The sequence below is a fragment of the Paenibacillus humicus NBRC 102415 genome (assembly GCF_004000905.1).
Lineage (GTDB): Bacteria > Bacillota > Bacilli > Paenibacillales > Paenibacillaceae > Paenibacillus_O > Paenibacillus_O humicus.
Genome location: NZ_BIMD01000014.1, coordinates 1 through 106572, shown reverse-complemented (window position 1 = coordinate 106572; position 106572 = coordinate 1). Strand labels below are relative to the sequence as shown.

The following is a 106572-nucleotide window of genomic DNA, read 5'->3' as shown; positions in this document are numbered from 1 at the left end:
CTCCCGCATTGGCGCTGCTGCTCGCCGGCGCCGCTGCGGGCCTGGCCGGCGCGTTCGCCGATTCATGGCTCGGTGCGACCGTGCAGGCCATGTACCGCTGCCGGGTCTGCGGCAGCGAGACGGAGCGCGCCGTCCATTGCGGCGCCGCTTCCGAGCGCATCCGCGGCTTTGGCTGGATGACGAACGACGCGGTCAACCTGCTGTCTTCCTTGATGGCCGGGGCGCTGGCTGCCTTGCTCGGGGAGCTGCTCTAGCCTCGAAGACGGAGAAATGGCGGGAGGGTTTTTTCAATCCAAAGAAGAGCCGAATGAAAGCGCTGCTTCCATTCGGCTCTTCTTTCCTTCAGCAGCCTTGGCTGGCCGTGAAGTTTTCCAATTAAAACAACTTTGCTGACACTTGCCATTTCCCATGAAAAAAGCGTCCGTTCAAGCAGCTTGAGCTGCCTGTACGGACGCTTTTTGGAATGAAAGCTTATTTGGCCGAAGCCGTCAATTCCTCGAGCTGGCTGATGACGCTCTCGAACACGCTCATCGCCTGCTCGATCGGCTCCGGCGAGCTCATGTCGACGCCGGCCTTCTTGAGAATGTTGATCGAGAAGTCGCTGCCGCCGCTCTTCAGGAAGCCGAGGTAGCGGTCCACCGCCGGCTGTCCTTCCTCCAGAATCTGCTTGGCGAAGCTGGTGGCGGCGGAGAAGCCGGTCGCATATTTGTACACGTAGAAGCTGTTGTAGAAATGCGGGATGCGCGCCCACTCCATCTCGATGTCCTGATCCACGACCATGCCTTTGCCGTAGTAGAGGGCGTTGAGGTCGTAGTAGATCTTGGACAGCTCCTGCGGCGTCAGCGATTCGCCCGCTTCGGCCTTCTCGTGGATGATCTTCTCGAACTCCGCGAACATCGTCTGGCGGAACACGGTCGTGCGGAACTGGTCCGCGTAATAGGTCAGGAGGTACATCTTCTCCTTCGGATCCGTGGATTTGTTCAGCAGGTAGTCCATCAGCAGCGCTTCGTTCAGCGTGGACGCCACTTCGGCGAGGAAGATGGTGTACTGCGCGTCGCGGTACTTCTGGTTGCCGTCGGAATAGTACGAGTGGAGGGCATGGCCCATCTCGTGCGTCAGCGTGAACATGCTGTTGAGGTTGTCCTTGTGGTTCAGCAGCACGTACGGATGCGTTCCGTAGGCTCCCCAGCTGTATGCGCCGCTGCGCTTGCCTTCGTTCTCATAGACGTCGATCCAGCTGTTGGAGTAGCCTTCCCGAAGCGCCTTGCCATAGTCTTCGCCCAGCGGCTTCAAGCTCTCCGCTGTGATTTTCTTGGCCTCGTCGAACGTGATCTTCATGTCGAACTCGTCCACGAGCGGGGCGAACAGATCGTACATATGCAGCTCATCGACGCCGAGCAGCTTTTTGCGAAGCTCCATGTAGCGGTACATGAGCGGAAGCGACTTGTGCACCGTGTCGATCAGGTTCGTATAGACCGTCTTCGGAATGTTGTCTCCATAGAGAGACATCTCGAGGACGGAAGGATATTTGCGCGCCTTGGCATAAAAGACGTTCTTGGTCACATTCGAGCTGAGCGTCGAGGCCAGCGTGTTTTTGAGCTTGCCGTATGTAGCGTACATCGTCTTGAACGCGTCCTCGCGGACCTGGCGGTTGCGGCTCTCGAGAAACTCGATGTAGCGGCCGTGGGAGAGCTCGACTTCCTCGCCCTTCTCGTTCTTGACCTTGGGGAACTTCAGATCGGCATTGTTCAGCATGCTGAAGATCGTCTGCGGCGAAGAGCTGATGTTGCCGACCTGGGCCAGCAGCGATTCTTCATTCTTGGAGAGGACATGGGCTTTCTGGCGCTTCATCTCCTCCAGCGTATGGCGGAAAGGAGCGAGCTCAGGATCGGCGATGTAGGCATCGAGCTTGTCGTCGGGAAGGGCGAGCACCTCGGGCGTAATGAAGCTGAGAGCTTCTCCGGCTTCGACGCTCAGGCGCTGCGATTTTTCGGACAGGGCCTGGAATTCGGGCTCGGCCGTATCCTCGTGATGCTTCATGTTGGCATACACGTACAGACGCTCCACATGGTAGCCCAGATCGTCTTCCAGCTCGAAGCAAGCTTTGAGCTTGGCGGCGTCGCCGAGCGTGCCCTGATAGGAAGCGACGGATTTAAGCTTGGTCTTGGCTTCCTGATATTCCTTGTCCCAGGCTTTCTGGTCGGCGAAAATGTCTTCCAGCTTCCAGCGGAATTCTGGCGCGGTCTCGGAACGTTTCGGTACTTGGCTCATAGTCGGCCTCCTTGTCGGGGTCTTGGATAGGGCCTGAGCGGGGGGCGGGAACGCCCCGCCGGCTCCGGATCGGGACAGGACCGCTTCGCTCTGTTCGGAAATCCGCTGGGGACTTCCAGGCAGCAGGCTGAGGGACAGGAGCAGCGGAATCCATTTCATGATATGACCTCCAAACCAGGCATAGTCTGCCTAGTATGGCATGTCTTTCCCCTCGTTATGTCCCCAGGCTGAACAAGGTCATGACAACGACGAGGAAAGCGAATGCCACGAGCACGATGGCGGTCAAGGCGAGCGGCTTGCGCAGCCGCTCGGGGATCTGGTTCCGGCTCATGAGGATGACGGCCCCCAGGACGAAAGCGGAAAGAATGAAAATGGCAGCGGAAGTCGTATCCATCGCTAAGGGTTGCCTCCATTGCGGATTGCTGACGGCTGCCTGCATGGGCGGGGAAGCCGGCGCGGCCTTGCATAGGGGCAGGACAATAGACAACGCGCAACCGCTCGGTTATCCCATTCGGTGCGGAGCGCCGTTTTCCTGCCGGATGTTCGGAACGGTCAGACTTCGCGGAGCGCTTCCAGGATGGCGGTGCGCTCTTCCTCTCGTCCGACGAAGTCGCTTGCACGGAACCTGTTCTCCGCCCAGTGCATCATTTCGGGACGGGATACGAACGTAAAGCATTCTTCGCCCCACTGGTCCGATATTTCCCTGGCGATGAGCGTTTTTCCGTGGACCTCCACATTGAGCATGTTGTATTTGTCGCGTTTATAGATCTGATGCTTCTTAATCACGTGGCTTTTGTCCTCCCGTTATTTGTTATCCCTTCATCATAGCGTTAAAAAAGGCTGGAAATCAACCGCCGGATCGGTTAGGATCTAACCATCTCCAGAATATGGAGATTCTGCCGGTGCCGAGAGAGCGCCGGAGAAGAAGAGCGGAGGAGAAGCAGAATGAGCTTGGGAATGGGAATGAAGCCTTACGAGCAGCAGGGAGTCGCCGTCACTTGCCGGAGCCTCGAGGAGTACATGGCCATGTTCGGGCTGTCCGGGGAGGACCTGGCTGCCGGCGAGATCGCGGATGTCGCGGGCGGAGCCTCGTCGTTCACCGCGGATGCGGCTGCGCGCGGCTATCGGGCAGCGGCATTCGATCCTACGTATGGAACCGCTGTCCCTCAGTGGCATGAAGCTGCGCTTGCGGAGATCGACGCGTCGACGGCCAAGCTGGAGCGGCTGAAGAATCAGTTCGACTGGAGCTATTACGGCGATCTCGACCGGCACCGGTCGGGCAGGATGGCGGCGCTCGGGCGGTCGGCCGCAGATCGGGCGCTGCCCGGAGCGGAGTACCGCTACGTCGCGGCAAGCCTGCCGGAGCTTCCGGCGGCGGACGGGCGGTTCGCGCTTGTCGTCTGCAGCCACTTCCTGTTTTTATATGCGGAGTCGTTCGGCTATGAATTCCACCGCCGTTCGCTCCTCGAAATGATGCGCATCTGCGCGCCAGGAGGCCGGGTTCTGGTCTACCCGCTGCTGTCTCTGCGATGGGAGCCGAATGCGGATCTGGAACTATTGATGGAAGCGGTTGCGGCTGCAGGCGGAATCACGGAGCTTATGCCGTCCCGACTGCCGTTCATCCCAGGCTCCGACCGGTTTTTGCAGATCTCGATTCCGGTACGGTAAAAAATGGATTTAACCGTTCCGGCTCGTTGCAATCGGCATGGCTGGTGTGTATAATGGGCTTATTCGCCGCTCTCCAAGGCGGCGTCATTTTAGGAGGTTGTTCATTTGAAAGGAACAGTTAAGTGGTTCAACGCAGAAAAAGGCTACGGTTTCATTCAAGTCGAGAACGGTGAAGACGTATTCGTTCACTTCTCTGCTATCCAAACCGACGGCTTCAAGTCGCTGGACGAAGGTCAAGCTGTAGAATTCGACATTACGGACGGCAACCGCGGTCCTCAAGCTGCTAACGTCGTTAAACTGTAGGTTTATAAGATCCGCTTAGGCGGGTTTGCTTCTAATAGAGCAGAACAAGGCCCCCTCAAGGGGGCCTTGTTTTTTTGCGCCTTTTTTTAGTTCCGGGAACAAGCATGGATGGCGAGGATGCTGGCCGATGCCGTCAAGGCTAGGCCGGAGGCGATGTAGAAAAACGGCGCGCTGCCCAGATGCTGGAACCAGTAGCCCCCGGCGAGGCCGCTGATTACGCCGGCGATTCCCGTCCATACGACGGCATACAGCGCCATTCCGGAAGCGCGGTATTGATCGGGAATGACCGTCGCGACATAACGGATGGCCGTCGAGAAAAAGATGCCGAACGATACGCTGTGCATCAGCTGCGTCAGCAGGAACAGCGACGGATCCTCGATACGGGCGTTGAGGAAAAAGCGCACGGCGTACATAGCGGCTGCGATGGCAAGCAACGGAAGCTCCTTGAACCGGCTGCCGTACCGTCCAAGCAGGAACAGGACGGGAATTTCGCTCAGCGAGGACAGCGACCATGCCGCCCCGACAAGCGCATCGCTCGCGCCGCGCTCGCGCATGGCGAGCGCGAGGAAGCCGTCGTTCATCCGGTGGGCGACGGAAAGGACGAGCACGATGGAGAAGAAGGCGATGATGTCCGGCCTGCGGACAAGCTTGACGAGGCCGGAGAAGTCCATTTTGCCGCTCGCTCCGCGATAGTCTCTCAGCTGCCATGCGATTACGAGCGACACCGCCGTCGTAATCAGCGCGATCGATACGGTCGCTCCCGTTCCGGTGAGCTTCAGCACCAATCCGATGGCATAGGCGGCCATGCAGAAGCCGAGCGAGCCGAATATGCGGATAAGCGCATAAGGGCGTCCCGTATGGGGAGCCGACATCAGAAGCAGGCTGTCCGAGAGCGGGTTGACGGGAGTCTGGCACAGATAGAAGGCGGCCATGACAAGCGCCACCGGACCGAAGGCGCTGAGCGGAAGAAGCAGGGCGGCGAAAGCGAGCTGCCCGAACAGCAGGGCGAGAAGAATGCGGCGGATCGTGCGGTATTTGTCGCTCAGCGCCCCTGCGACAAGATTGGCTGCAATCGACAGCATCGGACCCGAGGAATAAATGAAGCCGATTTGCTGGCTCGAAAAGCCCTTGTCGATGAAGTAGAGCGGGAAATAGGAGACAAGGACAGCCTGGGTAGCATAGATGGAAAAGCAGAACGCCCGAAGTTTCCAGGCTTCCCGGGCTGCTGCTCCGGGCGCCATCAACGTTCGGGAGGCGGTCATGTCGGACATGTGCCAAGCTTCACTCCTGTCGATGTCATTATTCCGTCTGCAAGAACTCTTGAAAGTATAGCATGGACGGTCGGCAAGGCGACATTGTTTTCGGCTTCGGCACTGGATTTTAGGGTTTCGGGATGGTAAAGTTATTTTGGAGGTTTACCATGGGGAATCGTTATTTCCGTACGGACAGCCGGCTCGGAATCCCGCTTCCGTCGCTGGACAGGCGGTGGGAGGAATACGAGGCCGGCGAACAGCTGTTCATCATCGAGCAGTGGGAGCTGATCCGCGGCCGCATACCGGATCTGGTCAAGGCTTTCGAGGACAGGATCCGGGACAAGCAGGAGATGCTCCAGGACGAGGATGACTTCAGCCATTCCTGCATCCTGAACAGCGAGATCGCCGAGCTTGCAAGCCGGATCAACGATCTGCATATCTGGTACCGCGTCAATCAGGAGATTGAACTGCGGCGCCATTCCTAAGCAAATTCGGGAGGCGCCATACATGAGCGAACGAACATTGACAGCCGGCAAAGCGCCGGCAGAGCCATTGCGCCTGATGTACCGGGTGTACAAATACGCGCTTCCGGACGTCTCGGCGGAGCTCGAGAGCCTCAGGCAGCGCGCCGAGCGCATACCCGATCCCGAGCTCCGGACGCAGGCTCTGAGCAGCATGAAGGAAAAGAGGTTCCATTGCCAGGGAGGCTCCGTATACGCAATCGCGGATCCGGCTTCCCGCAAGGTCCTCATACCGCTGATCGTCGCGCTGCAGACGATCAGCGACTATCTGGACAACTTATGCGACCGAAGCACATCGCTGGATGCCGACGATTTTCGGCTGCTGCACCGCTCCATGCTGGATGCCGTCGATCCCGACGCGGAGCTGACGGATTATTACGCGCTGCGGGCGGAGCGCGACGACGGCGGCTATTTGCATCATCTGGTGCGCACCTGCCAGCGCCAGGCGGCCATGCTGCCCGGCTATGCCGCCGCGCAGCCGGAAGTATCCCGGCTGGTCGGCCTCTACGGCGATCTGCAGGTGTACAAGCATATCGCCAAGGATTTGCGGGAGGAGAAGCTGCTGGCGTGGTGGGAGCTGCACCGACGGGAGTACCCCGAGCTCCGGTGGAACGAATTCGCCGCGGCGACGGGCTCGACCCTCGGCATGTTCACGCTGTTCGCCGCCGCTCTGGATCCGGCTCTGACGCCGGAGAGAGCGGCAGAGGTCAGAAGGGCTTACTTCCCCCATGTATGCGGGCTTCATATTCTTCTGGACTACTTGATCGACCAGGAGGAGGATCGCGAGGGCGGAGACCTCAACTTCTGCAACTACTATAGCGGAACGGCCGAGGCCGCCCAGCGGATCGGAGAGATCGTCCGGCGGGCCCGCGAGGATATCCGCAGGCTGCCGGAGCCCGGCTTCCACCGGATGATCGTTGAAGGGCTTCTGGCTCTTTATTTGTCCGACCCCAAGGTCAGCGGCCAGCAGGATGTCCGCAGCGTATCACGCAAGCTGATGAGGCGCAGCCCGCTGACCCGCTTGTTCTTCTTCATGAACAGCGTGGTCATCCGCCGCATCCGCGCCTAATAACGAAGCTGTAAGCCATTTTTCAAATAAATATGCGTCATTGGAGGATTTACACATGTCAGCTGTTAAATCGATTGCTGTTCTGACCAGCGGCGGGGATTCCCAGGGAATGAACGCTGCCGTGCGCGCCGTGGTGCGCAGCGCCCTGTATTACGGACTGGATGTATATGGCGTCCAGAGAGGCTACCAAGGCTTGATCAACGATGACATCCGTCCCATGGACCTGCGAAGCGTCGGCGATATCATCCAGCGCGGAGGCACGGTGCTGCAGACAGCCCGCTGCAAGGAGTTCCTGACGCCGGAAGGCCAGCAAAAGGGGGCTGACGTACTGCGCGAGCGGGGCATCGACGGACTAATCGTCATCGGCGGGGACGGCTCCTACCAAGGTGCGAACAAGCTGAGCAAGCTCGGCATCAAGACGATGGCATTGCCGGGCACGATCGACAACGATATCGCATATACCGATTTCACCATCGGATTCGACACGGCCGTCAGCATCGTCGTGGACGCCATCAACAAGCTGCGCGACACGATGACCTCGCATGAGCGCTCGTCCATCGTCGAAGTCATGGGCCGCCATTGCGGCGATATCGCTCTCTATGCCGGTCTGGCGAGCGGAGCGGAGACGATCATCGTGCCCGAGGTGGAGTACGATCTGGACGAGGTGTCCCGCCGGATGCAGGACAACTTCAAGCACGGCAAGCGCCACAGCATCATCGTCGTCGCCGAAGGCGCGGGCAAAGGCGAGAACGTCGCCCAGCATATTACGGACTGCTGCGGCATCGAGCCGCGCACGACCGTGCTCGGCCATATTCAGCGCGGCGGGGCGCCGACCCACAACGACCGCATCCTTGCGAGCCAGCTTGGCGATTTTGCCGTACGCCAGCTTATGGAAGGCCATTCGGCCAAGTCCTGCGGCATCATCAAAGGCGAGCTGACCGCGACCGACATCGACCTTGTCGTCAACACGAAGAAGCCGTTCAACATGGAGCTGTACAACCTGGCTCTCCGCTTGTCCCAATAACAAGTGTTGCCGTTCAAAGAACCAAGCCCTGTCCTGCGGCCCTAAGCCGCAGCGGCAGGGCTTTCTGGCAGCCGGGCGCTGAGTAGGCCCCTAACGACGACATCTCTCAAGGAGGAATCATCTATGTTCCTGTATAAGATCGAGATTCAGCTTGAACAAGGGCAGGCGCATCTGATCGTGCTCGCCGCGACAGACGAAAAGGCGTTTTCCTACGTGGAGAGCCATGTGCAGCGGCATTTCCTGAAGGTTCCCGAGATGACCTCCATCGCAATCGTGGAGAAGAAAAGGACGGAGCCGGGCAACGGCTATGTGATCGAGGGATAGCGGCGCGGAATGCGGAATGAAAAAGGTCAGCAGCCTCATGGAGGCTGCTGACCTTTTTTTGCGGGTGGAAGCGAAGTCATCGCCGCTTCCTCCGAATCGTTGGGAATGAGTGCGGTTATTTGAAATTGGCGCTTTCGGTATAGCTGTTGCCTGCATTCCAGAGCAGGTATTCCTCGACGCCCGTATCGTGCAGCGCCTTGATCTGGGCTTCCACTTCGGTTTTGCCGTACTTGATATAATGGCCCTTGCCGAGCCAGCTGGCGGTGAAGTCCTGGATCCATGGCCGGATGACGGGCTTGTAGCTGCCGATCGGATCGAGCTTTTTGTGCGTGTCCACCATCGAGCCCTTGATGACCTGGTAAGGACTCGTGTCGGGGTTGGAGGCGCCGAACCAGCCGGTGGAATAATGGCTTGGATAGACCATCGGGCTGATTACGTCGACATACTTGGAAATCTTCACGAAATCCTGGCCGATGCCTTCCGCTGCCGGAACAGAGGCGGCGTAACCGAAGATGTCGACCGATACCCTGACGTTGAGAGGGGCCAGCTGCTCTCTGGCGTACTTGACGAATCCGGCGACCGCGTCGACGCGGCTGATGTCGGTCTTCTCATACTTGAGCGTGTCGGCTTTCTTCTCGAAGCCTTCAGGGAAGCGGACGTAATCGAACTGGATCTCCTTGAAGCCGAGCTTGGCGGCTTCCTTGGCGACCGCGATGTTGTAATCCCATACTTCCTTGGAGTAAGGATTGACGAAGGCATCGCCTTTGCCGTTTTTCCAAAGCGTGCCGTCCGGCCGGACGTAGCTCAGCTCATGATGCTTCTCGGCGAGCACGGTATCCTTGAACACGACGATCCGGGCGATCGGATAGACGTCATGCTCCTTGAGCTGGGACATCAGGGAAGGCATGTCCTTGATGTATTTCTTGGCGGTGCCGAGCTTGAGCAGCTCGGCGTTGTCCGTCGGATACGTCAAGTAGCCGTTGTCGTCCTTGATGTCGACGACCATGCTGTTGAGATCCGTTTTGTCCAGAAGGCTCAGCAGCTTCGGAAGCCGGGCTCCGCCCGCGCTGTGCGCGGTCACGTAGATGCCTTTGACGGCGGGAGCGTCCGGCTGCGGATCCTTTTTGACGTAGTCGCCTCCGCCGGCATCCGGCGCCTGCACTTCTTTGGCCGGAACGGCCATGACTTCCTTGCCTGCGGCGGCGTTGAGGTAGGTGGCCATCATCCCATGGGATGCGTCTGCCTGCTGGCCGGTTCCTCCGGAGAGGAGCTGCATGAGGAGCAGCAGCGTCGAGTAAACCATTTCCATTCTATTCTCTCCCTATGTACTCTTCTCTTGAGATTATAAAACAGAATGGGTATGGCTGACACAAGAAATTTCATGCAAGTTGTTGAATAAGGGCGAATGATGTCTTTATGCAACCGATAAGTGGAAAAGGGATGCATTTGTAAATGCGGACAACCAAAAAACCCGCCTCGAGGAGAGGCGGGCAGCCAGGCGCATTCGGAACGGGATGTTCCTAGTTCCCCGGGCTTTCGCCTTGGGAGACGAAGCCTGCGGGCAGGGCCGGGCATTTAATGCAAAAGCGTTTGTTTCTGGTATTCACAAATGCTTTGCTGGACGATTTCCATTGCATCGGCCGGTTCCAGAACCGAAAATCCGTCCCGCAGGACGATTTTGAGGCCAAGCTCATGCTCCGTGAGGAAGGAATGAAGCTCAGGCGCCAATTTTTCCACAATCCTCGAAAGTTTGACCGTTTCCATATCCACCTTGCATCACCCTTTCTCATCGATGTGTTCAGGGCAGAACGCTGGGCATGAAACATGAACTACGGGATAGGGTCAGTATACCATCTCAAGGCCGCCATTCAAAGGGAAGCGGAGAGAAATCCGCTGCTGCCCAGAGCATCCGTTCAATTCGCATTGCGCCTGAAATCGCCGAGAATGCCGACCGTCTCCACGATATTGACGAAAGCCTTGGGATCGAGCTTGCGCACCATCCGCTTCAGCTCGTCCAGCTCGTAGCGTGTCGTGACGGTCATCAGCATGTCGTTTTCCTCGGAGGTGAATGCTCCCCTCGTGCGGATGACGGTGACTCCCCGGGGCCGCGCAAGCATCTGCTGGAGCATGTCCTCCGTGCGCTTGGTAATGATGAACACGGTGACTTTGAGATGGCGGATATGAATGATATCCACGATTTTCCCGGCGGTAAAAATCGAAATGAGCGAATATAAAGCAATTTCGGCGCTGCGGGTGAACGCGGCGAGAATGACGATCACAAGGCCGTTGAGAAGAAAAATCAGCATGCCGACGGGAAGATCGCGGGTGCGGCTGACGATGGAGGCGATGACGTCGAATCCCCCGGAGGAGCCCCCGGCCCGCAGGCAAAGTCCGGTTCCGAAGCCGAGGACGATGCCGCCGAATACCGATCCGAGCAAAATATCCCGGGCCAGCATGTCGACGGGAATCAGCTGCATGAATAGGGAGGCCGCAGCGACGGAATAGGCGCTCCAGCCGACGAACCGCTTGCCGAGCGTGAACCATCCCCAGATCAGCACCGGAATGTTGAGCACCAGATACAGCCAGCCGATATTGCTGTTCGTCAGATAACCGATCATCATGGAGATCCCGGAAATGCCGCCGCTCAGCAGCTGGTGGGGGATGAGCAGCAGATTGAACGCGACGGCGATCATCAGCGAACCCGCTGTGACGGAAAGCCAGGACAAAGCGGCACGCATTGGTTTCATGAGGACCTCCGATCGGAATGGCATTGTATAGCCTGGGGAGCGAAGCGGAAAGCTATTTGACATGTCCACCCTAGTATGGCTTTGCATGCGGCTGGTATTCATGCATGTCTTTGTGCTATACTAAACAGGATATTTTTGAAGCGAGCTTTACAAAGAGAAGGAGTTTGGATAAGATTTGAAAACATTTGCTGAATTTGGCCTCGACCCTAAGGTGTTGCAGGCAATTACAGAGCTTGGGTTCGAGGAATCCACGCCTATTCAAGACAAGTCCATTCCGATCGCGATGAGCGGCAGCGATATGATTGGCCAAGCACAGACCGGTACAGGCAAGACGGCGGCGTTCGGTATTCCGCTGATCAACAAGATTCCATCCAGCGAAGAACGCATCGTGGCCCTGATCATGACGCCGACCCGCGAGCTGGCCATCCAGGTTGCCGAAGAAATCGGCAAGCTTTCCCGCTTCAAGGGAACCCGTTCCCTTCCGATCTACGGCGGTCAGGAAATCGGACGCCAGATCCGCGCTCTGAAGAAGCGCCCGCAAATCATTATCGGTACTCCAGGACGTCTTCTTGACCATATCAACCGCAAGACGATCAAGCTGGACGATGTCCAGACCGTCGTTCTCGACGAAGCGGATGAAATGCTGGACATGGGCTTCATGGAAGACATCACGTCGATTTTGAGCCTCGTGCCGGAAGAACGCCAGACGATGCTCTTCTCCGCGACGATGCCTCCGAACATCCAGCGTCTTGCCCAGCAATTCCTCAAAAATCCGGAGCATGTTTCCGTTATTCCGAAACAAGTCAGCGCTCCGCTGATCGCCCAGGCTTACATCGAAGTTCACGAGCGCCAGAAATTCGACGCCTTGAGCCGCCTGCTCGATATGGAAAGCCCTGAGCTCGCCATCATTTTCGGACGCACGAAGCGCCGGGTAGACGAGCTGAGCGAAGCTCTCCAAAAGCGCGGCTACTCCGCGGACGGACTGCACGGCGACCTGTCCCAGAACCAGCGCGACAACGTCATGCGCAAGTTCCGCGACGGCAGCATCGATGTCCTCGTGGCGACGGACGTTGCGGCACGCGGTCTCGACGTATCGGGCGTAACGCATGTCATCAACTTCGACCTTCCGCAGGATCCGGAGAGCTACGTTCACCGGATCGGCCGTACCGGCCGTGCAGGCAAGGAAGGAACGGCATGGAGCTTCGTGACGCCGCGCGAGACGGATCACCTTCACTTCATCGAGAAGGTTACCCGCCAGCGCATCACGAAGAAGCCTGTGCCCAGCCTGGCAGAGGCAATCGAAGGCAAGCAGCGCATTACAGCCGAGCGTATCCTTGAAATCGCGCAAAGCGAAAGCTTCCAGGAATACAAAGGCATTGCGATCCAGCTTCTGGAGCAGTACGATTCCGTCAATCTGCTCGCCTCGGCGATCAAGCTGATCACAGGCGAGAAGAAGGATGTCAACGTCGAGCTTACGCCTGAAGATCCGATCCGCGCCAAAAAGCGTCGACCGGATGTTCGCTCCAACGGCCGCCGGTTCTCCGGCAGCGGTTATGGCGGCGGCAACCGCAGCGGCAGCGGAAGCTCCGGCGGCAGCGGTCCTCGCGGACGCAGCAGCTACGGCAGCGGCGGCGGCAGCAGCTACGGCGGCAACCGCAGCAGCAGCCGTGACGGCTACAAGCCAAGAACGGAAGGCGGCCGCGGTTATGAAGGCCGCAGCTACGAAAACCGCAGCAGCAGCGAAACGCGCCGGCCGACGGAAGGCTGATTTTCAAAACCAAAGCCGGGAAATCCCAATGCGGATTTCCCGGCTTTTTCAATTCGACTTTCATAAGCGAACGCCCGCGGCCAACAAGGCTGCGGACGTTCGTTTTTATTTCATCTACTCATTTCGATGCCCCATGTTTGCCCTGATTCCACTCCGTGATGGATGCCGGCAGCGGTCCCTGCTTGAAGGCAAGGATTCCCGTAGTCCGCAGCGGCAGCCCGCTGCGGATTAGTACCAGAATGCGCGAGAGATGATGACAAGCAGAATGAACAGGACGAGAATCGCGCCGATGCCGTAACCGCCGAAGCCGTAACCGCCGCAACCGCCGTATCCGCCTCCGAATCCTCCGTAAGCTGCGCCCATGTGAAGCACCTCCTGTATGGTTGATGGGGTGAAGATGATACAAATTATTCCGGTACGGCTGCCATGGGAAGGACGTTAGCCCTCCTGTCAAAAAGTTGGGCTTATGGGCTCGGCTGAGTTATAATGGAAAAGCAGATGTTCAAGCTTGCTTCTAGGGGGTCCGCTTATGGAAATGAGAGGAATTATGGGAGGGTTCTACCGCATCTCGGAATGGATCATGAGGCTTGCGGTGACGAATATTCTCTGGATCGTATGTTCGCTGCCTTTCGCGTTTTTTGTATTCACGGCATTTTTGTCGACCGGCCTGGAAGAAAATGCGATGAGCATGTTCTACTGGTGGCTGGTCATGGGATTGGCCGTAGCTCCTTTCACGCTATTCCCGGCTACATCCGCCATGTTTGGAGTCGCCCGCAAATGGGTGATGGGGGATCTTGACGTTCCGCTCTTCCGGACCTACTTCCGCCATTACAAAGAAAATTATCTTCAAAGCATGATCGGCGGAATCGTGTATGCGCTCGTATTGGGCATCATGATTGTGGATTTCAAGTATTTCCAAGGCAATTCGAGCCTTCAGCTGGTGTCCTATGTCTTTCTGGGCCTGATTCTGCTGCTCGGGATCTCGCTGTTCAACTTCTTCTCCATGGTCGTCCACTACCATATGAAGACGTTCCAGCTGCTCAAGAACGCGCTGCTCATCACGATCGGAAGGCCGCTCCGCTCGTTCTCGACGGCAATTGTAAGCGGATTTATCATCTATATCAGCTTTTCCACAAAGCTGACATGGCTGATTCCATTTTTCATGGGCAGCATCATCGCTTATTTCGCATTCTGGAACTTTTACCTGACGTACCAGAAAATCCAGGCTCAGACGGAAGCGAGGAACAAGGAAGCCGAAGAAGATGCCCTGGAAGCCGAGCTGAGCGAGGATACCAAGAAATAACGGCCTTTTTAAGCCTCGGCGATTTTACTTTTGTTTCGACAAAGCTTATAATAGCTATACATCCTGCGGTGCTCGTTATGGCTTAACGTGTTTTGAACCAATGGCTGTTTCACGGGAGTTCAACATCGGCGGGCGGCTGACATGCCTTCATTTTATGGAGGATCTCAAAACCCTTCCTGAGGACACCCACCTGCGAGAGCGGGTTCAGAAACAAGCAAGCCAGACGGCACTGCGGGACTATAATTTTAGAGTTCTTCCATGACTCTGACTGCTGTCAGGGCCTTTTTTTTGCAGGGGTATACATATAGATGCCGGAGGGGGAGACCATCACTTGCTGAAACGTACGTTTATCGGACTGCTCCGCAGCTTCGAACAAACAGGCGACAAGGCCAAGGATCCGCAGCTCAAATCCCATTATTACAAGCTATCGAAGGACAAAGCCTGGGAAGAAGTATTGTCCACGCTCAAGAAGATGCAAGGATACAAAGTTCTTCATGACGTGCAATCCGTCGGGGAGATCGTGCTTGAAAAGAGAACGGTTACAGGCAGGACGATGGATATCACGGTGTCGGTCATCGGGGTCGGACCGGTAACATCGGCGGTGGATATTTATTCGGCTTCCCGCGGATCCCTTGGGGATCTGGGAGCCAATTACCGCATTATCCTGGACATTTACCGTACGCTCGACAAGAAGCTGTCCGCCTTCAAGACGACTCAGGCTTGAATATAAAAAAAGCGAGCGAAGGAGTTCATCCTTGCTCGCTTTTCTCTATCGCGGAAGCGGCCTATTGTAAGGCGCGAACCGCTTCGACGGCTGCTTCGTAGTTCGGATGCTCGGTCATTTCGCCAAGAACCTCGACGTATTGGATCGTGTTGTCGGCGTCCAGGACGAAGATCGAGCGCATGTCGAGAGCGAATTCCTTGATCAGGACGCCGTAAGCTTGCCCGAACTCGTTGCCTTTGTAATCGGACAGCAGGGTCACTTGATCGATGCCTGCCGCTCCGCACCAGCGGGCTTGGGCGAAGGGAAGATCGGCGCTGACGGTCAGCACGGCCACGTTGCTGCCGAGCTTGGCGGCTTCTTCGTTGAAGCGGCGGGTCTGGGCGTCGCATACGCCCGTATCGATGGAAGGAACGACGCTGATAAGCTTGATCTTGCCGGCATAATCGGCGAGGGATACATTTTCGACGAGAGATTTGTTCAGGGAAAAGTCCGGCGCTTTATCGCCCTTTTTGAGCTCAGGACCAACGAGCGTGATCGGATTTCCTTTGAAAGCCGCTTGACGTTCTTGTGCCATGGGGAATTCCTCCTTCAACAATGCTTGGGATAGGAAATGCTAGACCATTATAATCGTTCGCTAACCGTGTTGTCCAATCGGCTAAGGAGGAGACGCCTTAATGATATTCCTGCGCTACGAAAGCTTCCGGGGCTACTTGAAGGCCTATCCGGTCACATCGGTGCTGATCGCGCTCAATATCCTCATGTACATCGCCCAGATGGCAAGCGGAGGGTTAAACACCGGAACGCTGACCAGCCGTTTTTTATTTTTTCAAAGCCCGCTGGACCCTTACGGTCTTGAAGAGCCGTGGCGCTATGTGACGTCGATGTTCGTCCACGGGGGACTGCAGCATCTGCTGTTCAACATGTTCGCCCTGCTCGTGTTCGCCCCTCCGCTGGAGAAGCTGCTCGGTTCGGTCAGGTACCTGATCCTGTACCTGCTCAGCGGCGTTGCAGGCAACCTGATCGGCGCGGTCATCGTAACGGGCACCCAGCTGTCGCTGGGCGCTTCCGGGGCAATCTACGGCGTGTACGGGGCCTACCTGTTCATCGCGCTGCTGCGCAAGGGAATGATGGACAAAAGCTCCGAGCAGACGGTGTACATCATTCTGCTGTCCGGGGTCGTCTATTCCGTCATCAATGTCGGCGTCGATCTGTGGGCGCATGTAGGCGGGGCAATCGGCGGCTTCCTCCTGTACGGACTGATGGACAAGAGGGAAAGATACCGCAAGGACCGCTATCGGCGGTAGCAGGGGAGCATGGCATGCGGAAGCTCCCTGATGGGCATGAGCAGACACAAAAGGCGTCCCAGAATATCTGGGACGCCTTTTCGCATGCCGATGAAGGCTACTCGCGGTTCGAGGAGGTGAAGATCATGATGTACTTCACAAGCTCCAGCAAGGAAATCAGCGCTGCAGCCACATACGTGAGCGCGGCTGCGTTGAGGACCTTGGCGACGCCGCGCTCTTCTTCGTTGCTGATGAATCCTTCGGATACCATCAGCTCGCGCGCGCGGCTGCTGGCATTGAACTCGACGGGCAGCGTGATCAGCTGGAATGCGACCGCTACCGAGAAGAATACGATGCCGGCGCCGATAAGGCCCGTGGCGGAGAACAGGAAGCCTGCGATCAACAGAAACGGCGCGATGCCGGAAGCGAAGTTCACGACCGGGAAGATCCGGTGGCGCAGAACCAGCATCGGGTAGCTCTGCTTGTGCTGAATGGCATGGCCGACTTCGTGGCAGGCGACGGAGATGGCCGATATGGAGCTTTCGTAGTACACCGGCTCCGACAGCCTGACGACGCGATGAATCGGGTCGTAGTGGTCGCTGAGGCGTCCTGGGACCGGTTCGATCGGCACATCGTGGAGGCCGTTGGCATCCAGCATGCGCCTGGCGGCCTCGTAGCCTGTCATGCCGCTCATGGCAGGAACTTCAGCCCAGCGGTTGAATGTGCCCTTGACCCGGAACTGAGCCCAGATCGAGAGGCCGAAGGCGATCAGAATCAAGAAGTCCATCGGATGAAAAAACATAGTATCCCTCCATGCTGCATGGTTTGCGTTGGCCTACATGAAATTGCCTTTGTTCAGAATCAGCATCAGCGCCTCGATGCAGGCGGCCGTCTGCGGAATCAGCCGGTTGAAAGCCTGGTTGGCCTGCTTGGGCTTGAGATTCTGGATAACGGGCTCAAGCTCTTTCACTTCACGCTCGAGCTGGCTGAGATGAAGCTGCAGATCACTCAGCTTCTGCGTGACTTGGGACACGGACGAGACTTTGTTCCAGCTGTCCAGCGCCTGCTTGATTTCATCCAACGTATATTTGTCTTTCTTCATTTGTTCTATACGCTTCAGCCGTTCCAAGGTTTCAATGCTGTAGAGCCGATAATTCCCCTCGGAACGCGTCTCGGGGCTGATCAGGCCCAGCTTCGTATAATAATCGATTGTCCGCGCGCTGACGCTGGCCTGGCGGGACAATTCTCCGATTTTCAGCAGGTTCTCGTTCATTCTCCTCCACCATCCTTATAAACCCTAACGCTCTCTATTAAAAACTATGATAATCGCTAACGAACGATGCCGTCAAACAAACGGACTCCAAACGGCCCATATTTTAATGGAAGCGATTGCAGGTAACCTGACATGACCGGCCGACCATCCAATCGCGGTCCATGGAGACGACGCGAAAAGAACCCGACAGGCTTCATGAATTACGAAAGGCCCAAGACGGATGGCTTGGATCGGAGGCCAAACCGGTTAAAAAACTTAACATTCGTTACGATTAGATAAGGGAATGTCGGATATCCTTTGCGTTTTTATTGGATTGTATATTGTCAAAGCAGGTACTTCTGACTATAATGGCATTAAGTCTTTCAAAACGTGTTAGAGAACATTACATTAGGGAGTGGTCGTTGTGGTCAAAAAAAGCTTGATATCTCTCGTTGCCTTGCTGGTCCTGTTCCCGGCAATGGCATTCGCGGAAGATCCTTCCGCCGGAACGCTCAACATGGGACTTAACGCCCTCTGGGTCATGCTGGCCGCCATCCTAGTCTTGCTCATGCAAGGCGGATTCATCCTTCTGGAAACCGGGTCGACCCGCATGAAGAATGCCGGGCATGTCGCCGGCAAGACGATCTTTACCGTAGGCCTTTGTTCCCTGATCTACTGGGCCGTAGGGTACGGCATCGCATTCGGCGGCGAAGGCAACTCGTTCATAGGATGGGGAGACTTCTTCTTGAACCCGGCCAAAGCCTCCGTTGACAACGGCCTTCCAACGACAATCTTCTTCATGTTCCAGCTTGCGTTCGCGGCTGTATCGCTTTCCATCGCATGGGGCGGCTTCGCGGAACGCGCCAAGCTCTCCGTCTACTTGATCTTCACGGTCCTGTTCACAGCCCTCATCTATCCCGTTATCTCCCACTGGATCTGGGGCGGCGGCTTCCTTGCCAAGGACGGCGCGCAGGACTTCGCCGGCTCGACCGTCGTCCACTTGACGGGCGCGTTGGCCGCATTCGCGGGCACCGTGCTGCTGAAGCCTCGCATCGGCAAATTCAACAAAGACGGCTCGGCCAACGAAATTCTCGGCCATAACCAAGTGTTCACGGCTTTGTCCGTCTTGATCCTCTGGGTCGGCTGGTTCGGCTTCAACGCCGGCAGCACGGTTGCTATCGGCGACGGATTCTTCGGTTACGTCGCGTTCAACACCCAGCTCGGAGCGGCTGGCGGCGCTGTCGCAGCCCTGCTCATCTCCTGGGCGGTCATGGGCAAGGCCGACATCGGCACGACGCTGAACGGAGCTCTCGCGGGCCTCGTCGCCATCACCGCTTCCTGTGCCTTTGTCGATCCTTGGGCCGCTGTCGTGATCGGCCTCGTCGCCGGCGTCCTCGTCTTCTTCAGCGCCCGTTTCTTCGAGAAGATCAAAGTCGACGATCCGATCTTCGCGATGTCCGTTCACGGCGCCGCCGGCATCTGGGGCACGCTCGCCAACGGCATTTTCGCCACGCAGGAGCTGGCAGACAAAGTCGCGGTAGGCCGCGGAGGCCTCATCGACACCGGTTCCTGGCATCAGCTGTGGGTTCAGCTTGAATCGGTCGTCATCTGCGGCGCTTACGTTCTCGTCGTCAGCTTCGTGCTCCTCGGCATCATGAAGTTCGTCATGGGACTTCGGGTTACGGAAGAGCAGGAGATCGCCGGCCTTGATCTCAGCGAGCACGGCAACTACGGCTATCCGGAGCAGCTGAAGAAAGCAAGCCAGAATATCCAAGCTTGATCCCCGGCTTCATGGTATGCTGATAGCAAGAGGGGAGAGAGCCGAATGACGGATTTGGGATGGCAGCAGCTGCTGCAAAGCATAAGCAATGCGGACAATGCCGCAGGCTTGCGCCGAATCCGCGAATCTGTCCATGATATCATGATCAGCCGGCTGCCTCAGCAACAAACGGAACCATTCTACGGCGAGCTCAACGATGTGCATGATGCCATGGTCAGGCGCTGCATCTGGCTCGCGCAAAAGGAACTGGCACGGCTCGGGAAAGGCAATCCCCCCGTGCCTTTTGCGTATCTTTTGTTCGGCAGCGGGGGCAGGATGGAGCAGACCCTGCTCAGCGATCAGGATAGCGGGATGATCTACGCGGATCCGCAAAACGAGGCGGATGCCGTTCATTGCAGGGACTATTTCGAGCTATTGGGAAAAGAGACGGTCCAGTTGCTGTTGATGGCGGGATACCCTCTGTGCGAGGGCAATGTGCTGAGCAGCAATCCGGACTGGTGCAGCTCCGCCTCGGTATGGAAGGCTCGGCTGGGGGAATGGTTCAGGGAGCCCGCATGGGAAGCGGTCCGGTACCTGCTGATCGTCGCGGACAGCCGCTGCGTGTACGGCAGCGCCGAGCTCCATGCCGACATGATGAGCCATTTCTACGGAGATATCCTCAGTTCACCGCTGATCGTGAGAAGGATGCTGGACAATACGATGAAGCACAAGGTGCTGCTCAACGTGTTCGGCCAGCTGCTCAAGGAGCAGTACGGAGCGGATGCGGGCAGTCTGGATATCAAGTACGGGGCTTATATTCCGATGGTGAACGCCGTAAGGATGCTCGCCATTGAAGCCAATCTTCGCGAGACTTCCACCCTCGGACGGATCCGGCTTCTGGAGCAGGCGGGCGTCGTCACCGCCGAAGACGCCAGGGAGTGGATGCAGACGTTCCGCTTGTTCATGAGGCTTCGCATGATGACGACGGAAAAGCTCGAGGGAGGACAGTTCTCCACGAACGGGAAGCTGTCTGCCCGGAAGCTGAGCAAAGAAATGGCTGAAGAACTGAAAAGCGGCCTCAAGCTCGGGAAAAAGCTGCAGCGGCGTGTGTACAGGCACACGATGGGCAGGCTTTGACAAGAGCGGAGGGAGGTTGGAATGAAGGAAACCAAAGGCGTGAACCGGATGTGGCAGCTGTACAAGATGGGCGGCGTTACGCCGGCCATCGCCTCCATGCTCGGCGCGCAGAATGCGCAGCAGATGGCTTTCATGCGTTCGATGAACAAGGATCTGCGCAAGCAGGCTATGCTCGATACTCCTTTCGAGGAGATGGAGACGATCGTTTTCGATTTGGAGACGACGGGCTTCTACCCTTATAACGGAGACGAAATCATCAGCTTCGGGGCTTTGCTGCTCAAGGGCGGGGCTGTGCAGGAGGATAAGTTCTTCTACAGCCTGGTCAATCCGAAACGAAAGGTTCCTCTCCACATTACCGAGCTGACCGGCATCACGAGCGGAATGGTCGAAGAGGCTCCGGATCTCCTCGATGTCCTGCACAGCTTCATGGAATTTTGCGGCAGAAGGCTGCTCATCGCGCATGGAAGCGGCCATGACAAGCAGTTCCTCAATGCCGCTCTCTGGCGGACCTCGAAGGTGAACCTGTCGCATCGGGTGCTGGATACGATGATGGTCGCCAAGTGGCTGAACCCCGGCAGGGAAGCCTACGGGCTCGACGAGCTGCTGGAAGAGGAAGGCATTCCGGTCACCCAGCGGCATCACGCGCTCGAGGACTGCAGGATGCAGGCCCAGCTATGGCTCAAATACCTGGACAGAATCCGCTCCCGGAACATCAAGACGCTCGGCGATTTATACGCGTACCTCAGCCAGCACTAGCTTGCGGAGTCCAGCTCGGGACGGCCTGAACGCCGCGATCTCCGGCCGGTCTCTATCCATCAGCGAAACGATCCACATGACGAGCCCTCCGGCGATGCCGGAGGGCTCGTCCGCGTCGGAACGAGTCCACATGGGATGGGACCTGTCCAGGTCGGACGGGAATGCGGGAGTGCGCGGATGGGAATGATAGATGCCGGCAGCATCCAATCCTTCCCGGCGCAGGCGATAGAAGAGCGCAACCCATTGCTCCGGTCCGAAGGCGTAGCGGGTCCCGGAGTCGGCATGGCCGTTCGGTACGGGCAGGACGGCCGTTACGATCCGCAGAGGATCGTCCAGCCGGCACGCGGCGATGCCGCAGCATTCTTCAAGTGGAGAAGCCAGGCAGCTCCGAAGCATGGCTTCAAGGGCATCCGGCGTAATCCGCGCGATGGAGGACATAATGATCACCTCTCGGTTCGTGTGTCGCTGGCTCATGCGCCAAGTTGAGCGCCAAGTCCATTCATGATAACATGACGGTACTAATGTCTAACAGAGAATGAAGGTAGGTCGCGCTATGAAACGGACAGGCATCATCATCGTATTGGCTTGCGCCGCGGCTTTGCTCGGAGGCTGGATGTGGAAGAGCGGTTCACTCGCCTCTCTGACGACCTCGGGCGAACCGGCTTCCAAGCCGAAGGCCGGTTATGAGGCTCCCGCATTCACGCTGCCGGGTTTGGACGAGCGTCCTTATTCCGTCGGCGGACCGCGGGACAAGCCGGTTTTGATTAATTTCTGGGCTTCCTGGTGCGGTCCTTGCGACATGGAAGCGCCGGATCTTCAAGCCTTGTATGAAAAATACGGCGACAGAATCGATTTCTACGGCATCAATGCGACCAGCTACGACCGTGAACGCGACGCGCGCAAGTTCGTCGACGAGAAGAAGCTGACCTTCCCGATTCCGATGGACCGCGATGGAGAGGTCGCCAAACTGTACAAAGTAAACAATTTTCCGACTTCGCTGCTGATCGGTCCGGACGGCAAAGTGCTGGAGCGGATACCGGGCGTCATCCCCCGCGAGGAATGGGAGAAGAAGCTGTCCGGCCTGGTTGCAGGCGGAGGAGCCTCCTGACGTTCTAAAGGCTGTTCTCATGAACGCGCCGGTCAGCGGGCAGGAAGGCATTTGGCGGCAAGAAAGGATTGGAGGGATTGCACAGCAAAAGCCCGGCCAGATGGCCGGGCTTTTGCTGTCTGCTGCAAGAGGTGGAAAGAGCGGCCGGTATTCAGGCCAAACTCAGTGGTTGATGACGCCTTGGCGGGGCGAATGGTCTTCGCCGACGGCCGGCTCGACCTTGGTCATGCCGAGAAGAGCGTAGCGCAGGCTGTCCAGCAGGGCTTCCCAGCTTGCTTCAATGACGTTGCCGGATACGCCGACCGTATTCCAGCTGCTCGTGAAGTCGCTGGATTCGATCAGGACGCGGACCTTGGCTGCGGTCGTGTCCTTCTCGTCGAGCACGCGGACCTTGTAGTCGGCGAGATGAATGTCGTTGATGCGCGGGAAGAACGGCAGCAGAGCCTTGCGGAGCGCATTGTCGAGCGCGTTGACTGGACCGTTGCCCTCGGCGGCGGTGTAGACGGACTCGCTGCCGACCCGCAGCTTCACGATGGCTTCGGTGACCATCCCGTGGGCTGTTTTTTCCAGCAGAATCTTGAAGGAATCGACCGTGAAAATTTCGTCCAGGCCGCCGAAAGCATCGCGAAGCAGCAGCTCCATGCTCGCCTCCGCGCCTTCGAACTGATAGCCCTGATGCTCCAGATCCTTGATCCGGTCGATGATGGATTTCGTTTTCTCGTTGTTCGCGCTGACATCCAATCCCATCTCCTGGGCTTTGGAGATGACGTTGCTTTGGCCGGCGAGCTCCGAGACGAGAATGCGCTGCTTGTTGCCGACGAGCTCGGGAGAGATATGCTCGTACGTCTTGGAGTCCTTCAGAATCGCAGAGACGTGGATGCCTCCCTTGTGGGCAAAGGCGGCATTGCCGACATAAGGCTGCCCTACAGGCATGCTGACGTTGGCGATCTCGCTGATATAACGCGCCGTAGGAGTCAGCAGCTTCAGATTCGCTTCTTCGATGCAGGCGTAGCCGAGCTTGAGCTGCAGATTCGGAATGATGCTGCATAGATTGGCGTTGCCGCAGCGCTCGCCGTAACCATTGATCGTGCCCTGAACCTGGAGCGCCCCTGCCTGTACGGCGGCCAGCGTATTGGCCACGGCCAGCTCGCAGTCGTTATGGGTGTGGATGCCGAGCGGGGCTCTCAGCTCCGAGGCGATGCGGGAGACGATGCCGCCGACTTCTCCTGGAAGCGTGCCGCCGTTGGTGTCGCACATGACGAGCCAGTCTGCTCCGGCTTCCTGGGCCGTCCTCAGGACGGCAAGGGCGTACTCCGGGTTGTTCTTGTAGCCGTCGAAGAAATGCTCCGCGTCGAAGATGGCTTCAAGACCTCTCTGCTTCAGGAAGGCGATGGAATCATGGATCATGGAGAGATTCTCCTCCAGCGTCGTGCCAAGCGCGGTGTGGACGTGGAAATCCCAGGATTTCCCGACGAGAGTCGCGGCCTGAACGCCTGATTCAGCGATCCGAAGCAAGCCGGCATCCTGAGCGGCGACGGCATTTTTGCGGCGCGTGCTTCCGAACGCCGTGATTTTCGCGCGAAGCCCGAGTTTTTGCACCCGCTGGAAAAACTCGATGTCCTTGCTGTTGCTTCCAGGATTGCCGCCTTCGATATAATGAACCCCCAGCTCGTCCAGCTTGCGGGCGATTTTGAGCTTGTCGTCGGCGGACAGGCTGATGCCTTCCCCCTGGGTCCCGTCGCGCAGGGTGGTGTCAAAGATGGAGATGGCTTGGTTCATACCGGAAGTGCCCCCTTTAATGTCTTAACCCAGCAATGTGTGAAAGCATTCGACTCTATAATGCTCTATTATATCACCTTGCCATGTCAGGATAGAAGTGAAGATGCATAATTTTCGCTCTTTTGGCTGGCGTCAGGATGAAAAGAACCGAATTTGGCGGCGAGAAGAGGCTTTTCGGCCTCCGATAGGTTCATATGGGCATAAAGCAGATTCCAGGCGGATGAAGGGCAGAAGCCTGCAATGCCCCCGTTTGTTGACCATGACGGCAGGCAGGGGTATGCTGGATGAACAATGGGGAGGAGGAGGAAGGATGGGCAAGAAAGAGACCGGCGGCGCGAAAAAAGGCCGGATCATTTTGCATTTGGACATGAACGCTTTTTACTGCTCGGTCCATGAAGCCGAAGAGCCCGAGCGGTACGCGGGCAAGCCTACGGCCGTAGCCGGCAGCGTCGAGCTTCGCAAGGGAGTCATCGTCACCTGCTCCTACCCCGCGCGCGCGAAAGGCGTTCGCACCGGGATGACGGTCCGGGAAGGCCTGAAGCGATGTCCGGAGCTTGTGCTCATCCAGCCTGATTTCAACCTCTACAGACGCTACTCCCGAGGGTTTATGGAGATCGCGTCCGCTTACACCCCTCTGATGGAGACCGTATCCATCGATGAATGTTATCTGGATATTACGGGCTCAGGCATGTTCGGCAGTCCCGTCGAAATCGCCCAATCCATCCAGGAAAGAATTCGGATGGAATGGTCGATTCCCTGCTCGGTCGGCATCGGGCCGAACAAGCTTCTCGCTAAAATGGCATCCGATATGAAGAAGCCGTCCGGATTGACGATTTTGCGCATACGCGATGTTCCGAGACTTCTTTGGCACAAACCCTGCGACGCGTTGTTCGGCGTCGGCCGAAAAACCGCCGACAAGCTGCGGAAGCTGAACATCGCGACGATCGGCGACCTTGCGGCAGCCGACGAATCGCTGCTGACTTCCCAGTTCGGCGTATACGGCGCCCATATGAAGGAAGCGGCCAACGGAATCGACCGCTCGCCGGTGCGGGAGACGAGGGAAGCGAGCAAGTCTGTCGGCCATACGACGACGCTTCCTGAGAATGTGACGCGGCGGGAAGACGTGCACCGGGTGCTGCTCAACCTGGCCGATCAGACCGCCCGCAGGATGAGACGGAAGGGATTCCTCGCGGGAGGCGTGCAGATCACCGTCCGCTTCCCGGATATGACGACGCTCACACGCTCCCGCGCGCTCGATAAGCCGATCGAGGATGCGGGCGTCATCCACCGCGAAGCCTGCAAGCTGTTCGATGAGCATTGGAAGGAAGTCGTGCCGATCCGCCTGCTCGGCATCACCCTTCACAGCCTGCATCCCAAGGAAACGGCCGCGGTGCAGCTCGATCTGTTCGATTACGAAAGCGAGCCGCGCCGGGAGGCATTGACCAAGGCGATGGACGCCATGCGGGATAAATATGGAGAGGGTGCCGTGCTGACAGCCGGCATGCTCGGCGACGACCCTTCGACGCTCATCCGCAACCGCCGGATTAGGGGTACATCCTTGCAAATTGATGATGATTTTGTTATAAATTGATGTGTAAAGTCAGACTTACGACAGGGAATCATACACTTGCCTGGTCAAGGGAATGCTGATGATGCATGACACATAGAGGAGGGAATACCATGTCTAAATATACTTGGGTTGACAAAGACACCTGCATCGCATGCGGAGCTTGCGGCGCAACGGCCCCGGATATCTACGATTATGATGATGAGGGACTGGCCGAGACGATCTACGACAAGGACGGCAACACCGGCACGAAGGCGATTCCTGAGAATCTGTACGAAGATCTGCAGGACGCTGCGGACGGCTGCCCGACGGATTCCATTCAAATCGCGGACGAACCGTTCAATATGTAAATTTTTCATGAACTTATCATGCCTGCTCCCGACTGCCGGGAGCAGGTTTTTTTGTTTCGGACGCCGAACAATATGGTCTTCGGCAGCCGATATAGGTTGAATAGGAACGGGAAGGGGGCGGCGGGATGGACAGCGGTGGAAGCGCAGAGCCTAATGAGGGCGGCGGTACCGGAATCGAGGAGCTGAAGGCATACGTCAAGTCGCATCCAGGCAACAGGCTTGCATGGTTCTTTCTCGGCAAAGCCTACGGAAGGCAGGGAATGGATGCGAAAGCCAATTATTGCTACCTCAAGTCCGGCAGCGTGTACGAAGCGTTCGAAAACGAAGCCCATCCGTTGACGCTCGGTTCGGGACCGCTGCATGCCATGCTCGAAACCTGGGATCGGGACAGGAGGCGCAAAAAGGGAGCGGCAAGGATTGCGCTCGCAATCCTCGCCGCGTTCATGCTGGCATCCGCAGCGGCCGCCCCGGGCGTGCCGACGCAGCTGTCCCAGACCGTCAGCCTGCCTGAAGGAAGCAAGGCTGGAGAAGCGCTGCCTGCGGCATCAGCGGCATCCAAGGACGGCATGAGGCGAACCGTTGTCTGGGTGGACAGCGATCAGACGGGAACTGCCGCTGCGGCAGCGATCGGGGCTCTGGAAAGCGATGACGCCCTTCCATCCTCAGCGGCGTTCACGCTGTCACGATCCGGAGGCTACTACCGGTGGCAGGCGGGGGCCAAGGGAGTGCTGGAAGCTTCGCGCTCCGACGGCAAGGGATCTTACGCCGTGCAAACGGCCGGCATTGAGGACTGCGCATGCGAAAGCGGCTTGTCGGAGGCGGCGGACCGCCGGATCCGGGAGGAGACTATTTTTCAGGAGCAGGCCTGGTCGACGATCAGCGGCATCAGGCAATTCAAGCGGCTCAACGGGAAATGGCCGGTCTCAGCCGAACAGCTTGCAGGGGATTATCCGCACAACATCCTCCCCGGACTCCCTGACGAGGCGGAGGAGCATTTTCCCGAGTGGCTGCGGCAGGCTCGCCAAGTCGGGGCGGGCGCTCCGGCGAGCGGAGGCGCTGGCGGAGCGGCGCAGCCGGCGGCCGGAAAGGCTTCCGGCAAGGAAGGCGTCCTGCAGGAGGCGATGACGGCGACGCTGAAGATCGTCGTCGACCCCCATTCGAGACAGCTTGCGCTCATGAGCGGCGCCGTCGTTGTCCGCGCCTATCCGGTAGGCGTCGGCGGCGGCAAGACTCCGCGCGGCAGCTTCGCCATATCGGAGAAGGTGCGCAACCCGAACGGAAGCTCCAAAGGTCCGTTCGGAAGCAGGGGCATGACGCTCTCGGACACTCGGTATGCCATTCATGGCACGGACGAGCCCGACTCGATCGGAACCGATCGATCGCTCGGCTGCATCCGCATGACGAAGGCTGATCTGGAGGAGCTGTACGATCTTGTGCCGCTCGGAACGGAAGTGGCGATCGGCGACGGCAAGCTGGCTTTCCTCCAGCAGCAAGGGGAAGCTGAACGCGAAAAAGGCCGCTACAAGGTGCGGCCGAGTTCCCGGGAAGAAAATCCGGACAAGGTATACGACTGGCTGTAGGGCTTGGGCTGATCGGCTGAAAATCAAAGGCTGATCGGCTGACGATCAGCGCCGATCAGCTGAAGATCAGAAGCAGGATCATGACGATGGCGAAAACGGCGAAGATGGAGGCGGCGACAATGATGGCCTTGCGGTTCGGCTGCTCGCTCGCCGGAGCCTTTCTAGTCGGAGGCTTGCGTTTGGCTGTGCTCATGCTTATCGACCTCTCCTGAAGGATGATGGCAGTGCTTGTACGGTTATTGTAATCGCTTGCCGGAGAAATGGGCAAGCCCTTCATCCATTCGGCAAGGCCGATTCAGCGGATGTCTCCATACGGGAGGATTTTTCTGGTGGAGAAAAAAAGAAAAAGAACCCGCAGAATTAATGCAAGCGCTCCCCGAACGACCGGCGCCCTTTTCTTTTGCTGCTGAACAAGATAAACTGAAAGGCAGAGCCTTTTTTGCCGTGCAGGACTGAATCCGTACGGCCGACATCTCTACATACCTACGCAAACGTCCGCCGCCACACAGGACGGCGAAGCCGTTTTGCTTGAACGGAAACGGAGTGGACTTCTTGCTGTACCAATACTTTGCCAAGCCGTTTTTTTTTCGGCTTGATCCGGAAAAAGCGCATCATCTGGTCATTGACGGCCTTCATCAAGCTTCCCGTGTGCCGGGCATGACCGCCTTATTGCGCGGCATGTACGGCGTGCCGGGATATCCCGAGCTCAGCATGGATCTTCTGGGGCTCTCCTTCGCGCATCCTGTAGGCCTGGCCGCGGGACTGGACAAAAACGCAAAGTCCGTGGAAGGCTTCTCCAGCGTCGGCTTCGGGTTCATGGAAGTCGGCACCGTGACGCCGCTCCCCCAGCCTGGCAACGAGCTGCCGAGGCTGTTCCGGCTTCCGGCCGACGAAGCGCTGATCAACCGGATGGGCTTCAACAACGACGGTGCCGCCGCCATGGCCGGGAGGCTCGGCAGCCTCAACGCCAGGCCGATTCCCGTATTCGTGAACATCGGCAAAAACAAGGCGACTCCGAACGAGCTCGCCCATGAGGATTACCGGCGCTGCGTCAAGGAGCTGTTTGCATACGGCGATCTATTCGTCGTCAATATCAGTTCTCCCAATACGCCGGACCTCAGGGCGCTTCAGCTTGGAGACGAGCTGAAGACGCTTCTCCAGGCCGTGAAGGAAGAGATGGCCATGCAGGCGGCCAAGCATGGATCGGCGCCGAAGCCGGTGCTGGTCAAGCTGGCGCCGGACATGACGCCGGAGCAGCTTGCGTTCTCGGTCGATACGATCGCTGCGAGCGGAGTGGAGGGCATCATCGCCACGAATACGACGCTGTCCCGCGACGGACTCACCCATGCCAACGCCTCGCAGGCCGGAGGCATGAGCGGCCGTCCGCTGCGCGAGAGATCGACGGAAGTTGTGGCCGCCATCTACAAGCAGACCGGCGGGAAGCTGCCGATCATCGGATCCGGCGGCATCTTCACGGCGGAGGATGCGTATGCCAAAATCAGAGCGGGCGCATCGCTCGTGGAGATTTACACCTCGATGATCTACAAGGGTCCGGGGATCGTGAAAGAAATCGCGTCAGGTCTCAGGGAGCTGCTGCTCCGCGATGGGCACTCCCATCTGCGCGAGGCTATCGGCGCCGATCATCACTGACAAGACAGGAGGCGGACGGATGGACGGCCGGGATTGGAACCAATTTCTGCAGCCTTATGAACAAGCGGTAGAGGAAATGAAAGTGAAATTCAAAACGCTGCGGACCGAGCTCAAAGCCCGGGAATCCTATGCGCCCATCGAATTCGTGACCGGCAGGGTGAAGAAAATATCCAGCATCCTGGATAAAGCCCGCCGCTTGAACGTGCCGATGGACCAGCTGGAGACGGGCATCGAGGACATCGCAGGCATCCGCATCATGTGCCAGTTCGTCGACGACATCCTGCGGGTCGCTGCAATCATCCGCTCCAGGCAGGACCTGAAGCTGGTCTACGAGAAGGATTACGTCACCAACTTCAAGGACAGCGGCTACCGCAGCTATCACATGATCGTCGAGTATCCGGTGCAGACGGCGATCGGCTTCAAGAAAGTGCTTGCCGAGATTCAGATCCGAACGCTGGCGATGAATTTCTGGGCGACGATCGAGCATTCGCTCAACTACAAGTACAAGCAAAGCCTGCCGGAGGAAGTGAAGCTGAGGCTGCGCAAGGCATCCGAAGCGGCGTTCAACCTCGACACGGAGATGTCGAGCATCCGGCATGAAATTCTGGAAGCGCAGATCGGCTTCGAGGAAGGCTCCAATATCGTCAACAAAGTGCTCAGCGATATCCAGGACCTGTATTTCTACAGGCGGGTGCGCGAAGCGGTGCAGTTCCAGCTCAAATTCAACGAGCTGTGGGAGCAGGGAGACACGTTCGAGCTCAAGCAGCTCGCGCAGGAGATCCAGTACTCTCTCCACAAGGCGAGAAAGGGCGGAAGCCCAACCGATTAAAAACGGTCCCGGCTTCTTGCCGATGGATAGTTCATCTGCGCTTGCCGGATACGGGCAAGCCTCGACGCACGGCAAAGCGGGACGATGTTGTCCCGCTTTTGGCATTTTCACCCGAATTCAGAGAAACCCTCGAGGAATAGATGCAATCGAAAGGAATGATGGCTGATGGTCAAAAGAATTCGACTCGACAAGCTGCTCTCATCGATGGGATACGGCTCCAGAGCCGAAATCCGAAGAATCGTCAGGACAGGGATCGTGACCGTGGACGGCTCGGTCGAGAAGGACAGCGGCCGCATCGTGGATCCCGGCGCCGAGCAGGTCCGGTACGATGGAGAGCTTGTGGAGTACCGGGACAAGATCTATCTCGTGATGAACAAGCCGCCTGGAGTCATATCGGCGACAGAGGATTCCCGGGACCGGACGGTGATCGATCTGCTGGACCCCCGGGACCGTGTGCTGGAGCCGTTTCCGGTCGGAAGGCTGGACAAGGATACCGAAGGGCTGCTGCTGCTGACGAACGACGGACAGCTTGCGCATGACCTGCTGTCCCCGCGCAAGCATGTGCCGAAAACGTACTATGCGCTTGTGGAAGGCGACACGCCCGTAGGCGAGAACGACCGGGAGCAGTTCGCCAAGGGAGTTACGCTTGAAGACGGGTATACGACCCTGCCGGCAGAGCTGGCCATCGAAGGCATAGCCGAGCCGGAGGCGGGCGGGAGCACCGGCGTGACGACCCGGGTCCGGCTGACGATCCACGAGGGCAAGTTTCATCAGGTGAAGCGTATGTTTTTATCCACAGGGCGGAAGGTCACCTATTTGCAGCGCATATCCATGGGCTCCCTCGTGCTTGACGGCACTCTTGGCCCGGGAGAATATCGCGAGCTTACCGCGGCCGAGCTTGAAGGGCTGAGAAACGCTTCATCCAATGAGGACGGTAAAGATTGATTATAGCTGTGTTGAAACTTGTATGCGGCTTCAGGATATGAGTAAATGAGGTTGTCGGACCGACACATCCTCTACTGGAAGGAGGCTGATACAAATGGATCAGGCATACGAGGTGGTCTCCGCCTAAGGCGGAGACCATGCCAAAAAGGGAGGCCCTAACCAGGCCTCCCTCGTTATTTTTTCGGCAAGGAAGGATTACGCAAGCAGACAGCGAATACCATTAAACAGAACTGTTGCGACAGCAACAGTCAACATTTTGAAAGGAGGCGCAGCAAATATGAAAATCATGAACATGATTTCCGTTGCTGTAAGGCAAAAAGGCATTCTTGCCGCTAGTCGTCGTTTGGTCGTCAAGGGTTACGCAATTGAGGAGGTAGGGAACCTTGAATTACAAAAATGGAAAAGACGTGCTTCCCCCTAGTTTGCTGCAGGAGCTGCAGAAATACATCAACGGGGAATTGATTTACATTCCGAAGCAGCAGGAAAGGCGCGCTGCATGGGGAGAGCTCAGCGGCTCCCGCAAGATGATTCAGCGACGCAACGAAGACATTTACCGGCATTACCTGCGTGGCCTGACCTTGGCGGACCTGGAGAAGAAATTCCATCTATCCGTCGAGAGCCTGCGCAAGATCGTGGTCAAGATGAGAGCAGCCGGCGTCCGCCTGGAGACAGCGGCAGGTTCCTCGGCCTTGAGGCCGGAAGGAACCGGCGTCCATTCCTGATCATGGCAGCCGTGAAGCCGCTTGTCCTGGCATCCAATCAAAAAGAACCGCCACTCCAAAATAGGAGGGCGGTTCTTTTTGATTGGATGGGGCGACTGCGCAGCAGCTTGATCTATACCAAGAAAACTTGGGATACGATGACGAGCAGGATGAACAAAACCAGAATGATAGCCGTGCTTGTGTAACCTGCGCCAACGCCCGGGCCATAACCTGCACCTGACATGTGGTTCCCTCCTCTGCGGTTCCGGCAGCGATGCTGCTCTGTACGATAACCTATGCCCGCCGGGCGGATTGTGACTAGACATTCGCCCGGATGAGGGAATAAATGGGCAGGAGCCCGCTTGGAGAAGGGGAATCAGCGTCCGCCGCGCCGGCCTGGGCCGGAACTGCCCGGCTTGCCGCCGCGGCGTGCGGAGCCCGAGCTGCCGGAGGAGCCGCGGGTACCGCTGGAGGAGCCGCGCCCTGCGCCGGAAGCTCCGCGTCCTGCGCCGGCAGCACCGCGGCGATTGCCGCGGCCGGTGCCGGAATCGCCGCTGCCCTCCGGATTGAAGCCATGGCCAGGGAATGCCGGCCGTCCGGATGCTCCGGCAGACCTTCCTTGAGCCGGACCGCGTCCGCGGGCCGATGGGCGGGCGGATGAAGCGGACTCGTCGGTCCAGCTGCGAGCCGGCTTGGCTCCTGACGTGGAGGCGGCGCCGGCGCCAGGCCGGCCTGCCGGCTTGGCTGCGAAGCGGCCTGCGCGCTCGGATGGAGCGGCTTCCGTGCGCGAACCGGAGCGACCGCCTCCAGCGCTGGAACGGCCTGCGGAGCGTCCCCCGCCGCTATCGCGGGAGCCTGGGCGGCTGGAGCCGCGTCCGCCTGCTGGAGCCTTGCGTCCGCCGGAGCTGCGTCCGCCCGTGCGAGGGGAGCGTGGCTCGGCATCAAAGCGCTCGGTGCCGGCTTCGAGCCCGATGCCGTACTCCGAACCTTGGATGCGCTTGATGGAAGCGCGGATTTTTTGCTCCACCGCCTCCAGGCTCGCACGGTCGCGGGCAGTCGCGAGCGTGATCGCTTTGCCGGATTCTCCGGCACGGCCTGTCCGACCGATCCGATGGATATAGGTGTCGCCGTCGGCAGGGGCGTCATAGTTAAACACGTGGGTGACGCCTTCGACGTCGAGACCGCGCGCCGCTACGTCCGTCGCGACGAGCACCTGCAGCCTTGCGGAGCGGAACCGCTTCATGACGGCTTCGCGCTTGGCCTGCGTCAGATCGCCGTGCAGCTCGTCGGCGGGAACGCCGGCTTCCTGCAGCGCTTCGGTAAGCTTCTTGGCGCGCAGCTTCGTGCGGCAGAAGACGACCGCAAGATAAGGATTCTCCGTCTCGAGCAAGCGGAGCAGGAGCGGCTGCTTGTTGCGGTCCGTCGTGATGACGACACGCTGCTCGATGGCGTCGAGCGTCACGGCCGCGCTCTTGATGCGGATATCCTGGGGCACGTCCATGTAGCGGGCAGCCAGCTGCTTGACGGCATCCGGCATGGTGGCCGAGAACAGCATCGTCTGGCGCTTGATGGAGCATTGGTCGATAATGGCCTCCACTTCGGACAGGAAGCCCATGTGGAGCATCTGGTCGGCCTCGTCGAGCACGAGCATGCGGATGGAGCTCAGCGTGACCGTCTCCCGGCGCAAATGGTCGAGCAGCCTGCCCGGAGTCGCCACGACGACATGCGGGGCGGCATTCTTGAGCTTCCGAATCTGGGATTCGACGTCTTGCCCGCCGTATGCGGCCAGTACCGTAATGCCGAGCACAGGGGCCAGCTTGGCCAGCTCGCCCGTGATCTGTATGGCAAGCTCTCGCGTCGGCGTGAGAATCAAAGCCTGCGTATATGTTTTGCCCGGATTGATCTGCTGAAGGGCAGGCAGAGCAAATGCAAGCGTTTTGCCTGTGCCGGTCTGAGCTTGTACGATAACGTCCTTTCCTTGGAGAAGGACGGGAATTGCGGTCTCCTGCACCGGAGTCGGCTCCGAGATGCCTTCCTGCGCCAGGCGTCCGGCAAGCTCGGTCCTGATGCCGAGGGCGGTGAATGATGATGACATGAATGGGGTTCCTCATTTCCTGATTGTGCGCCGGCGCCTGCCGGCTTCGCTGTATCCTTACCAGTATACCAGCAAGCGCGTGCGGATGCACACGGCATCGGGTGAATTTCCGGGGCATTCCACGCCGTTTTTTTGCCCGCCGGCTCCGGGTATGATAGTCTGTGACGGACAAAGGCATATTATGAGCCTGCAAAGGAAAGGATGATGGAGGATGAACGGAAGCAACCGTGCGTCTATCCGGCCGGGCATGACCGTAGATATCGTGCTCAAGCAAGACCAGAGAAGCGGCAAGCTGACCCGGGGCATCGTGAAGGATCTGCTGACCAAATCGCCTGCGCATCCGCATGGGATCAAGGTGCGGCTGGCCGACGGCCAAGTCGGACGGGTCAAGACGATCATTGACGGCCAGCCGGCGGCCGAAGGGAACTGAAGGTGGCCTTCGGGATCCGGAGGGAAGAGCTGCAGAGCTGGAAGACGGCCGTTGCGCGGGGAGAACTCGCTTTCTTGACCCATTATTGGATCGACGAACGGTTCCCCGGCGTGAAAACCGTGACAAAAGCCGGCTGCAGCGACATCGTCAAGCTGGAGTCATGGTGCCGCAAGCATGGGCTTGACCCTCGGTATATTCACCGCAGGGAGCGCTATCCTCATATGGATTTGTTTGGTCCTGTACAAATCCGGGTATTGCAGGCGGAAGGCTTGCAAAATCATTTGACACGTTTTGGCATCGACACTTGAAAAAGCCCGATTCATCAGTTACACTAAAAAAGTGCGTTACTTAAGTAACTAAAATAAACCCACTTTATTGGAGGTTAAACCACATGTCTTCCGAACAATTTTTCGCAGCGGTAAAAGGTCGTCGTTCTCTTTATGCCATCAGCAAGGAAAAAGTGGTCTCCGAAGAAAAAGTGCAATCCATTATTGAAGAAGCCGTCAACCATACGCCATCGGCTTTCAATTCCCAAAGCTCCCGTGTACTGGTGCTGTTCAACGAGCAATCCGACAAGCTGTGGGATCTGACGCTGGAGACGCTTCGCGTCGTGACCGGCGGCGGCGAAGGCTTTGATCAGACCGAGCAGCGCATGGCGGGCTTCAAAGCCGGCTACGGCACGGTCTTGTTCTTCGAGGACGAGAATGTCGTGCGGGGCCTTCAAGATCAGTTCCCGACCTACCAGGACAACTTCCCGAAATGGTCCAGCCAATCGTCCGGCATGCTGCAATTCGTCGTATGGACGGCACTCGAGGCGGAAGGTCTCGGCGCTTCTCTGCAGCATTACAATCCGCTCATCGACGAGCAGGTCAAGCAGACTTGGGAGCTGCCCGAGAGCTGGAAGCTGATCGCTCAAATGCCGTTCGGCAAGCCTACGGCTCCTGCCGGGGAAAAACAGTTCGCTCCAATCGAGACTCGCGTCAAAGTCGTCAAATAAACAAAGCTGAGCTAAGGCTGGTCCGGGCTGCCCGGACCAGCCTTTTTTGCTGTCCTGGAGAGGGGCTCGTTCCGGCAACGTCTGCTGCGGAATTCGCCGGCAGGCATGCAGGAATTTCCCGGATAGGATATACTGTATTGCATAGGCGGTCATCGGAACCGCAGGTGCAAGAAAGACAGCAGGATCCTCCAGCGAAAGGAACACGGAAACGCCATGTCGATTTGGCTTTGGACGGCTGCGGCCGCGGCCGCTTTGCTGCTTCTGCTGGCGGCGGCCAGCATGTATTTCTATCGCGTCGCCATCGCGCGCACGCCCAAGACTTATCTGGAAGGCAACCCCGATCTCCCTCCGAAGGAAGCGTCCGTCTCCCAACTGGACCCATCCGAGAGGGAAGAGCAGGTATGGCTCCGAGGCCGGCACCCGGAGCGGGTCCATCTGGTTTCCGACGACGGCCTGGACCTGCAAGCCTATTGGCTTCCGAGCAAGGCTGAAAGCGGCCGTACCGCCATCCTGGCACACGGCTATTCGGGAGAGGCGGCGCAGATGGCTGTGTTCGCCCGTTACTACGCTGAAGTTCTGGGGTGGAACGTGCTCATGCCTGACGCGCGAGGGCACGGCAGGAGCGGAGGCGGATATATCGGCTTCGGCTGGCATGAACGCAAGGATTATGTCCGCTGGATCGACTGGGCGGCCGGGAGGATCGGCTCCGGCGCGGAAATCGTCCTGCATGGGGTATCGATGGGCGGCGCCACGGTATGCATGACGAGCGGCGAGGAATTGCCTCCCCAGGTGAAGGCGATCGTGGCCGATTGCCCCTACACATCCGCGAAGGACGAGCTCGTCTATCAGCTCAAGCGGATGTACAAGCTGCCGGCGTTTCCGTTTTTGCCCCTGACGAGCCTGGTGACTAAGCTCCGGGCCGGCTATTTCTTCGGCGAGGCTTCCGCTCTTGAACAGGTCAAGAAGGCGAAGGTGCCGATGCTGTTCATCCACGGCGAGGCGGATACGTTCGTGCCGACGTGGATGGGGATGAAGCTGTACGAGGCTTGCCCGCAGCCGAAGCAGCTGCTGCTCGTGCCGGATGCGGAGCATGGGGTTGCCCGCCAAAAATCCCCGGAGCATTACGATGCCGCCGTGACGGCTTTCCTGGATCGGTGGCTGCCCGGAACGGCGGCGGGGGAAAGGCCGGCGGAGGCGCAGGCTGCAACGACTTGATCGGCCGTCTGAGGCCGGGTCCAAGGGCCTCGCAGGCATGCCATGGGGGAGCGGCTTCAGCGGATGGCTGTGCTGTCCGGACCGCAGGCTCGCCAGACAGATGCTGCATACGACAAAGAGTCCTGGGCCAAAAGCTGGCGCCAGGACTCATTTTATTCCAAAGGCAGCGAGGCGGATTTGTTTGAGGCTGCCCGCTCTACTGGCGATGTTCAACGCATCCTATCCGGCCTCTTTTCGGGCTGCCGTCAGCCATGAGTCAAGAGGGAAAGAACTTGGGCAGGTAGCTGCGGTTCGCTTCCAGCATTTCAGCCAGCAGCTCCTTCGCGACAGCGACGGACGGAACGAGAGGATGATGAGCCATCGCCTGCAGCGCCAGGCTGCGGTCGCCGGTTACGGCTGCTTCGATCGCGAGCGCTTCGTACGTTTTGACGGCATGGATGAGCCCTTTGGCCTGCGCGGGGACGGCCGTCAGCTGGAGCGGAACGGGACCTTGGGAGGTAACGAGGCAGTTGACCTCGATGCAAGCGTCGTCCGGGAGGAAATCCAGGATGCCGTTGTTCGCCACATTCAGCGTCTGCACGTCGCCGGTGCTGTTGTAGAGCGAGCGCATGAGGTTGACGGCAGCTTCGGAATAATAGGCGCCGCCCCGCTGCTCCAACTGCTTCGGCTTCTCGCTCAGGTCGGGATCCTTGTACAGGTCGAACAGCTCGGCCTCTACGCGCTTCACTACCTCGGCACGGTTGCCGTTTTTGCGCAGGGATTCCTGCTGCTCGGCAAGCATGGCATCCGTCATGTAGTAGTATTTGAGATAGTAGGAAGGCAGCGAACGAAGTCCTTGGATAAAGGCGGGGTCCCATTCCCCGGCTGCAACGTTGGCGGCGGAGAAGGAATCGTCGCCGCGCAGCAGCTCCGGCAGGCGGTCGACGCCGTCGACCTCGGCGCGGCTGACCCAGTGAAGATGATTGAGGCCGACGAACTCGGCGTAGACCCGGTCCGTCGTCGTGCCGTATTTGCCGGAAAGCCACTTGAGCAGGCCGATCGGAGCGTTGCACAATCCGACGCTGCGGACCGAGGAATGCTTGTGGATGGCCTCGGTCACCATGCCGGCCGGGTTGGTGAAGTTGAGCAGCCACGCCTGCGGCGCCAGCTCTTCGATATCCCGGCAAATATCCAGCAGCACCGGAATCGTGCGCAGCGCCTTCATCATGCCTCCGGGGCCGGTCGTCTCTTGACCGATGACTCCGTATTTGAGCGGAATCGCCTCATCCTGGCCGCGCGCCTCCAGCATGCCTACCCGCATCTGCGTGCTTACGAAGTCGGCACCGGCGATGGCGAGCCGGCGGTCCGTCGTCAGATGGACTTCGATCGGAAGGCCTGACTTCTCCACCATGCGCTTGGCCAGCTCTCCAACGATGTTCAGCTTCCACAAGCCGGCTTCGATATCGACGAGCCACAGTTCTCTTACCGGCAAGGAATCGTAATAACGGATAAATCCTTCGACTAGCTCTGGCGTATAGGAAGAGCCTCCGCCGATGACGGCAACTTTTAATCCTTTGCTCATGCACGATCACTCATTTCCGTTGGATTGGGCGGCTGTCATGCCGCTTGAAGCTGGCAGGGAAGCGCCGGAAATCAGAGCTGCCCGCCTGAAGGCCGGATGTCCTCGAAATTCTGGTACCGGCCCATGGCGGCATACATCTCGCCGGTAATCTCCCGGCCGCAGGCGTCGAGCGCGCTCCATAACGCACCGATGACCGGCTCGATCTCCAGCTTCACGAGCGAAGCCAGAGGAGCGGCATCCTTCAGCATCGCCTGGATAGGGCCGCTGATCCAGCCGGCGTCGCCGCGTGTAAGCAGGCTGCCTGCGAGCACGACGTCGAACGGGATTCCGCCTAGGCCCAGCTTGGAGACGACCGCTTGGACGGACAAGGCCAGCTCCTTGCCCTGTTCGCGCAGGATGCCCAGAGCGACGTCATCCCCGCTCCCGGCGGCCTGGAACAGCAGGCGCACGGCATCCAGCGGCACGCTGCGGTTATGGTCGAGATAATCATGGAACATCTCGTCGACCGTGCCGTAACCGAGCAGTCCGAGCAGCATCGGCGTCAGCTGCGTGGCGGCGCCTCGGCCGTCCCAGGAGCGGACGACCGCACGGAACACTTCGACGCATAAGCCGCCTCCGCCGCCCCAATCCCCGTACATGTAGCTGAAGCCGCCGCATTGGTACGTCCGGCCGTCAGGAGCGACGCCGGCGCAGTTCACTCCGGTGCCGCATATGACGGAAACCCCGTAGGGACGGCGGGTGCCTGCGCGCAGGCCGATGATCGTATCGCAGACGATCGTATACCTTTCCGTGAAGCCGAGGCTGTTCACAAGCCGATGCAGAATGCGGAAGTCCGCCTCCCGATCGGCTCCCGCCAGCCCGAAGCAGGCATGATCGACGTCTGCGGCTGAAATTCCCGCCTCGTCGAGAGCTTGCTGGAGGGAGATGGAGAGGTTGGAGCGGGCTTCCTCATAGCCGTTCTGATGATTGCCTCCGCCTGCGCTTCCTTTGCCTGCAATCCGGCCTGTATGGTCGCACACAAGCGCATACGTTTTGCTGCCTCCGGCATCGATTCCTACATAATAGCTCATGGAGTGTCTCCTTTTTCCTGATTGTCCACCATAGGGCTTGAACTTCGTCCGGTCGATTCCCGAATGACAAGCTCCGGTTGGATAACGACGCCTTCCGGCGCTGCGCCATCCTCCATTCGGGCCATAAGGGCGTGCACGGCCGCCTGGGCGATGGGAAGGACCGGCTGCCGGACCGTCGTCAGCAGGGGATGGAGCAGGGAGGCCAGGTTCTGATCGTCGAAGCCGACGACGGAAAGGTCTCGCGGCACCGAAAGCCCCGCTTCCTGCAGGGCGTTGATGATTCCGGCTGCGATGTAATCGTCCCCCGCGAATACAGCCTCCGGAAGCCGGTTCTCTTCGAGCCAGCGTCTTGCGCTGCGGTAGCCGTTCTCGATGGAGTAGTCGCCCGCCTCGATCAGGAACGGCTCCAGTCCGGCCTCCTGAAGAGCTCTCAGAAACCCGCTCTTGCGTTCCCGAGTGCTGTCGTAATGAGCAGGCCCGCTCAGATGAGCGATCTTCCGCAGCCCCAGTTCCGTCAAATGCCTGCAGGCCATATAGCCTCCGGTCTCATGGTCGACCTTGACGGTGGACGGGGCGGACTTGGCGTCCTGACTGTCGATGACGATGTATGGAATGCCGCTCTGCTCCAATTCGCGGACGATTTCGTCTTCGTCGGAAGGCGACAGGACGATGACCCCGTCCACCCGGTTCTCGCGGATGAGATAGCTGCTGCCCGGCTCGCCGGATTCCGGCGCGATCGACAGCGCCAGAAAATAGCCTTGAGCCGACAGCTCGTCATGAACGCTCTTTACGATGGCGTCGAATACGGAATCCTGGAGCGTTGAAAGGGTGAGTCCGATGACGCCCGTGCTTCCGCGCGCCAGCGTCCGGGCTGCGGCGCTTGGACGGTAGTCCAGCTCTTTCATCGCGCTGAGCACTTTCAGCCTGTTGTTCTCGCGGACGTTGCCGCTCCCGTTGAGCACTCGGGATACCGTCACGACCGACAAGCCGGAGCGCTTGGCGACATCGAATATGCTTGGTTTCATGAGCCGTGCCCCCTCAGTAGGTTTCCTTGGTGCGGCAAATTCGAAAGTTATAACGCTTAAACTTTTGACGAAAAAAAATTTTGCGGTTTGCAAAGCCGAAACGGGGTTGAACCAAAGTTAAAGCCCTTAAACTTTATTTGTTCCCATTGTATCGGCTATGAGGCTTAATGGCAATCTTTTTGTGGTCATATCGGAACAAAACGCAACAAAAGGAGGATGCGGATGGGTTTATATTTGATGATCGCAGGCATTCTGATCGCCGTATTCGGAAGCGCGTTCAGCTTCAGCATTGCCGGCGACTATATCTATATCAGCTTTTTGGCATGCCTGATAGGGGGATTGCTGCTCACTGGAATCGGAAGGATCATCGATATCATGGAAACCCGCGGCAGGCCTCCCGGTCGAGGGGAAGCCTGAACGGCACTTACGCTGCGAGAGGATCGTTGATGGCGCCGAGGAACAGCCACATCCCCGAGGTCGTGTCTTCGACGGCATAAAAGAACGGGCGGTCTGCTCGGAACGAGAAAGGATCGGAGGGAGCGCTCGAGCCGGCCATTCCGAGCGCAGTAACGGCTGCCGCTTCGGTTCCTTTTTCATTGACCTCGAGGACAGCCTGATGCTGGATGAGATTGATAAAAAGGCCGGAAGAAAGGGCGGAAGGCTCAAACATGCCGGTGAAATCCGATGTTCCGCTCGAGAAGGCGTCCTGCACGCCGAAAGTTTTCATGACCGGAATCAGATCGGCCTTATAAGATGCCTTGAACCTCGGAAGCGCGACGGATCCCGGGGAGAGAGCCAGCTCGTCCTTCCAAACCCCGTACCGCTCTAGATCGGCGACAATATCCGGAACGCCGAGCCCACTCTGCGGCACGACGACGAGCAGGTCGAGCTTGTCCTGAAGATACGGAATCCGGACCGCTTCCAGGCGTTCCGTCTTCACATGCGCATAAGAACCGGATCTCTGCATCATCGGGACCTTTTGAACATTCCCGTCCATCGTGTGGAACGGCTCCGGCTTTGTCCGGACAGGGTCGAATTCATCCTTCCAGGCCCCTTTGAAATAAACGGCGTTCATCATGATGGCGCGATCATCCGGATTCAGCGTTTGGGAGGGATCAAAGACGGATTCGATCATCCCCTCGGTATGCTTGGAGACCCATTCGTTCAAAGCCTTGACCGTTTTGGGCGAAGGCATGTCGACGGCCTGCAGGTCGGCCTCATAGCTGTTCTTGAGCGCGGCTTCATAAGGCTCAAGGAGATGCAGGCCTTTCTGATACCAGAAGGAATTCGACGCCTTGAGCTTGATGCCCTCCGCCGGAAGGCGGAGATAGGAACGAAGCTTTTTTGAGCCGGCCGCGATCTCGTCCGGATGAGAGCCGTTCCAGCCAAGCGCTTTCGCCATTTCCGCCTTGGTCCCGCCGCCGCCTCCGCTCCAAGCCATTCCGAGAGCCTCCGAGACGCTGTATGGAGAGAGGACGATGTTCTTGTCCCTGTCCGTCTTGGCCAGCTCGCGGAACAGCGACAGCCCGAAGGCATCGGCTGCCTGCACATAAGGCTCATTCAGCTTGAGAGCCGCCTCTGACCGCGCCTGCTCCTGATTCTGGATGCGGCTGGACTGCTTGCGGAACTCTTTCTCCGCTTTCGCTTCCTTGTCTTGGGCAGACATTCCGCAGCCGGCCATGAGCATGGACGTGCCGAGGAGGACAACCGCGGACATCCGGGCCTTTCGTCTGATTGGCATTATGCCGCTCCTCTCCGGGTACGATTTTATCCTTAAGACGGCAAGCGGAAGCTTGAAGTTGCAGACTTTTCCATCCCTTGGCGGATGTGGTAAAGTGGGAGGCATACAGGGCTGGCAGCAAGAAGCCGTTCAATAGCTGGTTTTTAAGCTGAGTAGGGAGGTGTTTGCCCTGATCATTCGGGAAATGGAAGAAGAGTTCGTCCTGATCCGCCAGCATGACCATGCCGCATTGTCGGCGGCGCTGGCAAGAGCGGCGTGCGACAGCTTTTTGCCGATCGGAAGGTTTTCCGCGGAGCGGCTGTATGCGATCGAGCAGCATGACCGCGGCTGGATCGAGCTGGACGAGACCCCGATCTGGAATGACGCCGCCGGCAGGCCGTTCGCATTCGAGGATTATCCTCTCCTGCCCAAGATGGCCTACTACCGGAGAGGCATACAAGAGGCGGAGGCTGTATGTCCTTATGCGGGGCTATTGATCAGCTTGTTCTACACCGCATTTTTCGAAGGGTTCGAAGGCGCGCAGGTCGATGGCTTCCGCAAGCATGAGGAGGTAAGGCAAAGGCGGATCCGCATGAATATGCGTGCGAGTGCGGAAGAGGCCGCGCTGGATATGGCGCGGCTGCAGCTGTTTGACAGCCTGTCGCTGTACGCTTGCCTCAATGATCCCGGCACGCCGAAGGATCAGGAGCATCCGTGGTACCGGGCAGGGTTCGGCGCTTCCCGCAAGCTGTTTCCGGACAGGGACATTTTGTCCGCTGGCTGGGAAGGGCCCGGCGCGGTGCGGTTCTCGGCTCCCGTGCTGAAGCGGGAGCTGACGACCTCGCTTCCGGTGAAGAGAATTCCGAGAAGATTCGCACGCGAGATCGGAATCGACGCGGCTTACAGCGGCACATCTTGGACCGTCGAAGAGATTACCTGGCTGCCGCCGGAGTGATTCGGACTCGGGGACAGCCGCCTGATGCGGCTGCGTCCGCAAGCTCAAAAGCCGCCTGGGTACAGGCGGCTGCTTGCAAATGCCAATGGACGGAACGAGCGGGCTCCGCTGAAGGAGAGGCAGGCTTCAAGCTTGTCGTAGTCGGCTCCCAAAGCAAGGAGAGCCTTCCGGCCGAGCCTCCCTTCGTACTCAAGGAGAGCCTTCCGGCCGAGCCTCCCTTCGTACTCAAGGAGAGCCTTCCGGCTGAGATCTCTTCTCGTAATGCTCCGCGATCTGCAGGATGATGATTTTGGCCATCATGTAGACGGGAATGGAAATCATGACGCCGACGATGCCGCTGACCGCCCCGGCGATCAGCACGACGACGATCGTGGTGAGCGGGTGGATGTCCATCGTCCGCCCGTAGACGAACGGGGAGATCAGGTTGCCTTCCAGCTGCTGGGCGATCAGGATGATGACGAGAACCCATACGGCGGACGAGAAGGAATCGGTGAAGGCGATCAGAATGCATGGCACCGCGCCGATAATGGAGCCGATATAGGGAATCATGTTCATGGAGCCGACAAAAATCGCCAGCAGCAGCGAATACGGCAGGTCTACGATCAAAAAGCCGATGTAGCAGAAAGCGCCGAGCGCAAGGCAGCAGACGACCCGCCCGATGACGAACTCGCTGAGCATCTTGTCGATGGAGTTGAAGATTTCGATGGCATCGCTGCGGTATTTGGCCGGAGAGAACCGGACGAACGACGTATAGCCTTTCCGGTCTTCCTTCAGCATATAGTAGAGGAGGACCGGCACCGTGCCGACGACGAGGAACACCGTAGTCACGATCGACACGGCACCCTGGAGATAAGTGGAAGCGTAGTTGATGAACTGCTCCAGATAGGTCGACACCTTGGTCGTCAGATCAAGCTCCTTCAGGCTGAAGCCCGCGATGCTCTGCTGCTGCAGGTAGTCGATCTGGTCCTGAACGGCGGAAGCCAAGGCGGGCAGGTTGTTCAAGAATTCCTGTGTCTGGGACTGCAGAGGCGGCCATACGAGCACAATCAGCAGAGCGAAGACGGAGAAGATCAGGATGAACAGCAGCAGCACGGCCAGCCACTTGGGCAGGTTCCACTTGTGGAGCTGGGTGACGAGCGGCCTGAACAGGTAATAGAAGAAGAAGGACACGACAAACGGCAGCAGGAGCATGTTGAATGCAAGCAGCACCGGACGATAGACGAAGTCCAGCTTGGACATCAGGTACAAGATGAGCAGCACGAGAATGATGCTGATGCAGATTTGATAAAAACGTCCGATTTTCACCCGGCAGACCCCCATTAACGGTTGAAGCTTTTACCACAGTTGTACCCTGACGGCGCATGCTCTAATCCATGCAAAAAAAGGCGGTGCGGAAGAAACCTTCCTGCCGCTGCGCCGTATGTAGATTCAACGGCAGAAAAAACTCGGTTCAGAGCTTCTTACTAGCTAACTATGCTGATGCCGATTCCATTCAGAACCGACCCAAGGAGGAAAACAAACCATGTCCCTGTTCAAACGACTTCGCGACCTGACGCTCTCCAATGTGTACTCCCTGATTGAAAAAGCCGAGGATCCGGTGAAAATGACCGATCAATACATCCGTGACATGGCCGACGATCTGGAGGATGCCGAGAAGGCGGTCGCCGCCCAGATCGCGCTTGAAAAAAGATTCAAAAAGCAGTATGAAGAGCAGGAAGCGCTCGTGCAGAAGCGCAACGAGCAGGCCCATCTCGCCGCCCAGAACGGCAATGTCGATCTGGCCCGCCGCGCTCTGGAAGAGAAGAAATCCGCGGAAGCTAAGCGCGACGAATTCAAGACCGCTTACGACAGCAACAAGGCTTCCGCCGACAACCTGCGCGAGAAGCTCGGCCAGATGCAGAAGCAGCTGGCCGACCTCAAGAGCAAGCGCGAGACGCTCGTAGCCCGCGCCAATGCGGCCAAAGCCCAAGTGGACATCAACCGTACGATGAACGGCTTCGGCAACGATACGGCAATGGCCGGACTGAAGCGGATGGAGGAGAAGGTGCTCCAGATGGAGTCGCAAGCCGAGGCGAGCAACGTGCTGAACGACAAGGGCAAGTCGCTCGACGAGGAATTCGAGGCTCTGGGCAAGGACAAGGCCGTTGAGGATGAGCTGGCCGCCCTGTTGAAGCAATACGAAAAATAAGCTGTAAGGGGAGGCCGTGCCGCATGGCGCGGCCGCCCCTTATCTAATGAACGGGGGAACTTCTGATGACGCTTGAATCCGCTGTCCGGCTTTTGACCGGAACTTTCGCCTGGACGGCTGCCGGAGCTCTGCTTCTGGCCTTGCTGATGGCCGTCGATTCGCTGACGACCCGCTATAAGGATCTTGCGGAGATGCGCAAGGGGAATGTAGCGGTGACGACTCGGTTTATCATGAAATTATTTGCACAAGGATACATACTCGCCCAAGCGGTGCGCACCTCTTACAGCTTGGGCGAGGCGTTGATCGTGTCGGTCGTATCCTTTGTCATCCTGCTGATCATCGAGCTAGTCGTTCGCCGGCTGCTGGACCGCTTTGGAGGCTTCCATCTCGACGAGGGGACGAAGGACGGCAAAATCGCCCATGCGCTGCTGGCTGGTTCGCTGCATCTCACCGGGGCGCTGATTGTCGCTTCTACGCTGTAACGCACAAGGACGGAACTTATAGACAGGGGGAACGGGAGATGAGCCTGTTCAAACGAATCTCGGGCATCCTCCGGAAGCCGGAGCCGCCCAAGCCTGAAAAGAGCGTGCTCACGCTGGGACCCGGCGATATATGCGAGGTGTCTCTGGTCACCTATGAGGTCATCGGCAAGACGCAGAACGTCAGGCGCAAGGAAACGTTCCTGTCCCTCCAGGACGGGACGGAGCTGCGCTATCTTCATATCGAAGACCGTCAGAGCACCGAGTATACGTTGTATGCTCCGGTGGACGGAAGAATGGATTCCATGGAAGAAATCCCTTCCACAATGGAATTGGACGGAAGAGACTATTACCTGGAAGAGAACTATTCGTCGCCGGTCCAGGTGACGGGCCGCTCGCCGCATCAGGCGGCGGGGGAGCTACATGTATGGCAGTACCAATCCGACGACCGCAGGCTGCTCCGCATCGAATGGCAGGAAGGGAGAATTCTTCTCTATGAAGGGGAATCGATCCTTACGGCCGACGTGAAGGTGCTGCGGGGAAGCTAGGAGGGCTAGCAGATGGGCAAAAAGTGGTTGAACGCCCTTAAGTGGGTCCTGGCCGCGACGCTGGTCGTATCGCTGCTCAGCGGCTGCGGAGCTCCCAGAGTAAGCGATCAGTACCCGCTCGTGTCGGTAAGCAAGGAAGGCGGCCAGACATCCTATGTGTACCGGGCTGCCGGCGAGACCGTTCCGGAAGTCGCGGCGAGGCTGGCGGAGCAGAAGAAGCCTCAGCAGATGTCGGATTCGGACGATGAGCGGATGTTCCTCGTCTATTCCGACCAGTGGTACCATCTGCAGAGGGATCCGGCCGAGCCCCGGGATACGCTGATCGAGATCGACAATAAGGAATTCATACAGCGGAACTACAACCCTTCCTTCCTGGAAGGCTACTTGACAGCTGTGCTGGTCGGACAGCTGTTCGACACAATCGGGAGCTACGGCAAATACCGCGGGTATACAGGCCGCGATGTCTACAAGCCGGCGACCGGCTCGTACCGGACGCCTACCGTGTCGGACAAAAAGATGGCGCCCCCTCTGACCGTGCCCGGAAAAGGCTTCATCACCAAGCGAGGCGGCAAGGTCACGGATCGTCCGAGCGACAGCGGAGGCCTCTTCGACCGCAATCCGACGACCTCGAGCGGAAGCAAAGGCACGATCAAGCGGGGCAGCGGATCCTCCTCGGACAGCAGCGGATCGTGGCTGTCTCCGCGCAAGAGCGTGCCGAAGACGAAGTTCGGCAGCTCCGGCAAAATAAGGCGCCGACGATAACCGGCGGATAGATATGCCGAATCCGCCATCGGCATAGATTAGATCAGGCGCGCTTCATCAAGGAGGAAGCCCTTATGGACAGAATCGCCATCATCTCGGATATCCACGGCAATATGCCGGCGCTGGAGGCTGTGCTCGGCGACATCGCCAGACGGGGAATCGGCCGGATCGTCTGCTTGGGCGATCTGATCGGCAAGGGGCCGGGCTCGGCTGAAGCCGTCGACAGGATCCGCAGCAGCTGCGAAGCCGTCATCAAGGGGAACTGGGACGACTTCATCAGCAAGAAATCCGAGCTCGAATTCATCCGGTGGCATCAAACCCGTCTCGGGGAGGAACGGCTCCGCTATTTGGCCGATCTTCCCTTTTCCGCGGAATATGTGCGGAGCGGCAGACTCATTCGACTGCTCCATGCCTCTCCGGAAAGCGTGTATAAGCGCGTGCAGCCTTGGGATTCCGAAGAGACGAGGCTGGCGATGTTCGAGCCTCCGCTTGGAGAGGCGGAGAGGGCCGATGTGCTTGGATACGGCGATATCCACCAAGCCTATGCCCAGCATCTGGACGGCCGGCTGCTGTTCAATTGCGGCAGCGTAGGCAACCCGCTGGATATGACCCAAGCTTCTTATGCGGTTCTGGAGGGATCGCGGCAGGAGGACGACATGGCTCCGTTCTCCTTGCAGCTGATCCGGGTGCCGTATGATATCGAGGAGGCGGTTCGGCTGGCCGTCGAGGCCGGCATGCCCGATACCGAGGCTTATACGCTGGAGCTGAGAACCGGCCGTTATCGCGGCAAAACGATTTGACAGTGGAGGCGATGCCGATGATACGCGCGATCCTGTTTGACCTGGACAACACGCTGCTCGACCGCCAGGCCGCTTTCCTCCGCTTTGCCACCAGGCTGGCGGAGGATTACGCCGATGCCGAAGGCGAGGAACGCCGGAGCTGGATCGACTCTGTCGTCGAATGGGATGAAGACGGATACAAGGACAAACCGCAATTGTTCCGGGAAATACTGCAGCGCCTTCCGTGCAGGCCGGCGGCGGGATGGGAAGAGCTGTACCGATACTACCAGACGCACTATGTGGCTTCCGCCGTTCCGATGGAGGGAATGAAAGAGCTGTTGTCCGCGCTTCGTCCCTATTATAGGCTCGGCATCGTCACGAACGGCAGGGACGACATCCAGAACGGCAAGATCGACAAGCTGGGCATTCGGGGCTGGTTCGGCTCCATCGTCGTCTCGGAGTCGGCCGGTATCAAGAAGCCGTCTCCTCTCATATTCGCCCAGGCTCTGGCTGAGCTCGACGTCAATCCCGAGCAGGGTCTCTTCGTCGGGGATCATCCCGTCAACGACGTCGAAGGCGCTCTTCTCAGCGGGATGCGGGCCGTATGGCTCAAGCGGAGCCAGCCCTGGAACGAATCCATCGCGGTCATGCCCGATGCCGTCATCTCCAGCCTGGCCGAGCTTCCCGACGCGATCCGGCATGCATGGGGCCAGACGGCATCATCCATCAAGCGGCTTTCCTGATGTTCAGGGAGCCGCTTTTTTGCCGCGTCCCGAACGGACCGGCGTATTGACGACCGTCACCTTGTTCTTGCCCGTCGTCTTGGAGCGGTACATGGCTTCATCGGCTTCCCGGATGACTTCCTCCACGGTGCTGCCGCTGCGGGAATAGCTGACGCCGATGCTCATCGTCACGATGGATTCTTCTTCGACCCGGCGCCGGAGCAGCTCCGCGATCTCGGCGGCCTTGTCCCCGGAGCCGACAGCGAGCAGCAGCTCCTCGCCTCCATAACGGCCGGCTATGCCCCCGCTCTGGCTGATCTCCCGCATGATCTCGGCGACCTGCTTGAGCACCCCGTCCGCCCGATGATGCCCATGAGTGTCGTTCAGCTTCTTGAAGTTGTCGATGTCGCCGAAGATGACGGCGATTCCCTTGCCGCGGACCATCATCTGGCCGGCCTTCTGATGAAAGTGCTTGCGGTTGTACAATCCCGTCAGCCCGTCGGTAATGGATGAGCGGTAAGTCGTCAGCAGCCTGTCGACTACCCATTCGAACAGCAGCAGGAAAAGCAGGATGAAGTAAATGACGGGCAGCATTCTCGAGAGCAGCAGCAGCATCGGCACGCTGCCTTGGAAGACGTAGCGGTCGGTGACGCGGGCCAGGTCTCCGGCAAAGTAAATCATGAGGCCGACGGAATACTTCGTGCGCAGCTCGACCCCTCTCGTATCCAGCAAAATCAGGAAATTGACGAGAATCCCATAGAAATCCAGGCCTACGAACGGGATCGGTGCGCCGGCGGAAGTCTCCAGCAGACGCGGGTTGAATGCGATCTCGAGTCCCGCAATGAAAGCGGCGGCGAGCGCCATCAGGAAAAAGGGCGCACCCTTGAGGCGGACGGCGGGATGGCTGTATAATTTCATGAACACAAAGTTTATAATGATGAAAGCAAAGATGCCCAGCAGTCTGGTCCCGAGCTGAAGAAGCGGCGGAGAGGTCCCGCCGTCGGCTCCGGCAGCCTGAAGCAGCTGCAGCATCATCAGGAGCGGCAGCACGACGATCAGCAGCCGGTAGACGGGATGCCGCCGGTAGCTGCGGTACAGGCGCACGGACATGAACATCATCATGGCCAGCACGGTGAGGGAGCAGGCTGAAGCGAACAGTCCGATGGAAGGATCGGACATCCAATTGGTCATAGCGATTACACTCCGTCTTTTTCAACGATTCTTCTTCTTGCGACTTCTGATCTCGATCTTCATGATCTTGCTGCCTGGAATCTACCGAGAGTCCATTTCATGCTACAATGGCGGTATCGGCTTGACGGGAGGAAGATATTAGAGGGAACGTCCGTTCTAGTATAACATGATCATGTCTGTTCGGAGGAGATGCGGACGATGGAAATTTTACAGGCCTTGTTTTTTCCGCCGGAACAGCCCGGCGGCGTTTCTTCCATGGTTCCGTACATGCAGGAGAGGTTCAACAAAGTCGGCTGGCCGACGGAGCTGTTCTCTCTGCCCAAAAGAATCCGGGGCAAAGGAAAAGAGGACTTTCCGTTCCTCCATCTGGAGGCGGGGGAGTTCGAGGACAATCCGATTACGGCCAAATATTTGCAGACGCTCCGGGATTACTTGTGGTGGACAAAGCTGCGCATCAAGCGCTCCTATGATCTGATCCATGCTCATCATCCCGTAGCGGCGCTAGTCATGAAGCAGGTCTTTCCGGATACGCCGCTGGTCGTCACGATTCATTCCAGCTACGAGAGGGAGCTGATCCTGAACGGCAAAATCCAGGAGGGCGGTCCCGAACACCGGTTCCTGACATCCATTTACAAGGAAATCGAGGATACCGCCGACCGGATCCTGACGGTATCGGATTCATTCCGCGCCTATCTGGCGCCCTATGTGGAGCGCCCCGAAGAGATCGGAATCATCGCCAACGGATTCGACGAGCGCAGATTCAAGCCGATCAGCCATGAAAATGCGGTTCCCCAGCTCATTACGGTATGCCGGCTCGTCCCGGCCAAGGGCATCGACATCCTGCTTCATGCCTGCGCGGAGTTGAAGGCGAAAGGGCATCCGTTCGTGCTCCACATCATCGGCGACGGCCCGATCCGAGAGGAGCTTGAGGCGCTGGCCCTAAGCCTGGACTTATACGACGACATCATCTTTTACGGCTATATGCTTCATCCCGAGGAGTTCATGCCTTTCTTCGACGTTTTTGTCCTTCCGTCCAGAGCGGAGGCGTTCGGCAGCGTGTTCGCCGAAGCGGCCTTATGCTGGCTTGCGCTTGTCGGGACGGATGTCGGCGGCATCGGCGAGCAGATCGATGACGGCGTGAACGGACTGCTCGTTCCCCCGGACGATCCGGCCGCGCTCGCGGCTGCACTGGAGAGGCTCGTGACGGATTCGACGTTCCGCTATCAGCTGGCGCGAGCGGCGTGGGACAAGGCGAAAAAAGCCTACTCCCTCACGAGAGTGATTTCCCAGTTGAAGCAGGTTTATCTCGAGACGGCGCCGGAAGCGGGCGGGAAAGGCTAGTTCCCCCCGCTCCCGGTTTTTTTGCGTATCATCAGCAGCAGCCATCCAAGGCTTACGAAGCCGAACAAGGGGTAGAGCGTCGAGACGAGCGGGCCGAAGCCGATCTGGCTGAGCAGGTAGCAGAAAATAAGGATGAGGATGATGATCATGTTCCGGGGAATGGGAAGGCGGTCCTGCAGCTGGAGAGCAAGGCCGTACACGTCCGCGATCAGCGTCGTGAAAATCTCGGAGAAGATCAGGAAAATGTAGATGAGCTGCACGCCGCTGCCGAGCTGCCGGGCAATGCCGCCCATCGGAATCGCGTATTGCTGGACGCCCGGCATATGGGAGCTGAGGGCGATATGGCCGGCCAGCAGCATGAAGCCGATGCCGAAGCCTCCGAACCAGGAGCCGAGCTTGATCGCCTTGCGGTCGGCGATCTCGGCTCCGAGCGGCACGAGCACGGCCTGGGCCATGGCGAGATTGAAAGCTGTATACAGGAATGGGGAAGCCCATATCCGAAGCGGCGATGCGTCGGTCTGCAGCGTGATCCAGCGTTCTGCGCCGGGAGAATGGAACGTATCGAACAGGACGAAAACGGTGAACAGCAGCATGACGGGCACGACGATGCTGTTGACGGTAAGGATCGCCTTCATGCCTCTGCGCAGCATCGCATAACAGGCGACGAGAGTGACGACGAGCCCGGTCTGGTACGAGATGTTCCAGTTCTCATAAAAGATCGTTCCCGCTCCGGCGAGCATGATGGCGTTGACGCCGAGCAGCACGACAAGCATGAAATGGCTGACCAGTTGACCGATCGAGCGGCCGAACAGAGCTTTGTTGAGATCCTCGTAGGATTTGGCGCCGATCTCCCCGGCCAGAATCATCATTTTGGCTCCGAGCCAGATGAAAAAAACCGTCGCGACAGCAATCGTGAAGGAAGCCCAGTAGCCGTACCGGGTGAAAAACTGCAGGATTTCCTGTCCGGTCGCGAAGCCGGCTCCGACGATGGTGCCCATATACGTAAACCCGATCTGCAGCACTCGCCCTGTGCGTCCCGGCATTTTCGTCGCCTCCGCTTCTAAATCAATCCTTACCATTCTATGACAGCGAGGGGACAGGCATGACAAGTCTTTGGCAGGCGGCGGGCCGGTCCCGGGTTGCGCGATCGCTCCAGCTATGATAATTTAACGGAAAGAATGACGCCGGAAGGGACTAATGCGCCATGGAACAATTGAAGCAACGCATCTTGCAGGAAGCCTCGGTCATGTCGAGCGACGTGGTCAAGCTCGATGCGATTCTGAATCATCAGGTCGATCCGATCCTCACGATGGAGATGGGGCGGGAATTCGCGCGCATCTTCGCCGAAGAGCGGGTGACCAAAGTCATTACGGTGGAATCGTCCGGCATTCCTGTCGCATTCGCCACCGCCCTCGAGCTCGGGGTGCCGCTGCTGTTCGCCCGCCGCAAGAAGACGCTGATCGCCGATCCGGATCATTATTCGGAACGGGTGCCGTCGTTCACGAAGGGAATCGTGACGGATCTGATGGTATCGAAGTCCATGCTCTCCGCGGACGACCGGCTGCTGTTCATCGACGACATCATCGCGAACGGCGATGCCGCGCGCGGCCTGGTCCGCATCATCGAGCGCTCCGGCGCTTCGCTGGCCGGTCTCGGCGTCGTCGTGGAGAAAGCCTTCCAAGCCGGCGCAAGCACGCTGAGGGAGAGCGGAATCCGCGTCGAATCGCTGGTCAAGATCGCCTCGCTCGAGAACGGGAACATCGTGTTCGCGGATTGAGCACAACCGTATGGGGAAATCAACTCTTTCCCCGGATAGCCGTATCCCCTATAATAGGAACAAGATTCTTCAAGGGAGGCATAAGGATATGGAAAACGCGAGTCCCGAGTTTTTTGAATCCAAGCTGTCCGATGCCAAAGTCCATTTCGAGCGCGCGCTCGATTGCAAACATACGGAGTTTGACGATCTCTATCCTTACATGATCGAGCATCCGCAGTTTTTCTGGTACAAGCGCTATGTCGCCTGGTCGGAGCTGCTGACGGTCGTGAAGCTCAGCGAGGAGCTGGGGATGGAGTGGAAGGGCCAGTTCACGGAACGCCAGGCCGACTATATCGCCAAGCGCGTCATGTCTTCCAGAGTTCTGGACGAATGGTTCGAGACCAACGACACCAAGGAGCATGTCGGCAACGCCGAATGAAATCTTTCGGCAACGCGGAAGGAGCCTGTCGGCAACGCCGAATGAAATCTTTCGGCAACGCCGAATGAATGCATAGAGAATCCCGGGAGACATGCCGCCAGCCAGTCTTCCCGGGGCTTTTTTGTGTCTTGAGGATAGGAGAGGCAAGCTGAAAATGTTTCAACCGAGAGAATGGAGGGTAATTTTATGAACATCGCAAGCGAAGACCTGCTGAACCAATATCGGATCTCAGGCGAGAAGGTCAGGGTGATCCGGGATGAGATGGAGCAGAACGATGTGCTCGGAATCGTGGTAGCGTGGGATGACGACTCGGTCATGATCCGAAGGCCCAACAAGCGTGTCGTCAAGCTGAGCCGGAGCTACCGGTACGAGCCTGCAGCGGCTCCGCGTTCCTGATCGTCCTCAACAAACGAAGGAGGCGGCGCAACATGTTATGCCCTAACGACCATATGGTCATGAATCATACGGAAGCGGACGGAATCTCGATTCACAAGTGCCCGGTATGCGGAAGCGTGCGGCTGTCCGGACATGAAGAGGACAAGCTGGCATTCGGAGGGGTGGAGCTGTATCCCTGCGCTCCCAAGGGTGCTGCCGAGACAACGCAAGAGGCGCCGTTCGGCGCGTCGGACAAGGAAAGCTCCGGTCGATCCAGCCATGAAAGCATAGGCATCGACGCTCTTGTGTATGGAGCACCGGAGTCCGGCAACGGGAGCTTCGATTGCGGCCGATACGGCTATGTGCCGGAGGACGTCCAGGCAACCGATACAGATCGGAGTGCGGCCGCATATGGAATGCCTCCCGAAGATTTCGGGAGAGTGTCCGAGACGGAGCGGGGACAAGCGGCGGGAGGCAGCTATGCCTATCAGCCTGTCCCGTCCAAAATCTGAATTGCGGAACTTCTTTGATTCAATTGACTTGTCCATGACTGCCATGATACTATAACTAACGTTGCAGCGACGATACATGTGCTGCCGAAGCGGTTTATTTGCGGTCATGGCGGAATTGGCAGACGCGCTAGATTCAGGTACTTGTGCGAAAGCTGGTTGAGATTCCCCAAAACCCTTGTGGTTATGCGGTTTTACTGAAGTATTGGTTCCAAGTTCTCTCCTGTAGTTCTCTCCGTTTTCCGAGAGGCACATGAGGGTAAAAATGTGCGGTCATGGCGGAATTGGCAGACGCGCTGGCTTCAGGTGCCAGTGGTAGCAATACCGTGGAGGTTCGAGTCCTCTTGACCGCACCACCCTAACAATTAACGAGCTCTTGAATTTGTCCTTGTGACGATTCAGGAGCTTTTTGCATGATTGGGATTTGTAAAGTGTTGCTCATGACCTGTGCCGACGAAATCTTTGAACTGTAGTCAAGATGAGCATAAATGTTAGCCGTTGTGGAGTAATGGCTATGCCCAAGCCATTCTTGAATGTCCTTCATATTAACGCCATTTGCCAGCAATAAGCTGGCGCAGCTATGCCGAAGATCGTGAAAGCGAATCCTTCTCAAATTATGCTTCTCTAGCACAATCGGGAAGTGCTGCGTAATATACCCCGGTTTTATCAATTGCCCTAGCTTATCTACATAGATATAGTCTTTGTAGTCATTGGAGTACGAACTTTTGTAGAGCGCCTGATTTCGCTGCTGTTCCTCAAGTAATCGCAAAAGCAATTCCTGAAACGCCGGGACGAGGGGAAGGGTGCGACGACTGGATTTATTTTTGGCCCGGTCCTTTGCGATTGTGATTTGTTTGCCCTCATAGGAAACAGGAATGACGGTGTGCTGGATGGTAAGTGTCTGGTTCTGAAAGTTGATCGCCTGCCATTTGAGCCCTACAATCTCGCCGCGCCGTAAGCCATAGAAAGCGGCCAGTAGGACGGCAAGCTCGACTGGATCGCCTTTTACTGCCTCGAATAACTCCTGAAGCTCTTGATCGTTGTAGAAGCTTCCTACAAAATGGTTCTTTTTTGGGCGCTCAACTTTATCAGCCGGATTGGTTAAAATCATATCCATTTTAAGCGCGTGTTGCAGAGCTTGACGGATATAGGCATGAAAGTGTTGTACGGTACTTGTAGAAAGCTTGAACTCCTTTAACATGTGCTGGTAGAAATCATGCAAGTGTTTGGGTTGTATCTCCAGCAGTCGAAATCCTTTTTCACGAAAGTAAGGGACGATTCGGCCTTTGACCCCAAAGGTGTACGCGGCATGAGTAGTGACTTCGACTCGATGCTTCATCATTTCCAGCCATTCCAACATGAAATCGCTGAAAAGAACACCGGCTGGACTGTCCGCGTCTGGAGTGGCTTTCTTCTCAATCGGCGGCGTTATTTCCTCGACAATCGTTTCAGAAGGAATTTCAAAGCTCTTGCGTGCGTCTTGCAGCATGCTTTCTGCTTTCTTCTTGTTCCCCTTTGTCGGTAACCCTGTTGCAATCCATTTGGTTCTCCGCTTGCCCTCTTCGTCTTTGTAATTCAGAACGATATAATAATTCCCTTTCTTTTCTTGCAGATGGCCTGCTACCATCGTAATCCCTCCCAGGATAGCAGCCCGGCTTCCTACCATCGACACTTTAATGATAACAGGCATAGAAAGATTAGTTCAATGCTGTAAAGCGTCATAGTCGAGTGGAGTGCCGGGGGTCATGATTTCCCGTAAATAATGGATGATGCTCAGCTTCGGGATTCTGTAGAAGCGCCCGATGCGAAAGTGGGCGATGCGCCCTGATTGGAGTAATTTGCGGCCTGTCTTGGTACTAATGCCGCCTAACATGGTACACATTTGCTCGACATTTACGACATCAGGCATGGTCTGAAAAAGAAGTTGGTAAGGATCAGGTTCAAGAACTGGTTGATTTTGATTGTGTGGCATGGGCGAACTCCTTATTCAACATAATTCGATTGAGATGAGGTTCTGAAATATCCCTCTACTATCCGTTTCATTTTTTGGGGGAAATCGGACACTTCCGAGAAAAAATTTACTTTATTCGCTGAAAACAGAATGGGCGTGAGTATGGAGTTCATGTCTGTTGTGAAATTCTGGGGAATGTGCGGTGGTCAATAGAGGAAATGAAAACCTTTGTAAACCTGTGTTTGAAGGAGGACTCGCACCTGCGCGAATGCTATGAAATGATCAATGTCCTAAAACACTAGAACATATCTTATATTAAAGAGTTTTTCAAACATACGGAAAGGATGCAGTTACACACAATAATTTGCGGCAGCACCAAGCTCTATGAAGAGTTTGATGCTGCCGCTTTTATTTTCATAAATATTTTTTGAGAGAAGGGTCCGGTTTGGCTTCAAAAATGAAACGGATGGTAGAGGGGATACATCCCTCCACCGTTCTTTGACAATAACATAACCACTCATCCGGTACGTTCCCCGCATACCCGAAAGGGAAAGCCATTTTGCAGGTGCGCCACGACCATCCTTTATTTGGGGTGCGAGCGATCTTTACCTATGCAAAAATAAATGATGGTATCATTTTGGCGATAATCTATGCGGCGGGATAATGATACTTCCGTCTAGCCATAGTTATCGCAATGGGGGCGGCTTGCAGTGATCCTGGAAGGGGCGACAGCCTATGAGGACGGTTAACCGCCGTTCGCTGGATGAGTTTATTATCATTGAAAGTAACATATCTGTTATGTGTGATTTTAATTGATCGACGTGTTGAATAGGTTATTTTACGATGAAGGCTTTCCCGGATAAGCGTCAAAATATGATACAATATTATACATATCGTCCGTCCATATAACATGTTAAGGAGTCGTGTCGTTGAACAACTGGCTACCATTTATTATTGTCGTGTTAATTATTGTTATTGGTTTCGTCAAAACAGTTGCTACTCTTCGAACCACAGTAAAAAACGAAAACTTCGCTATCGAGTTTATGAATAATTATAGAGATTTTTGTTCGCCGTTGTTTCAAAACACATTCAACGGCGACAAATACCAATGGCTAAAAATGAAATCAACAAAGATGCAAACGTTAATGGGGTCATTCGGTATAGCATCGGTGTATAAACCACCCGGCGCGAATCATTATTTTAGGAACTATGAAATTATCGTAAACGGAATAAGTGGCATTAGAGAAAACTATTCAGAGATGGTTAATAGTTATAGTTTGGATTTGGAACGTCGAATATTGCAGGAAGTTATCAGTACGATAGACGATGTGTTGCTTACGTTTATAGGCGCCGCAGAAGGCTGGGTGAATGAAGCACAAAAGGAAGTGAAGAACCCGTTAATATGGCTTCGTGAAGGGGTCCGCTTTGTTGTTACAAGTCCAATATCTTTGATGTATTGGTCAGGATTAGTACGATATAGGATGTACAACACACTTTCAAATAACTATCCAGTCAAGCTGCTTTCCTTTCTTATTGGTGTGATAGGTCTAGTCAGTTCAATTGTTACGATTGTAACTGGATATACGCCATTTAGATCGATGATCGGTTTTTAATAGGGGTGAATCGTTAAAATGTCATTGTATTCGCGAGATTATACGAAACTTACCGAAGAAGAAAGAATTACATGGGAAGCGATGAAACAAGATGAAAAAATAGGCACAGGAAGATGGCGGAAAAGAAGTCGTTATAGAGAATATCCGAAGGCAGCGCGGCATTTCATGAGCTTATTTCCAAACAATTTTTTGGATGTCGAAGAACTGAGAGAAGAAGATAGATTGAACCATCTAACGGAAAAGTTCCTTGTTGAACTAGACAAGCCGGATGCCACCGAAGCTTCGATCATGAGGTTTATAAAACAGAACCAAGCGTATTTTATAATTGGTTCCATTCTCAAAGACCACAACTTCGGGCATCATGAAGCCTACGTTATACCGGAATTTTGGTTCGGCAATACATACCGCGTTGATTATCTGATAATTGGGAAGAGATCAGGCGGCTACGAATTTATTCTCGTTGAATTGGAACACCCCAAAAAAGACATTACCATTAAAGACGGCGAATTAGGTGCGGCGTTTCGTAAGGGGATTAAGCAAATTAACGAATGGAAACGATACCTTGAACCTAATTTTCCCACGCTTGAAGAATCGTTTAACAAATACAAACATCCGAACATGGAACTACCCCGCGAATTTCTTAAACTAGATAAAACGCGGATTCATTACACAGTTGTAGCGGGACGCCGCGAAGATTTTGATGAAAATACTTACTGGATTCAACGCAATATGAAGGATAACGATAAAATTAGTCTTCTTCACTTCGATAATTTATACGATAATGTTACCGAGATCATTGGACGATCAACGTATTAAGAAATATCCTTGTGGTCAAGTGACTTGGATTTGGGCGTGGGATGGGTAGATATGTTGAACGAAAGAGAATAGTTTCGCGATTTGTTTTTGATGCCAGATTGCTATATTCGATGAATGTCCAAGAGAATGCCTTCCACTTTCGGGGGCGTTCTCTTTTTATATAGATACTTTTCAAAAAAGCCGATTGTCTGAACTATTGAATGTTCAGTGCAGTCGGCTTTTTTGCGTGAAAGGAGAGTTGTTGGATGAGCAAAGTAATCGCTCTCGCCAATCAGAAAGGTGGCGTCGGCAAAACGACAACGGCGGTCAATCTCGGTATTGGCTTAGCGGCTGAAGGTAAGAAAGTTTTGCTGCTGGACGCGGATGCGCAGGGCAACCTGACGGATTCGTTAGGCTTCCATGAACCGGATAGTCTGTCCATTTCACTCGCCACAATGCTAGTGAAGGGCATGACGGAGGAGCCGTATGAACCGAGGGAAGGTATTTTGCACCATCACGAAGGTATCGACCTGATGCCGGGAAACATCGAATTATCGGCGGTCGAAGTGGCGCTCGTCAATACGATGAGCAGGGAAACGATTATGCGTTCGTACATCGATTCCGTAAAAGCAGATTACGATTATATCCTGATCGACTGTATGCCGAGCTTGGGCATGATGACGATCAACTCATTGGCAGCGGCGGATAGCGTCATCATCCCGGTACAGGCACACTATCTGCCCGCCAAAGGCATGACGCAGCTTTTGCAGACGGTTGCCCGCGTTCGGCGTCAAATTAATCCGAAGCTGGCTGTGGACGGTGTGCTGCTCACGATGGTAGACAGCCGAACCAATTTCGCCAAAGACATTTCTTTAGTTTTGCGTCGGGATTATGGGGATAAGCTGCGTGTATTCAATACAGAAATCCCCCTGTCCATCCGCGCGGCGGAAACAAGCGCCAAGGGTAAAAGCATTTACGCCCACGATCCGAACGGACAGGTTGCTAAAGCCTACGCTGCACTTACGAAGGAGGTGCAGGATATTGGCAGCGAAAGAAGATCGGCTCGCCAGCATAAAGCTGACCAAAGTCGATGATTTATTCTCGACAGAGGAAAGCCGCAACGATTCGCAACGGGAAAAGGTGATGGATATTCCATTGGCTGAAATTAGTGAATTTCCCGGTCATCCCTTTAAGGTAAGGGCGGATGAAGCGATGTTAGAAATGGCGGATAGTATCAAGCAGTATGGTGTCCTTGTTCCCGGCTTAGTTCGGCCAAAGGTAGGCGGTGGATACGAGATGGTATCCGGCCATCGTCGAAAGAAGGCAAGTGAATTGGCTGGTATGGAGACAATTCCATGTCTCGTTCGCGAGTTGGATGACGATCAGGCGACTATCATCATGGTGGATAGCAACCTGCAACGGGAGTATATTTCTCCGAGTGAAAAAGCTTTTGCCTACAAAATGAAATTGGAAGCAATGAACAGACAAGGACAACGAACAGATTTAACTCGTTCCCAAGTTGGGAACAAGTCTGCTGCAAAGAAATCAAGCGAGATATTAGCAGAACAGATGGGCGAAAGCAAAAACCAAATATTTAGATACGTTCGCCTAACCGAACTCACTCCTCACATTCTCGAAATGGTAGACGACAAACGGATTGCCTTTAATCCTGCCGTTGAGTTATCTTACTTGGCCGAGAAAGAACAGCAAGCCCTATTCGATACCATGCAGGCAGAGGACTGCACGCCTTCACTTGCACAGGCTCAGCGTATGAAAAAGATGAGTCAAGAAGGCAGGCTGAATACAGATGTCATTTACACCATACTAACGGAGGAAAAGCCGAATCAGAAAGAAAAAATGAGTATTCAGCGAGAACGAATCGACCGCTTTTTCCCACGAGACTTCTCGGAAAAACAAAAGGAAGACCTGATCGTGCAACTGCTGGAAAGCTGGTACAAAAGGCGGCAGAGGGAGCACGAACGGTAATTCCCCCGTTGCCGCCTTGTTCATGCACCCTCTCCCCTGACGGAGAGCTTTTTTTATGCCCATTTTCGGGGAGGAGATCATCCAATGGACTTTACGAAAGGAAAACGGCGTCAGTATGAACGTCTGATGAAAGAAAAGCCGGGTTTTGCGCGTAGTAGGCCATCTGAGGAGGAAGAAGCACAACTGCGCAAGCAGGCTCAGGAAGCCGAAGGCTGGCACAAGAAACGTGACCGCAAAAAGAACCGGGAGGGCTGACGATGGAGCAAGAGAAACGAATGGCCGGTGACTACGAAGTCTATCAAGCGCTACCCATTGGCAGGGTGGAGGTTGTTTTAGGCATCGACATCACGAATACCGAAAAGCCCTATTTGGTTTGCTACTGCTCGCAGAATAATTTGTTTGGTATCGATCAGTATTACGGTGCAGAAGGATATGAGGATTACCTAGTCGCAATGCAGGAATTTACCAAGCTATTGCAATGGGAAATCGAGAAACTCCAGACCGAGCGCGCTACGATCACGGAGCCGATGCCTCCCATTCAACCGGACCAATGCCTGCCCATCAAAAGTGACGATGATCTCGGCGGCAGAATTGTTGTGACCCGTTTGGATTGGTTGCGGCCGGAATTTCGCACGGCAGACCATCAGTTGATTTGGGTAACGGGAGGTTTCGGGGCTTCGGGGAACTCACGTGGGCGGGCGGTCTATGCGGAAACCCTCTATTCCGGCGATGAATACCGCTATAACCGGGAAGACCTGATGGGGTTCCTGAAGCCGGAGCATACGCCCACATGGGCGGCCGAGAAGCTGGCACAACGACAAGCGGAGCAAGCCCCATCAAAGCCGCGTCCGCGAGGCGAAGCGCGTTAAGAGAAGCGCAAGGTATCTTCTATATAAATGAAAGGAGATCGTGAACGATGTCATGGACGTATCGACACCGCAAGACGCTCATCATGGGAGCCATTGCGATCAGCGTGGCGCTTCTGGTAGCAGCGGCCTTGTATATGCTGATGCAGCACACCGACCAGCAGCAAAAGCAGCAACAGATGAAAGAGGAGTATGAGCGGCAGATTCAGCAATTGAAAAAGGAGGAGCAGCAAAACAGCCGAAATGTCTGGACGACTGCAAAAACGATACCGGCAGGCGTCTCGCTCAAAGCGGATGACCTCAAGGCTGTTCCGATGCCCGTCAGTTTGGTTCCGCCGGGCGTAATCACCGACCGGGAAAGCATCATCGGCAAAAACGCCAAGATCGAGCTTGCATCAGGAATGCCGCTACTTTCCTCTTTATTGTACGAAGGACAGCCCATTCCGAAGGATTTGCGCATACAGGAGTTTCAGGTCATTCAGCTTCCCTCTAATCTCAAGCCTAACCAATATATAGACGTTCGCATCGGCTTTCCAACCGGCGAGGACTTTGTTCTTTTATCTAAAAAGAAGGTACAGGAGCTGTCCGGTACGGTTGTGTGGCTGGAACTGAATGAGATGGACATCCTCCAAACGTCCAGCGCAATTATTGATGCGTACTTGCAGGGAGCGCGGCTGTATGCCCTCCCGTACATCGAGCCGGGCTTACAGGAAGCGGCTGTGGTCAACTATCCGGCCAATCAGAAGGTATTGAACCTGATGGCGGTCGATCCCAATCTGCTCGAAACCGCAAAAATCGAACTTGCCCGCGCGCTGCGTCAAACGCTGGATGGCAATTTGAAGGCGGTCAGCGACTCGGACAAACTTCGCGTCACCAGCGGTAGTGTAACCGTGCAGCAGCAGTTGCAAAACGAACGGATGACGACGCGGCAGGGCAATGCCATGGGCGGAACACAGCCAGTAGGCACACCGCAGTCTGGAGAATCAGCAGTTTCGACGAATGGTCCGCAGCCTAGCGTGAGTGATGCTGCTGGTGCAGCAGCTACTCAATCTCCGAAAAATCAACAGACGCCCCCTCCTGCCGTTTCGCCGTCGCTGCCATCGGGTATGCCTCCTGCAACCGAAGCGCCTCCGGCAAGCGAAGATAAGTGGGAAAACATCTTCAATCAATGAGGAGTGCGGATATGAAAAAAATTGTTTTTATCGGCGTAGCGGACAAGACGCATGCTTTGTTGGTGCTTGGCCGCTTGCTTGTGGCCTTGGGGAATAAAGTGCTGTTGGTGGATTCCACCGTCACGCAGTCGATTCGGGGTTATCTGCCGCACGCCTATGCCAATAGCGCCGTTCAGGATTATGAAGGTATGGATGTGGCCTACGGCTATCTCACTCCCGAACAGCTTGAACGAGGCTTGGCACAGGCAGGGACGACACCGGCATACGACATCATGCTGGTGGACACTGACCATACGGAATTTGTTTTCCACCACAACCTGTCCCAGTTTGATAAGCGGGTGTGGTGCTGGGATGGAAGGCGGTTATCGCTGGAGAAAAACGAGGAGCTGATGCTTCGTCTCGGCTTACAGAACACGGAAGAGCCTATCTCGTTTTTCGAGTTGCTCTCCCCTGACATACCGGGAAAGTTGGCAGCGTGGCGAGCCGAAAAGCGGTTGCGGCATATCCAGTTGGAGGATACGGTGTTTCGCTTCCCTTTTGACGAACGCGATGCAGCCGTCGATTTGAACAATCAACACCACGGCCGCATCGACCTTCGCGGGCTGACCGGGGCGTTTCGCGAGATGCTGCTGACGATGCTGGAGCAGCTTGGCGATTGCGACCGCAAGACAGCGCGACGAGCCTGGGCAATCGCCCGTAAACGGGTGCGGGTGTGGTAGAAAGGAGAACGTTTATGGGAGCTACCGTTGTATTTTGGAGTCCTGTATCAGGTCAGGCCGGGACAACGACTAATCTGCTCGCCGCGGCGACGTGCATGGGTTTGGAATATTCGGCGCGATTGCTGTTGCTTGGGCATTTGCTAAGCAGTTACGCCGCTGTCGAACGAGCCTATTATCGACCTGCCGGAAGAGAGGACATGCATACCCCGGACACGGGAATTGATGCGCTCTTGCGTCTGCTGAAAAACCGCAAGCTGGAGCCTGTCATGCTGCGTGACTATGCCCATCCGTTACTGCGGGATCGCCTGGATATTTTGCCCGGCTCCATCAAGCAAGAGGATATCTTTATCGAAACGGCAAAGGAATGGCTCACACCGCTGCTTGCGGTTGCCCGCCGCGCTTACGATGTAGTGCTGTTGGATGGGGGGAGCGGCAGCGGGTCGGCTTGGGACGAAATGCTGCGGCAGCAGGCCGACGTATGGGTCGTCTGCCTGCCGCAAAACCGTCTCCTTCTAGAGCGATTTTTTCAATCGGCAGAAGCAGCGATGCTGCAAGGCCGAAGAACGCTGCTCGTGTTCGGACAGTACGACCCTTATTCGACGCTCACTTCTAAAAATCTCATGCGTCAATTCCGTATAGGACCGACCGTGTACCCTGTTGCACATAATACAGGCTGGATGGATGCGGCACAGCATGGCGAAGCGAATCCTTTCTGGTTTCGCAACAGAAAGATAGCAAGCGGTCATGAGAACCACCTGTTCGTGCAGCAGGTGCGACGATTGGCGCAGGCTGTGATAGAAAGCGCAGGCGCAAGGCAGCACCTTTTCGAAGGGAAGGAGGGCGACACGCCATGACGGCTTTGCTCAATGCCTTCATCCTGATCGCGCTCTTGTTGCTTTCAATCTTCTTCCTTTATTTGCGCCTGAGCCGACGATTGCCGGAACGGACGGACGACACATCGGTATATACGCTGGAAGCGATGACCACTTTCGTAAAAGCAACGCTACACGAGTTAACCAGCAGCAACCTAGCCGACTTCGGTTTGTCGGAGGAAGAATACCGCCGCCGAAAAAGCAAACGGGCGGAGCTGAAAAAGGCGCTGCGGGGCTGCACCTCCGGTGATCTGCGGGACAAGGAATACGTCAAGGAGATCATTGCCGACCTGCTCGTGCAGCGCTATGAGTTGGACGATGCGAATTTGAACCTCCTGCTGCCATTTCATCAGCCGGAGTCCCTCTCCGCGCAAGACCAGTTTGATATTCTGCTTTACACATATAAAAAGGAAGCCGGGCTTCATGCGCTCGACCGGCTCGTTCAAACCTATGAATGGGATCGGCAAAGACGAAACGAGGAAGGCCAGCTTGAAACGTACCGGATTACGGCGGAGGATATTCGTAGCGTCTTCGCCCGTGAAGCGCCGCGTTTGACGACGGACGATAAGCTCCAACTTGTCGTCCAGCGGATTTATCAGCATTACAAGGGATTCAGCGTCGTGGACGAGTTGCGCGACATGCGTGTGGACGGCGTATCCGGGGGCGTATCCGGTCTGCCGCCGCTCATGTGGGAGGGCGAATGGTCGCTGGAGGAGGACGCACAGCTTCAGTCGCTGCCCCGTTCGCATGACAGCATATGGCTGTTTTACAAGGGGAAGTCCATCCACCTGAGCTTCTTGTCCTTCGGCTCCGAGCAGGAACTGCGACGCGTTTGCCAGATCATCTACAAGCACAATTTTCCCGGCCAGTTGTCCGAGGCGAACGGATTTAAGGTCAATGAAATGGCAGACGGCTCCCGCGTCGTCGTGCTACGCCCCCGATTCAGTGAATCGTGGGCTTTTTTTGTGCGCAAATTCGACGTGCAAAGCGCGACACTAGAGCAGTTGATTCAGGACGAAGGCGCGGAATTGCCGATTGGCCTCATTCGTTACTTGGTATCGGGTGCGCGGATCACCGCGATTACCGGCGCGCAGGGCAGCGGCAAAACAACGCTGCTTATGGCGATGGTTCGTCATATTCCAGAAGTGCTGCCGATCCGGGTACAGGAAATGAGCTTTGAGCTTCAATTGCGCAAAATTTATCCAGAACGCAACATCGTCAGCCTGCGCGAAACCGAGACGATTTCCGGTCAACAGGGGCTGGACATCCAGAAGAAGACGGACGGCTCTGTCAATATTTTGGGCGAGGTAGCGACCGACCCGGTCGCCGCTTGGATGGTTCAGATGGCACAGGTGGCGTCATTATTCACCTTGTTCACGCATCACGCCAAAACCTTCCGTGACCTTGTGCTGTCTCTCCGCAATTCCTTGTTGAAAACAAAGGTGTTTACGAACGAGCGTGTGGCGGAGCAGCAGGTCGTCAGCGTCGTCAATTTCGATATTCACCTCCGCCGCGACCTGGACGGACGGCGCTATATCGAGCGCATTACGGAATGCGTCCCAGTGCCGCAGGAGACGGCGTACCCGGAAGCCTTTCGCGGGAAAATGACAAAGGACGAACGGATGGCAGCCTTTATGGAAACGACGCTCGAATACTTCCGCCGCTCGACGGATCGCCCGCTGTACACCGCCCGAAATCTCGTCGAATACCGCGACGGCCGTTACGCTGCCGTTCATCCCCTGTCCGAGCAAAGTCGCTGCGAGATTGCGGAATACTTGAGCGGCCCCGATAAGGCCGTCTTTGATGCGTTTCTGGCATCCCATTGGGGGGATGAGACATGATTCAGGAATGGCTCTCCCCTCTGCTCGGCATCGCAACCGTGCTCTTTCTTGCCGCTGTCGCGGCCTTCCTGTGGCTGTCCCGGCGTGATTCGGAGGTGGCGGCAGTCCGGCGCTACGAAGCGCTGCGTAAGCCGGGGCAAGCGCCTCGCAAGCAGGCGGTTTACAGTTTCATGCAGCAGCTATACAGCGTTTGCGAGCAGATGCCGGTTTTAAGGATGTACTTGCTGCACCTTCGCAGGCGATTGGTCATCCTGCGGCTCGGGGACGAATGGAAGCTGCGGCTTGAGGTGATGAAATCGGCGCTCTTGATGTGGCTTGTCCTGTTTTTGGCCGCGATTCCGCTTGTTTTGGCGGTGCGCGACCCTTACACGCTGGCGATGCTCGGCATTGGTCTTTGGGTCGGCCACGGCATCCTCTCGGATATGGGTGTTTATCGGCTCGAAATGCGGCTGCTGCGACAACTTCGTCTGTTTCTTGGGGATGTGAGACATCATTACCATCGTCACGGGATGGTAGATGAAGCCGTCTATGAATCGGCGGACAGCGCGCCGTATGAAATGGCGCTGCACGGGCAAGAGCTGTACGACATGCTGACGGACAGCGACGCCGAAGATAAACTGGCGCAATATGTGGAGCATGCCCCGAATCGTTATTTGCAGGGCCTTGCGGGATTGTCATATCTCATCAAGGAGCATGGCGATCAGCAAACGGAAAGCGGTTCGGTCTACCTCAAGGGACTGGAAAAGCTGTCCATCGAACTGAATCTGGAATTGCTGCGTCGCGAGCGTCTCAGCTTCTTATTACAGGGGCTGACCGTTATCGCGCTGCTGCCGCTGCTATTTACCCGTCCGATTGAAGCCTGGGCTAGCCACTTTTTTCCGGCAATGGACACGTTCTACGCCAGCGCTTTCGGTTGGGCCGCCAAACTCTGTCTGCTTGTCGTCGTGTGGCTATGCTACGTGCTGCTGCGCAACCTGTCGGAGCTGGATGCGACAGCAAGGCCCACCAGCCGAAAAAGATGGGAGCAACGGGTTTATGGCTGGCCGTGGATGCGCTGGCTGGCCCACCGGCTGGGGCCGGTTCCCGGCTCGCGAGAAGCGGAACGGATAACCCGGCTGCTCAAGGATACAGCCTCTCCCTTACGTCTCGAATGGTTTTACGTGCAGCGGATCGTAGCCGGGTTCGCAGCCTTTTTGGCGGTGCTGGGCTTATTCGTGTCCTTGCATGCAGCGGAGCGGCATCAGGTGCTGTATTCACCTGTGAAGCCGGGAACACTTTTCGGGCAGTTGTCCCCGGAGGAGGAAACGAAGGCACGGGAAGCCGCCGCGCTGGATCGCAGGATGCTCGATCAATTAAAGGAGGTGAGGCCGCGAAGCGAAAATAGCGTCATCAGCCTGCTGCGCAAGGACCCGGCTGCACAGGTCAAGGAGGATCAGCTTCGAGAGGCGGCGCGGCGCATCCTGGGCAAGCTGGAGAAGCTGAATAAGCCTTTTCTGGCGTGGTGGGAAGCGTTTTTGGCTTTCGCCGCAGGATGGGGCGGGTACACGCTGCCAGTTGGTATTCGGCTGTTCCAGCGGCGTATGCGGCAGATGGAGATGAAACACGAGGTGGATCAGTTGCAGGCCGTGATTGCCATGCTCGCCGGGATGGATCGGATGTCGGTTGAACAGCTTCTGTTATGGATGGAGCAGTTCGCGCAGGTCTTCAAGGAGCCACTGCAAGCCTGCCTTCTTCACTTTGAACAGGGTGAGGAGCAGGCGCTTGCGCAGCTCAAAGAAGATGCACCGTTTCTACCTTTTGTTCGGATCGTGGAAAAGCTGGAAATGGCTTCGCAGCATTTGACGATCCGGCAGGCATTCGACGATCTCGAAGCAGAGCAGGCGTTTGCGCGGGAGCAGCGCAAGCAGGAGTATGAACAGTTAATTGAACAAAAGGCAGGCTGGGGACGCTGGATCGGGTTTGCCCCCTTGATGACGTTGATATTCGGGTATTTGGTCATTCCGCTTGTCGTCGTCAGCCTACATCAGATGACCGTGTACTACGATCAGCTTCAACGCATCCAGTAACCCATATAGACGCTTTCCTTCATCAGCGGGAAGGCGTTTTTTTTATCCCCTAATCAAAGGAGAGAATTGTACATGTCCAATGCGCAGAAGGCACTTGTCATGGCAGCAGGAATCTTCCTTGCCATCGCACTCATTACACTGGCTGTCGTGCTGTTTATTTCCGCCCAGGATTCGACCAAGGCGGCTCAAAGCAATTTTAGCAATATCCAGACGGAGCTTTCACAAACGGCGTTTACGGTGTATGACAATACGACGCTTTCGGGCAGTCAGGTTGTCAACGCGCTTCGCAAGTTCCGCGATCAGGACCAATTTGGCATCCAGATCGTTACCGGCAAAAACCCGACCGGTCAGTGGTACGGCAAGGTTATCAATACCGGTGTGCCTCTGGATAGCATCACCTACGGCGCAATCGTCGGAGCCGCACCCGGCCAGATTAGCCAGACCGTAGACGAAGCGGATATCAACTACGTTAATCCAAGCGGCAAGTTCCGCAGCACGCTGGTGCTGGACAGCAGCAATGTCATTCGCGGCATCGTCTTCCGGCAGCAATAAGGTCGGATGAGGTTACGAAAGCGTCCGGCCCAGGTTGGACGCTTTCGTCATGAAGGAGGTGTAACACATGAACTATGCGCCAAGAACGATGCTGGAGATGAGCGCAGCATTGCTCGTTTTCCTCATGGCCGCAGGCAGCGGTCTGATTTTGTTTCAGACCGGTGCCTCACTCAATTCGCTTGCCTATGTAACCGGCCAATCGCAGGATCGTAACTTGCAGCAAATCGCTGTACCGCTCTCGGGCGACGGTTCGGTATCCGGTGCGGAAGTGCTGCAAGCTATCGCTCGCCTAGATGAAGGAGATGCGGAAATGGTGGTAGACGGCGTTCGGTTCGCGCCGCCGCTGGAACGGGAGCAGCTTTCGTCCGCAGGCATACGTCTAAAGGGGCGTTATCAGCCCGCCTATGAACGGGACGTTTCCGGTCACTTGCAGCGCCTGACACTAAGGAGCCTGCCATGAACAGTCTGATCAAAATTTTCGCCGTATTGATCGCTGTTCTGCTGCTCTATCTCTACCCGCTCTCTGCCGCCTTTGACCAGCAGGACGATATTTCGGAACTTGTTGCCTTGCGCGCGACGACAGCCTTCGTCGATGCGGTTCGGGACAAAGGCGGCATCACGCCAACGATGTACAACGATTTCATGACCGCGCTTGCGGCGACCGGCAATACCTTCGACGTTCAGATGGAGCATGACAGCAAGAAGTACGTGCCGGTTTACGACGATCCGACACGGCCCGAAACCTTTAAGGGCAACTACGAGGTACAGTACGATGCGTTTTTCAATGCGCAGATCCTGCCGGAGCTGTTCCCCGACAATCTGGCAGCAAAGGATGACCCAAACCGTCGTTATCGGATGCGCGCGGGCGACAGCTTTTCGGTAATTGTGCGCAATACGAACCGGACGGCAGGCACGTTGTTCTTTGATTTTCTGAACAATACCATTAGCCCGAATGAAAAAATCGTGATTCCGTATGGCGGGGTGGTGCGCAATGAAATGGATTGAATGGGCTATCGTCGGCGCGCTGTTGTTTCTTCCCTTCGCGATCGTCAATCGGAATGAGACGGATACCCTGAGACGGACGGTGCTGTCGGAGATGAGTTACGATGCTGCACTAGATGCGGCGGTGGACGACGCCGCGAGGTTGCTCGTCGTTAACGCAAGCCAGCAGCAGGAAGCGCAATATGCCTCGGCCAAGCATTTCGCGCTGAACAAGGAAGAAGCACTAGCGGCGTTCTACCGGACGCTGGACACGGGCTTCGGCGCTGCGGATGATCTGGTGTCGCAAGGTGTCCTGCATCGCTACATTCCGGCTATCGTGATCGTCGGCTACGACGGCTTTTACGTCTATTCCAAGCAAGAATGGACGGGGGCTGACGGAAAAACCGTCATGAATCCGGCTTGGGGAACGAAGAAGCCTTATGCGTATGTCGATGCGGCGGGTAACAGCCTGTCCTTTACGCTTGACCAGCAGGTACTCGCTTACGATGCGGCCAGCCGAAGCTGGCATGAGGGCTTGCGGCAGGACATCCGGCAGCAAACGACGATACCGCTTTTGCAGGATGCTGCGCTCTTCGAGCAGGTACGACGAAGCACGATTGTCCGGGCGATCCAGGACGAGTTGGCCTACCGGATCAATCGATATAACGAAACAGTCTCTCGAAATGGCCTGTCCTACACGTTCACCCTGCCTCTGATCTCCGATGAGGACTGGCACAATACGGTGGATGATGTGGGCGTTTTGGCTTTTGTACAAGGTATCCCGATGGGAGCAAAGGTGTACAACAACTATGCGCTTGGCGGGAGCCGCATCGTGAAACGTCCAACGATCATCGGGGCAAGGAGAGGCAGTATGAAGGTGTACTACCGCAGTTCCTGCGGTTACACCTATCCGACCGAAGAAACGTTTGCCAGCGAGCAAGCAGCCGCACGCAAGGGATATATGCCCCTGACTTGCCTCGGCTCGGCCTTCTAGCAGGAACGTATGCCTATTCGCTCATGTAAGCGATGGCAAGCGGAATACAAGCAAAGGAGTTCATCAATCATGTGGATTCGACTGGTGCTGGCGGCAATCGTTTTTTGGATAGCCGCCGGATTTACCAACCCTATGGACGGGCAGCAATTGGTCATCAGTGGGGATTCCGACCGGATCAATCCGGAGTTGGGCGCTTATGTCGAGGATATAGTACCCGGCGATAAGCGAGAGTACAAGGTTCACGTCACGAATCCCACTGATGAGGAAATAACAGCGCTGCTCTATGCGGCCGATGCCATGCCTGCATTGGGCGGCGGAAAGGATTTTACTTTACCGAGCGATCCCGATACCGGTTCGGCTGCATGGTACAGGGCGCCGGATCGCAGTATAACCCTCAAGGCTGGCGAGACGCAAAGCTTTACAATGGAAATGCAGATACCTGAAAGTGTGGAGCCGGGCCAGTACGTGTCCGTCATCGGCGTCTACGATCAAAGTATGAGGGAATCGGCGGCGCGTAAAATCGGGTTGCAGGTCGTCCTCAACTACAAGTTGGACGAAGCGAAGCCTCCTGAGGCTGTCCCGCACGCGGCCGCATATACGCTGGAGAACGGAAAAGCGAGCCTGACGATTTTGCTGGTCAATGAAGGCGATAGCTTGTCCGAACCGGAGATCGAGGTGCGGCTCAAACGTCAGGACGATGCCAGCGAGCTTTTGTTTGAAAGGAAATCAACGGTTGATTCCATTTATGCAGGCACGGTCGCACAGTACATGGCGGACCTAAACAGGCCGCTTTCTCCCGGTTCTTACATGGCGGAAGTAAAGACAACGCTGGGTGACCGCACAGAACAGAAGGAATTCCCTTTTGAAGTAACGGACGGTCGGACTATGCCTTCAGGAACCGTGATTCAAGCTACTGGGGACATTTCTCCGCATCATGAAGGTTCATTTGGATTGCGCCCATCCTTCGTCTACGGGGGCTTGCTGCTGATTCTTGTCATCGTCGTTGTTGTTATAAGAAGAAGGGCTTCGCGCACGGAGTAACGAGCGGCTCCTGGTTCCTGCAGAGGACAGACTGCCGGACAGTGGACAGGCAACAGAATCGGCACTATGATGTAGGCAACAGCAAGTTTTTCCAGTTCCGCACAATTTCTTTAGGGAGTGAGGCATTTGAAAAGAAGGTTAGTATCCCTCCTCATTGTGACACTTTTCGGAAGTATATTCAGTTTGACGGCAAGCGCAGCCAGTAAACCGCCAACCTTTGTCAGCGTCGTCATGGACGGCAAAAAAATCTGGTTTCCCGACGCGCAGGCGTTTATTGATGAGAACGGGCGAACGCTCGTCCCGGTACGTTTTGTCGCCGAATCGCTCGGAGCGAAAGTCGGCTGGGAATCGAAAACACAGACGGTTCCGATTACGAGAGACGATCAATCTATCGTTCTGACGATTGACCAAAATGTTGTGCAGGTAGATGGCAAAGCGGTCACTTTGGATACGAAAGCCATCCTGAGCGGCGGTCGAACGTTTGTGCCGCTCCGTTTCGTCAGCGAGGTGTTAGGTGCGAAGGTGGATTGGGACAATCCGACAGACACCGTGTTTATCAAGACCAGCGAAGATAGCGCGGGGCAGATCGACCAATGGGGGCGCTTGATTCGCACGACCGACTTACCGAAGAATGCGAGCGATTATCCATACATTCTTGCGGACGTTCCGAACGAAATGTACGAGATGGGCTATCCATTTTCGCATCCAACAGACAGCAAAGTTTCATCCGTCCTCTACTCGACGAAGCCGGAATTCAACAAGAAGAACGTGGATATTTGGATGGGAAGACTGAAAGCATTCGGTGCGCTTTGGCTGAATGTAAATTACAACACGATTGATGACGCTTGGGCGCAGGCGGTTTTTGCTACCAAAATGCAAAACTCTGATGCCGAACTGAAACATATTCGCCGCTACGCAGAATGGGTCAAAGAGAACCAAATCCAGATGGAAGGCTATCTTGATCCCGAGCCATCCATGATTTATAAAGATGGGTTTGGCAACAACTTTGTGCGATCCAAGTTCAGGATTAAATTCGTCTCGTACAAGGCAAGCAATGACTTGCTTTACGATGAGTGGTTCCCGAATAAACAAACGTTTGAGAAAGGTGTTTGGTACGAAGGCTACGCCGATATTTCTCTATCCACTAATGTAGGCGGCGATTGGGGAAGTACGTTGAAGGTCGATCCGAATGCAAGTTTGTTCCGCAATCATATCATTAGAAAGGCGGACTCGAACTAGATGCGCAAACCTAAATTCATACGAATCACGTTGAGCATGCTGCTGGCATGCTCTTTTTTATTGTCGTGCTTTCCGTTTCTTATGAATGCTGCGACACCGGCTGTCCGGGTAGATGAGGGTAAGATCAAATTTGAAATCACTAGCACAGCAGCAACCTCGTCCATCCGCTACAGAACGGTAGGTTGGACGGTGCGTCGTGACCAACTCTGCACGAATACATCATCCAAACAGTGTAGTGATCCACGTAACGGCAGTCACGCATCATTTGTCAATCAACAGGTGCGTCAAGTCGCGCAAAATCCGAACCCCCCAATTCCCGGAGAGCCGGTCACGACCTACTACGAAGTCAGTGAAGATTTAGTAACGGACGGCATGTGGCAAGCAGGCATGGGAGACATCAAGGACAACGACGACCTGTACTTGTACGCAATTATGGTATCCGTCGATGGCAATGGAAACGTGCGCAAAGGACCATTTTACACGTTAGAAGGAATCAAGAACGCTGAACCTTGGGCGCACCCGGATGATCTCGATGATTACTTTGGGATTCACGTCCCCTATCGCAGCGCGAATTTTCCTGTCGATGTCGTTGCGAAAACCGTGAGAGGAACGATCCTCAATCAGCCTGAGGTCACGTTCCATAAGGGCGACTACAAAGTCGGCGAGACGATCAACCACGAGTTTCCTGCGACGATTGAGGATAACGGGAAAACGTACAGTATTGTCCGCTCCTACCTATCGCCGAAGAAGGACCTAACGCAGAAAAGCTGGTTGCAGGAAAATCCGGATACGAATCCGAAGGTGAGAACGCGAAGCTTCACGGTTGCGCTTGGCGGAACGGAAGCGATTGCCGAATACGCTGAAAATAACCCGGTAAAGGCGATCTATCAAAAGGAAGATGGTACGAAACTCAAGGAAGTCGACAAAGGCGTCTACGAGACTGGAGAGGAAGCGAGCTATACGTTTGATCCGCAGCTCACATCTGGCGGCCAGACATATGAAATTGTTCGCACTTATATCACAAACAACAAGAAGCCGGATGAGAAGCTATTCATACAAGAAAAAGGCGACGCGAAGCTGCTCGAACGCTCCATCTTGGTTGGCTCTGGCGGCTCCAACTTCGTCGGCATCTATAAAATTCCTTCCCCGATTACCGTGACCTCTCGTATTGACGCGCCAGATCACGTCGATGCTTCCGTCACCTCTGTGGATGGAAATTTTGTATTTGAAGCGAAGTCACCCGTGCCGCTCAAAACGTATGAGATCACAAAAATAGAGAACGCAACATTCGTTACGCCTAGCGATAAGTCCGGCTCACTCAGCGGGCTGACGGCAAGTAAATCGCTGCCGATCAAAATTCCATTCACATCCGGCTCCAGTATTACCGTCAAAATCACGGTCGTCGTGAAAGATGCTAATGGTAACAGCGGAGATTCCACCTCGGATCACACCGTACGCAAAGGCGACAATGGCGGCGATACCTCGTCACCCGGCACGAGCCAGCAAGCCGAGGCGATGGATGCCACGGCATCGGCGATCATCAAGGCGGATTCGCGCGGCGCAGAACGCTTTGACGTTTTGAAGGGCATTCCGACCTCAGAAAGCCTTTATGTTAACGCGAGCGCCAAAGCGTATTTGTATCGCAACACATTCACGGAAGTGAAAGGCTCGAAATCTTACCCGATTACAGTCAGCCGCACGTATACGCTGAGTTGGACGGAATATGTTCCCGGCCCGCCGGATAGCGAAGGCCATTCGACCACGGTTCCGGTATCCCGATCCGACACGCAAACCGTCACCCAAAGCTACAACGTGGAGCGAAAGTACAGCTATTGGCTGGTAGACCGTTTGGAAGTGTATGGCTTACAGAAGGCGACAGTCGCCAACTATGCCCTGCCTGCCGGTTCGGTGACGCTGCAAGCAAACGGGTATACCGCACCGTCTGTTTCCGCCACCCATGATGCAGCGGTCTCGTCCCATATTACGGACCCGGTGTATCGCAACGTTGTGCTTTCCGGACAAACGGTTTACGGCGGCTCCAGTAGACCTTCGGTTCCAAGCGAGAACTGGAAGTCTGAGGCTGAAAATGCAGTCGGTAAAATCAAGGTCAAAAACGATACGGTCGTCTTTAACGGACAAACGATCATGGATAATCGGACGGTTGAGGAAACGGCTCCCGCTCCGGGGGCGATTCCCGCATCTCCCATGATCGGGCAGGACGTTTTATATGGTTCGGGCTTTGTCATTGATCCGACTAAAACGAACAAGGCGAGCCAGCCAAGCACGGGCACGATTTATTATACGCTGGTCAAGGGCATCGGCGGCGGATCGAACCAAAGCTTCCCGATCAATGACATCAATCCGGTGACGGTGCATACCCCCGTCGTCAATCTGGCATCAGTAGCCAACGATCAGGCGCACAATCAGAAAACGGTGCCGACAGCCGATCGTTCGGCGCTTATTCTGGATCGTCCCTTTACCGTGACGATTCCTACCAGCGGGCCGCACCGGGACATTACCGGCTACGGCAATCGGGACTATGCCAAATATGTGCGAGACAAGCAGGTAAGGTTCCCATTCGATGTATACAAGGCTGACCACGCAACGTTGATTCCGAAGGACACCTGGACTTCGATTCCTGTCGGCCAGCTTACAACCACTTTTTACATGCCCGTTTGGGTAGATGAGGGAAATTATGATGTACTATTCCGCACGTTTGCCGAAAACAGTCCGGCTTCATTCACATCACAAAGTAATGCCAATTTGGACTTAACTAATCATGTGGCGACACAAGTTGTGGCGGTTGAGGTTATTGGCCGTCTGTTCGACTTCCGAATTACCGATGTTGCCGACTACCAGTGGGAAAAGGTGTTCAGAACGGCGGCAGGCAGTGCGACGCCGACCGGAAATAGCTATTGGGTTGGTACAAAAGGGATCGACGGCGCGGCGCGCGGCAATACGGCCCCTTACGTGCTGCCGATTCGGCCCGGCAGTCACCCGGAGAGCGGAAAGAAAAATGTTGTCGTAAAAACAGGCTATCACTTCAAATTTGAGGTCAAAACGCTCGGCAACATGTTCAGCGCGGGCGACGGGATTAAAATCACGCCTACCTTTTACTTCGTTGACAAGCAGGGCAAAAACCGACAACAGGTGGACTTGTACTATCATTCGGGAACCAAGCGGTTTATTCGGATCGGCTCCACGGAAGACACCGAGCAGCGGCTGGTGACGCTGGATACCCGTCTGCGCAATGTGTCGCAGCAGGAGTTAACCAATACTGCCAGTTCACTTTGGAGGGTGAATGGTTCTTCCGGCAGTCAGACATCGTATGTACAGCAGTATTTGAGGGAAGCGGCGCAAAAGCGGATTTACGTCGGTGGCTACGACGGCATGCTGCTTCCTTCGCAGCTCCGGACGTTTATCGGCAGTATGCAGGTGCCGTCCGGCATTGATACTGCACGAGCTAATGCCTCGGTGCAGCGCTGGTTTGGCGAGTATAGCCTTCCCGCTGCTCCCTATGCAGTGCCAGCAGGCATGAATCTGGCCGAGTACGGACGTACCCACCGGCTGGACGACAATGCGCCGATCTTCCTGCGTGACGGCTATTTTGTAGTCAATTTTAACATCGAAACCATTCGCAATAAGGACATCGCTCACCCGCATTTGCAGTATAAAAATGCGCCGCTGGACAACCAGTGGCATATGGAAGGTTTTCAGCGCAGTTTTGTCGATCCTTACGGGGGGATGTTCTTATTGCTAGACGGGGATGTTGTGTTTTATCACGCCGACTTGTCCAGCTACGACGATTTTGGTACGGGCGGCACCCATTAAAAACAGCATACCGTTTGGGAGGAAAAGAGCATGATTGAGAAGCTGAAGATTGCCACATCTGAGGATGAGGCTTATTTTTATTCCGCCTCCATCGAGAAGGATACGGAGCGCGGTTGTATTGGGCATGTGCGCGGTGATTTCGGCAAAGATGGGGAGGCATTCTGGGCGACTTGGTTCGAACATATCTCTTCGTTGAAAACTCCTGATTTTCGGGAGGAGCTTGGAGCGGTCATTCAAGCGTTGACGGAACAGGGGCTGCTTCAAAACCGCAGTGGCATGCACGATTTTTGTATAAAACATCCAGAGGCCCGTCTACCAAGCGCGCGGCACAGCGATGTCTATGGCTTTTGTTTACAGACGGCAAAGCATCGTTACTATCTGCGATGCTTTCCGCGTGCCGGCGACTATAACTTTTATTTATATTGCTTCACTCGGCCGGAGCGAATAATTGAATTGTCGTCGCCCCTCCATTCCCCTTCATCGGCACCACTAAAGCAGAAGTCTGAACTGGAACGATAGGAGGATGCACTTCTATGAATGATCTTGCCCGTTACCGGTTGCTGACCGGAGCATCTATTCCCCCTGCAGCGAAGCTGCTGTACAGCTATTTGCTGGATCGTGCAGGCGGGCGAAACGGCGCGGTACTGCTTTCGTCCAGGCGACTTGCATCAGAGGTGGGTCTTTCCACTTCTGCTGTGCGTCGCAACCTGCATCGGCTTCAGCAAAATGGACTTATTCGGCTCACGCCAAGATATTCCGAGGAAGGCATTCGTCTGACGAACCAAATTACCTTCGTATGAGGAGGTGCGACCTTTGACAGCCAAGTTGCAGCGAATGTCCGAGCTTGCCGCCAGTACGGCCCATGCGGTTTCGGATCACCCCGAGCGCTGGGCCGATTTTCTGCGAACGGCAGCCTGGAACTACAAGTATCCGTTTCAAGATCAACTTTTGATTTACGCGCAGCGCCCCGATGCTACGGCCTGTGCTTCAATTGAAATCTGGAACAAGCGGTTGAACCGTTGGGTAAAGCGCGGCGCAAAAGGCATCGCGCTGATCGAGGATCGGGGCAGTCATCTGGGGCTGCGTCATGTCTTCGATGTGTCGGACACGCAGAGCCGCAGCCGACAACCCATCTCCCTATGGCGCATGGAGGAGCCGGATACGGAAGCCGTCATCGAAACGCTGGAAAATGCATTTGGCAGTGAACGAGAGCCTGGTATGGAGTTGGTTGACACGCTGTTGTCTGCTGCCCGAGACGCGGTGGAGGATCACAGCGCCGATTACGTGCGGATGCTGCTGGCCGAACGCGATAACAGCCTGCTGGAAGAACTGGATGAGCCGCATGTGGAACTGTTGTTCAGGGAAGCCGCTCAACACGCGGTCACCTTTATGGCGCTGACACGCTGCGGTCTGGAACCCTCCCGTTACATCAGCGTTGACGATCTGTCCGGTGTCGGCTATTTCAATACGCTCCCTGCGCTGTCACATTTGGGCGCGGCGATCAGCGACGTAGCTGAAACGATGCTGCGCGAGATTGAATCCACCGTTCGGGCGATGCGCCGCGATGAGCAGCGAAAAAAAGAGCGACAGGCGAGTCGTACCGTTGCAAGGCCAGAATCCTTGCCGCAAAATGAAGCTAAATTACGCGAAAGGATGATTGAGCATGGAACTGACCTACACGCCGAGCGTGGATTACCTGCTGCCCGACCTGACGCTGACCGAACCGATGAGCATCGGGAAATATGGGATGTTGCACAAGACGTTTCTCAAGGAGCAGCGGAAGGGAACCTACGCGCACCTGATGCTGTCGGAGCAACTGACCCGGCATCTGGCGGACATCGACCGGACAGCACGGGAGCAGATCAACCTGACGATGCAGGAACTGACTCGGCAGCACCCGGCCCCGGACAAGGCGACCGACCCGATGGGCTGGACGAGTCACATGAACAGCTTGAAGCAGCAAGCGGAGGAACTGATTCTCACGGAGCTGATTTATCACTAAAATGGTACGACCGGGAAACGGAGGACAGAAGTCTTCCGTTTTTTCATGACCAAGCGATCATCAACGATATGCTTCGCGCCGCGCCGCTTTCCGAGAGCAAGGCGGCTATCGAAGCCTTTTTTGATGTGAATAAGGAAGATCGGGAACGGACGCTGTATATACGCAGTCTGTTCCCTCCGGGAATCACGGAGTTAACGCTAGATGATGACATAAAGGCCGGTTTTGAGCCGTACCGCAACGTACTGCATCTTTGGACGGGATCGGCGGAGCAGCGGACGGCGCAGAGCTTTTACGATTGGTCGGTGATTGCCGGGCATTTCGCCAGCATGATGATCCTTAACGAGTTTGATCCTGTTCGTACATCGGTGCCTTCTATTCAGCAGCAGACATTATGGATGAAGCAAGCGGAGGACGAAAAAGCCTCCGCTTTTTCACTTCCTCAAGCGGCCATCGACGCTGTTCTGCAAGGTGGAAGTGGTTTTGAGAGCGGAAAGCATCGCATCGCGCTATTTTTCCAACAGTCGTTATCGGCGCAGGAAAACGCTGATTTTCTGAAACGGGAATATGGCACTGGCGGGCGCCTCCCTGCTCTGATCGGCACCGATATTCATGAAAATCACGATAGTAAGGGAATTACGGTGACACGAGGTTCTATTATGAACCCGGACGTTAAAGTAGTGTTGCCATGGATCAAGGTGCAAAAGCGAATCGGCGAGCTGCTGGCAGCGGGCCGTTATCTAAACCGCCAGGAAGAAGAACGATTGCCTGCCTATGCCGAGCAGCAGGAGGAGAAGCGCAGGCAGCGCGCGGCGGAAAAGACGGAACACAATCTGCCGCTTTCGGAAGTGCAGCCGGATGAGTCGCAGCAAATACCCAACCGGGCTCGGGCGCACTATGCGTATACTGAGGGCAGCAAAGTATTTATCGGTGCGGATGAATACGAAATTGCGCAGATGGAGCCGCGAAAGGTTGTACTGCAGGACGTTCAATTTCCGTTATTCATGCAGGAAATGAATCGCCGGGATTTCGAGCGCATGCTGCGCGAGAATCCGCTGAACGATCATCTGATTTCCGGCCAGCAGGAATCGGATTCGGAACACGCGGAATGGGATACGGAACTGGTGGACGAACCGGAGCAAGCGGCACATGATGAAGGTGAGGGATTGACTCCCTCTCCTCCTTCCGCTGCCCCCAAGCTTCGGCATGAATTGGCTCCGGTCAGCAACTACCGAATCATGGACAACGAATTGGGACATGGCGGCGCGAAAACCAAGTACAAGTGGAATGTGGAAGCGATTCGGCTGCTCGGGAAACTGGAGAAGGATAACCGTCAGGCGACAGCGGACGAACAGGCTGTGCTTGCCCGTTATGTGGGCTGGGGCGGGATTCCGCAAGCGTTTGATGATGGGAATCCGCAATGGGGACCCGAATATGCGGAGCTGCGAGATTTGCTGGACCCGGAGGAATATGCATCCGCCCGCGCCTCCACGCTAAATGCGCACTACACCTCTCCAACCGTCATCAAGGCGATGTACGATTGCCTGGAGAGAATGGGCTTTCGTAGCGGTAATATTTTGGAGCCGTCTTGCGGCATCGGCAATTTTTTCGGTCTATTGCCGGAGTCATTTCAGGACGCTCGGTTGTTTGGCGTTGAGCTGGACAGCATCACCGGGCGCATCGCGCGGCAGCTTTACCCGCAAGTATCGATTGCTGTCAGCGGCTACGAGCAAACCAGCTTGCCGGACAGCTTTTTTGACCTCGCGATTGGTAACGTCCCGTTCGGCAGCTACGGCGTGGCCGACAAAAAATACGATAAGCACAAGTTTCTGATTCACGACTATTTCTTTGCGAAGACGCTGGATAAGGTTCGTCCGGGCGGCATCATCGCCTTTATTACCTCCAAAGGAACGATGGACAAACATAACCCAACCGTCCGAAAATACATCGCGGAACGGGCCGCGCTGCTTGGCGCGGTGCGTCTGCCTAATAATGCGTTCCTGGCGAATGCCGGAACCGAAGTGACCGCCGACATTTTGTTTTTGCAAAAACGGGACCGTAAGATGGCCGTCAGCGAGCACACCGAGGAATGGCTTTCGCTCGGCGTTACGGCAGAGGATGTACCGGTGAATAGCTACTTTGCGGCCCGCCCCGAAATGGTTCTTGGTACGATGGCCTACGATGATCGGATGTACGGCAATCAACAGGAAACGACCTGTCGTCCCTACCCGGACGCTCCTTTGGACGAGCTGCTGCGTGAGGCGCTAGCGAACATCCATGCGGAGTGGTTCGACTTGGAACGGGAGGAACAGCCGGAGGAGGAGGAAGTCTCCCTGCCTGCCGACCCGTCCGTTCGTAATTTCAGCTTTGCGCTGGTCGAAGGACGCATCTATTTTCGGGAAAACAGCCGGATGCGACCGGTTGAAACATCAGCAACTGCGGCGGGCCGTATCAAGGGCATGATTCAGCTTCGGGACACGGTGCGCGAACTGATCGAATACCAAACCGAGGATTACAGCGACGAAGCGATAAGGGAGCAACAGCGCAAGCTGGATACGCAATACGAACGGTTCACAACGCAATACGGCCTGATTAACAGTCGCGCCAATAGCCTTGCCTTTTCGGATGACAGCTCGTACTTCCTTCTCTGTTCGTTGGAAGTCATAGATGAGGAAGGACGGTTGCTACGTAAGGCGGATATGTTCACGAAGCGTACCATTCGGCAACGCACCAACATAAAACAGGTGGATACGGCTTCGGAGGCGCTGGCGGTTTCCATCGGTACGAAAGCTCGCGTCGATTTGCCGTATATGGCAGAGTTGACCGGACTCGCGCAGGAACTGCTTGTGCAGGAGCTTCGCGGCGTGATCTTCCCGAATCCTGAAAATCTGGACGAAGAAGGACAACCGATATACGAAACAGCGGATGCGTATTTATCGGGCAATGTTCGTGAAAAGCTGCGCACTGCCAAACAGTTTGCGGCCTTTGACGCCGAGCGGTACGCTGAAAATGTTAAAGCGCTGGAAGCCGTGCAGCCGATGGACTTGGACGCTTCCGAGATTGATGTACGACTGGGCGCAACCTGGCTGCCGCCGGAAGTCATTCGGGCATTCATTTTCGAACTGGTGGATACGCCGTATATGTACCAAACCTCCATCAACGTGATGTATTCCGGCTACACAGCAGCCTGGAACGTTAAAGGCAAAAGCGATGATCGTAGTAACAATATTAAGGCCAATGTCACCTACGGTACGAATCGCATCAATGCGTACAAAATTCTCGAAGACACGCTGAATCTGCGGGATGTACGGATATTCGATACGGCCGTTGAAAACGGTGTGGAAAAGCGGGTGCTGAACAAGCAGGAAACGGCTATCGCGCAGCAAAAGCAGGAAGCCATGAAGGAAGCGTTTCGAGACTGGATATGGCAAGATCCGCAGCGCCGGGAGCAGCTCACGCGACTGTACAATGATCGATTTAATTCCATCCGTCCGCGCGAATATGATGGAAGTCATATCCGCTTCACCGGGATGAACCCGGAAATCCGGTTGCGGCAGCATCAGGTCAATGCGGTTGCCCGAACGCTCTACGGCGGCAATTCCCTTTTCGCCCATTGCGTCGGCGCGGGCAAAACCTTTGCGATGACCGCCGCGGCAATGGAAAGCAAGCATTTGGGCCTGTGCAACAAAAGCATGTTGGTTGTTCCTAATCATCTGACCGAGCAATGGGCTGCGGAATTTTTGATGCTCTATCCGTCCGCGAACGTACTTGTCGCCACCAAGAAGGATTTTGAAACGAAGAACCGGAAGACGTTCTGCGCACGGATTGCCACCGGCGATTACGACGCGATTATTATCGGCCACTCGCAATTTGAAAAAATTCCGATCTCGGCGGAGCGCCAGCGGCAACAGCTTTACGAGCAAATATCCGAAATCACCAGCGGCATCCGCGAGCTAAAGGAAGCCAAGGGCGAGCGGTACGCCATCAAGCAGCTTGAGAGGACAAAGAAGACGCTGCAGGTCAAGCTGGAGAAGCTGAACGACACGAGCCGTAAGGATGATGTGGTTACCTTTGAGGAACTCGGCATCGATCGATTGTTCGTCGACGAAGCAGACTCGTACAAAAATCTATTCCTTTATACGAAAATGCGCAATGTCGCCGGGCTATCGCAAACCGAAGCGCAAAAGTCATCGGACATGTTTGCCAAGTGCCGCTATTTGGATGAATTGACCGAGGGACGGGGCATTATTTTTGCCACGGGTACGCCGATCTCCAACTCCATCACCGAGATGTACACGATGCAGCGCTACTTGCAATACGAGCGGCTCCGCGGGCAAGGCTTGCAGCACTTTGATTCGTGGGCTTCAACATTTGGCGAAACAGTTACTGCCATCGAATTGGCACCGGAAGGAACGGGCTATCGCGCGAAAACGCGGTTTGCCCGTTTTTATAATTTGCCGGAGCTGATGAACGTCTTTAAGGAAGTGGCGGACATTCAGACAGCGGATATGCTCCAGCTTCCGGTTCCCAAAGCCCACTTCCACAACGTCGCTGTTCCGCCGAGCGATTTTCAGCGTGAGATGGTCGCGGATCTCGCCAGCCGCGCCGAACTGGTGCGAGCGAAGCGAGTAGAGCCGCATGAAGACAACATGCTCAAGATCACCAACGACGGACGCAAGCTGGCCCTCGATCAGCGGCTGGCAAACGCCATGCTACCCGATGACGAAGGCAGTAAAGTAAGCGCCTGCGCGGATAACGTCTTTCGGCAATGGGCCGACAGTCGGGATCAGCGGCTCGCGCAGCTGGTCTTTTGCGACCTTTCCATTCCTAAGCAGGACGGAACCTTTAATGTGTACGACGAGCTGCGGCGAAAACTGACGGAGAAAGGCGTTCCGGTTGAGGAGATCGCCTTCATTCACGACGCCAATACAGAAGTGAAGAAGAAGGAACTGTTTGCCAAGGTGCGAACGGGACAGATTCGCATATTGCTCGGATCGACGTTTAAGATGGGTGCGGGAACGAACGTTCAGACCAAGTTGATCGCGCTTCATGACCTCGATTGTCCGTGGCGACCACGCGACCTGGAGCAGCGCAGCGGGCGGATTATTCGGCAAGGCAACCAGAACAGCGAGGTTCACATCTTCCGTTATGTCACAGAGAACACGTTTGACGCTTACCTCTATCAAACGCTGGAGAACAAGCAGCGGTTTATCTCGCAGATCATGACCAGCAAATCGCCGGTTCGTTCTGCCGAGGACATTGATGAGACGGCTTTGTCCTATGCTGAAGTTAAAGCGCTGGCGACCGGAAATCCGTACATCAAGGAGAAGATGGACCTCGACATCCAGGTATCCAAGCTCAAGCTGCTCAAGGCGAATCATTTAAGCCAGCGTTATGCGCTGGAGGATCGGCTGCTCAAAATGCTGCCGCAACAGTTCAAGTCAACGGAGGAACGCATTGCTGGGTATGAGCAGGACGTGGCCTTGTTCATGCGCGCCCAAGCGTCGGAAAAGGCTAGCAGCGACGATTCCCGTTTTCCCGGTATGACCATCAAAGATTACACGTACTCGGAACGTGCTACGGCGGGCGTTGCCCTGCTGGAAGCCTGCAAGGGCATGACCTCTCCCGATCCGCAGGATGCAGGCAGTTACATGGGCTTTTCCTTATGGCTATCGTTTGATAGCTTTGCAAAGGAATACAAGGTGACGCTGCGCGGCGCTTTGGGCCATACGATTACGTTAGGACCGGATGCAGGCGGCAATATGAGTCGAATAAACAACACCTTGTCGGATTTGCCGAATAAGCTCGCCTATTGCCGTGACCAGCTCGCAACACTCAAGCAACAGATGGTAACGGCGAAGGAGCAGATCGAGGCACCGTTCAAGCAGGAGCAGGAATTGCAAACGAAGTCCGCGCGGCTCGCGGAGTTAAATGTGCTGCTGAACATGGACAAAAGGGAAAACGAAGCCGTGGACAGCGTGTCGGATGAAGAACCGGAAGCACCCGAACGGCGGGTTGCGGATCGAGAGCGATAACAGCAATGGAAAGGTATAAATCACAGGACGAAACGGACTCCGGCTTTTGGGGTCCTTTTCGCATTTCTGGAGGTACGCACATGTTGTATGCCATCCCAAGCGGCGGCGGATGCTTTTGCCCGATTCTACCGCCTATTTGTTATGGAACCGATCCGACCGAGGAGGGAGAAACCATGCCGGAATTGGAATTGATATCCAAAGGGAAGAACTGATTTGGAGACACGTATTATTACATCCGTGATTCGAACGGGGTGACCAGTCAAGTCTATGAAAGCGAGTTAGACGCATTCATGAAAAAGAAAGGCGCTTCAGAGTTGAGGGAAAGAAGAGCTTATCTGTATCCCAAAAAGAAGGGTAAGGCACGATGAACAAATGAAGCAGGATGAAAGAAAATCAGCCTTACAATTAAGAGACACGATTTTTAAAGCCCGTTGTGTCTAATTTACTTTTTTCGAGAGGAACTACGGCAATGAGCTATGTAAGCAAGGAACAAATCGAACGTGCAAAGCAATTGGACCTGCTCACCTATTTGCAATGTTTCGAGCCATACGAACTGGTGCGGTGCTCGCGCAACGCCTATTCGACCCGCTCCCACGACAGCCTTAAAATCTCCAACGGTAAATGGTTCTGGTGGTCTAGGGGGATCGGCGGTCGTTCTGCGCTGGACTACCTCATTAAAGTAAGAGGCATGTCGTTTCCCGATGCGGTGCTGCAAATTGACGGTAATCCACCCGTTCACATGGCTCCAGCTACCCCTGCCATTCAGCAGGATGGTTCAAATGCGCGGCTGGAGCTTCCCGAACCGTATGAGAATTCGAATCGCGTCATCGCTTATCTTCGCAAACGCGGCATTTCTCGCGACGTAATCGAATTCTGTCTCGACTCGGGACGTCTTTACGAAAGCCGAATGTACCATAACGCAGTATTTGTGGGATTTGATTTGAAAGGTTCCCCACGGTACGCAGCGATTCGAGGAACAACCAAAACCCGATACAGGAGCGAAGCGTCAGGTAGTGACAAACGGTATTCGTTCTCCATCCCCGCCATTGGGAACAGCTCTGAACTGCATGTATTTGAGAGTTCGATTGATCTGTTATCGTATTGTACTCTTGCCTCAATCTTTGAAAAGGACTGGCGTTTATCTCATCAATTATCACTTGGAGGGATATATGGTCCAAAAGAAAATACGTATGAAGATACGACACCGGCTGCACTCACTCATTATTTGCAAAGCTATCCAAAGGTTAATCGTCTGGTGCTTCATTTAGATAACAACGATCCGGGCCGTTCAGCGGCAAATATGATTATTCGTTTGCTTGGCACCGCTTATGCCATTTCCGACGAGCTACCTAAAGGTGAAGATGTTAACGATGAACTGGTAGCTTATCGAAAACATCGCTCTGAGCTAACGCGTTAGCGATGGGTACGGGGATCGGCTGTAAGTGAATCATGTCTTTTCGATGATGCTGAGCGATCAGCGTCTTTTTGTCGTTTCGATGCCCCTCCCCTTTTTCCCGGCAGGTGCCTTCAGGGCGACGCGAGACGAATGTCTCGTGTTGCAGCAAGCACTGAATTTGGTCTCCCAAATTCGCTTGTTAGGGGCAAGCCCCTAATACCCCTGCCTCAGCTACACGCTCTTTTAATAAGAATATAGGTTTCAACAATGATCGGTATCTTTCAGAAACAGCAGAAACCATTCAGCTATTTCGTGCGAGCCATGTCCTTTGAAGAAGGAGTGAACATGATGAGAAGACGAGCGATTCGCATTCAGGTATGGGTGAACCATGATGAAAACGCAAAGCTCCAAGCGAGTGCGAAGACATCGGGACTTTCACAGGAAGGTTATATTCGATCCCTGATTAATAGATATGTCCCGAAGGCGATGCCGCCAACGGACTATTTCGCTATGATGCGCGAGCTTCACGCCATCGGCAATAACCTTAACCAACTCGCAGCGAAGGCCCATGCGACAGGTCATCTGGATCGAGCGGCTTTTCAGCAGGAAGCAGACCACTTGCGCCGCGCCGTCCAGCAGATTCAACAAGCCGTGACCGCACCGGAACCGAGAAACGAGCTACAAGGAAATTCTAACGTACATCCACCGTAAAGGGGACAGCGCACATGGCGACAACCGCAATATGGGACGTTACCGACCGCCTCAAGCGTGTGCTGGATTACGCCACCAATCCTGATAAGACCGATCAAGCGCGTGTAGCGCATGATGATTTACAGCAGGTGCTCGCTTATACCAGCGCGGATGCCAAAACGGAAAAACAGCTTTACGTGAGCGGGATCAATTGCGATCCGCTTACCGCTTACGAGCAAATGCAGCGAACCAAACGACAATTTCAAAAGACTGATGGCATTGTGGCTTTTCACGGGTATCAGGCGTTTGCACCGGGCGAAACGACGCCGGAGGTGGCACATGCCATTGGCATCAAACTGGCGCAGGAGCTATGGGGGGAGCGCTTTGAAGTCGTTGTATCAACCCATTTGGACAAGGAGCACTTGCACAATCATTTCGTACTTAATGCGGTGTCGTTCCTGGACGGTAAACGCTACTACGATAACAAAGCCTCTTACGCGCTGATGCGGCAAACATCCGATCGACTTTGCCGGGAGCATGCCTTATCGGTCATCGAGCAGCCGGAACCGGGTAAGGCCAAGCATTACGGTGAGTGGCGAGCGGAACAGGAAAGCAAGCCGACTTGGCGCGGCTTGATACGCGAGGACATCGACGCCGCTATCGCCGCTGCCATGACGATGACGCAATTTTTCGCGATCCTTCAGAAGCAGGGTTATGAAATGAAGTCGAACGTCAAGCATTTGGCGGTACGCCCGCCGGGCAAAGAGCGGTTTGTTCGATTGCGCAGTCTTGGCGACGATTACACGGAGCATGCGATAAAAGAGCGTATTCTGCAAAACCAGTTACCGCAGCGTCAGCCACCGATGCCGTTGCCGCGGCGCAGACGAGCCGTCATCGTTCGCAGTACCCTGCATATCGGACGTAGATTTAGCGGTCTGCAAGCCTTGTATCTGCGGTACTTATTCAAGATGGGGATTCTGCCTCATTCCCGCGCGTCCCTCAAACGGACGTCTTTTTTATTGCGCGAAGACTTACGATATCTGACGGCCATCACGGAGCAAACCAAGCTGTTATGCCGTCATCGAATTTTCAATACGGATCAATTGACGGGTTATCTTGACGGGCTGCAAACGGAATTGCGACAAGGATACGGCTCCCGCAAAATGCTGTACAACCGGCTTCGCCGCTGTCAGCTTCCCGAGCAAATCGAGTCGTATAAATCGCAAATTGCCGAACTTTCCCGTCAGCTTGCGAAGCTCCGAAAGGAGGTGAGGCTTTGTACGGGCGTTCTTGCCCGATCCGACGAACTGGCAAACAAGCTGCAACGTAACGAGGAAGACCAATCGACACGAAGGGAGGCCAATGTCCATGAGCAGCGGAACCGAGGCGGCCGATCAGGTCGTCAGCATGAGTCTTCGTGGCATTGAAGTCATGGCGAAAATTTCCGGCGAAGGCGCGAAGCATCTGGCTGTTTATTTGTTCGCCGCCCTGCAAGGGCAAAAACGAACAAGAGGCCGCATTCGTTTGGAAAGCTTGCTGCGCAGCGGTAAGGAACTGAAGGTATTTGCAGTACGAAATGAAGACTTGCCGACGTTTTGCAAAGAAGCGAAGCGGTATGGTGTCCTCTATTGCGCGCTGCGTGACAAGAAAAATGTGGACGGGCTTTGCGACGTCATGGTACGGGCCGAGGATGCGTCCAAGATCAACCGAATCGTTGAACGCTTCAAGCTGGCGACCGTAGATACGGCCAGCATCAAGCAGGAGATTGTGAAATCCCGCAGCGAGAAGCAGTCGGTCGAGCGTGAAGGGGCGGCGCAACCACCGGAGCAACATGCCGGGACACCCGAAGAAGGAGCCAACGAGTCGCCAGCTTCAAATGAGGGAGCGGTAGTGAGCGAAGATTTTTTGGACGATCTGTTGGGAAAGCCCGAGCCGGCGGCGGAGGTGCAGCCGGTAAACGAGCAGCAGGGAACCGATCAACCGGCGGCCGAGGCGTGGGAGGTCGAGCGAACGGAACCGGAGCGTCCGCTTCCCCTCCCGCCGACACAGGAGGAGAGGACAACGGAACCATCCTCTCCGTCCGCGCCTACCTCCGAGCGCAGCGCGGCATACGAAAGGGTTACGATTGACCCTGAAAAGCCGAAGGAAAAAGTGTCCGTCCGCCAATTGCTGCGTGAAATTCGGGAGGAAAACCGGGCGGCAGAGAGCAGACGGCGGCAGCAGGTGCAGGAACCGTCGTTGCCTAAGCGCAGAGATCGCGGGAATTCGGCGTCCGGCAGTAAAGCATCCGTTCCGATGGCCGGGAGTCGAAAGCGAGGGAAATCGAAATGAGCGAACTGGACGAGTTATTCCAGCCCCAAGTCACGACGGCCTCCGGTCAGCGTGAGCAGCCGTTCGACAAAGAAGCGTGGGCGCAAAAAAAGCAAGAACTGCGGCAGTGGACGTATGAGACGATTGATACTGCCACAGCCGCCATTACGCAAAACGGCGAACAATTTCAGCATTATCTGGACGTACAAAGCCGTTTTGATCTCTACAGCGTCGCGAATGCGCTGCTTATTTTCGCGCAGCGCCCGGATGCCACTCGCATTGCTGATTTTGATAGCTGGAAAGAACAAGGCGTCTATATCCGTCGCAAGGAATCCGGATTTTACATCTTGGAGCCAGGCGAGGAATACAAGCGAGAAGATGGGAGTACCGCAATCAGCTACAACCCCAAGAAGATGTTCGATGTTGCGCAAACAACCGCACCGAAAAAGGAATCGCCGATCTACCCGGATGACCGCACGCGCATCAAGGCATTGATGGACCGCTCACCTGTTACGATTACGATTGGAGATGCCTTGCCTGCGGAGGTTCATGCGCTCTATCAGCCGGATACGCGAAACATCGTGATACGTCACGGGCTTGGGGCCAGTGACATTTTTCGGGCGCTCGCACAGGAGTTGGCGCATGCGGAGATTGATCGCGGCCATAACGACTACAGCCGCTCCCATTACAATTTCCAAGCTTATTGCGCTGCGTATATGCTTTGCAAAAAGTTCGGCGTCGAGACGGCTTCTTTCCGCTTCGGCCAGGTTCACGAACGGCTCAAGGAGTTGGAGCCGCAGCATATTCGCGCCGAGCTGACGGTGATGAAGGATGCGGCACACGACATTTCCCGTCGTATACACCGTATGCTGGCCCAGCAGCGACAGCAGCAACCGAATCGCAGCGATTCCATCCGCTAGTCGTGGCATGCTTTTCATTTTTCTGTTGGGAGGAGTGGCGATGAAAGAGGAAGAACGCATCCTGAGAATGGATCATTACGAGCATGGCATTGTCATCAACGCCTTGAATGCGCTCCGCAACGACTTGATCGGCCAGCAGCGGCCGACCGATCCTGTTGACGATTTACTGCTCAAAGCGATTGACGCTCCCTATCAAAAAATAAAGCGCCGGAGTCATCATGCGGCGCGCTGAAACCGCAAGGAGTAATCTTTTACTCTTTGCGGTTTTTTTTATTCCGGTCGTGTGGGCGGCGCTGCTTGCCGCCCCCGCTTTGTCAAAGGGATTACCGGCACTTCTGCTGTATCTCAGCGAGGCGATTAACAATCCCTTCCAGATTCAATGGGTCGAGGATACGCCGCGAAGCTTGTTGCTGTTCACGTTGATTTATGGGATTTCGGTCGGCATCTACTTGGCGTCCCCGCGCAACTATCGGCGGCGCGAAGAGCATGGCAGCGCACGATGGGGCAAGGCCGGACGGATAAATGCCAAGTATCGCGACAAGCAACCGGAACAAAATAAGATTCTGACGCAGCAGGTACGCATCGGCTTGGATGGCCGCAAGCATCGCCGGAACCTGAATGTTCTTGTCGTCGGCGGTTCCGGGTCCGGCAAAACGCGGTTTTACGCCAAGCCGAACGTTATGCAGGCGCATACGTCCTTTGTCGTGCTCGATCCCAAGGGCGAAATTTTGCGCGATACCGGGCATCTACTCAAGTCCGAAGGCTATGACATCAAGGTGCTGGATCTCATCAATCAACACCGTTCGCATGGCTACAATCCATTCGCCTATTTGCAAGACGACAAGGATGTTCTCAAGCTGGTCACCAATCTGATCCGCAATACGACACCGAAGGGCAGCAATACCAACGATCCCTTTTGGGAGCGATCCGAGACCGCCTTGCTGGAAGCGCTCGTGCTATACCTCCTATATGAAGCACCGCCCGAGGAGCAAAACTTCCCAATGGTCATGGAAATGATCGCGGCTGCGGAGGTGCGGGAGGAGGACGAAACGTACCAAAGCCCGCTCGATGAACTATTCGAGCGGCTGGCCATGCGCGATCCGGAACACCTTGCCGTCAAGCAGTACAACATTTTCAAGCTGGCGGCGGGCAAGACGGCCAAGTCCATTTTAATTGGCCTCGGCGTTCGATTGGAGAAGTTCAATTTGCATACGATTGCGGGGATGAGCATGGTCGACGAAATGGAATTGCCCGTTATGGGGGAGAAGAAGACGGCGATGTTTGCCGTCATTCCCGATAACGACAGCAGCTTCAACTTCATTGTCGGCATGCTCTACACGCAGCTTTTTCAATGCTTGATGTACGAGGCGGACTATCGGCATGGCGGACGCCTGCCGGTTCATGTTCACTTTGTCATGGACGAGTTCGCCAATGTAGCGCTTCCCGACGAATTTGACAAGCTGCTCTCCACGATGCGCAGCCGGGAAATTTCAGTTTCTATCATTTTGCAAAATTTAGCGCAACTCAAGGCGCTGTACAAGGATGCGTGGGAATCGATTGTGGGCAACTGCGACGAATTTTTGTACTTGGGCGGCAACGAACAGTCTACCCACAAATACGTCTCGGAGCTGCTTGGCAAGGAAACGATTGATACCAATACCTACGGCCAGAGCAAGGGGAGAAACGGCAGCTACTCGATCAACTACCAGCAATCAGGCCGCGAATTGCTCACACCAGACGAGGTGAGGTTGCTGGATAACCGCTTTTGCCTGCTCTTTATCCGTGGCGAACATCCAGTCCAGGACGACAAATATGATTTGCTCAGGCATCCTCATGTCTCGCTCACGACGGATGGTAACGGTCTTCCCTATCAGCATGGCGGCACGGAACACGCTTTGGACTGGCAATCCGTGTTCCTTCATGCAGACGGGGATTATGAACTTCTTTCGGAAGAAGAAGTAGAGTCGTTATTTTTACGAAGGGAATGATGAACTTGAAAATGAAAACGAAACGGCTGCTGGCCCTGTACATCGTGCTGATCTTAACGGGAACTGTATTCGTCTCCACTGCTTATGCAGAGGGCGATCCGATGACGACAGTCAACAACCTGTCTACTTTTATCTTCGGTTTAATCCGTGCGATTGGCATGATTATTCTCGGTTTCGGCATTGTTCAAATTGGATTGTCGCTAAAATCCCATGACCCTTCTCAGCGCGCAAACGGGTTTCTGACGCTCGCCGGAGGGGTCATTATTACGTTTACGAAGGAAATTCTTACCCTGATTGCCGGATGAGCCTGAAGCTTTGCATGAAGGGGGGCGGACGTTTCGTCTGTTCCCCGTTTACGGAAGGGGTGAGCATGTGTCAAAAAACAGTTGGGTGATCGACAACCTCGAAAATGCCTTGGATACCTGGAACGATAAGATGAATGAAATCTGGAGCCTCGTTACGCAATCGCCAGCGGATTTTAAGGGTGGGGGCGTTTGGCGTGTCATCTCAGATATTCACGGTGCGTTGCAGGCGACGGGACTGGCGCTTCTGGTCTTGTTTTTTGTGATTGGCGTGGTGAAGTCGACCGGCAGTTTTGCGGAAGTGAAAAGGCCGGAGATGGCCGTCAAGCTGTTTATCCGCTTTGTGCTCGCCAAGGCGGTCGTAACCTATGGTCTGGAGTTGATGATGGCTCTCTTTACGATTGTACAGGGGATCATCTCAACGATGATGGGACGCTCCGGGTTTGGAACGACAGAGGCTATGGCCTTGCCGGATACGGTAGCGCAAGCGATTGAAGACGTTGGCTTCTGGCAAAGCATTCCGCTGTGGATCGTCACCATTCTCGGCAGTTTGTTCATTACGGTGCTATCCTTTGTGATGATCCTTTCGGTGTACGGGCGCTTTTTCCGTATCTATTTGTATACGGCAATAGCCCCCGTTCCGCTGTCCGCATTTGCGGGGGAGCCAAGCCAAAATATCGGCAAGTCGTTCCTGAAAGGATACGCGGCAGCGTGTCTGGAAGGCGCGATTATTGTACTGGCGTGTATCATTTATTCCGCCTTTGCTACCGCTCCTCCAGCCGTCGATTCTAGTGCGGGCGCGGTTACGATGGTGTGGACGTATATCGGGGAACTCATTTTCAACATGCTCGTTCTTGTCGGTACGGTGAAGATGGCAGATCGTATCGTGCGCGAAATGATGGGACTGTAATCACCTTGTGAATGATGGGAGTTATCGGATTGCGGTCAAAAATAGCTTCAATAGCGCCAGAGCATCCTTGCGCTGCTTCTCTGTGCATTGATTGAGCGCAGCCATAATCAATGCCGTTTCATCGTAAGGTGTGGCGCTCTCCTCTTGACCAAGGAGCAATTCATTAGGAGAAAGCTTGAGCAAATTGCAAATACTGAACATCGTTTCAATGGACATCCCGGCTTTACCTCGTTCAATATCGGCGCAAAATCTTGGGACCCGTCCAACTCGTTCAGCCAGTTGTTCACGAGAAATTTCCAAAGCCTCTCGTTGCTTCCGTATGCGTTGCCCCACCTTCTTTTTATCGTAACCAATCATCAAGCGTCACCTCTTTACAGGGGTTGAGTTTATAACTCCCATTATGGAGGAGTACACAATTGACATAAATGAGATTAAAACTTACCATCGAAGTAGTCTTCTAACATACACCGTGTTTCATTCAAAAATGTCGGCTCTCACAATAAAAACGGGAGGATGGATAAATGAACGAATTGTTAAGAGAACTGGAAGAGGAGCGGCGAAAGCTGAATACGCTTGGTGAACAGTTAATAAAGCAATCCATTTCTTTATCCGGCCATCAAACATTTCAAGAGCAAAGTCAGAAGGTCGATCAGCTAGTAGCCTGCTATCATCACATGAAAGCCAAGCAGAAGCAGCAGGTAAGGTAAAAGAGTTGTGGGGGGAAGCAGGTGATGGAAATTCCACCGTGGTTTCGAACAGCTATTCAAGGTCGATTGGACTACGTTTCTGCACGATTCGAGCATCATCCTGATCTCAAGCGTGTTCGTGCTGAAGAAAAGAAGGCTTTTCAAGTCTTGTTTGTTGGTATGGATATTGGTCGTATGCCTGAATTTGAAGCTTGGGAGGACAGACATCATTTTAAACAATCGATTATCAATGAGTGGTTATATTTGCAAGGGATGAAGGATGGCTTTCAGCTTGCTGTGGAACTATTGAGCAATCCTTTGCCATTTGATGACGACACACTGTTCAAACCTGAACGCAACGAGCCTGAGGCGTAGACTGCTCATCCGGGAGGGATAAAAAGTGGAAGTGAAAATCAACCGGGAAATCCGGGATTATACGGAAAGCTTGTTCTTCGGACTGTCCTTGCGGCAGTTCTTTTTTTCTATTCTGGCGGTCGCTGCGGCGATTGGACTGTATTTCGGGCTGCGCAGTCATTTCGGACTGGAAACGCTCAGTTGGATGTGCATATTAGGGGCAGCTCCCTGCGCCGCGCTCGGGTTTATCCGCTATCACGGTATGACGGCGGAGCAACTATTGTGGGCGTATGTGAAGTCGGAGTTTCTGATGCCAAGACGGCTTGTCTTCCGCTCGACCAACATTTACTACGAAGCGCTGAAAGGAAGCATGCACAAGCGTGTGCAAGAAAGGATGAAGCGCGATGATTAAGACGCTCAGGCGCACCATGAAGCAGGACAAGGAGCGGTCTGTCATTCCCAAAAGCGTACAACAAGCGATCCCGATCCGCGCCATCTGGCCGGACGGGATTTTTGCTGTCGGCAACAAATTCTCGAAGTCGTTCCGTTTCGCGGACATCAACTACGCTGTCGCATCGAGAGAGGACAAGGAGATGATGTTCCTTTCCTACTCCGAATTGCTTAATTCGTTTGACAGCGGCGCGACGACGAAGATTACGATTCACAATCGGCGGCTTAATCAGGCAGATGTTGAACGTTCCATTCTTATTCCGCTCCAGCACGACGGGCTGGATGTATATCGGCAGGAGTACAACGACATGTTGCTTGGTAAAGCGACGGATGGCAACACAAATGGGACGATTCAAGAGAAATACATCACCATCTCCGTGGTTAAAAAGAACGTGGATGAAGCTCGCCATTACTTCGCGCGGGTCGGCACGGAGTTGACGGCGCATTTCTCTCGTCTCGGCTCGAAATGTACCGAACTTGATGCGACTGACCGCCTGCGCATTCTGCATGACTTCTTCCGGATTGGCGAGGAAGCCGATTTTCGCTTCGACATGCAGGAGATGATGCGCAAGGGACACGATTTCAAGGATTATATTTGCCCGGACACCTTCGAGTTTGCCAAAGACCATTTTCGGATGGGCGAATACTACGGTCGGGTCATCTTTCTTCGTGATTACGCCAGCTACATCAAGGACAGCATGGTAGCCGAACTGTGCGATTTGAACCGCAACTTGCTGCTGTCGCTCGATGTGATCCCGATTCCGACCGATGAAGCTGTTCGCGAAGTGGAGAATCGACTGCTCGGCGTGGAGACGAACATTACGAATTGGCAGCGACGGCAAAACCGGAATAACAACTTTTCCGCCGTCGTTCCTTACGATATGGAGCAGCAGCGCAAGGAGAGCAAGGAATTTCTTAGCGACCTGACCACGCGCGACCAGCGGATGATGTTCGGGCTACTTACGATGGTGCATGTTGCGGACAGCAAAGAACAACTCGATAGCGATACGGAAACGTTGCTTACCACCGCTCGCAAGCATCTGTGCCAGTTTTCCACGCTCTCCTATCAGCAAATGGACGGTTTGAATACGGTGCTGCCTTATGGGCTGCGAAAGGTTCATGCTTTGCGGACACTCACAACTGAAAGCACGGCTGTATTTATCCCGTTTCGAGCGCAGGAGATCATGCATCCAGACGGCATTTATTACGGGCAAAACGTCATCAGCAAAAATATGATCGTCGCCAATCGAAAGCAACTGCTGAATGGAAACAGTTTTATCCTTGGCGTATCCGGTTCCGGTAAAAGCTTCACCGCGAAACGGGAAATCGTCAACCAGATATTGGCGAGCGATGACGACATTATCCTGATTGACCCGGAGCGGGAGTATTCCGCTCTGGTAAATGCGCTGGGTGGCGAGACGATTCACATATCTGCTACTTCGTCGAACCATATCAATGCGATGGATATGAACCGGGATTATGGCGACGGTGCCAATCCGATCATTCTTAAATCGGAATTCGTCCTGTCGTTGTGCGAGCAGTTGATCGGAGGACATCAGCTTGGAGCCAAGGAGAAGTCGCTCATCGATCGCTGTACCGCCGCTGTGTACCGCAAGTATTTGCGGAGCAACTATAAGGGACAGCCGCCGACATTGCAGGATTTTCGCGCGGAATTGCTCAAGCAAGCAGAACCTGAGGCGCAGGACATCGCGCTGGCCATTGAATTATTTACTTCCGGCAGTCTGAATACGTTCGCCCAATCGACCAACGTCAACGTCCACAATCGGCTCATTTGCTACGATATTCTCGACTTGGGCAAGCAGCTTCTTCCCATCGGCATGCTGGTTGTACTTGACAACATCTTGAATCGGATTACGCAAAATCGCGCCAGAGGCAAGAATACGTTTATCTTTATTGATGAAATCTACCTTCTGTTCCAGCACGAATATAGCGCCAACTTTCTGTTCACGCTCTGGAAACGTGTCCGAAAGTATGGCGCTTTTTGCACAGGGATTACGCAAAATGTGGACGACCTGCTGCAAAGTCATACAGCCCGCACCATGCTTGCAAACAGTGAATTCATCGTCATGCTGAATCAGGCCAGCACCGACCGGATAGAGCTTGCCGAGTTGCTCAACATTTCGGACCTGCAGCTGTCTTACATTACGAATGTTGACGCCGGGAATGGTCTGATGAAGGTCGGTAGTTCCCTTGTGCCGTTTAACGATAAGTTTCCGCGGCACACGAAACTGTATAGCCTAATGACAACGAAGCCCGGAGAGTAATGGATAAACAGCAGTAGGCGGCTGGTCGCAAACAGGATCAGCCGCTTAAGCACTAATATACATTTCTCATGGACTCTTCACCAGTAAATCTTGGCTGTTAGGAAACTTACAATGTTCTGCCGAGTATTCACATTCCATAGTTTCTATTACTTCTTACAAAACATCAATGGGCAGCTTATCCAATTCATCATTTCAAATTGCATGCTTTTTGATGCGCGGGAAAAAATCCTGTATTTACGTCTCAAAATATGGGGGAAAGTACACATGAAGCTGGGATATGGCCGTGTGTTGGCTAAAGATCAAAATCTGGAACGACAACTCGTCAAGTTCCGGGAACTTGGCGTTGATGAAAGATACATATTTGTAGACAAGCAGAGCGGCAAGGATTTTGAGCGGCCGCGCTATCAGGCAATACGTCTGATGTTAGAGAGGGCGACCTGATTTACCTGGATGCGCTGGATCGGCTGGGCCGAGATTACGACGGCATAATTGCCGAATGGAAAGCCATTACGCGGGAGATCGGCGCAGACATCGTATGTCTAGATAACGAAACGCTGTTCGATTCCCGAAAGTTCACACAAATGGGTGATTTCGGCAAAGTCATGGAGGATCAGTTTTTAAGCCTGCTGGCATATGTGGCCGAGCAGGAACGGAAAAACAACCGGCAGCGGCAGGCGGAAGGAATCGAAGTTGCCCGAGCCGATGGCGTAACGTTCGGGAGACCAAGACAGGAAATTGACGATAAGTTTATCCAGACATACCGGGAGTGGAAAGCAGGGCAAATCACGGCAACCGAGGCAATGCGAAGAATTGGTATGAAAAAACCGATGTTTTACCGGCGAGTGAGGGAGTATGAGGGAGCAAATGGACGGAACAAGCAATCGCCCATTGCTTCAAAAGACGATGCAGAGAACGGGAATCAGGGGATGGCTTGAAGCCATCCCCTGGCTATTATTCCGGTTTATTCCCTGCATTCGGGTCTGCAACAAAATTTGTCTTATAGTCTGTATACTTCAGCTCCGTTACCATGCCTGCAGAAGCATGATGCAGATCATGACAGTGGAACATCCAGTTGCCTTCATTATCTGCTTCGAATGCGACAACGTATTCTTCGCCCGGCTTCAAATTCAACGTATCCTTTATGATTGGAGATCCTTCAAGCGGTTTCCCGTTCTTGCTTAGCACTTGAAAGAAGTGACCGTGCAGGTGCATCGGATGGTCGTCAGTTTTCGAGTTATTGACAAGGCGAACCTTGACCGTATCTCCTTTTTTTACGTTTATCGGTTCGGTTTCCGGAAACGTTTTTCCATTTATGGTGTAGACCATTTCGCCGTTTTTCATTTCGGTATTCAAATTCATCGTGTATTCCAACGTGTACTTCTGATCTAACGTAAAGTTGGCTTTGCCTGCTTGGCCGTAACGGCTCATATCGACAACTGTCAGCTTCTCTACTTCATTCGCTTTGTCGGAACCGGCGGGAGCTCCTTCATAAGCAATCGTGGCTTTCATCCCTTTAACAGCAGCTTTGTCGCCGTGGTCCTCGATCAACCATTGGCCGGGATTACTGGCGACAAATTCAATATCGTAACGCTCTCCTGGAGCAATACTTACGACATTATCTTTCAGGATACCTGGATTGTTTATAGGTTGTCCGTCGGTAGCAATAACTTTGAATTCATGTCCGTGCAAATGAATTTGATGAGACAGATAGCCCGCATTGATCAAACGGATTCGAACTTTATCTCCTTCCTTAACAGGAAGCTGATCTACCAGCGAACCGGATTTTCCATTTATGGTATACAGATCGTACATGCTCATATCGTGTCCCATATTCATGGAACTATTGTCGGTCTTGGTCGAAGCTTTGTTTTCGTTCCCCATATTCATCGTACTGTAATCCATGCCCGACATGTTCATGCTAGATTTATTGTCTTTGCCATCCGAACTGCCCATATTCATTTTGCTATGATCCATTTCCGACATGTTGCCTCCGGACATATTCATGCCGGACATTTCCCCGGAGCTCATCCATTCATCGAGGACAAGTGTATAATCACGATCAAAGTCGGTACCTTCTTTCGGTTCAACGATGAATGCCCCATATAATCCGCGATCCAACTGATTTACACTATCCTGATGCGAGTGGTACCAGTAGGTGCCAGGGACATCTGCTTTAAACTCGTACGTAAACGACTGGCCTGGTTGAACGGCGTTTTGCGTTACGCCTGGAATGCCATCCATGGCGTTCGGTACAGGAACGCCGTGCCAGTGAATGGTGACTGGCTCGGGCAACTGATTTTTAAGATTGACCTTTATCGTATCTCCTTGTTTAACCCGAATTTGCGGTCCAGGAACGGAATTGTTGAACGTCCAAACCGGCAACGCTTTTCCGGGGGCTATTTCCTGATTGCTCTGGGCGGCAATCAAATTAAATTCTTTTCCCGTTAATACAACGGACTTTTCTGATTGAGTATTTGTTGATTCCGGAGTTTCCTTGGTTCCTTCCATATTCATTTTCGAATGATCCATTCCGCTCATTCCACCAATCGAACCTGAACAACCGGCCAATATAACAGATAAAGCTCCGACTGCCATTATACTTTTGAGCCTCCAACCTAGCTTCATAGCTTATTCATTCCTTTCTGTAACTGATCTTCCCATAAATCAATCATAGCCGAAGCCTGTGTAGAACTTTTGAAGAAGGAAGGAGTTCGCAGAGACAGAACGAAAACATGGGGTATGTATGGTCGAAAGAGATCGACCGTATATTAAGAGAAACAACATATTGAGAAGGCCAAGCCATTCCGGACTTGCTCTTCATTCCATGTGGTCCTTTGAATCCATGGATTTACAAGGAGACGTCTCCGCCGGTCCGATAGACCGATCATCCGGGCGGCCTTGAACAGGATTTGCCCCTTCGCAACTTTAAATGGCTTCGCCGACCTTTAAAAATCCGAACGCAATGGTTGTAAGACTGATTACTCCTTTACGCGCTGGGAAAATGTTATCTTTCTAAATTCCGAACATTGATTATTAATTTACTGCAACACCAGCGAGGTAGCGGAAGCCTGCAGGGTGATGAAATAAATAATTCTTTATGGATGACAACCGGGTTCCTTTCAACAAAGGGGAGCTGGTTTTTTATATGCGGCCAACTCCAATTTTTTTTATTTACACAGGTTCTTCATAAACGTGGGTTATACTTAAAACAAAAGAATTTCACGGGGGTGCCTTATAATATGAAAGTCATTTTATTTATGATTGGAGATTATCCTGTAAGGGCATACGGCACCATCATTGCAATCGCCATCCTTCTTTCACTTGGAGTCGCCCTGTATCTTGCCAGAGGATCGGAATATCGTAAGCATCTTTGGGATGTCGTTTTTTATGTGATTTTGGGGGCTATTGTAGGAGCACGCTTATGGGAAGTTGTTTTTTTTGAGGGAGCGTACTATTCGCGGCATCTTCTCGAATCGTTTGCGATTTGGAAAGGCGGCTTATCGATCCAAGGAGGGCTCATAGGAGGATTTGCAGCCGGTCTTATTTATTGCTGGCGTAAAAAGATTAATTTCTGGGAATTTGCAGATATCGTGGCACCGGCTATTATTTTTGGCCAGGGAGTAGGGAGAATCGCTTGTCTTTTAAATGGAGATGCCTTTGGCTCCCCGACAGGTTCGAATTTTGGGCTTGTCTATCCGCCAGGAACGATTGCGTATGAAACTTATGGTTCCCAGGCATTATGGCCTGCGGAGGTGTGGGAAGGTCAGTGGGATTTTGTTGTCTTCGGGATTTTGTTAATTTTGAAAAATCGGTCGTGGCCTCGTGGCTTTATATTCCTGTCCTATAACATCCTGTACTCGTTGGGACGTTTATTTCTGGAAACGCTTAGGAGGGATACGCCTAGATATTTATTTCATCTGAGTGCTGCGCAATGGACAAGCATCATTGTTATCCTCATTTCAATTGTGTTTATCCTGTGGAACGATCTTTCTTCAAGGAAACCTAAAACCATTTCATGACCAACTTTCTTGTCAGGCAAGAACATTTAGCGGAGGAGACGGGGTCTCCTCTGCCCTTATTCGGAGAGTCGTTATGATCAAAAAAGGGGCTGTCCTACTTCTATACGGAACAGGAATTGTATTAATCATTGCATACAAAGAATTGATCCTTTCGTGGTTGACAAACGGAGATACAGAACGCCTCCCCTGGATGATCGGGATAGCGATCCTTTTGGCCGCGGCCCCAATCGTCCCTTTCGGAATTGTTGCCGGGATCATGGGCGCTCAATATGGGCCAATCTGGGGCACATTAATCAATGTGGCCAGCTCAACGGTAGCCGGTGCTCTTCAGTTCCTAGCCGTTCGGGTCTTGTTTCAAGAATGGGGCAGGCATTTCGTCATGAAGTTTGAACGAATGGACCGATTTATGCTGGTTTTAGAGCGAAATGCGTTCCTGGCTGTTTTAACGGCCCGGCTGCTTCCGTTCGTCCCGGCACCGGCCATCAATGCAGCCGCGGCGATCAGCCAGATGAGCTTCGGCAGTTTCTTCCTTGCTACCTTGATCGGGAAAATCCCAGTGATGGTTATGTTTTCAGTCATGGGAGGCCAGTTGTTTTTTAGTTTGTCCCATGTTGCATGGACGCTGTGTATGTACGCCCTTTTTCTGATAGTCATCTATGCTTGCTATCGCTGGTATCACATGACGAGATTTTCCCAACGACAGGATTCGGATGCGGAATGAACAATCAAACAGGAAGGGGAAAATGGATAAGGGGCATCTCCATTTTCTTTTGTATCCACATATTTGTTTGGTGTGACTGGAATATATGATTTGTTTTTGGAGGTTGATTATGAAAACCGTATTGGTCGTCGATGATGAATCGAAAATTCGGGATGTGGTTGTATCCTACTTGAAAAAAGACGGTTTTCAGACCGTTGAAGCCGAAACAGGCAGAGAGGCCATTCGGCGCGTGCAAAACGAATCGATTGACTTCGTCATCCTGGACCTTATGCTTCCGGATATGGAGGGCGAGCAGGTTTGCCAAACGATTCGTCAAATCCATTCTGTTCCGATTTTGATGCTTACCGCCAAGGTTTCCGAGAACAATCGGATTAAGGGGTTATCCATGGGGGCCGACGATTACTTGATCAAGCCCTTTGACCCACGTGAAGTCGTAGCTCGGGTTCGGGCGATCCTGCGGCGTACGGACGAGTATCATTTGCTTGCGGATCGACTGGCCTTTAATCAAGGGGAACTTATCATTGATTCGTTAAAGCAGCAAGTATTTCGTGACGGCCAACCGGTGAACCTGACCCCGAATGAATATAAGCTGCTGCTTGTCCTGGCCAAGCATCCTCAACGTCACTTTTCACGAGACGAGCTTGTGGAACGCGTGCTTGGCTATGATTTTGACGGTGATAGCCGAACGATCGATCAACATGTAAAAAATATCCGGCAAAAAATAGAGGGCGACCCCAAGTCCCCAAAATATATTGTGACGGTGTATGGAACTGGCTATCGGTTTGCAGGAGGAACAACATGAATAAGCGTCTGCATACCCGTTTGGCTCTAATTATTATCGGGATTGCTGCTGGCATTGTTCTGATTTCAACCATTAGCGTTATTTTGACGACCCATTATCATTTCTCCTTGTATCAAGCGCAAGCCGGCATGACGCACGAATTACCTGAACTGAATTATCATTTAGAACAAGCGATGATGCAAACGATCATCTGGACGTGTTTCGTTGCGATTGTACTTGCCGTATTTCTCGGTTTTTATGTGGCCAAACGAATTTCGGCTCCTCTCATTCATATGACGCGAGTCGCGGAACGCATGACGGACGGGGAATGGAGTGCGAGAGTGGACATTCAAGGGAAAGATGAGCTTGCAGACTTGGGCGCATCGCTAAATACACTGGCGGAACAGTTGCAGCAGCATGAGCAACTGCGCGTCACGATGACCGAAGACATCGCGCATGAATTGCGAACCCCTTTGGCTACGCTCAAAAGCCATATGCGCGCCTTGGAAGACGGGATTTGGGAGCCTACGCCGGAGCGTATCCATTCCTGCTACGAAGAAATCGAACGATTAACGCAGCTTGTGGCCGAATTGGAAGACCTGACGCATGTGGAGTCCCCTGGTTTTCAGTTGGTGCGAAAAGAAGAATCATTGGCGGCCATCATCGAGAGAGGCGTAGAACTGGTTGCTGCGGCCTATCGTGAAAAAAACGTTCATCTACAGTGTTCCGTAAGTCCTCATATTCAGGTTTTTGTCGATCATGATCGCATGATCCAGGTACTTGTGAATCTGCTTAGCAATGCTCTGAAATTTACTCCAGAACACGGTGAAGTGCGAATTGAGGGGAATGAAGACAGCGGGCATGTTTGGATCCAAGTTCAAGACACGGGAACGGGAATCCCACAGGAGGACTTGCCCTATGTGTTCGAGCGATTTTACCGGGGTGATAAGTCTCGCAATCGGAAGACCGGAGGCAGCGGGCTGGGGTTAACCATCGTCAAGGAGTTGGTTGCAGCCCACGGCGGGGAAATTTCGGCCGAGAACCGGGAAGGTGCCGCCTTTACAATTCGGCTTCCCAAGAGACAGTAGAGCGTTCTACATCGAATCTTCAAAAGTATCGATTACACTGTTTATGACTTGATTTTTTATCGAATGGTTTGGAAATACATGGGGGACACTGAATTCAGGTCTCTTTTAGAGATGGGGTAATTTTTTTGAAAAAGATGACGATGCTTGTACTAGCGGCAGTACTATTGATCGGGACCACGGCATGCTCGAAAAACACAGAGCAAGGGCCGAATTCCAATGCGAGTACCACTTTTATGCACCTACATGGCCTTGGTTACTCCGCAGACGGAAAACGGCTTTTCATTCCCGTTCACAACGGACTACAGATATATACAGACGGATCATGGAATGAAGGTTCTGGAGAGAAGCACGATTATATGGGGTTCACCACGGTCGATGACGGATTTTACAGCAGCGGCCATCCAGCACCGGGTTCGAAGTTTAAAAATCCCTTAGGCCTAGTGAAAAGCACGAATGATGGGAAAACCATCTCGGTTCTTGCTCTTGAGGGGGAAGTCGATCTACACGGTATGACAGCCGGGTATCGTTCGCATTCGCTATACGTGGTGAACCCGGAACCTAACTCCAAAATGAAACAGTCAGGGCTGTTTTATAGCAAGGATGAAGGGAAAACCTGGACAAACAGTCCTGCAACCGGTCTCCAAGGGCAGATGACGGTAATCGCAGCTCACCCTTCTGATGCATCGATCGTTGCTGTCGGCACGACAACAGGCGCCTATCTATCGAGGGATTACGGTCAGAGGTTTACCCCAATGGTTCCGAAAAAACCGGTTTCGGCCCTGACCTTCACGGATTCCGGTAACGTAATGATAGCTACCTCCGGTCCTAATGCTTCACTGCTTGACATCAATATAGAGAGTAAACAATCGTTGGCGATCCAGACGCCAAGCAAGGATGCGATCGCCTATGTTGTCCAGAATCCGGCGAATCCGAAAGAGCTGGCCATCGCAACCGAACCAAAAGATATTTATCTCTCTACCGATCGTGGCGCTACATGGATACAGATTGCAGATAAAGGCAAAACTATCAATCGAAAATAGGAGGTTTTTAAGCATGAAAAAAGGCTTGAAAGTCGGTATTATTTCGGCGGTTACAGCACTGGCTCTGACCGGATGTTTTAACAAATCGAATTCTTCCACTCCACACGATATGAACAACATGGGCACGCAAACCGGTTCGGCACAAAGCCCGGCCAGTGCGGTATCGATGCCGTGGATTGCCTCAAAAAACACGACGCGCATCAACGCAAGTGACCCGGCGGAAGCTGCTGTGCTTGTTTCGAAAACGTTGTGGATGGCAACCAGTGATGCGAACCGTCCCGGAGGCGTCGTTCTGGCGAACCCGAAAGATTGGCAAACGACCCTCGTTAGTGCAGATTTGATTCATCACCCGAATAACGGTCCCGTTCTGTTTGTGAATAAAGACAGCGTACCAGATGTAACGCTTAACGAATTGAAAAGGCTAAAACCAATGGGGACGGACATGAATAAAGGAACCCAGGTTATATTGGTCGGGGATCTTGATCCCAAGGTAGAGGAACAAATAAAAGCGCTTGGCTACAAGACGGACAAAATTGCAGGGGGCAACCCGGCAGCCGTAGCCAGAGCCGTAGATGCTTATTATACCGCTGTCGCGATGGAAAATCCGCCTTCGGTCATCATTGGTTCTATGGACAGCGAAGAATATACGATGCCAGCAGTGAATTGGATTTCTCATATGCCTGAGCCGCTACTTTATGTTAAAAAGGATGAGGTCCCGCAAGAAACCTTGGATGCTTTAAAGACACGGGGCGGAAAAGCCAATATTTATTTGCTCGGGCCAGAATCGATTATTTCGGCCAAAGTCCAAGAACAATTGGGTCAGTACGGGAAAGTGGTTCGTATTGCGGGAAACGATCCCTATGCGAATGCCGTTGCCTTCGCCAAGTATAAAGATTCCACAACCGGTTTTGGTTGGGGGATTACAACGCCGGGTCATAACTTTTCATTCGTCAATAAAGATTCCGCAGCATTGGCACTCGCGGCGGCTCCATTCTCGCATTTAGGCAAACATGCACCGCTTCTCTGGACGGACAAGGATAAGCTACCGGATACGGTGATGGCCTATGTCATGTCTGTTCAACCGAAATATAAAAAAGAACCAACGGAAGGGCCATACAATCATGCTTGGTTAACAGGGAGCGAGGATTCGTTGACCGCCGTGGCGCAAGGGGAGATCGATTCCATGCTGGAGATCGTATCGGAGACGGGAGAAGGTCACGGTGGGCATGGCGGTGGAAATACAAAGACAGAACCGTCCCCTAAACCAAGTGAGGGCACAACCGGAGGCGGCGAAATGCCGGGCATGAAGCATTGATGATGAGGTCGAACACAAATTCCCAAAAGAAAGCAGGTGTCTGATTATGATGGGGATGATGTACGGATGGTCATGGGTCATGATGCTGTTTTGTGCATTGTTCATGGCCGCGATCATAGGTGTCGCCGTTTATATAGCGGTAAGGCTTGCTTTAAGAAAAACTCGTTTGTAGTGTATCGAATCAGCTCGTTTGGGTAAAACATAAAAGGTACAAATTTCAAATTGGGAGGTAAAACCATGTCACATGAGCAATTTCAACATTGCATTGATGAATGCATAAAATGTATGCTGGCATGCAATCACTGTTATGACGCCTGCTTGAATGAAGATCACCTTGCGGGGATGAAAGAATGCATCCGGTTGGATCGGGAGTGCGCCGACATTTGTGCCTTTGCTGCGCAAGCGATGTCCCATAACAGTTCCTATGCGAAGGAGCTTTGCCGAATTTGCGCCGATGTTTGCGAAGCATGCGGGAATGAGTGCAAAAAGCACGAGCATGAACACTGTCAGCGCTGTGCCGATGCTTGTTTCTCATGTGCAAAAGCTTGCCGAGCTATGGCGAGCTGAAACAAGGCGAAAACAGCCTATCCCACTCTGGGGATAGGCTGTTTCGGTGTTCTATCTTTTCAATTGCTTAAAGTAGCAATCTTGGTTAAACTGACGCAGTAGAAAAAATTCTGTACTCACTCATGTAGGAACTTTATTTAAGGGATATAAATTTAAAGAAGCAGAGAATGGGGAAGAAGCCGTCCAACTGTTACAAGAATATTCGGCCGGATGTCGTCAACATTGATATTTCGATGCTCGAAATGGGCACTATGGCAAATTCGGTTGTATCAGTACGGTACGTAAATCTGTTACTCTAGGCCTGTGCCGTGCTCGTTATAGGTATCCCTCCATAGACTAATGTGGAAATACGAAGACGTTCAAACACAC

General features: G+C 54.7%; 108 protein-coding genes, 1 tRNA gene, 1 other RNA gene and 3 pseudogenes. 85 read left to right on the top strand and 28 right to left on the bottom strand.

Going from position 1 to position 106572, the window contains the following annotated elements:
* Nucleotides 1–254 (top strand): DUF92 domain-containing protein (locus PHU01S_RS11350; RefSeq protein WP_127507664.1); only part of this gene is annotated, 254 nt, incomplete at its 5' end.
* Nucleotides 255–471: 217 nt separating this feature from the next.
* Here PHU01S_RS11350 and pepF read toward each other — a convergent pair.
* The 3 genes from pepF to PHU01S_RS11335 all read right to left on the bottom strand — a co-directional run bounded on the left by pepF (nt 472) and on the right by PHU01S_RS11335 (nt 3057).
* A complete protein-coding gene (gene pepF / locus PHU01S_RS11345; protein WP_127507679.1) occupies nt 472–2271 on the bottom strand; it encodes an oligoendopeptidase F in 1800 nt (599 codons plus the stop codon).
* A gap of 214 nt (nt 2272–2485) precedes the next feature.
* The gene (locus PHU01S_RS11340) at nt 2486–2665 is read right to left on the bottom strand and encodes a hypothetical protein (RefSeq protein WP_021882110.1); all 180 of its coding nucleotides are present in this window, start codon (nt 2663–2665) and stop codon (nt 2486–2488) included.
* Between the two features lie 158 nt (nt 2666–2823).
* The gene (locus tag PHU01S_RS11335; RefSeq protein ID WP_021882109.1) at nt 2824–3057 is read right to left on the bottom strand and encodes a hypothetical protein; all 234 of its coding nucleotides are present in this window, start codon (nt 3055–3057) and stop codon (nt 2824–2826) included.
* A gap of 159 nt (nt 3058–3216) precedes the next feature.
* On the opposite strand from PHU01S_RS11335, the gene PHU01S_RS11330 reads away from it, so the two are divergent.
* A complete protein-coding gene (locus PHU01S_RS11330; RefSeq protein ID WP_246029215.1) occupies nt 3217–3939 on the top strand; it encodes a class I SAM-dependent methyltransferase in 723 nt (240 codons plus the stop codon).
* 105 nt (nt 3940–4044) lie between these two features.
* Nucleotides 4045–4242 (top strand): cold shock domain-containing protein, encoded by a 198-nt coding sequence (locus PHU01S_RS11325; protein WP_021882190.1) that lies wholly within the window; start codon nt 4045–4047, stop codon nt 4240–4242.
* Between the two features lie 86 nt (nt 4243–4328).
* On the opposite strand, the gene PHU01S_RS11320 is transcribed toward PHU01S_RS11325, so the two are convergent.
* Nucleotides 4329–5513, bottom strand: a complete 1185-nt coding sequence (locus PHU01S_RS11320; protein ID WP_232313227.1) for an MFS transporter — start codon at nt 5511–5513, stop codon at nt 4329–4331.
* Nucleotides 5514–5662: 149 nt separating this feature from the next.
* On the opposite strand from PHU01S_RS11320, the gene PHU01S_RS11315 reads away from it, so the two are divergent.
* The 4 genes from PHU01S_RS11315 (at nt 5663) to PHU01S_RS11300 (ending at nt 8433) form a co-directional block, all read left to right on the top strand.
* Nucleotides 5663–5980 (top strand): hypothetical protein, encoded by a 318-nt coding sequence (locus PHU01S_RS11315; RefSeq protein ID WP_127507662.1) that lies wholly within the window; start codon nt 5663–5665, stop codon nt 5978–5980.
* Between the two features lie 22 nt (nt 5981–6002).
* Nucleotides 6003–7085: a tetraprenyl-beta-curcumene synthase family protein gene (locus tag PHU01S_RS11310; protein ID WP_127507660.1), complete on the top strand. Its 1083-nt coding sequence runs from the start codon at nt 6003–6005 to the stop codon at nt 7083–7085.
* A 55-nt stretch (nt 7086–7140) separates the two neighbouring features.
* Nucleotides 7141–8109 (top strand): 6-phosphofructokinase, encoded by a 969-nt coding sequence (gene pfkA / locus PHU01S_RS11305; RefSeq protein WP_048748577.1) that lies wholly within the window; start codon nt 7141–7143, stop codon nt 8107–8109.
* A 123-nt stretch (nt 8110–8232) separates the two neighbouring features.
* Nucleotides 8233–8433, top strand: coding sequence for a DUF3906 family protein (locus tag PHU01S_RS11300; RefSeq protein ID WP_021881691.1), 201 nt, complete (start codon nt 8233–8235; stop codon nt 8431–8433).
* A gap of 115 nt (nt 8434–8548) precedes the next feature.
* On the opposite strand, the gene PHU01S_RS11295 is transcribed toward PHU01S_RS11300, so the two are convergent.
* The 3 genes from PHU01S_RS11295 to PHU01S_RS11285 form a co-directional block, all read right to left on the bottom strand.
* A complete protein-coding gene (locus tag PHU01S_RS11295; protein WP_021881692.1) occupies nt 8549–9742 on the bottom strand; it encodes a putative glycoside hydrolase in 1194 nt (397 codons plus the stop codon).
* 266 nt (nt 9743–10008) lie between these two features.
* Entirely contained in the window at nt 10009–10197 is a 189-nt protein-coding gene (locus PHU01S_RS11290; protein ID WP_174806358.1) for a hypothetical protein, read from the bottom strand.
* 149 nt (nt 10198–10346) lie between these two features.
* On the bottom strand, nt 10347–11180 hold the full coding sequence (locus tag PHU01S_RS11285) for a YitT family protein (protein WP_083436556.1): 834 nt from the start codon (nt 11178–11180) through the stop codon (nt 10347–10349).
* A 175-nt stretch (nt 11181–11355) separates the two neighbouring features.
* Here PHU01S_RS11285 and cshA point away from each other — a divergent pair, with 175 nt between their 5' ends.
* Entirely contained in the window at nt 11356–12948 is a 1593-nt protein-coding gene (gene cshA, locus PHU01S_RS11280) for a degradosome RNA helicase CshA (protein WP_049867076.1), read from the top strand.
* 228 nt (nt 12949–13176) lie between these two features.
* Here cshA and PHU01S_RS11275 read toward each other — a convergent pair whose 3' ends face one another.
* Nucleotides 13177–13311: a hypothetical protein gene (locus PHU01S_RS11275; RefSeq protein ID WP_021880148.1), complete on the bottom strand. Its 135-nt coding sequence runs from the start codon at nt 13309–13311 to the stop codon at nt 13177–13179.
* 166 nt (nt 13312–13477) lie between these two features.
* Between PHU01S_RS11275 and PHU01S_RS11270 the strand changes: the two genes are divergently transcribed.
* The 3 genes and pseudogenes from PHU01S_RS11270 to PHU01S_RS11260 all read left to right on the top strand — a co-directional run.
* Entirely contained in the window at nt 13478–14251 is a 774-nt protein-coding gene (locus tag PHU01S_RS11270) for a YesL family protein (protein WP_048744924.1), read from the top strand.
* Between the two features lie 57 nt (nt 14252–14308).
* Nucleotides 14309–14493, top strand: a non-coding RNA gene (gene ssrS / locus PHU01S_RS11265) — 6S RNA.
* A gap of 89 nt (nt 14494–14582) precedes the next feature.
* A pseudogene (locus PHU01S_RS11260) lies at nt 14583–14873 on the top strand (DUF1499 domain-containing protein); the annotation flags it as partial.
* Nucleotides 14874–14902: 29 nt separating this feature from the next.
* Here the strand turns inward: PHU01S_RS11260 and PHU01S_RS27140 are convergent.
* A pseudogene (locus PHU01S_RS27140) lies at nt 14903–14941 on the bottom strand (hypothetical protein).
* 95 nt (nt 14942–15036) lie between these two features.
* On the bottom strand, nt 15037–15549 hold the full coding sequence (tpx, locus tag PHU01S_RS11255) for a thiol peroxidase (protein WP_048744925.1): 513 nt from the start codon (nt 15547–15549) through the stop codon (nt 15037–15039).
* Between the two features lie 100 nt (nt 15550–15649).
* Here tpx and PHU01S_RS11250 point away from each other — a divergent pair, with 100 nt between their 5' ends.
* Complete coding sequence (locus PHU01S_RS11250) at nt 15650–16279, top strand: rhomboid family intramembrane serine protease (protein ID WP_127507657.1); 630 nt, start codon at nt 15650–15652, stop codon at nt 16277–16279.
* A gap of 97 nt (nt 16280–16376) precedes the next feature.
* Here the strand turns inward: PHU01S_RS11250 and PHU01S_RS11245 are convergent, their stop codons facing one another.
* Both PHU01S_RS11245 and PHU01S_RS11240 read right to left on the bottom strand, forming a co-directional pair.
* Entirely contained in the window at nt 16377–17060 is a 684-nt protein-coding gene (locus tag PHU01S_RS11245; RefSeq protein ID WP_021880153.1) for a zinc metallopeptidase, read from the bottom strand.
* Between the two features lie 33 nt (nt 17061–17093).
* Entirely contained in the window at nt 17094–17531 is a 438-nt protein-coding gene (locus tag PHU01S_RS11240; protein WP_021880154.1) for a helix-turn-helix domain-containing protein, read from the bottom strand.
* A gap of 457 nt (nt 17532–17988) precedes the next feature.
* Between PHU01S_RS11240 and PHU01S_RS11235 the strand changes: the two genes are divergently transcribed.
* The 3 genes from PHU01S_RS11235 to PHU01S_RS11225 are packed head-to-tail and all read left to right on the top strand — an operon-like array spanning nt 17989 to nt 21162.
* Nucleotides 17989–19290: an ammonium transporter gene (locus PHU01S_RS11235; protein WP_048744931.1), complete on the top strand. Its 1302-nt coding sequence runs from the start codon at nt 17989–17991 to the stop codon at nt 19288–19290.
* 45 nt (nt 19291–19335) lie between these two features.
* Nucleotides 19336–20406, top strand: a complete 1071-nt coding sequence (locus PHU01S_RS11230; protein ID WP_021880156.1) for a DUF294 nucleotidyltransferase-like domain-containing protein — start codon at nt 19336–19338, stop codon at nt 20404–20406.
* Nucleotides 20407–20427: 21 nt separating this feature from the next.
* A complete protein-coding gene (locus PHU01S_RS11225) occupies nt 20428–21162 on the top strand; it encodes an exonuclease domain-containing protein (RefSeq protein WP_048744926.1) in 735 nt (244 codons plus the stop codon).
* Here the strand turns inward: PHU01S_RS11225 and PHU01S_RS11220 are convergent.
* On the bottom strand, nt 21136–21600 hold the full coding sequence (locus PHU01S_RS11220; RefSeq protein ID WP_048744927.1) for a M67 family metallopeptidase: 465 nt from the start codon (nt 21598–21600) through the stop codon (nt 21136–21138). The genes PHU01S_RS11225 and PHU01S_RS11220 overlap by 27 nt on opposite strands.
* A 115-nt stretch (nt 21601–21715) precedes the next feature.
* Here PHU01S_RS11220 and PHU01S_RS11215 point away from each other — a divergent pair, with 115 nt between their 5' ends.
* Nucleotides 21716–22270 carry a TlpA family protein disulfide reductase gene (locus tag PHU01S_RS11215; protein ID WP_049867078.1) on the top strand — a complete coding sequence of 185 codons (555 nt, stop codon included), beginning with the start codon at nt 21716–21718 and terminating at the stop codon, nt 22268–22270.
* 162 nt (nt 22271–22432) lie between these two features.
* On the opposite strand, the gene cimA is transcribed toward PHU01S_RS11215, so the two are convergent.
* Nucleotides 22433–24049 carry a citramalate synthase gene (gene cimA, locus PHU01S_RS11210; protein ID WP_048744928.1) on the bottom strand — a complete coding sequence of 539 codons (1617 nt, stop codon included), beginning with the start codon at nt 24047–24049 and terminating at the stop codon, nt 22433–22435.
* A gap of 310 nt (nt 24050–24359) precedes the next feature.
* Here cimA and PHU01S_RS11205 point away from each other — a divergent pair, with 310 nt between their 5' ends.
* The 3 genes from PHU01S_RS11205 to PHU01S_RS11195 all read left to right on the top strand — a co-directional run bounded on the left by PHU01S_RS11205 (nt 24360) and on the right by PHU01S_RS11195 (nt 27546).
* Complete coding sequence (locus tag PHU01S_RS11205; protein ID WP_127507655.1) at nt 24360–25640, top strand: DNA polymerase IV; 1281 nt, start codon at nt 24360–24362, stop codon at nt 25638–25640.
* A gap of 89 nt (nt 25641–25729) precedes the next feature.
* Nucleotides 25730–25966 carry a ferredoxin gene (locus tag PHU01S_RS11200; protein WP_021880162.1) on the top strand — a complete coding sequence of 79 codons (237 nt, stop codon included), beginning with the start codon at nt 25730–25732 and terminating at the stop codon, nt 25964–25966.
* A 125-nt stretch (nt 25967–26091) separates the two neighbouring features.
* Nucleotides 26092–27546, top strand: coding sequence for a L,D-transpeptidase (locus PHU01S_RS11195; RefSeq protein WP_127507653.1), 1455 nt, complete (start codon nt 26092–26094; stop codon nt 27544–27546).
* Nucleotides 27547–27601: 55 nt separating this feature from the next.
* Here PHU01S_RS11195 and PHU01S_RS25765 read toward each other — a convergent pair whose 3' ends face one another.
* A complete protein-coding gene (locus PHU01S_RS25765; protein WP_021881892.1) occupies nt 27602–27739 on the bottom strand; it encodes a hypothetical protein in 138 nt (45 codons plus the stop codon).
* 56 nt (nt 27740–27795) lie between these two features.
* Here PHU01S_RS25765 and PHU01S_RS26300 point away from each other — a divergent pair, with 56 nt between their 5' ends.
* From PHU01S_RS26300 to PHU01S_RS11170, 6 genes are all read left to right on the top strand, one after another.
* On the top strand, nt 27796–28002 hold the full coding sequence (locus PHU01S_RS26300; protein WP_127507651.1) for a hypothetical protein: 207 nt from the start codon (nt 27796–27798) through the stop codon (nt 28000–28002).
* 96 nt (nt 28003–28098) lie between these two features.
* Nucleotides 28099–29196, top strand: a complete 1098-nt coding sequence (locus tag PHU01S_RS11185) for a quinone-dependent dihydroorotate dehydrogenase (RefSeq protein WP_127507675.1) — start codon at nt 28099–28101, stop codon at nt 29194–29196.
* Nucleotides 29197–29215: 19 nt separating this feature from the next.
* Nucleotides 29216–30025 carry a GTP diphosphokinase gene (gene yjbM / locus PHU01S_RS11180; RefSeq protein ID WP_048746106.1) on the top strand — a complete coding sequence of 270 codons (810 nt, stop codon included), beginning with the start codon at nt 29216–29218 and terminating at the stop codon, nt 30023–30025.
* A gap of 165 nt (nt 30026–30190) precedes the next feature.
* Entirely contained in the window at nt 30191–30970 is a 780-nt protein-coding gene (locus tag PHU01S_RS11175; protein ID WP_127507649.1) for a pseudouridine synthase, read from the top strand.
* 277 nt (nt 30971–31247) lie between these two features.
* A complete protein-coding gene (locus PHU01S_RS25760) occupies nt 31248–31391 on the top strand; it encodes a hypothetical protein (RefSeq protein WP_021881895.1) in 144 nt (47 codons plus the stop codon).
* Nucleotides 31354–31692 carry a CD3324 family protein gene (locus tag PHU01S_RS11170; protein ID WP_021881896.1) on the top strand — a complete coding sequence of 113 codons (339 nt, stop codon included), beginning with the start codon at nt 31354–31356 and terminating at the stop codon, nt 31690–31692. The genes PHU01S_RS25760 and PHU01S_RS11170 overlap by 38 nt, the downstream gene beginning before the upstream one ends.
* Nucleotides 31693–31804: 112 nt before the next feature.
* On the opposite strand, the gene PHU01S_RS26665 is transcribed toward PHU01S_RS11170, so the two are convergent.
* Together PHU01S_RS26665 and PHU01S_RS11160 are read right to left on the bottom strand one after the other, a co-directional pair.
* Nucleotides 31805–31915, bottom strand: coding sequence for a YjcZ family sporulation protein (locus tag PHU01S_RS26665; protein WP_083688350.1), 111 nt, complete (start codon nt 31913–31915; stop codon nt 31805–31807).
* 132 nt (nt 31916–32047) lie between these two features.
* Entirely contained in the window at nt 32048–33766 is a 1719-nt protein-coding gene (locus tag PHU01S_RS11160) for a DEAD/DEAH box helicase (RefSeq protein ID WP_127507647.1), read from the bottom strand.
* A gap of 211 nt (nt 33767–33977) precedes the next feature.
* On the opposite strand from PHU01S_RS11160, the gene PHU01S_RS11155 reads away from it, so the two are divergent.
* The 4 genes from PHU01S_RS11155 to PHU01S_RS11140 all read left to right on the top strand — a co-directional run bounded on the left by PHU01S_RS11155 (nt 33978) and on the right by PHU01S_RS11140 (nt 36408).
* The gene (locus tag PHU01S_RS11155; RefSeq protein ID WP_021877845.1) at nt 33978–34196 is read left to right on the top strand and encodes a YwbE family protein; all 219 of its coding nucleotides are present in this window, start codon (nt 33978–33980) and stop codon (nt 34194–34196) included.
* Nucleotides 34197–34270: 74 nt separating this feature from the next.
* A complete protein-coding gene (locus PHU01S_RS11150; RefSeq protein ID WP_373864536.1) occupies nt 34271–34504 on the top strand; it encodes a hypothetical protein in 234 nt (77 codons plus the stop codon).
* An 83-nt stretch (nt 34505–34587) separates the two neighbouring features.
* The gene (locus tag PHU01S_RS11145) at nt 34588–35193 is read left to right on the top strand and encodes a nitroreductase family protein (protein WP_127507643.1); all 606 of its coding nucleotides are present in this window, start codon (nt 34588–34590) and stop codon (nt 35191–35193) included.
* Nucleotides 35194–35406: 213 nt separating this feature from the next.
* Nucleotides 35407–36408 carry an alpha/beta hydrolase gene (locus PHU01S_RS11140; RefSeq protein WP_048744576.1) on the top strand — a complete coding sequence of 334 codons (1002 nt, stop codon included), beginning with the start codon at nt 35407–35409 and terminating at the stop codon, nt 36406–36408.
* Between the two features lie 256 nt (nt 36409–36664).
* On the opposite strand, the gene PHU01S_RS11130 is transcribed toward PHU01S_RS11140, so the two are convergent.
* From PHU01S_RS11130 to PHU01S_RS11120, 3 genes are all read right to left on the bottom strand, one after another.
* The gene (locus PHU01S_RS11130) at nt 36665–37969 is read right to left on the bottom strand and encodes a 6-phospho-beta-glucosidase (RefSeq protein WP_049867088.1); all 1305 of its coding nucleotides are present in this window, start codon (nt 37967–37969) and stop codon (nt 36665–36667) included.
* A gap of 71 nt (nt 37970–38040) precedes the next feature.
* Nucleotides 38041–39039 (bottom strand): N-acetylglucosamine kinase, encoded by a 999-nt coding sequence (locus tag PHU01S_RS11125; RefSeq protein WP_049867089.1) that lies wholly within the window; start codon nt 39037–39039, stop codon nt 38041–38043.
* The gene (locus PHU01S_RS11120; protein WP_048744573.1) at nt 39036–40064 is read right to left on the bottom strand and encodes a LacI family DNA-binding transcriptional regulator; all 1029 of its coding nucleotides are present in this window, start codon (nt 40062–40064) and stop codon (nt 39036–39038) included. Before PHU01S_RS11120 ends, PHU01S_RS11125 begins: the two co-directional genes overlap by 4 nt.
* A 222-nt stretch (nt 40065–40286) precedes the next feature.
* Between PHU01S_RS11120 and PHU01S_RS11115 the strand changes: the two genes are divergently transcribed.
* Nucleotides 40287–40481 carry a hypothetical protein gene (locus tag PHU01S_RS11115; protein ID WP_021877838.1) on the top strand — a complete coding sequence of 65 codons (195 nt, stop codon included), beginning with the start codon at nt 40287–40289 and terminating at the stop codon, nt 40479–40481.
* 7 nt (nt 40482–40488) lie between these two features.
* On the opposite strand, the gene PHU01S_RS11110 is transcribed toward PHU01S_RS11115, so the two are convergent.
* Nucleotides 40489–41805: a serpin family protein gene (locus PHU01S_RS11110; protein WP_164763054.1), complete on the bottom strand. Its 1317-nt coding sequence runs from the start codon at nt 41803–41805 to the stop codon at nt 40489–40491.
* A gap of 160 nt (nt 41806–41965) precedes the next feature.
* Here PHU01S_RS11110 and PHU01S_RS11105 point away from each other — a divergent pair, with 160 nt between their 5' ends.
* The gene (locus tag PHU01S_RS11105) at nt 41966–42739 is read left to right on the top strand and encodes a DUF3891 family protein (protein WP_157053884.1); all 774 of its coding nucleotides are present in this window, start codon (nt 41966–41968) and stop codon (nt 42737–42739) included.
* A gap of 225 nt (nt 42740–42964) precedes the next feature.
* Here PHU01S_RS11105 and PHU01S_RS11100 read toward each other — a convergent pair whose 3' ends face one another.
* Nucleotides 42965–44044: an AI-2E family transporter gene (locus PHU01S_RS11100; RefSeq protein ID WP_048744567.1), complete on the bottom strand. Its 1080-nt coding sequence runs from the start codon at nt 44042–44044 to the stop codon at nt 42965–42967.
* A gap of 217 nt (nt 44045–44261) precedes the next feature.
* On the opposite strand from PHU01S_RS11100, the gene PHU01S_RS11095 reads away from it, so the two are divergent.
* From PHU01S_RS11095 to PHU01S_RS11070, 6 genes are all read left to right on the top strand, one after another.
* Nucleotides 44262–44927: a PspA/IM30 family protein gene (locus tag PHU01S_RS11095; RefSeq protein WP_048744565.1), complete on the top strand. Its 666-nt coding sequence runs from the start codon at nt 44262–44264 to the stop codon at nt 44925–44927.
* 65 nt (nt 44928–44992) lie between these two features.
* Nucleotides 44993–45409: a DUF350 domain-containing protein gene (locus tag PHU01S_RS11090; RefSeq protein WP_127507636.1), complete on the top strand. Its 417-nt coding sequence runs from the start codon at nt 44993–44995 to the stop codon at nt 45407–45409.
* 38 nt (nt 45410–45447) lie between these two features.
* Nucleotides 45448–45954: a DUF4178 domain-containing protein gene (locus PHU01S_RS11085; RefSeq protein ID WP_048744561.1), complete on the top strand. Its 507-nt coding sequence runs from the start codon at nt 45448–45450 to the stop codon at nt 45952–45954.
* A 12-nt stretch (nt 45955–45966) separates the two neighbouring features.
* A complete protein-coding gene (locus PHU01S_RS11080; RefSeq protein ID WP_048744559.1) occupies nt 45967–46716 on the top strand; it encodes a DUF4247 domain-containing protein in 750 nt (249 codons plus the stop codon).
* Nucleotides 46717–46790: 74 nt separating this feature from the next.
* Entirely contained in the window at nt 46791–47516 is a 726-nt protein-coding gene (locus PHU01S_RS11075) for a metallophosphoesterase family protein (protein WP_127507634.1), read from the top strand.
* Between the two features lie 17 nt (nt 47517–47533).
* The gene (locus PHU01S_RS11070; protein ID WP_048744555.1) at nt 47534–48238 is read left to right on the top strand and encodes an HAD family hydrolase; all 705 of its coding nucleotides are present in this window, start codon (nt 47534–47536) and stop codon (nt 48236–48238) included.
* A 3-nt stretch (nt 48239–48241) separates the two neighbouring features.
* Here the strand turns inward: PHU01S_RS11070 and PHU01S_RS11065 are convergent, their stop codons facing one another.
* Nucleotides 48242–49408, bottom strand: coding sequence for a GGDEF domain-containing protein (locus PHU01S_RS11065; protein ID WP_069202411.1), 1167 nt, complete (start codon nt 49406–49408; stop codon nt 48242–48244).
* Nucleotides 49409–49606: 198 nt separating this feature from the next.
* Between PHU01S_RS11065 and PHU01S_RS11060 the strand changes: the two genes are divergently transcribed.
* Entirely contained in the window at nt 49607–50749 is a 1143-nt protein-coding gene (locus PHU01S_RS11060) for a glycosyltransferase family 4 protein (RefSeq protein WP_127507633.1), read from the top strand.
* On the opposite strand, the gene PHU01S_RS11055 is transcribed toward PHU01S_RS11060, so the two are convergent.
* Nucleotides 50746–51792 (bottom strand): YkvI family membrane protein, encoded by a 1047-nt coding sequence (locus PHU01S_RS11055; protein WP_048745552.1) that lies wholly within the window; start codon nt 51790–51792, stop codon nt 50746–50748. The two genes, PHU01S_RS11060 and PHU01S_RS11055, sit on opposite strands and share 4 nt — an antisense overlap.
* A gap of 161 nt (nt 51793–51953) precedes the next feature.
* On the opposite strand from PHU01S_RS11055, the gene PHU01S_RS11050 reads away from it, so the two are divergent.
* The 5 genes from PHU01S_RS11050 to PHU01S_RS11030 all read left to right on the top strand — a co-directional run bounded on the left by PHU01S_RS11050 (nt 51954) and on the right by PHU01S_RS11030 (nt 54184).
* Nucleotides 51954–52526 carry a xanthine phosphoribosyltransferase gene (locus PHU01S_RS11050; protein WP_021877826.1) on the top strand — a complete coding sequence of 191 codons (573 nt, stop codon included), beginning with the start codon at nt 51954–51956 and terminating at the stop codon, nt 52524–52526.
* Nucleotides 52527–52614: 88 nt separating this feature from the next.
* Complete coding sequence (locus PHU01S_RS11045) at nt 52615–52944, top strand: hypothetical protein (RefSeq protein WP_048745550.1); 330 nt, start codon at nt 52615–52617, stop codon at nt 52942–52944.
* 192 nt (nt 52945–53136) lie between these two features.
* On the top strand, nt 53137–53340 hold the full coding sequence (locus PHU01S_RS11040) for a hypothetical protein (RefSeq protein WP_127507673.1): 204 nt from the start codon (nt 53137–53139) through the stop codon (nt 53338–53340).
* A 32-nt stretch (nt 53341–53372) separates the two neighbouring features.
* Nucleotides 53373–53831 carry a TFIIB-type zinc ribbon-containing protein gene (locus tag PHU01S_RS11035; protein ID WP_021877823.1) on the top strand — a complete coding sequence of 153 codons (459 nt, stop codon included), beginning with the start codon at nt 53373–53375 and terminating at the stop codon, nt 53829–53831.
* A 266-nt stretch (nt 53832–54097) separates the two neighbouring features.
* A tRNA-Leu gene (locus PHU01S_RS11030) sits at nt 54098–54184 on the top strand.
* Nucleotides 54185–54186: 2 nt separating this feature from the next.
* On the opposite strand, the gene PHU01S_RS11025 is transcribed toward PHU01S_RS11030, so the two are convergent.
* Nucleotides 54187–55455: a tyrosine-type recombinase/integrase gene (locus tag PHU01S_RS11025; RefSeq protein ID WP_083436177.1), complete on the bottom strand. Its 1269-nt coding sequence runs from the start codon at nt 55453–55455 to the stop codon at nt 54187–54189.
* A gap of 75 nt (nt 55456–55530) precedes the next feature.
* Nucleotides 55531–55800: a helix-turn-helix domain-containing protein gene (locus PHU01S_RS11020; RefSeq protein ID WP_048743932.1), complete on the bottom strand. Its 270-nt coding sequence runs from the start codon at nt 55798–55800 to the stop codon at nt 55531–55533.
* Nucleotides 55801–56702: 902 nt separating this feature from the next.
* Between PHU01S_RS11020 and PHU01S_RS11015 the strand changes: the two genes are divergently transcribed.
* The 30 genes from PHU01S_RS11015 to PHU01S_RS10870 all read left to right on the top strand — a co-directional run bounded on the left by PHU01S_RS11015 (nt 56703) and on the right by PHU01S_RS10870 (nt 92897).
* A complete protein-coding gene (locus PHU01S_RS11015; RefSeq protein WP_021877781.1) occupies nt 56703–57392 on the top strand; it encodes a hypothetical protein in 690 nt (229 codons plus the stop codon).
* A gap of 18 nt (nt 57393–57410) precedes the next feature.
* Nucleotides 57411–58208 (top strand): Shedu anti-phage system protein SduA domain-containing protein, encoded by a 798-nt coding sequence (locus PHU01S_RS11010; RefSeq protein WP_069202412.1) that lies wholly within the window; start codon nt 57411–57413, stop codon nt 58206–58208.
* Between the two features lie 245 nt (nt 58209–58453).
* Nucleotides 58454–59281, top strand: coding sequence for a ParA family protein (locus tag PHU01S_RS11005; RefSeq protein ID WP_127507631.1), 828 nt, complete (start codon nt 58454–58456; stop codon nt 59279–59281).
* Entirely contained in the window at nt 59229–60173 is a 945-nt protein-coding gene (locus tag PHU01S_RS11000; RefSeq protein ID WP_048743941.1) for a ParB/RepB/Spo0J family partition protein, read from the top strand. The genes PHU01S_RS11005 and PHU01S_RS11000 overlap by 53 nt, the downstream gene beginning before the upstream one ends.
* Before the next feature lie 84 nt (nt 60174–60257).
* On the top strand, nt 60258–60428 hold the full coding sequence (locus PHU01S_RS25755; RefSeq protein ID WP_021877785.1) for a hypothetical protein: 171 nt from the start codon (nt 60258–60260) through the stop codon (nt 60426–60428).
* Nucleotides 60429–60430: 2 nt separating this feature from the next.
* Entirely contained in the window at nt 60431–61042 is a 612-nt protein-coding gene (locus tag PHU01S_RS10995; RefSeq protein ID WP_049867097.1) for a hypothetical protein, read from the top strand.
* Between the two features lie 47 nt (nt 61043–61089).
* On the top strand, nt 61090–62211 hold the full coding sequence (locus PHU01S_RS10990; RefSeq protein WP_021877787.1) for an SAF domain-containing protein: 1122 nt from the start codon (nt 61090–61092) through the stop codon (nt 62209–62211).
* Between the two features lie 11 nt (nt 62212–62222).
* Nucleotides 62223–62930 (top strand): hypothetical protein, encoded by a 708-nt coding sequence (locus PHU01S_RS10985; RefSeq protein ID WP_021877788.1) that lies wholly within the window; start codon nt 62223–62225, stop codon nt 62928–62930.
* A gap of 14 nt (nt 62931–62944) precedes the next feature.
* Nucleotides 62945–63784 carry a CpaE/TadZ family protein gene (locus tag PHU01S_RS10980; protein ID WP_048743945.1) on the top strand — a complete coding sequence of 280 codons (840 nt, stop codon included), beginning with the start codon at nt 62945–62947 and terminating at the stop codon, nt 63782–63784.
* On the top strand, nt 63781–65643 hold the full coding sequence (locus PHU01S_RS10975) for a Flp pilus assembly complex ATPase component TadA (RefSeq protein WP_049867098.1): 1863 nt from the start codon (nt 63781–63783) through the stop codon (nt 65641–65643). The genes PHU01S_RS10980 and PHU01S_RS10975 overlap by 4 nt, the downstream gene beginning before the upstream one ends.
* The gene (locus tag PHU01S_RS10970; RefSeq protein ID WP_049867099.1) at nt 65640–67709 is read left to right on the top strand and encodes a hypothetical protein; all 2070 of its coding nucleotides are present in this window, start codon (nt 65640–65642) and stop codon (nt 67707–67709) included. Before PHU01S_RS10975 ends, PHU01S_RS10970 begins: the two co-directional genes overlap by 4 nt.
* A 72-nt stretch (nt 67710–67781) precedes the next feature.
* Nucleotides 67782–68261, top strand: coding sequence for a hypothetical protein (locus PHU01S_RS10965; RefSeq protein ID WP_049867100.1), 480 nt, complete (start codon nt 67782–67784; stop codon nt 68259–68261).
* A 67-nt stretch (nt 68262–68328) separates the two neighbouring features.
* A complete protein-coding gene (locus PHU01S_RS10960; protein ID WP_049867101.1) occupies nt 68329–68721 on the top strand; it encodes a hypothetical protein in 393 nt (130 codons plus the stop codon).
* The gene (locus PHU01S_RS10955) at nt 68718–69266 is read left to right on the top strand and encodes a hypothetical protein (RefSeq protein WP_049867102.1); all 549 of its coding nucleotides are present in this window, start codon (nt 68718–68720) and stop codon (nt 69264–69266) included. The genes PHU01S_RS10960 and PHU01S_RS10955 overlap by 4 nt, the downstream gene beginning before the upstream one ends.
* A complete protein-coding gene (locus PHU01S_RS10950) occupies nt 69253–70236 on the top strand; it encodes a hypothetical protein (RefSeq protein ID WP_127507629.1) in 984 nt (327 codons plus the stop codon). Before PHU01S_RS10955 ends, PHU01S_RS10950 begins: the two co-directional genes overlap by 14 nt.
* 69 nt (nt 70237–70305) lie before the next feature.
* Nucleotides 70306–71277, top strand: a complete 972-nt coding sequence (locus tag PHU01S_RS10945) for a DUF916 domain-containing protein (protein ID WP_049867104.1) — start codon at nt 70306–70308, stop codon at nt 71275–71277.
* Between the two features lie 183 nt (nt 71278–71460).
* Nucleotides 71461–72516 (top strand): copper amine oxidase N-terminal domain-containing protein, encoded by a 1056-nt coding sequence (locus tag PHU01S_RS10940; RefSeq protein WP_232316759.1) that lies wholly within the window; start codon nt 71461–71463, stop codon nt 72514–72516.
* Nucleotides 72517–76347: a DUF5704 domain-containing protein gene (locus PHU01S_RS10935; RefSeq protein WP_246029214.1), complete on the top strand. Its 3831-nt coding sequence runs from the start codon at nt 72517–72519 to the stop codon at nt 76345–76347.
* Between the two features lie 30 nt (nt 76348–76377).
* Entirely contained in the window at nt 76378–76866 is a 489-nt protein-coding gene (locus tag PHU01S_RS10930; protein ID WP_049867106.1) for a hypothetical protein, read from the top strand.
* A gap of 14 nt (nt 76867–76880) precedes the next feature.
* Nucleotides 76881–77147 carry a helix-turn-helix domain-containing protein gene (locus PHU01S_RS10925; RefSeq protein ID WP_084781212.1) on the top strand — a complete coding sequence of 89 codons (267 nt, stop codon included), beginning with the start codon at nt 76881–76883 and terminating at the stop codon, nt 77145–77147.
* A gap of 13 nt (nt 77148–77160) precedes the next feature.
* On the top strand, nt 77161–84381 hold the full coding sequence (locus PHU01S_RS10920) for a helicase-like domain-containing protein (protein WP_437348426.1): 7221 nt from the start codon (nt 77161–77163) through the stop codon (nt 84379–84381).
* A 469-nt stretch (nt 84382–84850) separates the two neighbouring features.
* Complete coding sequence (locus PHU01S_RS10910) at nt 84851–85798, top strand: DUF3991 and TOPRIM domain-containing protein (RefSeq protein WP_048743965.1); 948 nt, start codon at nt 84851–84853, stop codon at nt 85796–85798.
* A gap of 246 nt (nt 85799–86044) precedes the next feature.
* Nucleotides 86045–86488: a plasmid mobilization protein gene (locus PHU01S_RS10905; protein ID WP_021877804.1), complete on the top strand. Its 444-nt coding sequence runs from the start codon at nt 86045–86047 to the stop codon at nt 86486–86488.
* A 14-nt stretch (nt 86489–86502) separates the two neighbouring features.
* Nucleotides 86503–87894 (top strand): relaxase/mobilization nuclease domain-containing protein, encoded by a 1392-nt coding sequence (locus PHU01S_RS10900; RefSeq protein WP_021877805.1) that lies wholly within the window; start codon nt 86503–86505, stop codon nt 87892–87894.
* A complete protein-coding gene (locus PHU01S_RS10895; RefSeq protein ID WP_069202417.1) occupies nt 87836–88798 on the top strand; it encodes a PcfB family protein in 963 nt (320 codons plus the stop codon). The genes PHU01S_RS10900 and PHU01S_RS10895 overlap by 59 nt, the downstream gene beginning before the upstream one ends.
* Complete coding sequence (locus PHU01S_RS10890; protein WP_048743968.1) at nt 88795–89697, top strand: hypothetical protein; 903 nt, start codon at nt 88795–88797, stop codon at nt 89695–89697. Before PHU01S_RS10895 ends, PHU01S_RS10890 begins: the two co-directional genes overlap by 4 nt.
* Before the next feature lie 40 nt (nt 89698–89737).
* A complete protein-coding gene (locus PHU01S_RS10885; RefSeq protein ID WP_021877380.1) occupies nt 89738–89929 on the top strand; it encodes a hypothetical protein in 192 nt (63 codons plus the stop codon).
* A complete protein-coding gene (locus tag PHU01S_RS10880) occupies nt 89916–91685 on the top strand; it encodes a VirD4-like conjugal transfer protein, CD1115 family (protein ID WP_048743973.1) in 1770 nt (589 codons plus the stop codon). Before PHU01S_RS10885 ends, PHU01S_RS10880 begins: the two co-directional genes overlap by 14 nt.
* The gene (locus PHU01S_RS10875; protein ID WP_069202418.1) at nt 91682–91990 is read left to right on the top strand and encodes a glutamyl-tRNA amidotransferase; all 309 of its coding nucleotides are present in this window, start codon (nt 91682–91684) and stop codon (nt 91988–91990) included. The genes PHU01S_RS10880 and PHU01S_RS10875 overlap by 4 nt, the downstream gene beginning before the upstream one ends.
* 67 nt (nt 91991–92057) lie before the next feature.
* The gene (locus PHU01S_RS10870) at nt 92058–92897 is read left to right on the top strand and encodes a VirB6/TrbL-like conjugal transfer protein, CD1112 family (RefSeq protein ID WP_246029213.1); all 840 of its coding nucleotides are present in this window, start codon (nt 92058–92060) and stop codon (nt 92895–92897) included.
* 21 nt (nt 92898–92918) lie between these two features.
* On the opposite strand, the gene PHU01S_RS10865 is transcribed toward PHU01S_RS10870, so the two are convergent.
* Complete coding sequence (locus PHU01S_RS10865; protein ID WP_036684668.1) at nt 92919–93254, bottom strand: helix-turn-helix domain-containing protein; 336 nt, start codon at nt 93252–93254, stop codon at nt 92919–92921.
* A gap of 164 nt (nt 93255–93418) precedes the next feature.
* Between PHU01S_RS10865 and PHU01S_RS10860 the strand changes: the two genes are divergently transcribed.
* The 5 genes and pseudogenes from PHU01S_RS10860 (at nt 93419) to PHU01S_RS10840 (ending at nt 97607) form a co-directional block, all read left to right on the top strand.
* Nucleotides 93419–93604 carry an aspartyl-phosphate phosphatase Spo0E family protein gene (locus tag PHU01S_RS10860; RefSeq protein WP_127507624.1) on the top strand — a complete coding sequence of 62 codons (186 nt, stop codon included), beginning with the start codon at nt 93419–93421 and terminating at the stop codon, nt 93602–93604.
* A gap of 24 nt (nt 93605–93628) precedes the next feature.
* Nucleotides 93629–93958, top strand: a complete 330-nt coding sequence (locus PHU01S_RS10855; RefSeq protein ID WP_127507667.1) for a hypothetical protein — start codon at nt 93629–93631, stop codon at nt 93956–93958.
* Nucleotides 93959–93983: 25 nt separating this feature from the next.
* Complete coding sequence (locus PHU01S_RS10850) at nt 93984–94349, top strand: PrgI family protein (RefSeq protein ID WP_127507622.1); 366 nt, start codon at nt 93984–93986, stop codon at nt 94347–94349.
* A complete protein-coding gene (locus tag PHU01S_RS10845) occupies nt 94342–96672 on the top strand; it encodes a VirB4-like conjugal transfer ATPase, CD1110 family (protein ID WP_127507620.1) in 2331 nt (776 codons plus the stop codon). The genes PHU01S_RS10850 and PHU01S_RS10845 overlap by 8 nt, the downstream gene beginning before the upstream one ends.
* Nucleotides 96673–96936: 264 nt before the next feature.
* Nucleotides 96937–97607, top strand: a pseudogene (locus PHU01S_RS10840) (recombinase family protein).
* 16 nt (nt 97608–97623) lie between these two features.
* On the opposite strand, the gene PHU01S_RS10835 reads toward PHU01S_RS10840, so the two are convergent.
* Entirely contained in the window at nt 97624–99267 is a 1644-nt protein-coding gene (locus tag PHU01S_RS10835) for a multicopper oxidase family protein (RefSeq protein ID WP_373864535.1), read from the bottom strand.
* A gap of 431 nt (nt 99268–99698) precedes the next feature.
* Between PHU01S_RS10835 and lgt the strand changes: the two genes are divergently transcribed.
* The 7 genes from lgt to PHU01S_RS10800 all read left to right on the top strand — a co-directional run bounded on the left by lgt (nt 99699) and on the right by PHU01S_RS10800 (nt 106203).
* On the top strand, nt 99699–100691 hold the full coding sequence (gene lgt / locus PHU01S_RS10830; protein ID WP_246029212.1) for a prolipoprotein diacylglyceryl transferase: 993 nt from the start codon (nt 99699–99701) through the stop codon (nt 100689–100691).
* A gap of 73 nt (nt 100692–100764) precedes the next feature.
* Complete coding sequence (locus PHU01S_RS10825; RefSeq protein ID WP_127507613.1) at nt 100765–101412, top strand: TVP38/TMEM64 family protein; 648 nt, start codon at nt 100765–100767, stop codon at nt 101410–101412.
* A gap of 109 nt (nt 101413–101521) precedes the next feature.
* Nucleotides 101522–102214 carry a response regulator transcription factor gene (locus PHU01S_RS10820; RefSeq protein ID WP_127507611.1) on the top strand — a complete coding sequence of 231 codons (693 nt, stop codon included), beginning with the start codon at nt 101522–101524 and terminating at the stop codon, nt 102212–102214.
* Complete coding sequence (locus PHU01S_RS10815) at nt 102211–103281, top strand: sensor histidine kinase (protein ID WP_127507609.1); 1071 nt, start codon at nt 102211–102213, stop codon at nt 103279–103281. The genes PHU01S_RS10820 and PHU01S_RS10815 overlap by 4 nt, the downstream gene beginning before the upstream one ends.
* Nucleotides 103282–103415: 134 nt before the next feature.
* Complete coding sequence (locus PHU01S_RS10810; protein WP_373864537.1) at nt 103416–104321, top strand: F510_1955 family glycosylhydrolase; 906 nt, start codon at nt 103416–103418, stop codon at nt 104319–104321.
* A 13-nt stretch (nt 104322–104334) separates the two neighbouring features.
* Entirely contained in the window at nt 104335–105636 is a 1302-nt protein-coding gene (locus PHU01S_RS10805; RefSeq protein ID WP_246029211.1) for a cell wall-binding repeat-containing protein, read from the top strand.
* A gap of 237 nt (nt 105637–105873) precedes the next feature.
* The gene (locus PHU01S_RS10800; RefSeq protein WP_127507605.1) at nt 105874–106203 is read left to right on the top strand and encodes a four-helix bundle copper-binding protein; all 330 of its coding nucleotides are present in this window, start codon (nt 105874–105876) and stop codon (nt 106201–106203) included.
* Nucleotides 106204–106572 lie beyond the last annotated feature (369 nt).

What these genes read in the sequence shown, in the direction of transcription:
- pepF (WP_127507679.1), bottom strand. Translation starts at nt 2,271, where the DNA reads ATGAGCCAAGTACCGAAACGTTCCGAGACCGCGCCAGAATTCCGCTGG.
- PHU01S_RS11340 (WP_021882110.1), bottom strand. Translation starts at nt 2,665, where the DNA reads ATGGATACGACTTCCGCTGCCATTTTCATTCTTTCCGCTTTCGTCCTG.
- PHU01S_RS11330 (WP_246029215.1), top strand. Translation starts at nt 3,217, where the DNA reads ATGAGCTTGGGAATGGGAATGAAGCCTTACGAGCAGCAGGGAGTCGCC.
- PHU01S_RS11320 (WP_232313227.1), bottom strand. Translation starts at nt 5,513, where the DNA reads ATGTCCGACATGACCGCCTCCCGAACGTTGATGGCGCCCGGAGCAGCA.
- PHU01S_RS11315 (WP_127507662.1), top strand. Translation starts at nt 5,663, where the DNA reads ATGGGGAATCGTTATTTCCGTACGGACAGCCGGCTCGGAATCCCGCTT.
- PHU01S_RS11310 (WP_127507660.1), top strand. Translation starts at nt 6,003, where the DNA reads ATGAGCGAACGAACATTGACAGCCGGCAAAGCGCCGGCAGAGCCATTG.
- pfkA (WP_048748577.1), top strand. Translation starts at nt 7,141, where the DNA reads ATGTCAGCTGTTAAATCGATTGCTGTTCTGACCAGCGGCGGGGATTCC.
- PHU01S_RS11300 (WP_021881691.1), top strand. Translation starts at nt 8,233, where the DNA reads ATGTTCCTGTATAAGATCGAGATTCAGCTTGAACAAGGGCAGGCGCAT.
- PHU01S_RS11295 (WP_021881692.1), bottom strand. Translation starts at nt 9,742, where the DNA reads ATGGAAATGGTTTACTCGACGCTGCTGCTCCTCATGCAGCTCCTCTCC.
- PHU01S_RS11290 (WP_174806358.1), bottom strand. Translation starts at nt 10,197, where the DNA reads ATGGAAACGGTCAAACTTTCGAGGATTGTGGAAAAATTGGCGCCTGAG.
- PHU01S_RS11285 (WP_083436556.1), bottom strand. Translation starts at nt 11,180, where the DNA reads ATGAAACCAATGCGTGCCGCTTTGTCCTGGCTTTCCGTCACAGCGGGT.
- PHU01S_RS11275 (WP_021880148.1), bottom strand. Translation starts at nt 13,311, where the DNA reads ATGGGCGCAGCTTACGGAGGATTCGGAGGCGGATACGGCGGTTGCGGC.
- PHU01S_RS11270 (WP_048744924.1), top strand. Translation starts at nt 13,478, where the DNA reads ATGGAAATGAGAGGAATTATGGGAGGGTTCTACCGCATCTCGGAATGG.
- tpx (WP_048744925.1), bottom strand. Translation starts at nt 15,549, where the DNA reads ATGGCACAAGAACGTCAAGCGGCTTTCAAAGGAAATCCGATCACGCTC.
- PHU01S_RS11250 (WP_127507657.1), top strand. Translation starts at nt 15,650, where the DNA reads ATGATATTCCTGCGCTACGAAAGCTTCCGGGGCTACTTGAAGGCCTAT.
- PHU01S_RS11245 (WP_021880153.1), bottom strand. Translation starts at nt 17,060, where the DNA reads ATGTTTTTTCATCCGATGGACTTCTTGATTCTGATCGCCTTCGGCCTC.
- PHU01S_RS11240 (WP_021880154.1), bottom strand. Translation starts at nt 17,531, where the DNA reads ATGAACGAGAACCTGCTGAAAATCGGAGAATTGTCCCGCCAGGCCAGC.
- PHU01S_RS11235 (WP_048744931.1), top strand. Translation starts at nt 17,989, where the DNA reads ATGGCATTCGCGGAAGATCCTTCCGCCGGAACGCTCAACATGGGACTT.
- PHU01S_RS11230 (WP_021880156.1), top strand. Translation starts at nt 19,336, where the DNA reads ATGACGGATTTGGGATGGCAGCAGCTGCTGCAAAGCATAAGCAATGCG.
- PHU01S_RS11225 (WP_048744926.1), top strand. Translation starts at nt 20,428, where the DNA reads ATGAAGGAAACCAAAGGCGTGAACCGGATGTGGCAGCTGTACAAGATG.
- PHU01S_RS11220 (WP_048744927.1), bottom strand. Translation starts at nt 21,600, where the DNA reads ATGTCCTCCATCGCGCGGATTACGCCGGATGCCCTTGAAGCCATGCTT.
- PHU01S_RS11215 (WP_049867078.1), top strand. Translation starts at nt 21,716, where the DNA reads ATGAAACGGACAGGCATCATCATCGTATTGGCTTGCGCCGCGGCTTTG.
- cimA (WP_048744928.1), bottom strand. Translation starts at nt 24,049, where the DNA reads ATGAACCAAGCCATCTCCATCTTTGACACCACCCTGCGCGACGGGACC.
- PHU01S_RS11205 (WP_127507655.1), top strand. Translation starts at nt 24,360, where the DNA reads ATGGGCAAGAAAGAGACCGGCGGCGCGAAAAAAGGCCGGATCATTTTG.
- PHU01S_RS11200 (WP_021880162.1), top strand. Translation starts at nt 25,730, where the DNA reads ATGTCTAAATATACTTGGGTTGACAAAGACACCTGCATCGCATGCGGA.
- PHU01S_RS11195 (WP_127507653.1), top strand. Translation starts at nt 26,092, where the DNA reads ATGGACAGCGGTGGAAGCGCAGAGCCTAATGAGGGCGGCGGTACCGGA.
- PHU01S_RS25765 (WP_021881892.1), bottom strand. Translation starts at nt 27,739, where the DNA reads ATGAGCACAGCCAAACGCAAGCCTCCGACTAGAAAGGCTCCGGCGAGC.
- yjbM (WP_048746106.1), top strand. Translation starts at nt 29,216, where the DNA reads ATGGACGGCCGGGATTGGAACCAATTTCTGCAGCCTTATGAACAAGCG.
- PHU01S_RS11175 (WP_127507649.1), top strand. Translation starts at nt 30,191, where the DNA reads ATGGTCAAAAGAATTCGACTCGACAAGCTGCTCTCATCGATGGGATAC.
- PHU01S_RS25760 (WP_021881895.1), top strand. Translation starts at nt 31,248, where the DNA reads ATGAAAATCATGAACATGATTTCCGTTGCTGTAAGGCAAAAAGGCATT.
- PHU01S_RS26665 (WP_083688350.1), bottom strand. Translation starts at nt 31,915, where the DNA reads ATGTCAGGTGCAGGTTATGGCCCGGGCGTTGGCGCAGGTTACACAAGC.
- PHU01S_RS11160 (WP_127507647.1), bottom strand. Translation starts at nt 33,766, where the DNA reads ATGTCATCATCATTCACCGCCCTCGGCATCAGGACCGAGCTTGCCGGA.
- PHU01S_RS11155 (WP_021877845.1), top strand. Translation starts at nt 33,978, where the DNA reads ATGAACGGAAGCAACCGTGCGTCTATCCGGCCGGGCATGACCGTAGAT.
- PHU01S_RS11145 (WP_127507643.1), top strand. Translation starts at nt 34,588, where the DNA reads ATGTCTTCCGAACAATTTTTCGCAGCGGTAAAAGGTCGTCGTTCTCTT.
- PHU01S_RS11140 (WP_048744576.1), top strand. Translation starts at nt 35,407, where the DNA reads ATGTCGATTTGGCTTTGGACGGCTGCGGCCGCGGCCGCTTTGCTGCTT.
- PHU01S_RS11130 (WP_049867088.1), bottom strand. Translation starts at nt 37,969, where the DNA reads ATGAGCAAAGGATTAAAAGTTGCCGTCATCGGCGGAGGCTCTTCCTAT.
- PHU01S_RS11125 (WP_049867089.1), bottom strand. Translation starts at nt 39,039, where the DNA reads ATGAGCTATTATGTAGGAATCGATGCCGGAGGCAGCAAAACGTATGCG.
- PHU01S_RS11120 (WP_048744573.1), bottom strand. Translation starts at nt 40,064, where the DNA reads ATGAAACCAAGCATATTCGATGTCGCCAAGCGCTCCGGCTTGTCGGTC.
- PHU01S_RS11115 (WP_021877838.1), top strand. Translation starts at nt 40,287, where the DNA reads ATGGGTTTATATTTGATGATCGCAGGCATTCTGATCGCCGTATTCGGA.
- PHU01S_RS11110 (WP_164763054.1), bottom strand. Translation starts at nt 41,805, where the DNA reads ATGCCAATCAGACGAAAGGCCCGGATGTCCGCGGTTGTCCTCCTCGGC.
- PHU01S_RS11095 (WP_048744565.1), top strand. Translation starts at nt 44,262, where the DNA reads ATGTCCCTGTTCAAACGACTTCGCGACCTGACGCTCTCCAATGTGTAC.
- PHU01S_RS11090 (WP_127507636.1), top strand. Translation starts at nt 44,993, where the DNA reads ATGACGCTTGAATCCGCTGTCCGGCTTTTGACCGGAACTTTCGCCTGG.
- PHU01S_RS11085 (WP_048744561.1), top strand. Translation starts at nt 45,448, where the DNA reads ATGAGCCTGTTCAAACGAATCTCGGGCATCCTCCGGAAGCCGGAGCCG.
- PHU01S_RS11080 (WP_048744559.1), top strand. Translation starts at nt 45,967, where the DNA reads ATGGGCAAAAAGTGGTTGAACGCCCTTAAGTGGGTCCTGGCCGCGACG.
- PHU01S_RS11075 (WP_127507634.1), top strand. Translation starts at nt 46,791, where the DNA reads ATGGACAGAATCGCCATCATCTCGGATATCCACGGCAATATGCCGGCG.
- PHU01S_RS11070 (WP_048744555.1), top strand. Translation starts at nt 47,534, where the DNA reads ATGATACGCGCGATCCTGTTTGACCTGGACAACACGCTGCTCGACCGC.
- PHU01S_RS11065 (WP_069202411.1), bottom strand. Translation starts at nt 49,408, where the DNA reads ATGACCAATTGGATGTCCGATCCTTCCATCGGACTGTTCGCTTCAGCC.
- PHU01S_RS11060 (WP_127507633.1), top strand. Translation starts at nt 49,607, where the DNA reads ATGGAAATTTTACAGGCCTTGTTTTTTCCGCCGGAACAGCCCGGCGGC.
- PHU01S_RS11055 (WP_048745552.1), bottom strand. Translation starts at nt 51,792, where the DNA reads ATGCCGGGACGCACAGGGCGAGTGCTGCAGATCGGGTTTACGTATATG.
- PHU01S_RS11050 (WP_021877826.1), top strand. Translation starts at nt 51,954, where the DNA reads ATGGAACAATTGAAGCAACGCATCTTGCAGGAAGCCTCGGTCATGTCG.
- PHU01S_RS11045 (WP_048745550.1), top strand. Translation starts at nt 52,615, where the DNA reads ATGGAAAACGCGAGTCCCGAGTTTTTTGAATCCAAGCTGTCCGATGCC.
- PHU01S_RS11035 (WP_021877823.1), top strand. Translation starts at nt 53,373, where the DNA reads ATGTTATGCCCTAACGACCATATGGTCATGAATCATACGGAAGCGGAC.
- PHU01S_RS11025 (WP_083436177.1), bottom strand. Translation starts at nt 55,455, where the DNA reads ATGGTAGCAGGCCATCTGCAAGAAAAGAAAGGGAATTATTATATCGTT.
- PHU01S_RS11020 (WP_048743932.1), bottom strand. Translation starts at nt 55,800, where the DNA reads ATGCCACACAATCAAAATCAACCAGTTCTTGAACCTGATCCTTACCAA.
- PHU01S_RS11010 (WP_069202412.1), top strand. Translation starts at nt 57,411, where the DNA reads ATGTCATTGTATTCGCGAGATTATACGAAACTTACCGAAGAAGAAAGA.
- PHU01S_RS11005 (WP_127507631.1), top strand. Translation starts at nt 58,454, where the DNA reads ATGAGCAAAGTAATCGCTCTCGCCAATCAGAAAGGTGGCGTCGGCAAA.
- PHU01S_RS25755 (WP_021877785.1), top strand. Translation starts at nt 60,258, where the DNA reads ATGGACTTTACGAAAGGAAAACGGCGTCAGTATGAACGTCTGATGAAA.
- PHU01S_RS10995 (WP_049867097.1), top strand. Translation starts at nt 60,431, where the DNA reads ATGGAGCAAGAGAAACGAATGGCCGGTGACTACGAAGTCTATCAAGCG.
- PHU01S_RS10990 (WP_021877787.1), top strand. Translation starts at nt 61,090, where the DNA reads ATGTCATGGACGTATCGACACCGCAAGACGCTCATCATGGGAGCCATT.
- PHU01S_RS10985 (WP_021877788.1), top strand. Translation starts at nt 62,223, where the DNA reads ATGAAAAAAATTGTTTTTATCGGCGTAGCGGACAAGACGCATGCTTTG.
- PHU01S_RS10980 (WP_048743945.1), top strand. Translation starts at nt 62,945, where the DNA reads ATGGGAGCTACCGTTGTATTTTGGAGTCCTGTATCAGGTCAGGCCGGG.
- PHU01S_RS10975 (WP_049867098.1), top strand. Translation starts at nt 63,781, where the DNA reads ATGACGGCTTTGCTCAATGCCTTCATCCTGATCGCGCTCTTGTTGCTT.
- PHU01S_RS10970 (WP_049867099.1), top strand. Translation starts at nt 65,640, where the DNA reads ATGATTCAGGAATGGCTCTCCCCTCTGCTCGGCATCGCAACCGTGCTC.
- PHU01S_RS10965 (WP_049867100.1), top strand. Translation starts at nt 67,782, where the DNA reads ATGTCCAATGCGCAGAAGGCACTTGTCATGGCAGCAGGAATCTTCCTT.
- PHU01S_RS10960 (WP_049867101.1), top strand. Translation starts at nt 68,329, where the DNA reads ATGAACTATGCGCCAAGAACGATGCTGGAGATGAGCGCAGCATTGCTC.
- PHU01S_RS10955 (WP_049867102.1), top strand. Translation starts at nt 68,718, where the DNA reads ATGAACAGTCTGATCAAAATTTTCGCCGTATTGATCGCTGTTCTGCTG.
- PHU01S_RS10950 (WP_127507629.1), top strand. Translation starts at nt 69,253, where the DNA reads ATGAAATGGATTGAATGGGCTATCGTCGGCGCGCTGTTGTTTCTTCCC.
- PHU01S_RS10945 (WP_049867104.1), top strand. Translation starts at nt 70,306, where the DNA reads ATGTGGATTCGACTGGTGCTGGCGGCAATCGTTTTTTGGATAGCCGCC.
- PHU01S_RS10935 (WP_246029214.1), top strand. Translation starts at nt 72,517, where the DNA reads ATGCGCAAACCTAAATTCATACGAATCACGTTGAGCATGCTGCTGGCA.
- PHU01S_RS10930 (WP_049867106.1), top strand. Translation starts at nt 76,378, where the DNA reads ATGATTGAGAAGCTGAAGATTGCCACATCTGAGGATGAGGCTTATTTT.
- PHU01S_RS10925 (WP_084781212.1), top strand. Translation starts at nt 76,881, where the DNA reads ATGAATGATCTTGCCCGTTACCGGTTGCTGACCGGAGCATCTATTCCC.
- PHU01S_RS10910 (WP_048743965.1), top strand. Translation starts at nt 84,851, where the DNA reads ATGAGCTATGTAAGCAAGGAACAAATCGAACGTGCAAAGCAATTGGAC.
- PHU01S_RS10905 (WP_021877804.1), top strand. Translation starts at nt 86,045, where the DNA reads ATGATCGGTATCTTTCAGAAACAGCAGAAACCATTCAGCTATTTCGTG.
- PHU01S_RS10900 (WP_021877805.1), top strand. Translation starts at nt 86,503, where the DNA reads ATGGCGACAACCGCAATATGGGACGTTACCGACCGCCTCAAGCGTGTG.
- PHU01S_RS10895 (WP_069202417.1), top strand. Translation starts at nt 87,836, where the DNA reads ATGAGCAGCGGAACCGAGGCGGCCGATCAGGTCGTCAGCATGAGTCTT.
- PHU01S_RS10890 (WP_048743968.1), top strand. Translation starts at nt 88,795, where the DNA reads ATGAGCGAACTGGACGAGTTATTCCAGCCCCAAGTCACGACGGCCTCC.
- PHU01S_RS10885 (WP_021877380.1), top strand. Translation starts at nt 89,738, where the DNA reads ATGAAAGAGGAAGAACGCATCCTGAGAATGGATCATTACGAGCATGGC.
- PHU01S_RS10880 (WP_048743973.1), top strand. Translation starts at nt 89,916, where the DNA reads ATGCGGCGCGCTGAAACCGCAAGGAGTAATCTTTTACTCTTTGCGGTT.
- PHU01S_RS10875 (WP_069202418.1), top strand. Translation starts at nt 91,682, where the DNA reads ATGATGAACTTGAAAATGAAAACGAAACGGCTGCTGGCCCTGTACATC.
- PHU01S_RS10865 (WP_036684668.1), bottom strand. Translation starts at nt 93,254, where the DNA reads ATGATTGGTTACGATAAAAAGAAGGTGGGGCAACGCATACGGAAGCAA.
- PHU01S_RS10860 (WP_127507624.1), top strand. Translation starts at nt 93,419, where the DNA reads ATGAACGAATTGTTAAGAGAACTGGAAGAGGAGCGGCGAAAGCTGAAT.
- PHU01S_RS10855 (WP_127507667.1), top strand. Translation starts at nt 93,629, where the DNA reads ATGGAAATTCCACCGTGGTTTCGAACAGCTATTCAAGGTCGATTGGAC.
- PHU01S_RS10845 (WP_127507620.1), top strand. Translation starts at nt 94,342, where the DNA reads ATGATTAAGACGCTCAGGCGCACCATGAAGCAGGACAAGGAGCGGTCT.
- PHU01S_RS10835 (WP_373864535.1), bottom strand. Translation starts at nt 99,267, where the DNA reads ATGGCAGTCGGAGCTTTATCTGTTATATTGGCCGGTTGTTCAGGTTCG.
- PHU01S_RS10825 (WP_127507613.1), top strand. Translation starts at nt 100,765, where the DNA reads ATGATCAAAAAAGGGGCTGTCCTACTTCTATACGGAACAGGAATTGTA.
- PHU01S_RS10820 (WP_127507611.1), top strand. Translation starts at nt 101,522, where the DNA reads ATGAAAACCGTATTGGTCGTCGATGATGAATCGAAAATTCGGGATGTG.
- PHU01S_RS10815 (WP_127507609.1), top strand. Translation starts at nt 102,211, where the DNA reads ATGAATAAGCGTCTGCATACCCGTTTGGCTCTAATTATTATCGGGATT.
- PHU01S_RS10810 (WP_373864537.1), top strand. Translation starts at nt 103,416, where the DNA reads ATGACGATGCTTGTACTAGCGGCAGTACTATTGATCGGGACCACGGCA.
- PHU01S_RS10805 (WP_246029211.1), top strand. Translation starts at nt 104,335, where the DNA reads ATGAAAAAAGGCTTGAAAGTCGGTATTATTTCGGCGGTTACAGCACTG.
- PHU01S_RS10800 (WP_127507605.1), top strand. Translation starts at nt 105,874, where the DNA reads ATGTCACATGAGCAATTTCAACATTGCATTGATGAATGCATAAAATGT.